Annotated in this window: 127 protein-coding genes (1 of these 127 only partly in view); 17 read left to right on the forward strand and 110 right to left on the reverse strand. The window is 46.8% G+C overall.

Going from position 1 to position 114313, the window contains the following annotated elements; all coding sequences use genetic code 11:
- From ytvI to GC097_RS15100, 8 genes are all read right to left on the reverse strand, one after another.
- Positions 1–433, reverse strand: partial view of a sporulation integral membrane protein YtvI gene (gene ytvI / locus GC097_RS15065; protein ID WP_171684123.1) — the 5' portion only. The gene continues 614 nt to the left of window position 1, outside the view; only the first 433 of its 1047 coding nucleotides appear in the window; the start codon lies at positions 431–433; its stop codon lies off the left edge, out of view.
- A 14-nt stretch (positions 434–447) separates the two neighbouring features.
- On the reverse strand, positions 448–1785 hold the full coding sequence (locus GC097_RS15070; RefSeq protein ID WP_171684124.1) for a hemolysin family protein: 1338 nt from the start codon (positions 1783–1785) through the stop codon (positions 448–450).
- Between the two features lie 29 nt (positions 1786–1814).
- On the reverse strand, positions 1815–2942 hold the full coding sequence (gene yfkAB, locus GC097_RS15075; protein ID WP_171684125.1) for a radical SAM/CxCxxxxC motif protein YfkAB: 1128 nt from the start codon (positions 2940–2942) through the stop codon (positions 1815–1817).
- Between the two features lie 119 nt (positions 2943–3061).
- The gene (locus GC097_RS15080; protein ID WP_171684126.1) at positions 3062–5290 is read right to left on the reverse strand and encodes an MMPL family transporter; all 2229 of its coding nucleotides are present in this window, start codon (positions 5288–5290) and stop codon (positions 3062–3064) included.
- A gap of 65 nt (positions 5291–5355) precedes the next feature.
- The gene (locus tag GC097_RS15085) at positions 5356–6489 is read right to left on the reverse strand and encodes an HD-GYP domain-containing protein (protein ID WP_171684127.1); all 1134 of its coding nucleotides are present in this window, start codon (positions 6487–6489) and stop codon (positions 5356–5358) included.
- Between the two features lie 117 nt (positions 6490–6606).
- Positions 6607–7419: an undecaprenyl-diphosphate phosphatase gene (locus GC097_RS15090; RefSeq protein ID WP_171684128.1), complete on the reverse strand. Its 813-nt coding sequence runs from the start codon at positions 7417–7419 to the stop codon at positions 6607–6609.
- Positions 7420–7529: 110 nt separating this feature from the next.
- A complete protein-coding gene (locus tag GC097_RS15095) occupies positions 7530–8972 on the reverse strand; it encodes a bifunctional metallophosphatase/5'-nucleotidase (protein ID WP_171684129.1) in 1443 nt (480 codons plus the stop codon).
- Entirely contained in the window at positions 8969–9439 is a 471-nt protein-coding gene (locus GC097_RS15100; protein ID WP_171684130.1) for a molybdopterin-binding protein, read from the reverse strand. Before GC097_RS15100 ends, GC097_RS15095 begins: the two co-directional genes overlap by 4 nt.
- Before the next feature lie 128 nt (positions 9440–9567).
- Here GC097_RS15100 and GC097_RS34720 point away from each other — a divergent pair, with 128 nt between their 5' ends.
- Genes GC097_RS34720 through GC097_RS15115 form a run of 3 tightly spaced genes read left to right on the forward strand, consistent with a single transcriptional unit; the run spans position 9568 to position 12445 of the window.
- A complete protein-coding gene (locus GC097_RS34720) occupies positions 9568–10269 on the forward strand; it encodes a molybdenum cofactor biosynthesis protein (RefSeq protein WP_171684131.1) in 702 nt (233 codons plus the stop codon).
- Positions 10270–10326: 57 nt separating this feature from the next.
- Positions 10327–11355 carry a ThiF family adenylyltransferase gene (locus GC097_RS15110; protein WP_312875673.1) on the forward strand — a complete coding sequence of 343 codons (1029 nt, stop codon included), beginning with the start codon at positions 10327–10329 and terminating at the stop codon, positions 11353–11355.
- A 46-nt stretch (positions 11356–11401) separates the two neighbouring features.
- Positions 11402–12445 carry an HD-GYP domain-containing protein gene (locus tag GC097_RS15115; RefSeq protein WP_171684132.1) on the forward strand — a complete coding sequence of 348 codons (1044 nt, stop codon included), beginning with the start codon at positions 11402–11404 and terminating at the stop codon, positions 12443–12445.
- Between the two features lie 6 nt (positions 12446–12451).
- Here the strand turns inward: GC097_RS15115 and GC097_RS15120 are convergent, their stop codons facing one another.
- The 7 genes from GC097_RS15120 to GC097_RS15150 all read right to left on the reverse strand — a co-directional run bounded on the left by GC097_RS15120 (position 12452) and on the right by GC097_RS15150 (position 17408).
- Positions 12452–12841: a DUF350 domain-containing protein gene (locus GC097_RS15120; protein WP_171684133.1), complete on the reverse strand. Its 390-nt coding sequence runs from the start codon at positions 12839–12841 to the stop codon at positions 12452–12454.
- Positions 12838–13485, reverse strand: a complete 648-nt coding sequence (locus GC097_RS15125; RefSeq protein ID WP_171684134.1) for a hypothetical protein — start codon at positions 13483–13485, stop codon at positions 12838–12840. Before GC097_RS15125 ends, GC097_RS15120 begins: the two co-directional genes overlap by 4 nt.
- Positions 13482–14678 (reverse strand): glutathionylspermidine synthase family protein, encoded by a 1197-nt coding sequence (locus GC097_RS15130; protein WP_171684135.1) that lies wholly within the window; start codon positions 14676–14678, stop codon positions 13482–13484. Before GC097_RS15130 ends, GC097_RS15125 begins: the two co-directional genes overlap by 4 nt.
- 4 nt (positions 14679–14682) lie before the next feature.
- Positions 14683–15348, reverse strand: coding sequence for a hypothetical protein (locus GC097_RS15135; protein ID WP_171684136.1), 666 nt, complete (start codon positions 15346–15348; stop codon positions 14683–14685).
- Positions 15345–15566 carry a hypothetical protein gene (locus tag GC097_RS15140; protein WP_171684137.1) on the reverse strand — a complete coding sequence of 74 codons (222 nt, stop codon included), beginning with the start codon at positions 15564–15566 and terminating at the stop codon, positions 15345–15347. The genes GC097_RS15135 and GC097_RS15140 overlap by 4 nt, the downstream gene beginning before the upstream one ends.
- Before the next feature lie 111 nt (positions 15567–15677).
- Positions 15678–16787 (reverse strand): C40 family peptidase, encoded by a 1110-nt coding sequence (locus GC097_RS15145; protein WP_171684138.1) that lies wholly within the window; start codon positions 16785–16787, stop codon positions 15678–15680.
- 117 nt (positions 16788–16904) lie between these two features.
- Positions 16905–17408 carry a hypothetical protein gene (locus GC097_RS15150; protein WP_246294261.1) on the reverse strand — a complete coding sequence of 168 codons (504 nt, stop codon included), beginning with the start codon at positions 17406–17408 and terminating at the stop codon, positions 16905–16907.
- A 193-nt stretch (positions 17409–17601) separates the two neighbouring features.
- Here GC097_RS15150 and GC097_RS15155 point away from each other — a divergent pair, with 193 nt between their 5' ends.
- Entirely contained in the window at positions 17602–18030 is a 429-nt protein-coding gene (locus GC097_RS15155; protein ID WP_171684139.1) for a PH domain-containing protein, read from the forward strand.
- Positions 18031–18264: 234 nt separating this feature from the next.
- Here GC097_RS15155 and GC097_RS15160 read toward each other — a convergent pair whose 3' ends face one another.
- Positions 18265–18531, reverse strand: a complete 267-nt coding sequence (locus GC097_RS15160) for a hypothetical protein (RefSeq protein ID WP_171684140.1) — start codon at positions 18529–18531, stop codon at positions 18265–18267.
- Positions 18532–18743: 212 nt separating this feature from the next.
- Here GC097_RS15160 and GC097_RS15165 point away from each other — a divergent pair, with 212 nt between their 5' ends.
- A complete protein-coding gene (locus tag GC097_RS15165; RefSeq protein WP_171684141.1) occupies positions 18744–18956 on the forward strand; it encodes a helix-turn-helix domain-containing protein in 213 nt (70 codons plus the stop codon).
- Positions 18957–19319: 363 nt separating this feature from the next.
- Here GC097_RS15165 and GC097_RS33905 read toward each other — a convergent pair whose 3' ends face one another.
- The 14 genes from GC097_RS33905 to GC097_RS15235 all read right to left on the reverse strand — a co-directional run bounded on the left by GC097_RS33905 (position 19320) and on the right by GC097_RS15235 (position 30764).
- On the reverse strand, positions 19320–20021 hold the full coding sequence (locus GC097_RS33905; protein WP_216625778.1) for a hypothetical protein: 702 nt from the start codon (positions 20019–20021) through the stop codon (positions 19320–19322).
- Positions 20022–20108: 87 nt separating this feature from the next.
- Positions 20109–20321, reverse strand: coding sequence for a hypothetical protein (locus tag GC097_RS15175; protein WP_171684035.1), 213 nt, complete (start codon positions 20319–20321; stop codon positions 20109–20111).
- Positions 20311–21111 (reverse strand): ParM/StbA family protein, encoded by an 801-nt coding sequence (locus tag GC097_RS15180; RefSeq protein ID WP_171684142.1) that lies wholly within the window; start codon positions 21109–21111, stop codon positions 20311–20313. Before GC097_RS15180 ends, GC097_RS15175 begins: the two co-directional genes overlap by 11 nt.
- 74 nt (positions 21112–21185) lie before the next feature.
- Complete coding sequence (locus GC097_RS15185; protein ID WP_171684143.1) at positions 21186–24116, reverse strand: hypothetical protein; 2931 nt, start codon at positions 24114–24116, stop codon at positions 21186–21188.
- A complete protein-coding gene (locus GC097_RS15190; RefSeq protein WP_171684144.1) occupies positions 24071–24751 on the reverse strand; it encodes a M23 family metallopeptidase in 681 nt (226 codons plus the stop codon). The genes GC097_RS15185 and GC097_RS15190 overlap by 46 nt, the downstream gene beginning before the upstream one ends.
- A gap of 15 nt (positions 24752–24766) precedes the next feature.
- Positions 24767–25261 (reverse strand): hypothetical protein, encoded by a 495-nt coding sequence (locus GC097_RS15195; protein ID WP_171684145.1) that lies wholly within the window; start codon positions 25259–25261, stop codon positions 24767–24769.
- Positions 25262–25491: 230 nt separating this feature from the next.
- The gene (locus GC097_RS15200; RefSeq protein ID WP_171684146.1) at positions 25492–25833 is read right to left on the reverse strand and encodes a hypothetical protein; all 342 of its coding nucleotides are present in this window, start codon (positions 25831–25833) and stop codon (positions 25492–25494) included.
- Positions 25834–25941: 108 nt separating this feature from the next.
- The gene (locus tag GC097_RS35245) at positions 25942–26154 is read right to left on the reverse strand and encodes a helix-turn-helix transcriptional regulator (protein WP_171684147.1); all 213 of its coding nucleotides are present in this window, start codon (positions 26152–26154) and stop codon (positions 25942–25944) included.
- Positions 26155–26378: 224 nt separating this feature from the next.
- Positions 26379–26813 carry a YhjD family protein gene (locus GC097_RS15210; protein WP_171684148.1) on the reverse strand — a complete coding sequence of 145 codons (435 nt, stop codon included), beginning with the start codon at positions 26811–26813 and terminating at the stop codon, positions 26379–26381.
- Between the two features lie 131 nt (positions 26814–26944).
- Positions 26945–27385, reverse strand: coding sequence for a hypothetical protein (locus GC097_RS15215; RefSeq protein ID WP_171684149.1), 441 nt, complete (start codon positions 27383–27385; stop codon positions 26945–26947).
- Positions 27386–28171 (reverse strand): nucleotidyltransferase family protein, encoded by a 786-nt coding sequence (locus GC097_RS15220; protein WP_171684150.1) that lies wholly within the window; start codon positions 28169–28171, stop codon positions 27386–27388. It abuts the gene before it with no gap.
- A 126-nt stretch (positions 28172–28297) separates the two neighbouring features.
- Positions 28298–29044 carry a DUF1906 domain-containing protein gene (locus tag GC097_RS15225; protein ID WP_246294263.1) on the reverse strand — a complete coding sequence of 249 codons (747 nt, stop codon included), beginning with the start codon at positions 29042–29044 and terminating at the stop codon, positions 28298–28300.
- Entirely contained in the window at positions 29019–29477 is a 459-nt protein-coding gene (locus tag GC097_RS15230) for a phage holin family protein (protein ID WP_171684151.1), read from the reverse strand. Before GC097_RS15230 ends, GC097_RS15225 begins: the two co-directional genes overlap by 26 nt.
- A gap of 69 nt (positions 29478–29546) precedes the next feature.
- Positions 29547–30764, reverse strand: a complete 1218-nt coding sequence (locus tag GC097_RS15235; RefSeq protein WP_171684152.1) for an acyltransferase family protein — start codon at positions 30762–30764, stop codon at positions 29547–29549.
- A 399-nt stretch (positions 30765–31163) separates the two neighbouring features.
- Between GC097_RS15235 and GC097_RS15240 the strand changes: the two genes are divergently transcribed.
- A complete protein-coding gene (locus tag GC097_RS15240) occupies positions 31164–31373 on the forward strand; it encodes a hypothetical protein (protein WP_171684153.1) in 210 nt (69 codons plus the stop codon).
- Here GC097_RS15240 and GC097_RS15245 read toward each other — a convergent pair.
- The 33 genes from GC097_RS15245 to GC097_RS15405 all read right to left on the reverse strand — a co-directional run bounded on the left by GC097_RS15245 (position 31360) and on the right by GC097_RS15405 (position 59358).
- Positions 31360–32091, reverse strand: coding sequence for an SGNH/GDSL hydrolase family protein (locus GC097_RS15245; RefSeq protein ID WP_171684154.1), 732 nt, complete (start codon positions 32089–32091; stop codon positions 31360–31362). The genes GC097_RS15240 and GC097_RS15245 overlap by 14 nt on opposite strands.
- Before the next feature lie 16 nt (positions 32092–32107).
- The gene (locus tag GC097_RS34725; protein WP_171684155.1) at positions 32108–34186 is read right to left on the reverse strand and encodes a fibronectin type III domain-containing protein; all 2079 of its coding nucleotides are present in this window, start codon (positions 34184–34186) and stop codon (positions 32108–32110) included.
- A gap of 16 nt (positions 34187–34202) precedes the next feature.
- Complete coding sequence (locus GC097_RS15255; protein ID WP_171684156.1) at positions 34203–34661, reverse strand: BppU family phage baseplate upper protein; 459 nt, start codon at positions 34659–34661, stop codon at positions 34203–34205.
- Entirely contained in the window at positions 34648–35034 is a 387-nt protein-coding gene (locus tag GC097_RS15260) for a hypothetical protein (RefSeq protein ID WP_171684157.1), read from the reverse strand. The genes GC097_RS15255 and GC097_RS15260 overlap by 14 nt, the downstream gene beginning before the upstream one ends.
- A 110-nt stretch (positions 35035–35144) precedes the next feature.
- Positions 35145–35687 carry a DUF4376 domain-containing protein gene (locus tag GC097_RS15265; RefSeq protein ID WP_171684158.1) on the reverse strand — a complete coding sequence of 181 codons (543 nt, stop codon included), beginning with the start codon at positions 35685–35687 and terminating at the stop codon, positions 35145–35147.
- The gene (locus tag GC097_RS15270) at positions 35688–36956 is read right to left on the reverse strand and encodes a hypothetical protein (RefSeq protein ID WP_171684036.1); all 1269 of its coding nucleotides are present in this window, start codon (positions 36954–36956) and stop codon (positions 35688–35690) included.
- A gap of 14 nt (positions 36957–36970) precedes the next feature.
- Positions 36971–37525, reverse strand: a complete 555-nt coding sequence (locus GC097_RS15275; protein WP_171684159.1) for a putative phage tail protein — start codon at positions 37523–37525, stop codon at positions 36971–36973.
- A gap of 30 nt (positions 37526–37555) precedes the next feature.
- Entirely contained in the window at positions 37556–38599 is a 1044-nt protein-coding gene (locus tag GC097_RS15280; protein ID WP_171684160.1) for a baseplate J/gp47 family protein, read from the reverse strand.
- Entirely contained in the window at positions 38592–38978 is a 387-nt protein-coding gene (locus GC097_RS15285) for a contractile injection system sheath initiator (RefSeq protein ID WP_171684161.1), read from the reverse strand. The genes GC097_RS15280 and GC097_RS15285 overlap by 8 nt, the downstream gene beginning before the upstream one ends.
- A 6-nt stretch (positions 38979–38984) precedes the next feature.
- The gene (locus GC097_RS15290; protein ID WP_171684162.1) at positions 38985–39266 is read right to left on the reverse strand and encodes a hypothetical protein; all 282 of its coding nucleotides are present in this window, start codon (positions 39264–39266) and stop codon (positions 38985–38987) included.
- Positions 39263–40261 (reverse strand): phage late control D family protein, encoded by a 999-nt coding sequence (locus GC097_RS15295; protein ID WP_216625779.1) that lies wholly within the window; start codon positions 40259–40261, stop codon positions 39263–39265. The genes GC097_RS15290 and GC097_RS15295 overlap by 4 nt, the downstream gene beginning before the upstream one ends.
- A gap of 76 nt (positions 40262–40337) precedes the next feature.
- A complete protein-coding gene (locus GC097_RS15300; protein WP_171684163.1) occupies positions 40338–41075 on the reverse strand; it encodes a LysM peptidoglycan-binding domain-containing protein in 738 nt (245 codons plus the stop codon).
- A 15-nt stretch (positions 41076–41090) separates the two neighbouring features.
- Positions 41091–43358, reverse strand: coding sequence for a phage tail tape measure protein (locus GC097_RS15305; protein WP_171684164.1), 2268 nt, complete (start codon positions 43356–43358; stop codon positions 41091–41093).
- Between the two features lie 192 nt (positions 43359–43550).
- Positions 43551–43922, reverse strand: coding sequence for a hypothetical protein (locus GC097_RS15310; protein WP_171684165.1), 372 nt, complete (start codon positions 43920–43922; stop codon positions 43551–43553).
- A gap of 4 nt (positions 43923–43926) precedes the next feature.
- Positions 43927–44364 carry a hypothetical protein gene (locus tag GC097_RS15315; RefSeq protein WP_171684166.1) on the reverse strand — a complete coding sequence of 146 codons (438 nt, stop codon included), beginning with the start codon at positions 44362–44364 and terminating at the stop codon, positions 43927–43929.
- 15 nt (positions 44365–44379) lie between these two features.
- Entirely contained in the window at positions 44380–45810 is a 1431-nt protein-coding gene (locus GC097_RS15320; RefSeq protein WP_171684167.1) for a phage tail sheath subtilisin-like domain-containing protein, read from the reverse strand.
- Between the two features lie 16 nt (positions 45811–45826).
- Positions 45827–46324: a hypothetical protein gene (locus GC097_RS15325; RefSeq protein ID WP_171684168.1), complete on the reverse strand. Its 498-nt coding sequence runs from the start codon at positions 46322–46324 to the stop codon at positions 45827–45829.
- Entirely contained in the window at positions 46321–46914 is a 594-nt protein-coding gene (locus GC097_RS15330) for a phage virion morphogenesis protein (RefSeq protein ID WP_171684169.1), read from the reverse strand. The genes GC097_RS15325 and GC097_RS15330 overlap by 4 nt, the downstream gene beginning before the upstream one ends.
- The gene (locus GC097_RS15335) at positions 46911–47381 is read right to left on the reverse strand and encodes a phage protein Gp36 family protein (protein WP_171684170.1); all 471 of its coding nucleotides are present in this window, start codon (positions 47379–47381) and stop codon (positions 46911–46913) included. The genes GC097_RS15330 and GC097_RS15335 overlap by 4 nt, the downstream gene beginning before the upstream one ends.
- A 16-nt stretch (positions 47382–47397) precedes the next feature.
- On the reverse strand, positions 47398–48396 hold the full coding sequence (locus GC097_RS15340; RefSeq protein ID WP_171684171.1) for a major capsid protein: 999 nt from the start codon (positions 48394–48396) through the stop codon (positions 47398–47400).
- A gap of 17 nt (positions 48397–48413) precedes the next feature.
- Positions 48414–49031 (reverse strand): hypothetical protein, encoded by a 618-nt coding sequence (locus GC097_RS15345; protein ID WP_171684172.1) that lies wholly within the window; start codon positions 49029–49031, stop codon positions 48414–48416.
- A gap of 13 nt (positions 49032–49044) precedes the next feature.
- Positions 49045–50070 carry a phage protease gene (locus GC097_RS15350; RefSeq protein WP_171684173.1) on the reverse strand — a complete coding sequence of 342 codons (1026 nt, stop codon included), beginning with the start codon at positions 50068–50070 and terminating at the stop codon, positions 49045–49047.
- A 14-nt stretch (positions 50071–50084) separates the two neighbouring features.
- Complete coding sequence (locus tag GC097_RS15355) at positions 50085–50876, reverse strand: minor capsid protein (protein WP_171684174.1); 792 nt, start codon at positions 50874–50876, stop codon at positions 50085–50087.
- Positions 50869–52182 carry a phage portal protein family protein gene (locus tag GC097_RS15360; protein ID WP_171684175.1) on the reverse strand — a complete coding sequence of 438 codons (1314 nt, stop codon included), beginning with the start codon at positions 52180–52182 and terminating at the stop codon, positions 50869–50871. Before GC097_RS15360 ends, GC097_RS15355 begins: the two co-directional genes overlap by 8 nt.
- A gap of 63 nt (positions 52183–52245) precedes the next feature.
- Entirely contained in the window at positions 52246–53064 is an 819-nt protein-coding gene (locus tag GC097_RS15365; RefSeq protein ID WP_171684176.1) for a toll/interleukin-1 receptor domain-containing protein, read from the reverse strand.
- Between the two features lie 84 nt (positions 53065–53148).
- On the reverse strand, positions 53149–54447 hold the full coding sequence (locus tag GC097_RS15370) for a PBSX family phage terminase large subunit (protein WP_171684177.1): 1299 nt from the start codon (positions 54445–54447) through the stop codon (positions 53149–53151).
- Between the two features lie 262 nt (positions 54448–54709).
- Positions 54710–55135: a terminase small subunit gene (locus GC097_RS15375; protein ID WP_171684178.1), complete on the reverse strand. Its 426-nt coding sequence runs from the start codon at positions 55133–55135 to the stop codon at positions 54710–54712.
- Between the two features lie 151 nt (positions 55136–55286).
- Positions 55287–55763 carry a sigma factor-like helix-turn-helix DNA-binding protein gene (locus GC097_RS34730; RefSeq protein ID WP_171684179.1) on the reverse strand — a complete coding sequence of 159 codons (477 nt, stop codon included), beginning with the start codon at positions 55761–55763 and terminating at the stop codon, positions 55287–55289.
- Between the two features lie 14 nt (positions 55764–55777).
- The gene (locus tag GC097_RS15385) at positions 55778–55954 is read right to left on the reverse strand and encodes a hypothetical protein (protein WP_171684180.1); all 177 of its coding nucleotides are present in this window, start codon (positions 55952–55954) and stop codon (positions 55778–55780) included.
- A 50-nt stretch (positions 55955–56004) separates the two neighbouring features.
- Positions 56005–56178, reverse strand: coding sequence for a hypothetical protein (locus GC097_RS15390; protein ID WP_171684181.1), 174 nt, complete (start codon positions 56176–56178; stop codon positions 56005–56007).
- Positions 56165–56410, reverse strand: coding sequence for a hypothetical protein (locus GC097_RS15395; RefSeq protein ID WP_171684182.1), 246 nt, complete (start codon positions 56408–56410; stop codon positions 56165–56167). Before GC097_RS15395 ends, GC097_RS15390 begins: the two co-directional genes overlap by 14 nt.
- A gap of 3 nt (positions 56411–56413) precedes the next feature.
- Positions 56414–56812: a RusA family crossover junction endodeoxyribonuclease gene (locus GC097_RS15400; protein ID WP_312875669.1), complete on the reverse strand. Its 399-nt coding sequence runs from the start codon at positions 56810–56812 to the stop codon at positions 56414–56416.
- Positions 56813–57081: 269 nt separating this feature from the next.
- Positions 57082–59358, reverse strand: coding sequence for an AAA family ATPase (locus GC097_RS15405; RefSeq protein WP_171684183.1), 2277 nt, complete (start codon positions 59356–59358; stop codon positions 57082–57084).
- Positions 59359–59432: 74 nt separating this feature from the next.
- On the opposite strand from GC097_RS15405, the gene GC097_RS15410 reads away from it, so the two are divergent.
- Positions 59433–59738, forward strand: a complete 306-nt coding sequence (locus GC097_RS15410; protein ID WP_171684184.1) for a hypothetical protein — start codon at positions 59433–59435, stop codon at positions 59736–59738.
- A gap of 88 nt (positions 59739–59826) precedes the next feature.
- Here GC097_RS15410 and GC097_RS15415 read toward each other — a convergent pair whose 3' ends face one another.
- Positions 59827–60054 (reverse strand): hypothetical protein, encoded by a 228-nt coding sequence (locus tag GC097_RS15415; RefSeq protein ID WP_171684185.1) that lies wholly within the window; start codon positions 60052–60054, stop codon positions 59827–59829.
- A 399-nt stretch (positions 60055–60453) separates the two neighbouring features.
- On the opposite strand from GC097_RS15415, the gene GC097_RS15420 reads away from it, so the two are divergent.
- On the forward strand, positions 60454–60681 hold the full coding sequence (locus GC097_RS15420; RefSeq protein ID WP_171684186.1) for a hypothetical protein: 228 nt from the start codon (positions 60454–60456) through the stop codon (positions 60679–60681).
- A gap of 54 nt (positions 60682–60735) precedes the next feature.
- Here the strand turns inward: GC097_RS15420 and GC097_RS34265 are convergent, their stop codons facing one another.
- The 10 genes from GC097_RS34265 to GC097_RS15470 all read right to left on the reverse strand — a co-directional run bounded on the left by GC097_RS34265 (position 60736) and on the right by GC097_RS15470 (position 67979).
- Positions 60736–61416 (reverse strand): DUF3310 domain-containing protein, encoded by a 681-nt coding sequence (locus GC097_RS34265; protein WP_246294265.1) that lies wholly within the window; start codon positions 61414–61416, stop codon positions 60736–60738.
- A gap of 49 nt (positions 61417–61465) precedes the next feature.
- The gene (locus GC097_RS15430) at positions 61466–61612 is read right to left on the reverse strand and encodes a hypothetical protein (RefSeq protein ID WP_171684187.1); all 147 of its coding nucleotides are present in this window, start codon (positions 61610–61612) and stop codon (positions 61466–61468) included.
- A gap of 18 nt (positions 61613–61630) precedes the next feature.
- On the reverse strand, positions 61631–63229 hold the full coding sequence (locus tag GC097_RS15435) for a DEAD/DEAH box helicase (RefSeq protein WP_171684188.1): 1599 nt from the start codon (positions 63227–63229) through the stop codon (positions 61631–61633).
- Positions 63230–63238: 9 nt separating this feature from the next.
- A complete protein-coding gene (locus GC097_RS15440) occupies positions 63239–63817 on the reverse strand; it encodes a hypothetical protein (protein WP_171684189.1) in 579 nt (192 codons plus the stop codon).
- A 23-nt stretch (positions 63818–63840) separates the two neighbouring features.
- Positions 63841–64923 carry an ATP-binding protein gene (locus GC097_RS15445; RefSeq protein ID WP_171684190.1) on the reverse strand — a complete coding sequence of 361 codons (1083 nt, stop codon included), beginning with the start codon at positions 64921–64923 and terminating at the stop codon, positions 63841–63843.
- Complete coding sequence (locus GC097_RS15450) at positions 64923–66248, reverse strand: AAA family ATPase (RefSeq protein WP_171684191.1); 1326 nt, start codon at positions 66246–66248, stop codon at positions 64923–64925. The genes GC097_RS15445 and GC097_RS15450 overlap by 1 nt, the downstream gene beginning before the upstream one ends.
- 472 nt (positions 66249–66720) lie before the next feature.
- Positions 66721–66912, reverse strand: a complete 192-nt coding sequence (locus GC097_RS15455) for a hypothetical protein (RefSeq protein WP_171684192.1) — start codon at positions 66910–66912, stop codon at positions 66721–66723.
- A gap of 19 nt (positions 66913–66931) precedes the next feature.
- The gene (locus GC097_RS15460) at positions 66932–67153 is read right to left on the reverse strand and encodes a helix-turn-helix domain-containing protein (protein ID WP_171684193.1); all 222 of its coding nucleotides are present in this window, start codon (positions 67151–67153) and stop codon (positions 66932–66934) included.
- Positions 67154–67325: 172 nt separating this feature from the next.
- Positions 67326–67595 carry a group-specific protein gene (locus GC097_RS15465; RefSeq protein ID WP_171684194.1) on the reverse strand — a complete coding sequence of 90 codons (270 nt, stop codon included), beginning with the start codon at positions 67593–67595 and terminating at the stop codon, positions 67326–67328.
- Between the two features lie 135 nt (positions 67596–67730).
- Positions 67731–67979 carry a helix-turn-helix transcriptional regulator gene (locus GC097_RS15470; RefSeq protein WP_171684195.1) on the reverse strand — a complete coding sequence of 83 codons (249 nt, stop codon included), beginning with the start codon at positions 67977–67979 and terminating at the stop codon, positions 67731–67733.
- A 109-nt stretch (positions 67980–68088) separates the two neighbouring features.
- Here GC097_RS15470 and GC097_RS15475 point away from each other — a divergent pair, with 109 nt between their 5' ends.
- The 3 genes from GC097_RS15475 (at position 68089) to GC097_RS15485 (ending at position 70185) form a co-directional block, all read left to right on the forward strand.
- On the forward strand, positions 68089–68514 hold the full coding sequence (locus tag GC097_RS15475) for a helix-turn-helix transcriptional regulator (RefSeq protein WP_171684196.1): 426 nt from the start codon (positions 68089–68091) through the stop codon (positions 68512–68514).
- A 23-nt stretch (positions 68515–68537) separates the two neighbouring features.
- Positions 68538–68948 (forward strand): ImmA/IrrE family metallo-endopeptidase, encoded by a 411-nt coding sequence (locus tag GC097_RS15480; RefSeq protein WP_171684197.1) that lies wholly within the window; start codon positions 68538–68540, stop codon positions 68946–68948.
- An 82-nt stretch (positions 68949–69030) separates the two neighbouring features.
- Positions 69031–70185 (forward strand): site-specific integrase, encoded by a 1155-nt coding sequence (locus GC097_RS15485; RefSeq protein WP_171684198.1) that lies wholly within the window; start codon positions 69031–69033, stop codon positions 70183–70185.
- A gap of 61 nt (positions 70186–70246) precedes the next feature.
- Here GC097_RS15485 and sufB read toward each other — a convergent pair whose 3' ends face one another.
- The 8 genes from sufB to GC097_RS15525 all read right to left on the reverse strand — a co-directional run bounded on the left by sufB (position 70247) and on the right by GC097_RS15525 (position 77101).
- Entirely contained in the window at positions 70247–71644 is a 1398-nt protein-coding gene (gene sufB / locus GC097_RS15490; RefSeq protein ID WP_171684199.1) for a Fe-S cluster assembly protein SufB, read from the reverse strand.
- A gap of 66 nt (positions 71645–71710) precedes the next feature.
- Positions 71711–72145, reverse strand: coding sequence for a Fe-S cluster assembly sulfur transfer protein SufU (sufU, locus tag GC097_RS15495; protein ID WP_171684200.1), 435 nt, complete (start codon positions 72143–72145; stop codon positions 71711–71713).
- On the reverse strand, positions 72132–73358 hold the full coding sequence (locus tag GC097_RS15500; RefSeq protein ID WP_171684201.1) for a cysteine desulfurase: 1227 nt from the start codon (positions 73356–73358) through the stop codon (positions 72132–72134). The genes sufU and GC097_RS15500 overlap by 14 nt, the downstream gene beginning before the upstream one ends.
- Complete coding sequence (gene sufD, locus GC097_RS15505; protein WP_171684202.1) at positions 73355–74650, reverse strand: Fe-S cluster assembly protein SufD; 1296 nt, start codon at positions 74648–74650, stop codon at positions 73355–73357. Before sufD ends, GC097_RS15500 begins: the two co-directional genes overlap by 4 nt.
- 52 nt (positions 74651–74702) lie before the next feature.
- On the reverse strand, positions 74703–75533 hold the full coding sequence (gene sufC / locus GC097_RS15510) for a Fe-S cluster assembly ATPase SufC (protein WP_171684203.1): 831 nt from the start codon (positions 75531–75533) through the stop codon (positions 74703–74705).
- A 162-nt stretch (positions 75534–75695) separates the two neighbouring features.
- Entirely contained in the window at positions 75696–76268 is a 573-nt protein-coding gene (locus GC097_RS15515; RefSeq protein ID WP_312875670.1) for a DUF1802 family protein, read from the reverse strand.
- Between the two features lie 118 nt (positions 76269–76386).
- Positions 76387–76557 (reverse strand): hypothetical protein, encoded by a 171-nt coding sequence (locus tag GC097_RS15520; protein ID WP_171684205.1) that lies wholly within the window; start codon positions 76555–76557, stop codon positions 76387–76389.
- Between the two features lie 85 nt (positions 76558–76642).
- Positions 76643–77101 carry a Dps family protein gene (locus GC097_RS15525; RefSeq protein ID WP_171684206.1) on the reverse strand — a complete coding sequence of 153 codons (459 nt, stop codon included), beginning with the start codon at positions 77099–77101 and terminating at the stop codon, positions 76643–76645.
- 200 nt (positions 77102–77301) lie between these two features.
- On the opposite strand from GC097_RS15525, the gene mtnK reads away from it, so the two are divergent.
- Both mtnK and mtnA read left to right on the forward strand, forming a co-directional pair.
- Positions 77302–78528 (forward strand): S-methyl-5-thioribose kinase, encoded by a 1227-nt coding sequence (gene mtnK, locus GC097_RS15530; RefSeq protein WP_171684207.1) that lies wholly within the window; start codon positions 77302–77304, stop codon positions 78526–78528.
- The gene (gene mtnA / locus GC097_RS15535; RefSeq protein WP_171684208.1) at positions 78525–79607 is read left to right on the forward strand and encodes an S-methyl-5-thioribose-1-phosphate isomerase; all 1083 of its coding nucleotides are present in this window, start codon (positions 78525–78527) and stop codon (positions 79605–79607) included. Before mtnK ends, mtnA begins: the two co-directional genes overlap by 4 nt.
- 65 nt (positions 79608–79672) lie before the next feature.
- Here the strand turns inward: mtnA and GC097_RS15540 are convergent, their stop codons facing one another.
- From GC097_RS15540 to ybaK, 12 genes are all read right to left on the reverse strand, one after another.
- On the reverse strand, positions 79673–80629 hold the full coding sequence (locus GC097_RS15540) for an AraC family transcriptional regulator (RefSeq protein WP_171684209.1): 957 nt from the start codon (positions 80627–80629) through the stop codon (positions 79673–79675).
- 29 nt (positions 80630–80658) lie between these two features.
- Positions 80659–81678: a Gfo/Idh/MocA family protein gene (locus tag GC097_RS15545; protein ID WP_171684210.1), complete on the reverse strand. Its 1020-nt coding sequence runs from the start codon at positions 81676–81678 to the stop codon at positions 80659–80661.
- Positions 81679–81781: 103 nt separating this feature from the next.
- Positions 81782–82645: a M15 family metallopeptidase gene (locus tag GC097_RS15550; protein WP_171684211.1), complete on the reverse strand. Its 864-nt coding sequence runs from the start codon at positions 82643–82645 to the stop codon at positions 81782–81784.
- Positions 82646–82839: 194 nt separating this feature from the next.
- On the reverse strand, positions 82840–84135 hold the full coding sequence (locus GC097_RS15555; RefSeq protein ID WP_171684212.1) for a homocysteine synthase: 1296 nt from the start codon (positions 84133–84135) through the stop codon (positions 82840–82842).
- A gap of 233 nt (positions 84136–84368) precedes the next feature.
- On the reverse strand, positions 84369–85091 hold the full coding sequence (locus GC097_RS15560; protein ID WP_171684314.1) for an amino acid ABC transporter ATP-binding protein: 723 nt from the start codon (positions 85089–85091) through the stop codon (positions 84369–84371).
- 13 nt (positions 85092–85104) lie between these two features.
- Positions 85105–85752 (reverse strand): amino acid ABC transporter permease, encoded by a 648-nt coding sequence (locus GC097_RS15565; RefSeq protein ID WP_171684213.1) that lies wholly within the window; start codon positions 85750–85752, stop codon positions 85105–85107.
- An 83-nt stretch (positions 85753–85835) separates the two neighbouring features.
- Positions 85836–86624, reverse strand: coding sequence for a basic amino acid ABC transporter substrate-binding protein (locus GC097_RS15570; protein ID WP_246294266.1), 789 nt, complete (start codon positions 86622–86624; stop codon positions 85836–85838).
- A 236-nt stretch (positions 86625–86860) separates the two neighbouring features.
- On the reverse strand, positions 86861–87163 hold the full coding sequence (locus tag GC097_RS15575) for a YunC family protein (protein ID WP_171684215.1): 303 nt from the start codon (positions 87161–87163) through the stop codon (positions 86861–86863).
- A gap of 181 nt (positions 87164–87344) precedes the next feature.
- Complete coding sequence (locus GC097_RS15580) at positions 87345–87620, reverse strand: hypothetical protein (protein ID WP_171684216.1); 276 nt, start codon at positions 87618–87620, stop codon at positions 87345–87347.
- Positions 87595–87840 (reverse strand): hypothetical protein, encoded by a 246-nt coding sequence (locus GC097_RS15585; protein ID WP_171684217.1) that lies wholly within the window; start codon positions 87838–87840, stop codon positions 87595–87597. Before GC097_RS15585 ends, GC097_RS15580 begins: the two co-directional genes overlap by 26 nt.
- Positions 87841–87884: 44 nt before the next feature.
- On the reverse strand, positions 87885–88394 hold the full coding sequence (locus tag GC097_RS15590) for an HYD1 signature containing ADP-ribosyltransferase family protein (RefSeq protein ID WP_246294281.1): 510 nt from the start codon (positions 88392–88394) through the stop codon (positions 87885–87887).
- Between the two features lie 410 nt (positions 88395–88804).
- A complete protein-coding gene (ybaK, locus tag GC097_RS15595) occupies positions 88805–89278 on the reverse strand; it encodes a Cys-tRNA(Pro) deacylase (RefSeq protein WP_171684219.1) in 474 nt (157 codons plus the stop codon).
- A gap of 95 nt (positions 89279–89373) precedes the next feature.
- On the opposite strand from ybaK, the gene GC097_RS15600 reads away from it, so the two are divergent.
- The gene (locus GC097_RS15600) at positions 89374–89868 is read left to right on the forward strand and encodes a hypothetical protein (RefSeq protein WP_171684220.1); all 495 of its coding nucleotides are present in this window, start codon (positions 89374–89376) and stop codon (positions 89866–89868) included.
- Positions 89869–89905: 37 nt separating this feature from the next.
- Here GC097_RS15600 and GC097_RS15605 read toward each other — a convergent pair whose 3' ends face one another.
- From GC097_RS15605 to GC097_RS15630, 6 genes are all read right to left on the reverse strand, one after another.
- Complete coding sequence (locus tag GC097_RS15605) at positions 89906–91765, reverse strand: putative bifunctional diguanylate cyclase/phosphodiesterase (protein ID WP_171684221.1); 1860 nt, start codon at positions 91763–91765, stop codon at positions 89906–89908.
- A 190-nt stretch (positions 91766–91955) separates the two neighbouring features.
- Positions 91956–92324 (reverse strand): DUF423 domain-containing protein, encoded by a 369-nt coding sequence (locus GC097_RS15610; protein WP_171684315.1) that lies wholly within the window; start codon positions 92322–92324, stop codon positions 91956–91958.
- A gap of 34 nt (positions 92325–92358) precedes the next feature.
- Entirely contained in the window at positions 92359–92661 is a 303-nt protein-coding gene (locus tag GC097_RS15615; RefSeq protein WP_171684222.1) for a hypothetical protein, read from the reverse strand.
- A 91-nt stretch (positions 92662–92752) separates the two neighbouring features.
- Positions 92753–93673, reverse strand: a complete 921-nt coding sequence (locus GC097_RS15620; RefSeq protein ID WP_171684223.1) for an AEC family transporter — start codon at positions 93671–93673, stop codon at positions 92753–92755.
- Between the two features lie 9 nt (positions 93674–93682).
- The gene (locus GC097_RS15625; protein ID WP_171684224.1) at positions 93683–94012 is read right to left on the reverse strand and encodes a DUF1904 family protein; all 330 of its coding nucleotides are present in this window, start codon (positions 94010–94012) and stop codon (positions 93683–93685) included.
- A gap of 35 nt (positions 94013–94047) precedes the next feature.
- On the reverse strand, positions 94048–94491 hold the full coding sequence (locus GC097_RS15630; RefSeq protein ID WP_171684225.1) for a MarR family winged helix-turn-helix transcriptional regulator: 444 nt from the start codon (positions 94489–94491) through the stop codon (positions 94048–94050).
- A 205-nt stretch (positions 94492–94696) separates the two neighbouring features.
- Between GC097_RS15630 and GC097_RS15635 the strand changes: the two genes are divergently transcribed.
- Positions 94697–96958, forward strand: coding sequence for a helix-turn-helix domain-containing protein (locus GC097_RS15635; protein WP_312875671.1), 2262 nt, complete (start codon positions 94697–94699; stop codon positions 96956–96958).
- Positions 96959–97006: 48 nt separating this feature from the next.
- Here GC097_RS15635 and GC097_RS15640 read toward each other — a convergent pair whose 3' ends face one another.
- The 3 genes from GC097_RS15640 to GC097_RS15650 form a co-directional block, all read right to left on the reverse strand.
- Positions 97007–98578: an extracellular solute-binding protein gene (locus tag GC097_RS15640; protein ID WP_171684227.1), complete on the reverse strand. Its 1572-nt coding sequence runs from the start codon at positions 98576–98578 to the stop codon at positions 97007–97009.
- 70 nt (positions 98579–98648) lie between these two features.
- Entirely contained in the window at positions 98649–99518 is an 870-nt protein-coding gene (locus tag GC097_RS15645) for a carbohydrate ABC transporter permease (RefSeq protein ID WP_376768392.1), read from the reverse strand.
- 44 nt (positions 99519–99562) lie between these two features.
- On the reverse strand, positions 99563–100486 hold the full coding sequence (locus GC097_RS15650) for an ABC transporter permease (protein WP_171684229.1): 924 nt from the start codon (positions 100484–100486) through the stop codon (positions 99563–99565).
- Between the two features lie 245 nt (positions 100487–100731).
- On the opposite strand from GC097_RS15650, the gene GC097_RS15655 reads away from it, so the two are divergent.
- Positions 100732–101655: a hypothetical protein gene (locus GC097_RS15655; RefSeq protein WP_171684230.1), complete on the forward strand. Its 924-nt coding sequence runs from the start codon at positions 100732–100734 to the stop codon at positions 101653–101655.
- A 300-nt stretch (positions 101656–101955) separates the two neighbouring features.
- Positions 101956–102195 (forward strand): NHLP leader peptide family RiPP precursor, encoded by a 240-nt coding sequence (locus tag GC097_RS15660; protein ID WP_171684231.1) that lies wholly within the window; start codon positions 101956–101958, stop codon positions 102193–102195.
- 104 nt (positions 102196–102299) lie between these two features.
- On the opposite strand, the gene GC097_RS15665 is transcribed toward GC097_RS15660, so the two are convergent.
- From GC097_RS15665 to GC097_RS15695, 7 genes are all read right to left on the reverse strand, one after another.
- The gene (locus tag GC097_RS15665; protein ID WP_171684232.1) at positions 102300–104195 is read right to left on the reverse strand and encodes a sensor histidine kinase; all 1896 of its coding nucleotides are present in this window, start codon (positions 104193–104195) and stop codon (positions 102300–102302) included.
- A gap of 712 nt (positions 104196–104907) precedes the next feature.
- On the reverse strand, positions 104908–105864 hold the full coding sequence (locus tag GC097_RS15670; protein ID WP_171684233.1) for a 3'-5' exoribonuclease YhaM family protein: 957 nt from the start codon (positions 105862–105864) through the stop codon (positions 104908–104910).
- Between the two features lie 100 nt (positions 105865–105964).
- Positions 105965–107170, reverse strand: coding sequence for a VWA domain-containing protein (locus GC097_RS15675; RefSeq protein ID WP_171684234.1), 1206 nt, complete (start codon positions 107168–107170; stop codon positions 105965–105967).
- Positions 107171–107173: 3 nt separating this feature from the next.
- Positions 107174–109534, reverse strand: a complete 2361-nt coding sequence (locus tag GC097_RS15680; RefSeq protein ID WP_171684235.1) for a DUF5682 family protein — start codon at positions 109532–109534, stop codon at positions 107174–107176.
- A complete protein-coding gene (locus GC097_RS15685; RefSeq protein ID WP_171684316.1) occupies positions 109492–110583 on the reverse strand; it encodes an ATP-binding protein in 1092 nt (363 codons plus the stop codon). The genes GC097_RS15680 and GC097_RS15685 overlap by 43 nt, the downstream gene beginning before the upstream one ends.
- Positions 110559–112370, reverse strand: coding sequence for a HEAT repeat domain-containing protein (locus tag GC097_RS15690; protein ID WP_171684236.1), 1812 nt, complete (start codon positions 112368–112370; stop codon positions 110559–110561). Before GC097_RS15690 ends, GC097_RS15685 begins: the two co-directional genes overlap by 25 nt.
- Before the next feature lie 24 nt (positions 112371–112394).
- Complete coding sequence (locus GC097_RS15695; protein ID WP_171684237.1) at positions 112395–113831, reverse strand: SWIM zinc finger family protein; 1437 nt, start codon at positions 113829–113831, stop codon at positions 112395–112397.
- Positions 113832–114313 lie beyond the last annotated feature (482 nt).

Genomic DNA, 114313 nt, shown 5'->3' on the forward strand with positions numbered 1-114313 from the left:
CAGAAACGCCGCTAAGAGCGTCGGTTAATGTCTTGGTTAACGTTTCCGTGCTTCGCTCCAGCCAGGTTTGCACCTGTGCCGCCATCTCCGGCGACAAGGAATCGTAGAACAATTGGGTCCGGCTCACGGCCTGATCGACGTATTTATTGACTTCGTCCATATAATTGGGAGCTTTCCGCCCCAAATCGATGACTTCCGTCACGACATTAAACCCGATGAAATAGAACAAGGCCAACGCCAGCAGTGTAAAAATCGTGGAGATGATTGACGCGGCAATCAACCGGCTAACCTTTATAGCGCGCATGAGAAGCACAGTAAGAGGATCCAAAAAAATAGCTGTCACTAAAGCGAGCAGGAAAGGTAACCCTATCGTGAACAATCCGTACAGGAGCAGCAATCCAAGCACCATAGTTAGTGTCGTCTTAGGCGACATAGGAATTCCTCCGCTTATTCATTATCAGGCTTTACAGCGTTGATTTTAGTAATATGTATGCGTACAATTCGCAATCGATCCACTTCGGAAACTTCAAAAACGTGATTGCCGTATGCTATTCTTTTACCCTTAACCGGAGCACCTTCCAAATTTTTAAATACCCAGCCACCGATGGAGTCCACATCTTCGTCCTCAATCTCCAGATCGAGCATATCATTCAAATCCTCAATCAGCACACGCCCGTCAACGGACGTATATTTTTCTTTCACCTCAACGCCTGGACGCTCGTCGATGTCGAACTCGTCATGCAGTTCGCCAACGATCTCCTCCATAATATCCTCTAAGGTGAGCAGTCCGGCCGTACCGCCGTATTCATCCACGACGATCGCTAATTGCGAATGCTTTTTCTGCATGAGTTTCAGAACGCGGCTGACTTCCATCGATTCGGGAACATTGAGAATAGGGCGAAGGAAATCTTTAATCTCATGCTCGACATCGGGATCAGCTGTAAACAGATCTGCAATATGTACAAAACCGACAATTCTATCTTTATCCTCGTCAGCTACCGGATAACGGGTATGTTTGGTCTCATGAACCATGCTTAAATTTTCAATAAAACTCAGCTCCAAATACAGACAATCCATATCCGTACGCGGCAGCATCACTTCACGGGCAATCCGTTCCGAGAATTCAAATATATTATCAAAAAGCACCATTTCATCTTGGTCGATATGACCGCTTTTCACGCTTTCGTCCATGAGGATGCGAATTTCTTCCTCCGTATGGGCTGCTTCATGCTCGCTTGCCGGTTCTACGCCAATCCAGGACAAAAACTTGTTTGCCGCCCCATTGAGAAACCAAATGATCGGACGAAACAGCTTGTAGAAATACAAAAGCGGCGCAGACAGCCACAGCGAGGTTAGTTCCGCTTTTTGAATCGCGAAAGATTTCGGAGCCAGCTCCCCCATCACAATGTGCAGAAACGTAATAAAGCCAAATGAAACAATGAAGGAAGCGGCATGTGTATATACGGAAGCTTGCAAGCCTAGCATGTGGAAAAAAGGTTCCATAATCAGCTCGGAAACAGCCGGTTCCCCAACCCAGCCTAAACCCAGCGAGGCCAGCGTAATGCCCAGCTGCGTAGCTGATAAATACGTATCCAATTGCGATGTGACTTTGCTCGCATACTTGGCTTTGCCGTTGCCTTCATTAAGAAGCTGCTGAATGCGGGAATGCCGAACCTTCACAAGCGCAAATTCAGCAGCGACGAAGAAACCGTTCAGAAAAACGAGAATAAATACTAATACCAAATTAAGAACGATGGGTCCAATTTCAAAGGAAGTATGTGGCAATTGCGGATATCTCCTTCAGATTGATGATATTAGATAATGGCTTTACGCTTTTTGAAGTCCACGGAACGGTAATAAGAGTCGGCAACCAGCAGGTTCGGTCCGCAGCAAGAAGCTGCGCTGCAGAAGCAGTTAACCTTTTGATTGAGCGGATTATGCTCCCATCTTGCAAAAATATCATCCAGAGGATCGTCATGAATATTGCCCAAAGGGGGTTCATTGGCAAAATCCGTAACGAACACCTCGCCGGTAAATGTGCTCACATTCAAGCGGTTTCGTCCGTCCGGATCATTCCTGACCGTAACATTCGGCTCCTCGCGAAGCCTTTTGACCAGCGTCCGGTCCTCTTCGAGCTCATTGCAAGCAAAGAACGGCAATGTACCGAATAACATCCACATATCGCGATTCCTGCTGTCCAACAACCGGTGAATGCTGCTTCTTAACTCGTCCAGCGAAACCATTGGCAAATGTGAGGCAAAGGAGCTCGCATACATCGGGTGAACCTCGTGGCGTTTGCAGCCCATTTCATCAATAAGCTTGTGGATTTGCGGCAGTTTCTCATGCGTACGCGTGTTGATCATCGATTCCGCCGAGACATATAGCCCGCCTTTGCTGAGCGCTATCGTATTTTCCACCATACGTTCGTACATGCGCACCGCCGTTTCACGTCCTACAGGACGCTGAGAATTAACGAAGCCGACTTGGTGGAAATCGTCCGCATTTAAGTAATTAAAGGAGATATGCATAACATCCAAATAGGGAGCCAGAAGCTCATATCGCTCTAAGTCCAGCGTCAAATTGGAATTGATTTGAGTTCGAACGCCGCGATCGCGGGCATATTGAAGGATAGGCAGCATATAGTCTTTGACGATCTTGATATGGTAGGATGGTTCTCCGCCTGTCAAACTAATCGTCTCCAAATGCTCTACCTGATCCAGCTTATTCAAAATAACCGGCAAGGGAATACGAGGCCCTTCCGTCATCGTTAACGAATCGCCTACCGCGCAGTGCTCACACCTCATATTGCACAGATTCGTAATCGTTAACTCTACACTTGTAAGTACGTGCTTCCCGTATTGGCGATAAGACCGAATCGGGTCCCAAGGATCGTACGCGGGAGATAGCTCCGGTAACAAGGAGCGTGTTCCATTCATATTCATGCTGTTTACACCTGACCTATCATTTCCTATTCACTTGCTATTTGTTCTTATCATGCCTATACCTATGCCCTTTATTGTAACTTATGATTCGTAAAAAAGGAAACCGCCCTCCCGTTCTGCTACTGTTTTTTCGCATGAACAGACGATTTCATCCGCAGCCACTTCGGCGCCCACCAGTTCGCATCCCCAAGCAGCTTCATCAAAGCGGGAACGAGCATCACGCGAACAATCGTCGCGTCGATCAGAACCGCAAGGCCAAGCCCCAAACCGAGCGCCTTCATAATTTCAATATCCGTGAAAATGAACGAACCGACGACAACGACTAAAATGAAAGCCGCGCTGGTGATCAAGCTGCCTGTTTTTTTAAGGCCTTCCGCAGTGCTCTTATCGTTATCGCCGCTTGCTTCATATTCCTCCATAATGCGGGAAATCAAGAAAACTTCATAATCCATCGAGATGCCGAACACAACGCAAAAAATAATGACCGGCAGCGTCGCACTGACATAGCCAATGGATGTAATGTGCAGCAGATCCGCCATGTAGCCGTGCTGAAACACTAACACCACACAGCCGAGACTCGCTCCGAGACTTAGCATATTCATCAGAACGGCCTTAAGCGGCAGCAGGACAGACCGGAAGGCAAACAGAAGGACGATATAGGTGATCCCCATGACGAAAGTGAGTACCATAGGGATCTCATTCTGAATCCGATCGATGATATCAAGCCGGTATGCAGGGCCGCCAGTGACTGCGACATAGAGGCCGCCACGGTCCAAGGCGCGAAGCTTCCGCACTAGCCCGTCCGTCGTCGTGTCATCCGGGTCCTTCTCAGGAACGATCACGAGAAGGGCTGTGTGCGATTTCGCCAGCTTACCTCCTTCGATTTTCTCTTTGACTCCTGGAGCTTTCAACATGCCGGCTAATTCAGCATCTGTATGTTGGCCAAGTGAATTGAGATAGCTCTGAATTTCTTTGACGCCGGAAATGTCTTTCACCTGATCCTCGTAAGCTCGGATTTGGCGTATCGATGACTCTTCCCATACTTCATCTTTCGTATGTACAAGGATTTGGATCGGTCCCATCATGCGCGGGTCATAAGCCGCTTTCAGCAAATCGGACCCATATCGCGACTCGTAGCTCGGAGGCAGTACCTCCGCATTGGGCACGCTCAGCTTCATTTGACCAATGGGCGTCATGGCATAGATCAAAGCTCCGCCGACAAGGACCACCAACAGGATCGGCCTTTTCATCACGCCATAAGCGACCTTTTCCCAGAAACGCGACGTTTCCTGCTTACGAAAGCGCTTAGGGAGCACCTGCAGGGAGTTGATCCGCTCCCCAAGCAGCCCCAGCAGGGAAAGTAGCATCGTGTTGGCGACAACGACGGAGATGGAGACAACGATGATTCCTCCTAAGCACAAGGAACGAAAGAAGGTAAGATCCACGAACAGCATCCCCAGAAGTCCGATCAAAACCGCAATGCCGGAAAAGAAAATCGATTTCCCCGCCGTCTGGCAAGTCATCGCTACGGCTTCAGCTGCATTCGGCTGCAGCTTGAGTTCCTCCCTGAAACGGCTGACCAGGAACAACGCATAATCAATACCGACAGCAAGTCCCAGCATTGTCACCATATTGGGGAGGAAATTCGATAAGGATTGGTGCTGCGCGATAAAATAAGTAATTCCAAGCGTCAGGGTTACACTCATGAGACCTACAATCATAGGCAGGAGTGCCGCGACTAACGTTCCAAAAACAATTAACAATACGATAAGCGCGATCGGCAAGCCAATCGCTTCCGATTTGGCAATATCATGCTTGCTCGCTTCCTGCATGTCATGCAAGATAGCGGGTCCTCCCGTTACGTAGACCTTCATTCCCGCAGGCGGATGCACGCGCTCTTTCAGTTCGGGGTATTTCTCTAGTGCCGGGTCCGTGTCCAGGTCTAACGATACGGTGACAGCCTGCACATCCGTATGCCCCTCGTTTCGCGGTGTGGTGATGAAATTCACACTTTCTACATACGGCAGCTTCTTCAATTCGCTTAGCGAATCCATGATCGCTTGCTGCTGCGCTTTCTCCGTCATATCGAGGCCAATTCCCGTATACACCAGGTTAAGACTCGTAAGCGGTACGCCAAGCTCATCCCTCAATTGGATCAAACCGCGGTCTGACTCGCTGCCTTTGGGTGTAAAGCCGTTGTCTTTGAGGATGCCGGGTGTTTTCTGAGCAAAAATAGCGAAGCTAAGGAGCAGCAGCACGCCAATTATAAGTACAAGCCAACGAAACCTGTACATGGCGTATCCCCATCTCCAAAATTTCCCTTTCACCGCTGATTCTCTCACATTCATCCCCCCTGATTTGCAAAAAGAACCTGGGAGCCCAGGTTCTTCATATTCGTTATCTCTATTTTATCTCAAAGTATGGCTGGCATACCCGATTCTGTGTCCAGATCATTGATTTTAATTTCACCGATTTCTGAAATTAAGATGGAATGCTTCGTTGACAGATCGATTTCGTAAGGTTCTTTCAGGTCTCTTCCCGATTCATCCTGCAGAATCCGGACAACCGGCCTTTGCGGAAACGTCATATTTAATTTGGATACGATACCGAATTCGCCTGTGTTCAATTTTACGGTAATCCCTAGCGGGTAAATCGCAATCTTATCGCGGAACAAAGCAATTTGGCTTTGATCGTACATCGTGCCTGAGCCTGCAAATAGCTGCTCCATGGCTTCATGCGGCAATAACGGCCTGCGATATACACGTGTTGTCGTCATCGCGTCGTAAGAGTCTACTAACCCGATCCATCTTGCAAATTCATTAATGTCCGGAGCTTCCAAGCCTCTCGGGTAGCCGCTTCCGTTCATTCGTTCATGATGCTGTAAAGCGCAGTGTGCAGACAGCAGCGGAATGTTCGGTTCATTTTTCAAAATTTGAAAACCGTAGGTCGTATGATTTTTCATTTCCGCGAATTCGTCCGCAGTCAATTGAGACGGCTTGCGCAGAATGCCCAGCGGAATTTTGGTCTTTCCAATATCGTGGAGCAAGGCGCCAAGTCCAAGCGTCTCCAGCTTTTCACGGCTGTACCCGAAACTAATGCCGAGCATGATCGCGTAAATACTGACATTCACCGAATGCTGAAACAAATAATTATCTTTAATATTCATATTATTGAGCATGACCATAGCGCCCTGATGAGCGCTCAAATCATCAATAATCATTTTCATGACGTCACGGAAATTGCGCCCGATATCATAATAGCTGACAGCTCCGCGTTTGTTCGAATCTTCCATAACCTTCTTAAAGGTATCCCGAATTTCGATAACCGCCCTGCTGCGCGTTTCATCTTGAATGACATCGACCTGAATAACGTCATCGGTCCGGGAATCTGCGATATATATATAGTCAATACCAAAAGAAAATAGCCGATCAATTAATCTCTGCGTAAGTTCAACGTTAACAGCCAGTAAAACCATACCATCTTCGTTGTAAATGTTCTTGGCCAGCCTCATTCCAGGATGACACTTGTTGATCGGCATTAACAGCATGTAAGGACCCCCGTGTAGCTGAGCGTTATTATCTATCTAAATGTAATAGATTTCACATAAAAGTTCAACATAAAAAACCGCATCATTCGACGCGGTTCGCTAATGAAACAAGGCTTATTACTTTAAGAACATATAGAGTGCAAAAACGACCGCTACCGCAAAACGATAGTAGGCAAAATAGGTCAATTTCATATTCTGAACGAATTTGATGAAGGACACAACCGCCAGCATGGCTACAATGAATGCCACCACAAAACCTACTGCGAAGAAGGGAATGTCACCGGATGAAAGAGCATGGTAATTTTTCAAAAAATAGATTCCGGAAGCGCCGAACATAATGGGGATCGCCATGATGAACGTAAAGTCAGCGGAAGCTGCGCGGCTAACGCCGGAGAGCATCCCTCCCGCAATCGTCGAACCGGAACGGGAGAAGCCAGGCCAGATGGACACCAATTGCCACAAGCCGATGAAGAACGCTTGACGGTACGTCAAGTCATCCAAAACTTCCGTAGTTGGCCGCGATTTCTTCTGCTCGGCAATGATTAACAGAATACCGCCAAGAACAAGTCCGACAAGCACAGTCGTTGAGTTGAAGAGCTTCTCATCGACAACATGACTAAACAGAACGCCGACAACTCCGGCAGGTATAATCCCGATGAGAATATGCAGCAGGTTCAGCTTTTTGCCCGTCCTGCTCTCACTCTTTCTTTTCACCAAACCAAACAAAGATAAAATCCGTTTCCAATAAATAATAACGACAGCCATGATGGCTCCAAGCTGGATAACGAAATCAAAAGTTTTCATGACTTCGTCGTTTTGCGTGTTCAGCAAACTTTGCGCCAAAATCATATGTCCCGTAGAAGACACCGGTAAGAACTCGGTTAACCCCTCCACGATTCCGATGATGATCGCTTCAAAAATAGTATGCATGGTTTCCCCCTAAAGGTAAGAGTTTATTGTCGGACTCCTGTCCAATTATATATTCTACTTGGAACATGAGGAGTCTGACAACTGCATTGATGAAATTCGCGCGTTTACGCCTATTCGCCAGGGAGACTAATATCCGTAAATCTGGCAGAATGGCTGGCTGCAACAGCCTCATGATCGCGAAGCTCGCGTGCAAGTATGTCACGGATAAATTCAGGGAGCATATACACCACATCTTTCCCCCGGCTTAAGGACAAGTATCCCGACCCGAAAGTAAACATATCGATCGTGCCGACGGTATAGTCACGGCCAGGGTCCAAAGGCTCATCGCCAACATATACGGCGATGACGCGTTCATAAGGTGCCCTGGAGCTGTCTACGCGAACGGTGATACCGTCGACGCTCAGCACGCCCAGCACCTCGCCCCGGAAGCCGAGTCCGCGGATCGGCTTCTCCATGAATTCGCGCAGCAGCGACTCTTCGAGCGCTTGCCGCAAATCAGCGCCGCTGAGCAGTACGCGGCAGGGATTGATCGGCCCCGGGCAGATTTCCAGCAATCTGCCGCGCGTCAAGCGTCCCTCCTTCAGCGACTGAAGGAGTTGACCGCTGTTGACCAGCCCGATATCGGCGCTGGTCCAGCGGCGAATCCCGGCGGCAAGCAAGTTGCCCAGCGGGGATTCGCCGTACCAGTCCAGGCGCAGCGGCTCCCGCAGCTGCGCCACTTCTTCATCCAGCGCCGCTGCGCCGGCGATGCGGAAGCGCTCCAGCAGCGCAGCCACGCTGCTGTCTTCTTCGCCGTCCGCCGTCATCGGGACGACGCGGCTCTTGAACTCGGCGATCCGGCGCTGCGCCGGATCGTAAGCAAGTTCAATATGGCCGGCATATTGCCCGAACTTGCCGGCCGCAGCCAAATAAGTGCCGCCGATAAGGAGCGGCTCCTCCAGCACATGATGCGTATGACCGCCGAGGATCACATCGATGCCCTCCAGCTCCTCGGCTATGCGCCGGTCCATCGGCAGGCCCAGATGAGACATGACGACGATGAGGTCCGTTTGGGGGAGCAATAGCTCCGTATGCTTCTTGACGGCCTCAATCGGATCTGTGACCTGCCAACCGAGCAGCTCATAATAAGCCGGATATGCCGCTGTTACACCAATCAGTCCGATCTTTAAGCCTGATTTCTCGAGAATGCAAGAGGGCAGCAGCCAATCCGGCGTTGTGTCCGTTGCTTTTTCGTAAATATTACTTCCAACAATAGGAAAATCGGCATGTGCTTTGACAACCTCACCCAAAATGTCAGGCGTGAACGTTAGCCCTTCATTATTGCCGAGAACCATGGCATCATACCCGGTTGCGTTCATAATTTCCAAATTTGCGATGGCATTGGTGCCTTCCGTTTCCGGGCTCATCCGGTCCATATGATCGCCTATATCCAGCGTCAGCACTTGATCGGATGGCCACTGACTGCGCGCTCGGTTGAAATAAGCGCTAATTTTGGGCATCATCTCAAAATGACTATGCAGATCGTTCGTATGTAAAATAAGGAGTCGTCTCATTTCTTGATTTTCAACTCGTCGAGCGTTACTTTATTTTTAAATCCGAAGGCAGCTTTTTCGCCAAGCGCTGCATCGTGAAGGAACCATATTTTAACCACACTTTTGACATTGAGACATTCACTGCTGCCATCCGGCACATACAAGCGAATCGGATACCCTTTCTTCAGCGGTTCACCGTCCTGCGCATACAGAAATACAGCTGAATCCGCCTCCGCCCATGTCATCAGCGCTTGGAACTCATCGACAGCCTCTACTTTCAGATGCGTAGGCTCACCCTCATGCTGCCCGCCACGACTGCTTTTCCAGCTTCCGTACCACGATTTCAAATCAAAAACATCTCCCGCAGCATTCGGAACACGGTCTTCCAGCGCTAGCTTCGTCTCCGCCAAGCCAACCATTTCCTGTACGGTAAATGCTTCATCCTTTATATGTGTGTCCGACACTTGTATACGTAAATCTGCTTGCACCTTGACCAATCTCCTCTCATCCCATAGGCTTCTTTTGCTATCTCCAGGCACCATCCATTATACCATTCCGAGGTCAAAATATGATATGCTGTAAGGGATTCTAACACTAAGCATTTAGGAGCAAAGCCGTGAACCTACGCATCCAACTTTTCGCAGGACTCGTTGAACTTTTCGGGACTTCCGTCCTACATATACAAATTGAACAAGACGCTGTTTCCATTAAACAGCTTAGAGAACGGATCGCTGAAGACTACCCGGCAGCGGTTCCTCAGCTGAGCTCTTCCTTTTTTGCTAAAAATCAAGCCTATGCAGGCGATGAAGACATTGTCACTTCGGCTGACGAGATTGCGCTCATTCCTCCGGTGTCCGGCGGACAGCCTTCCTTCTATGAGATTACCCATACTACGATTGATGCCCAGCAGGTTGCTGCTAAAGTGAACCATCCCAATCACGGCGCTTCGCTCGTCTTCATGGGGACAACCCGGGAAATGACGCATGGGCAGCGCACCGTCCTTTTGGAATACGAAGCCTACGTCCCTATGGCGATTAAAACGATGGAAGCAATCGGTCAAGAAATCGATGACCGCTGGCCTGGCACCCTGTGTGCAATTACCCATCGTTTGGGCAAGGTGGCCATTGCCGAGACTAGCGTCGTTATTGCTGTTTCTTCCCCTCACCGGGCCGATTGCTATGAGGCAAGCCGCTATGCAATCGAACGTTTGAAACAAATCGTACCGATTTGGAAAAAGGAAATTTGGGAAGACGGTTCGGAGTGGAAAGGCAGCCAAACAGGCCCCTGGAACCCGCTCCAAGCGCCAACAGAGGAATAGATTAAATTGGAGATGACTTACGTGGATACATTTTTACATACAGAGCAAGAAAACGGCGTGGATGCGCGCTACTCAAGACAAGTGCTCTTTTCCCCCATCGGTTCGGAAGGGCAGCGCAAATTGAATAACAGCCGTGTCGCCATCGTAGGCATGGGAGCCTTGGGCACCGTGCTTGCCAATCATATGGTGCGCGCCGGAGTCGGATATGTCCGATTGATTGACCGCGATTTTGTCGAGCCCAGCAATTTGCAGCGTCAGATGCTTTACGACGAAGAGGATGCGGCAGCTATGACGCCTAAGGCGGTTGCAGCTGCTAAACGCTTGCAGTTAGTGAATTCACTGGTCACAATTGAACCCCATGTAACAGATCTCAACGCCACGAATGCCGAAGGCTTATTAGGCGATGTGGATTTAATTCTAGATGGCACGGATAACTTCTCCGTCCGCTTCCTCATCAACGACGTGAGCATCAAGCTGGGCATTCCCTGGATTTATGGCGGTGCGGTTGCTTCCAGAGGCGTCTCTTTGACGATCCTTCCGGGACAAACGCCCTGCCTCCGCTGTCTGTTCACGCAAGCCCCTGCTGCGGGTACGACGGAAACCTGCGATACCGCTGGTGTAATTGGCGGAATTATTCATGTCGTTGCTTCGTTTCAAGCAACGGAAGCTATGAAGCTGCTGATTGGCGCTACGGAGCAGCTAAATACCCGTATGCAGCAGTGGGACCTTTGGTTCAATCAGCACTCTGCCATTCAAGTGACCGGCGCACGGAAAGCGGATTGTCCCGCCTGTGCCTCCAAGCAATATGATTACTTGGAAGCTCATTTGGACAGCGACACCATCCAGTCCTTATGCGGTCGCAACTCGGTCCAGATTCATCCGGTCCTACCTGCTGCCAAGCCGCTTGAATACTGGGAAGAGCGCTTAAAACCGCTAGGTCCGGTTGAGCGGAACCGCTTCCTCTTGAAGTTCCAACCAGCTGCCAATTTAACGATGATTATTTTCCCAGACGGGCGCGTCCTCATCCAAGGAACGGATGATTTAATTCAGGCCAAAAGTCTTTACAGCCGTTATATAGGGATGTAGTATTACAATATACCTACATGAACATAGGACTGGGAGAGGAAATTCAATGCATATACATGTGCTTCAACTGGTAGTTGGCGATAAACTGATTTCCGATTCCTACAATATCAAAGGACTTCATCTGCTGTCAGCGGGTACTGTGGTGGATGCAAGCGATATATTGATGCTTAACCGCCACAGTGTGGAATATGTGGATATAGCCCCAAGGGTTGCGGCAGCCGCCCATGAGCCGGCAGTAGTGTCCAAAGTAAAGCTGGCTCAATTAAATTGTTTTCACGACTGCATGTCTGGCATTAAAGACATTTTTCGTTGTGTAGAAACGGAGGAACTATTATCAAACCAAAAAATAGAATCCGCTTTCAATCCTTTAATCGAGAGCTTTGAGGAAGAGAATGATGTCGTTTCCTTACTTCTTTCTTTAAACAGCCAAGACGATTATTTATTTCTGCACAGTGTACAAGTAGGCATGTTGTCCTACTACATTGCCAAATGGATGGGTAAAAGCGAGAAGGAAGCTCTCATCATTGGTAAAGCCGGCTATTTACACGATGTCGGCAAATGCAAAGTCGATCCGGAAATCATGAATAAACCCGGCAAACTGACCAATGACGAGTTCGGTGAAATACAGAAGCATACCATCTATGGCTATGAGTTTATCAAAACTTCGTTAAAGGACAACACCCTTGCTCTCGTTGCGCTTGAGCACCATGAACGCATGGACGGTACAGGCTATCCTTTACGCAAGAAAAACACGGAAATTCACTCCTACTCCCGAATTGTTGCCGTTGCTGATGTCTACAGCGCTATGATCAACAACCGGGTTTATAAGGAGAAGCGCGATCTCTTGTTTGTTCTCAAGGAGCTTCACCGGATGAGCTTTGGACAGCTTGATCCAAAGATCACCCAAGTGTTTATTCGCAACATGATTCCTAACTTTATCGGCAAAAAAGCATCCCTGAGCGATGGACGAATCGGTACCATTGTCATGACGAATCCTTCCGACTTTTTCCGGCCGCTCATCAACATCAATGATGAATTCCTGGATCTCTCGCTGCTGAGCGACGTCGAAATTGCATCAATCGTGATCTGATTCGTTTTAAATAATAAGAGAACTGACGGCCAGGGCAATACCGATATATACGGAAGCAAGCACAGTGCCGACAGCCACGTTGCCGTCTTTTAACTGATCGGATAGCTTTACGCCCGGCGTCAGCCAATCAAATGCCCAGTACGCAGCAAGCAAACAGACGTAACCTACCGCAAACCATAAGCTCATATGCCAAATCGAGGAATTGCTGTATGCGGCGATCGCCAGTATAATCGCTGTTGCCACAAACTTGCCGCCCATCGTGATTCCAACGGCTACGTTCCCCTTATTTACTTCCTCCATATCGCGGTAGGGCGTCATTAAACTAAATATATACATCCCTGCAAATTGCAGCAGGACAATAACAAACAAGCTAATCGCAATATTCAATGCGATCATTCTGCCCACCCCCGAAATTTTGCCATGGATTGATCATAATTGCCGTAATCGTGTACTTCCTCCAAAATAACCTGAACTTCCTTCTTGTTTTTGAAGCTTGCATAGCGCTCCTCCGGAATCGGCTGCTTCACCTTTTGCCCCGTCGGCAGCTCCGCAACAGCGAAATAGCGGAAATTACCGTCCAACTCCGTTTTATATACGCCTACCAATTTCACATCCGTCTTAATTTCCACCTTTAATTCGGTCAAATCTTTATCGGCTTCTTCCTTTGTTTTGAACGTTTTGATTGGCTTCCATTGCGATAATGTCACGTCATTCTTCCCTTGATTGTCCGTCTTCATCGTTGCTTGCATATAGCTAAGCACATAGATTTGGTCGCCGGTTGCAAAATTCTGGTCATTCGATATGCGCTCATTGTTAGGCAGCAGAACCATATCTCCATCAAGCAAATCCCCAACTTTGGCTTGCTGCACTTGATAATCCCAAGGCACTTCGCCATTCATGCCGCTTACGCTCGCTGAGCTCCCAACTGCCGCATTGCTTAAGACAGAAGGCTTCTTATTGAACAGGCTGCTTACGCCCCAGATCATCAAGATGACGATGAAGACGAGCGCCCCCATAAGCCAAAATCGTCTATGTTTCAAGGTGCTTTCACTCCAATCGGTACAAATTGGCTTGCATTCCCTGTAATTTTCCCGCCTGCTCGGCCTAGGAGTCCGCAAGGTGTTCCATTCAATACAAAAAGTCCCGTTAATAAATGCCTGTTTCCATGCGCAAAGCCTAGTTCCGGTAAATCCGCCCGCTGCTGGTATACACGCTTAAAAAAAACGCTCGTATCAAAGCCGGCTTCATCCTTGATCTCTAGCTCGCCCGTGGCGCCATAGAGTTCAACGGATCCCCCTTCTCTTCCAAACATCGATTTGGACACATAATCCCCTGACAGCTCCGGAGAGAAAAAGGTTGGCAGCATATAGGCGGCTATCGTCTTATGCTCTTCCAATGTGAACATAGCGGAACACTCCCTGTGCAATTCCCATACTAGGGCTTGCAAACCCTTCGATTGCAGGATGACTGCATGCAAAGGATTGAACAATTGAATGAATTGTTCTTCAATCGCATAGGAAAGCGCCTCTCCTCCATCATCTATCCCCATCCATTCCTTTGGGTACAGCGCGAACATTTTGGTGATGGTTTGATGCTCGCCGACCTTGACCACGCCTTCGTCAATCCATAAATCCAGGCAATCTACACAGGTCATGCTTCTTCCGCTATGAGCCACGAGCGCATCGATGGTTCCCGTATCTTCCATATGCCGGCCATAGGCTACACAAGCGGCATAGTCCGGTCCCTCGATGTCCCATGCCGCGCGAAGCAGGGTTCTCATTTCTTTATTCGGGGAAACAAGCCCCATTTGTTCGCACAACCACGGTGTGGCAATCGACGCTTCCACATAACCTGTCGGCGTGTCTGCATTCAGCTCCAAAAGCTTGATTTCTCCCTGCTGGTTCACCGAAAAATCAAACCTTGCATAGCGGCTAATAGCCCCTATGTCACCCAGTTCCAGCAGGTCTAATCCATCCCAAAGCACCTCGGGAATTGACAGTTGTTCGTATAAAGCCCTGTTCCCTTTCACATGGCGAACGGCTTTATCAAATACGCGCCACAATGTCGCTGCCGCGCAGATTAGCTCCGCATAAGTTTGCTGTTCCATGAGGACAACTTGGTCGATCCAGTAAGCTTCATCTTCCAGATTAGCCCATGTGAATCCGATCTCCTCCAGCTGCCGGACTCTTTGCTCTCTATCCGGTGAAGGCGTTCCGATGACTTCGAATACCACGGCATTAACCTCCCGAGCTGGATGAGGAGCTGAATCCGCTCGATTTGCCACCTATGCTGCCGGTTGAGGTAGAAGTTGATTTCGAGCTTGATGTTGTGCCGCTGCTCGTTCCTGAGGAGCCTGTTGTTCCTGACTTCGCGTTCGAAGTGGAAGACTTGTTCGTGGTAAAGTTTCCAGATCCGCTTGACGTTGTTGGCTCCTTCGTGGTGGAACGGTTGGAGAACGAGCTTGGCTGATACGTCTTGGTAACATACGGTGTATTTGAACGGTAGTAATAAGAGCGGTGACTGCTTCCCCAACTGCTGGAGGAATACGGACTAGGGCGATTAAAAATGAGATGGTACAGCAGCAGATCATCCCATCCGAACCCGCTCCCTCCGCCGATGTTGTTCACGATAACAGGCGTTGTGCCTCCACCTGTCGAGCCGCTGCCGGCCGCTGGCGTCGGAGAGGGCGATGGAGATACCGCACCTGAGGCTGGCGGGACCGGCAAATTCCAGTCAACCGAAGGATCGAAGTATGCCTTCACTTCGTCGGTCGACCATTCGACCAGCTTCGATGATGCAGGGTTTGGACTAGGCGACTCCGCGGCATACGCCGGCAGCAGCAGCAATTGACCGGCAAGTACGAGGCTTAAAGAAGCTGAGAATACCTTTAGCCGTCTTTTCACTGCTTGTTCCCTCCTCCTTCTGAACCGATTGCAACAAGTAAAAGCTCAAACACATCCGAATCCAAATTTAATCTTCCTTCAATCATTTCGTATTCCTTACCGCCAACGAGCACATAATTCGCTGCATCCAGCGCTTGCATCAGTTTTTCATCCCATGGACGTTCACTTATTTTCAAAAGCTGTCCATCCGCCAATTTCTCGAAAAGCGCAATCGTCATTCGGTTCCATCCTCCCTCATCGATGACTTCATACTACATAAAACGCACGAACCTTCCATTTGTTTCAATTTCGTAAAAAAAAGCCTACCCCTAAGGATAGACTTGAATAACTTAATATACAACACGTTTGGCCCGAAGGAACGTTTTTTTCCAATAAGCTTTATCAATATTGCTGATCTGAACCCCGTTCTTTGGCTTTGGCGAGGCATGAAGCATTTGCATGTTGCCTATATAGATTCCAACATGTCCGACCGTTTTATTGGTTTTGAAGCGACCTGGGACATAGAAGAACATCAAATCGCCTTTGCGCAAAGATTTACGGCTGACCAAACTGCCTACCGCTGCTTGTTCGCGAGCAAGTCTCGGAAGTTTTACGTTATATTTGCCATACACATACTGGGTAAAAGTCGAGCAGTCAAATCGTCCAGTTTGCGGATAGGGACCCGCTCCGAATTTATACTTAACCCCTTTATACTGTTCGCCTTTGCTAATCATGGCATTAATATCAATGTTCTTCAGGACGGGAATAACGTCTTCACCAAAAGGCGACCATACGGGCTGGTCATGGTGGACATGAATATTCCGAGTGGCCGGGTGTGTTTCAGCCGCCGCTTCGCCTTTGAAAGGATCGCTCGGATCGTCGGCAAACGCAAACTCCGGAGAGTCCGCACTAGGATCAGAGGCATCCATATCCTCGATTGGCGCAACGGGCGATGGATGAATGTTCAATTGGTTGCCGCTTATATCATAGGACATTTCTTCCTGAAACAAATCGGGGATGGCGGAGACCGGCAAATAAACGGCATCGCCTTCTTTAACAAAAGGCTGGCTTACATGCATTTCCGCCCCATCTTTCATCGCCTTCTTGGCATTCACCGATAATTCAAAGCTCGCATCATTGTCGCCAATCAGTAGCTTCTGAGCACCCACATCCCAGTCAGACTGGAACTTTAAAGTTTGGATAAGTTCACTGGCTGCAACATAATTTACATTGTTGATAACTTTAATGGGCAGCACGGCATTATCAGTGCCTAATTTCGTAATACCATTCCCCTGCGACAAGCTGTGTGGAAGCGAATTGCTTGTACCCGATTGTGTCACTCCGTTCGGCGTTGGCGCTAACTGATTTTTGGGGGCCATATAATCTTTCCCGCAAGCTGTCGTTGTCGCCAGAACGACAACCATACTCCCAATTCCCGCTATTTTCAGCTTGTTCCACATACCTTCACTTCTCTCCTTTAGGGACGCATTATGATCCTCTATAGAGTGAGATTTGTGGGAAATAAATATGCATTCACCAAGGCAAGAGCCGCTTGGAGCATGCTGGAAAGCGATCCATTAAGATGATCTGAATATCCTCTTGATCCAATTGGCAAAATCGGCCGTTATCGGAACGAGTCCCCATCCATGCTGGCCGATCACAACGATACCGTAAGCGGATTCCCCAATTCCTACCGCACCGAGTGCAGTCCTGCCAATCGCCACAGCGCCCAAAGCCAACTCGCTTATCGCCACGGCGCCGACGGATAACCAGCCCGATATGGCGACAGCCCCTCCTGCTATGTAACTTGCAAGGGCAACCGCGCCAAAGGAAGCCAGCCACGATATCGCGACAGCGCCTATGGAAAATACACCAACGCTAACGGCCCCAACCGATACCAGTCCAACTGCGATATCGCCTACAGCGATAATGCCGATCGCTACCCGATGCCGGCCTTTTCGCACGCCTCCCGTCCGTATGTTAATGATGGGCAGGGAAGGAGACGGCCATTGATAATCGATTTCCCGCTTGTTCCATCCCCTGCTTTCCCACATGCCATTAAACCAGTTATTACTGCTCATACGGCTATCCCTCGCTTCGTAGCCCTCACATCCAGGCTGTCTTTACTCTTATCCTATCACGCTCGATTTGCGTTCAGAACCGCCTCTAGGCGGCTTACAATGTCCGTCCAGAGACTGAGATACGGTTAAAGGGAATCTTATTGGATTCATCGAATACAGTTAATGAGTACAATGATTAAGAAGGAGTGGTCACATGGCAAGTTTTTTAAATGGTCTTTTAGGTAACTTCTCAGAGGTTTCCGTCGATGAACTCTCACGGCAGTATGGCATCTATCTGATGCCTAATGAAAAGGTGACAACCGGCTTCAAGTTGATCCGGGATACATTCGTCGTAACCGACGAAAGAATTATTCTGATCGATCATCAGGGAGTTACAGGCAAAAAAACGAGAATTGCCTCCATTGATCTGGATTCCATCTATGAAGTGACAATGGAAACCGCGGGTACTGGATTTGATGATAGCGAATTGACCATTCACTACATTACATCTCCGTATTTCAAAGCAAACAATGTATCAACTGCTTCTTATAAATTTGAGTTTGGCAAAAAGTTCAACCTTCAGCCCTTTTATGTTGCTATCCTCACGCTGGCCACGGAAAATCGCAAACGAATTAATTCTTAAATAGTCCTAGTATAGAAAAAAGCGTGCCCGATTTTCTCGGGCACGCTTTTTGGGGTTACATCGATTAACCGATGGAGCCTTCCATCTCGAACTTGATTATTTTTCAGTTTTACAGTACTTCATGCTTTACCCAAAACCCTTGATAAATAAGGGTTTTGGGTAATTCGCTTTTCTTAACTTTTCATTTCATATTTTTTTGAAACGGACAAAAAACGGACAAAGCTAAATCAAACTTCAGATTATTTTTCGCATCTCATTAATAAAATTTAGGCTGTCCTGGATCCCAGTTTTATAAGCGAATTGGACTACGCGATTACTTTTTAGGTTAAATAAATTTTCGAGCTCGTACAATTTACTCCATGAAGATTCCGGCAAATCGGCTTTTAGTTCAGCCGCGATACTTATAAACTTTTCATATAGATCGTTGCTTTCTTCATCTGCAACCTCAATTAGATCTAAAGCTCGTTTTTCAATTGTAGGTTCTAACCAATCCATAATCATGAATACGCACATCTCCCCTACCTTTGTAGTATATAATGAAGGAATACGAATAATCATCGGAATGCTACCTCGATAAGTCTCCAACTTAGTCCTTAATCATGACTCCCGTCAACTCCTCCAAATGTATTTACTTATAAGGAATTTTAAGTGTATAATCTTTCCATATCCCCGTTTTTAAGCAATTATATCTCGACACAGAAAGGACTTTTTAAGTGCCCTTCTCACGTGGAAGGTGCTTGCTTGCCAATCTGCTTAAAGCCGAAGGATGGTCTCAAGCTGAATATGCCCGTAAGTCTGGGAGATCCAAACGTGTCATCTCACATTTCTGCAACGACGAGCGCGTTATGCTTCCGGAAGATTTATACACCGCCTCTATGTTGTTTAAATGTAGAATGGAAGATCTATACGAGTGGATCGAAGAATAGGTTGGCAAGCAAGTTGCGGAAACTTCACCGCACCTTCCCGAGTACTTTAGGAGCAAATTGCTCTCAAACTGTCGATTGGGATAATTATATTATTTTTTTGTGTATCTTGTTGTCGTATTTAGTCGTAAGATTGTCGATTTCGATAAAATATTCTTAATAAAAGCAATCTAATGTATACAACCATGGAAAAACATGGTATTATCTAATAAATCCAGAAGCACTGGTACAAGAGCCACCTGTGGGAAAGCATCCCTTTCGGTGGCTTTTTTCGTGTCCCCATACAAAAAACAAAGAACAAGGACCTCCAGTCAAAATGGGACCTTGTTCATAGTGGCTATAATAAGTGGGCAAAAATGGGGCAAACTAATTTAGCTTATTAGTTACGGCGATTAAGTGGGTAAACTTACCGCCTAATTTGTTTTCTACTTCAGTTCTTCCGACTACATATCCTGTAATTGTTACGTCCTCGCCGATTTTCATTTTCCCGCTAGGTGTCATACTGAAAAAATCTACTATGGTTCCATCTTCGCATTCGATTACAATCTCTGCAGCTAGCCCAGCTTTTCCAAAATCACTATCGGGTGGGTAATCATCAACAACGCCAACATTCCCAGTAAATGAAATTGCCTTTCCATAATAGGTCCATGGAGTTTTTATAACCGTTTCAGGAGAGATCTTCTCCCCCGCCGGAGTCTCTTTTATAGCCTTGATCATGTTAACGGCGAGCGGTAAATTTCCATTTTTCAACGCATCAACTTCAGATTTATTCCAATTCGGATTTTTTGCGACATCTGCTGCGGCTTTGGTTTTTGCTTCAGCCTCAGCTTTGGCTTTCGCGTCTGCTTCCGCCTTTGTCTTTGCATCGGCCTCCGCTTTAGCTCTAACTTCTGCCTCTACCTTTGCTTTGGCCTCAGCTTCGATCTTCGCTTTTTCTTCCGGACTAAGAGATGGAGCTGCAGAAGAAGATGAAGAAACAGCAGCTTTATCATTAGTTCCACAGGCAGCAGCGGATAATACTAATAAAGCTAAAGCTACAGGGACTACCGCAAATTTAATGAATCTCAAAAGACCATCTCCCAATATTTAGTATGTAGCAGTTCTGATTATAACGAACACAGACGGTCGCGGTCTACATAATTCTGGAAAATTCATTCAAATAAAACTCTCTGCATTAAAAGTAAAATCAATTTCCTCCGGATGTACGTTAGCGACGGGTGTTAGTGATCCTCCTTCCATATCTCTTTGGATTAACCGCTTAATATAAGCGGAGAAATTTGTTCGCTGAGCCGCATGCTGCAGTAATAATTTTTGATCCGGATCATCGATATTGAAAACAACTTGTTTTATTTTAAGGTTAGCCGCCACTATACAACTTCCTCCCAATTTCATAGAAGGCTCTTACATTAGCGAAGACTGAGTCCTGCATAAGCTCGGCACAAGGGAAGTATTCCTTAAGATACCGAAATAGTGCATCAGCTCCTCCTCCACAAACACGCACTAGGTCATGCTTACTCCACTTGGTCATGGCCCTTAATGCAATCATCCTAGCGATCGCCTCCGGATGAGCGTTTCGAAATGTCTCCAAGCCTTCAGTCGAGCTAAAACTATCCCTATCAACTTTTCTCATATCCTTTAGCGTCCCATAATTTATTGTACCGCTACCGATATCGAGAATTCGGATAACGCCGTTTTTAGGAAGAAGCACACCAGCAGACACTCCTTCCGCAGCTACTTCACAGCGACGGATCAAGATGCTGCGTTGAATCCCATTCACCGTTAGGTCATGGCGTCCGGTTAGCATTTCCTTTATCAACTTCTTTTCAGCATTAGTGTGAGTGTTAATGGGCTGGCCTACCACGACAGAGACGTCAGAATCTCTTCGGAATTGATGGATCGCTAGCAGAATCCGCAACAAAGCGTCGAAATGTGCCTTGCTATCACCCTTCATACTTTCAGCGCATTGGCTTTCATATTTTGCCAAGGTACCGGCAAAACCGCGTTTCCCTTGATATTCCCACTCAAAATCGAAATCCCCGTGTAGTTGCTCTAATCTCCGTTCGCGCCAATCGAAGCCAATATCTGAGGGAAACTTTTTTAGCTGGACACCATCAAAATATTTAGTCTCATAATTCCCTGCATCGATAGCCACAATCATTTATAAGCCTCCTTGAATAACCAGTTATATAACTAAGAGCTGTTGTTATATAACTGGTTCCGTAACTCTTCTGCTCATCCCGTTTTTTGACCGCCTTTTCTCGCTGCCGCCTTCTCTATTTTCTCTGCTTCTTTTGCATCTTCTACTTTTGCATACCAATCGCTATCAAGTTCCGCATACACGCTGCGCTTATGCTGGATGCTGTCGCGGACCTCCTTCCAAGGTCTTCCATACTTCTTCGCACACTCCAACCAAACATGGCTGCGGTCCTTAACCATTTTCGGCGGTGCTATCATGTCAGCAATAAACGCAGGGCAATCCTTCCCAGAAGGCAGCCGTACTTTGTTTACAGCGACGTGCTTATCGGGCAAAGCTGCGTACAAGTCCTTCGCATTTGTGTAAGGCGCGAAAGTGTGAGAGAAGCGCGCCAACTCACTTTCCCTCTCTGTTTTGTAGGACGATATACATGCCCCGCCATCTAACAGCGCGTGAGCAGCTGCCCCCATTTGGTCGATGCTATGGCCCGTGAATAGATTCTTTACCCGGTACTTCCTGAACTCCACCGCCGTACCTGACAGCTTACCTTCGATTGCCTTAATTACTTTATGTGGCTCATCGATCCATTTTAAAACGGGTTTACGGTTCGCCTGGTCCGTATCGATCCTGGAAAAGGCGTTGAAATTAATCTTATCCTCGAAGAATCCTAAAATCGTAGCCTGGGCTTCTTGCCAGGCGTCGAAGCTGGCCTGGATCACGACGACGTGTCCGTACCCCCCTTCCGGGTTATCCATAATACGGCGCAGATCCAGTACAGGCTTACCGTCTACTTTCATCTTCGGAGCCTGATAAAACAGATTCGTTAAAAACTGTGTAGAGGATAAAGTTTTTAGCCGGGACATAATTGGATTTACGATTTGCCCCTCTGCACCCCTTGCCGCCATATCCTGCAGCGTGAGTAGATCGCGGACGACGTCAGGCTGGGCTTGAACTTCGGGCCAGCTAAGTAGTTCTTTCCGATACGCCGGACTGACCATTGCCAGCTCTAGGTCCAAGAAAGCCCAGCCAGGTCTTGTCGTAATTGCCCGCATAGCAGAGATTACATACTGCGCCATACGGTCGGAAAACTCCCCAGTTGTAGACAAGCTGTTGATAAACCCGACAAAGCGCGCTGTAATTCGTTCAGATATCTCTAGAGCTGCAAGTTCTTCATCACCACCGGTGCCTGCAAAGCTGCGGCCGTAAACATCCTCCCAGCCTGTAGGAATTGCCCAAGCTTTATTGTCGAAGTTCAGTGCGTGTATTTTCTCTTCGGGATAGTCTTCTGGAAGACAATTCACAAAGTCGCGCAGGACCTGGCCGTCTGCTGTATCAATAAGAATTGCTGTAAACCCAGCCAGAACCATGTCGTAGGCCCAGGTCGTCCCCAGACCGGCAGACTTTCCGCAGCCTTGCTTCCCCTGCCCGAACAGTGCCGTGCAAATAGCATCATTAATAGCTGCTTGGGTTATCCCTTTCTGAGCTTCGGTACTCATGACCTTAAGCGGCAGCTGCGCTAATCGCTTCACTCCCCTCTCCGTGACATAGCCGATACGGACGCCCGGAACATCATACTGCTGTAATTCGTCCGGCAGACTTACTTCCTTAACCTTCCGAGCCTGAATCTGAGGGAATTCTTGGATAAGCGTGTCACCTGGGAGCTGAAAGAACTTCCCCGCCTCTTCGGTCGATACTTTATTAGGCCGCAACCGAATAGAAAAGCCTTTACGCGTTTCAATTGCGTTCACATACCTCGAAGTCCATTTCGCAGGAACGTCGAAGCGCTCCAACTCATTGTCTGCGGAAAGGTCTTTCCAGGCACCCGCGATAGTATAAGCAGCATCCTTCGCCCGGCCCTTATCCTCCGACTGTACCGCGACCCGCAGCCATGCTTTGAGGACGTCGCTGTCCTGCTTGCGCTTGGTGGCAGGCGTCATATCGGCGCGGATTCTTGCCGCTTCCCGGTACGCGCTCTGCTCCTTCTTCCATTCTTTTAAGGCTTCCTTTTGCTTCGCGGTGAAACGGGTAAGCTCTAGAATCTCGTACCGAGCCTTATCGAATCCTTGTATAATCATTCGCAGCAGCTTAGTAGCCGGTCTATTGTCCGGGATAAATCCCTTCTCCAGCAGTGTGTGGGCTGCCTTCGCATCTTTCAACCACTCCATACGGTCCGATGGTTCAAGCATTGCATCGAATACGGCTACGTCGTCACCCTCCAGGGTTCGTACGGCGGTTAACATCGACGGCAGCGGATAGTTATTGCTGGCGTTCGTGTCTAGGCTGAAGATATCGTGCTTGCGGTATCCCAGCTCGGTACAGAATGTTTTTTCTGCGTTCAGCTTTGGCAGCTCTTGAACCTGGGCGATAGTTATACCGCTGTCGTAGATCGCTTCAGCCTTTCGCAGGATCTCCCCAGCTTTATCCCTAGGGAGTAGCAGATAGAAGTTAACGCTTGTAGGTGTCATGACAATTCGGAAGTTTACCCGGTACGCAGGCAGCTGCGTTAACAGCGTATCCGTCCCCCATTTTCTAAGCTCAGCGGGCTTACGGTAGAAGCTGGCGACGACCTTCGCTAGGACCGCTGCCTGATTATTTCGGATGGAAGGCGTCGGGCTGATCTCATAAATCATGAAATCGTCCTGACCCTGCTTGTAAAATCGATCCCAGGGGATGACTTCAACCGCGTTTGTTATTTTACGTTTTGCCTGACCAACTGCTGCAGCTGTCTTAATCAACAGACCAGCGACCTTATCCTTAAACAAGGGACGCGAAGGCTGCGGTTGCGCGGGCCTGCTGCGCGGTTTGTAAACTGTCGGAAATTCTGGCGGCTGATAAATCGTCGGCCAGTTAGGAACTAGAATAATTACGTCTCGCTTGCCGTCGTCGTGACAACGTGTAATTGTATCGCCTACAAAACCTACGATCATGCTCGAAACACCCCCGCCCGTAGCACCCAGAATATAACCCATCCCCAGAAAAGCCATTTCTTCGGCCAGCTGGCCCCCATCATAAGCAGTATTACGCCGCCTATAGTCCCAAGAATGAACGGTGTATCAAGCGCCCCGGAGACGAACAAGTCGTGAAGCTCCGTATACCAGGTATGAGGGTTCAGCCAGTGTATGACCTTGCCCGTAAATTCCTTGATTGCGTCCAGCGATTCCTTAAACGCTGTGGCGCCATCCTTGATATCTGACCAAGGGGTACTTTTCACTTTTGTAGCTATTGCAGCGTCTGCGTATTTCGTTGGATCGATGTATTGACCGTTCTGCATAAGTCCCAAGTGCAAATGACTTCCCGTGGATGCCCCGGAATTGCCGCTATACCCGATTTGTTGCCCCTGAGCGACGTGTTGCCCCACTTTGACCGTAAATCCTTTCATATGTCCGTAAATCGCTTCTCTTCCGTCGTCTAACTTAAGGATTACTCCACGGCCTATCGATTTGTCACCATAGTCCGTAATTCTTTCGACGACGCCGTTAGCGATTGCCCGCAGCGTACTTCCTTCCGCCAGCGGGATATCGATACCTGTATGAGGAGTTTTGTGTACATGGTCAATAGCTCCGAAGCCTGCCGATATCGGGGCGCCGTTCATTTTCAGTAACATAGCCGGTCAACCTCCTTAGCGGTGCGGCGTTGTCGGCACTGCAGGAGCACCGTCGATCTGGTTCCAGACATCTACCTGCAGGCTGCTTTGCAGCTCCAAGAAAATGAGAGGTACCAACAGAATACCGATATAGCCCAGGATGCCCTTTAAGATCCGACCTTTCCAGCCTGGGAAGTCGAGCTGGGCCTCCACAATGCCCCAGATCGTGATCCCCATTCCGACCCAGAAGGAAGCTTTCTGCAGCAATAGGATGATATTCTTACCACCTGACATACCGCCAGCGGCTGCCGCAGCGTGCGTCGTACCTGTAAAGTCCACCAGCATAGCCAGGGCAACAACGGCCATTGTGTACGCTTTTTGATTCCGTTTTAGGTGCGCAATTACTTTCTCAATTTTACGGGCTTCCTGAGGTTCGATTTGAAGTTGCGGCAGCTCAGCTCCCAGATCCACGATCACTTTCCATCGAGGACCATCAAAGCAGTTGGCTCTGATGGTTGATTTAACTATCATTTGGATCTCCCTCCTTTCATGGCGATGGCCAAGGATGCGCAGACAAAAACCACACTCATGATAGTGTAAAAACTAAACATCGCTAACAACTCCTCTCGGGTATACGATCAGAGCCAACGGACCATAATATCAATCATTACAACCGAAAGGGGGTCACCCACTTGCCATTTGTCGCGATTGCCGTTGGTGTTGCCATGATGCTCTGGGGCTCTCAAGCTTATTTCTAAAAATCACTTTTTACCGGACGGTGTCCAGTGGGTTCCTGCATTATTTGCAGGGCCCTTTTTGTTGTTCGTTAACGGTATGCTCGCTGGGCGCGCTTGGGTGCGCTGAGGATCAGCATGCTGCTTAGTTCCCTGAGATGGGATATCGGGGTTTGTTTCGATGCGTCTTGCGGGGATGTTTAAAGTTTTTTCGGTTACTTCAATTTGCTTCGTTGTTCGGATGCCGAGCATTAAGCGCAATCCATCACGGCATAAGTCCTTTAATATTGTTTCGTCCATTTGAGAGATAGCTGAGATAAGATCTGCATCTAAATGTTTCCTTAGACGAAAACTGATGACTGACTTCACATGGGTACACCTCCGTCTACAAGCGTTTACTCGTTGTATACTTCAGTTATATGAACTTAGGTGTGAATATATTCACTGTTAACTATGCAAAATAAATAAAAAAAGATCCTATTCCTTTTCAGAAATAAGATCTGGCCATACTTCGTATAGAGTTTTACCAAGGGATTTAGCGATTTTATCAGCAACAGATAGGTGCGGCTCAGCACCTCTAATGATTGAGGTTAATGAGTTCCTATGTATTCCTGCCTGTTCGGCTATCCAGCCCTTCATCAGACCCTTTTCAATCCGGAATTCTTCAATTCGATTGAGCAACAGCCTCACCTCAACTGACCTATTCGATCAGAAGGCAGTTAACTCCTTTGACGAACACAGGGAAGTTTTGACGAAAGCTTGTTTCTGTATACATTTTTGTAAACATCGTGTCTGAAACAGCTGCTGAACTTTCGCCTCCGCTACGCCCTGCGGGACTTCGACTTCGAGCGAAAGTTTATGTATACCATATTCATACGCCTGTTAGCGGGCAAATATGACTGATAAAACGGGGATCAGAAATTGACAAACAGCTTCCGATCTACAAATACATTATTCTTTTCTTCTATCCCAGCATCAGGCAGCTTCTTAAATTTACTCTTATCCAGCCGAGCTACATACTTACCCAGCGCAATCGAAATTTCCGACTTAATGTGGCCTTTCCAGTACGATAAATTCTCTTCATAGCGGCGGACGAAAATTTTGTAATCGAGAGTTGCACCCGGCTTCCAAGCCTTTACAACCTTTATATCCGCTGTTTTCAAACGCTGTTTCACCTCTACGTGGTCGATCGTTATCATGTCGAGCAATTCCTGGAATTGTTCCGGATGAAGATGTTTTAACGGAGTAAATTCTGACCACGACATCCATTTATCAATCATATCAAGGATCATTGGAAGAATGATGTATTGTGTTATGTCATCATTTTCACTTGCTGTTGTTCGGCTCATTATTAGCACCTCAATAGGAACATATGTTCCTATATTATATGCGAACAATACACGAACAATCAAGTGATGAAAATGAAAAAACTCACGCTGTACTTTATTGGTTAACGTGAGCTTTCGTTGTTAAATTAATTTTAGATAACTAAGTTAGGTCTAAAATGTTCGTTTACAATCTGCCATAAGTGATTGCAATTTTTGCCTGACGCTTTTAGTTCACAATTCACTTCATCAGATAATGTCGTGGTTACATACATTCGACTTTTCGCATCGGCCACTGAAAGGTTAAAGTTCTGAGATGAAACCTGAAGCCATCTTACTTTATTTTTTATCGATGCTATGTCCCATTTGAAGTCCTCGCTAAAAGGTTGCTTTATCTCCATAATAAAACTATTAGAAAAAAGAATTAAACTCTCAATAACCCTTCTCCCGTCAATTTGTTGATATTCTGAAACGAAAATAGATTCTACAGGCTCAGGGCAAAACTCTGAACAAACCTTAAACAGAGGTGTCAATTTTTCAAGAATAACCTGAGAATCTAATTCTAGCTCTTTAAAGTATTCGATATATATTTCCATTTATTTTCTCCTATCCCTAACTTCAAGTATCATACCCTCTAAGTAATGGAGTATGTGACCAAGATAATTAGCAGTGAACTCTTCGCTTTTGTAATCCCATTGCCACTTTTTATTTTGCTCATTAGTCCCCAAATCTAGACGTCTCGTTTCATAGTATTGATGCGTCAACTTTTTAAGCACTTCTTGAAGTTGGGTTGTAATTTGAATTTCAAAAGAACAATATATCGCCTCAGTTTCCCAACTCATTTTAGGAATTTCCAATTGAAATCCAACATCAAGATGAGCAGCGTAATATCCATGTTCTCTTGCCTCAAATGAAACAACAATGTTATTCCCAGTCTGTGCTCCAAACCTTTCTAACTTGGTTGCTAATAATTCGACACCATCCAGGTATTTAACGACAAAAGAAGTTCTAACTAAATCCTTAATCCGATTGTAAGAAGACTCTACTTTATACCATCCTCCTTCAGGACATTCGGGCCAATTTTTATTATCGATAACGTTCTTGCGAAAGAGCTTGTCAATATAAGAATTAAAAGGTTTTAAATAAAGTTCTGGGGTTTGAATTGCAGATGCCATGAATTCGTACTGGGTAGTGAGTAGGTATTCATGACTTAATTCTTTCAACTCATCGGTGAATCCTGTCCAAAAGTTACTCGTAGAAATTTGCTGTTTTAACGCTTGTGTAACTTGATCATAGTAGTTCTTTTTCGGTTGATCAATTTTACTATTGAATTTTTTTTCGTACCAAATTTTAAAACCTTCTATATCCTTAGGTTTTTCCATTACACGCCTCCCGAATAATATTCGGTTTTCTTGTCCACAATAATATAACAAATTGTCCCAAAAAATAAAATAATAAAAAAAAGCCCCCACTAGTCGTTTTAGACCAATGAGGGCTTTGATGCTCCATTATGAATTTTCTTTAGGCTGCCCTGATGCAACGCGTAATGCATCAGCTAATCGTCCGATCTCTGGGTTAGGAGCTAACTCGTAAACAGCTTTCAAAACAGCAATGATTTTATTTGCATCTCCAATGGATAACATAATCTTTACCTCCTCAACTCGTAATGCATTCCAAGCACCAAACCCTTCATATCCTTCATTCAGATCCACCCCGATACCATTCTCGGTGATATCGTTTTTGTATTGGTAGATATGAATTCCGCCCGATTTTTTTCCACCGCTCCATGCATAAGTTTGCCAATACCTCGAGCATACTCGTACCGATTTAGCCGCCTCAATCACGCTATACGAGCCGTATACGCCAGTATTGTATTTCGGAGTAGCTTCGCTAAAACCTCTAATATATTCGAGCACAACGGGCATCTGAGAGGCTGTAACTTCAAAGTCCACGGCAGTATAGATCGTAGAGCCCTCGGGCTGCCCAACCTGCTTCGCCACTTCGATCGCAGTGTAACCGTCGTTAATGCCTGCGGTACGACCACCGAGTGCTCGATTAGCGGTTGTCTCAAACACTGAGATAATATTGATACCCGCTTTATTAATAAGCTCTGCCTCGGCCCGGGTCAGCGCCTTGCTATATCCGGACGGAACCAGATATCGGGCAACAAATGCATACCCAGCTGCCGCGAATGCAGCAGCCGTTTTAGTGGTTAATGGAGTCGAACAATCAAATCCCTTTATCATTTGATCCATCCCCCTTGGCTTTCAAAACTTGAATAATCTCCTTTAATTTTGGGAACATCGGAAGTCCCAAGCGGCCATAATTCTCAGCAATTGATATGAGTTCGTTTGATAAATAAAAACAAATAGCCCCATTCATAATGAGATCGGAGCCAAGCAAGATATCCATCCTATGCGCCATCACGACAATCACAGCCATGAGGAATTTCTTGAAGATCCCAAGGAAACCAATCTTGCTGCTTAGTCCACTTTTCTCTTTTATAGAAGCTGCAATACCAGATCCATAATCAATCGCCATCGCCAAGAAAAATAATCCTAACAATTCTGACCACCCCCCATAGGCATATATGAGAATTGCTCCGATTACTCCGGATGACGCGGTTAAAGCAGCAGCATGTTGTGTGGTTGGTAATCCTAATCCTTCGGTTAATATTCTTTTAAACATGGTTCACTCTCCCGAAATTAAAATAAGCCCCGATCGGCTCGGAGCTTACTTTACTTTTATTTAGTTAAATTATTGCTTCCAACTTTTCATTTCTTTCACTTGGTGCTTATTGATTTTAGACATTTCAATTCTGCTCATGATAAATGTTCTTATAACATTAGTTCGTGCTTCGGTGATTCTTGAGAATAGAAAAGCAATCATGCACATCAAAACTATCATCATTATCTCTATTAAGACAGATAGGAGGTTAGGTTGAAATCCAGTAAAGCCATTTTTAGCAGCCCAAAAATATACAAGGTTAATAATTGGGTAATGAATTAAATATAGACTAAATGAAAAACTAGCTAACAACTTCGATTTTTTTTCAAACCATTTATTCGTTATTACGTTTTCTTTATTCTTTGTATTAACGTGCAACAATGTGTAGATAAGAAGACCCATTGATAACCCAATTAAAATATCTACAAAAAATAAGTTATCTGTATGATGATCAATAAACAATCTTCCGTTACCCACTAACGGTCTCAAAATCATCGCAAAACATAATATTAAGAAAGACATAAACATAAAAATTTTGTTCTTTGCTAAACGAATACTCGGCAAAAAAAGAACGATCGTTCCAATTAACCATATTAAGAAATACGAATCTGTACGTTTCCCAACGACGAACAAAATACTTAGAGCAATGATAAGGCATACAATTTTTATCACTTTTCTCTGGTTTCGGAGCATCATGATTAATAATGGAAATAGCATATAGTACCAAAACTCATATCCTAGGCTCCACAACGGCCCATTCGACCCATATGAACGAACATAAAAGTTCTGCAGAAAAAACAAATTTCCAAAGAACTCTTTGACATTTAAATAGTAGTCATCAATGTATCTTTGATAATTAAAATAATTAATGGCGAAGTAATCTGCAATACATGTTAGCAATAACGCCGGAATTAGTACAATGTATAATCTAGATAATCGACTAACAAGATATGATTTCCAAGACCATTTATTTTCAAATATTGCTTTTAGGACAGATCTCGAAATAAACAAACCACTTAGAACAAAAAACACTACAACTGATGGACCTCCCAGCAAGTTAAGTAGATAAAGTAATTTAACGTAGGCGTTCGGATTTTGTAAATATCCATAACCTACAAACAATCGCGACCCCATATGCTCCATTAATACTAGAATTGCAGCTAACCCACGTATGAAATCCAAATAATAAGATACTTTTCCATCTAACAATTCGTTGATCTTTGAGAAATTACTATATGTTTTACTCATTTTCCAACCCCATATTCCATAATAAGAACATCTCGTTCTTTATAAAGAATATCAGATATTGTCATATTTTTCAATTTACATTTTCACGTTGCCTTAGTTATATTGATTGACAATATTAGGGATACCATGATACAAATTGTTTCAAAGGCATATTATTTTTGATTGGAGAACAGCTGTATGTCCAGTGTCTTACTATCTGATAATCCTAATGTTGACACCCTAAAATGCCCCAAATGTAATGCTCTGTGGCGTGCCGAAGGAGATTTTGTTTTGGATTCCTGGCAGTACATAGATTATGATGATTATTTTTGCCCTTGTGGTTGTTTTAACTTTTTCGGATTTCGTGTTAGGGGCAAAGTTCAAAAACTTACAAAGTAGGCAGAAAAGGAGAGTGACTAAATGCCACAAATAATACAGTCTAGTAACCCAGATATCGATACACTTAAATGCCCTAAATGCAAAGCAATATGGCGCGCGGAAGGAGAGCATGCTTGGGGTGATGATAGATGGAGCTATAAACTCGGTGAAGATAAATGTCCAAGCGGCTGCATTACTTTTTTTGGTTTTCGCGTAACTGGCAAGTTAGTTAAAAAGCCTAATGTGAGTTAATAGACTTAGCCATCACTTCCGCAATAAATACATTTCCTAAATTATTGGGGTGAACGTTATCTGGAACCATACTTTCCTTTACCGAAGCGTTGCGGGACCCAAATCCAACGGATGCTAGTTCTATTACAGGAACACCCCAATATTCTGCAACTTCTCGAATAGCGGTATTAAAACTTTTTACCGTTGCCCATGTGTGTTGCATATCGAGAATTGTTCCGATAAAGATTTTTTTGCCTGTATACTTTGTTTGCAATCCATCAAGCATTAAATGGAGGGCGCCATAGTACGTTGTCGCTACCCTATCAGTGAATGTTCCCAGAGTCTTGCCTTGATTAATATCGTTAAAACCGCCCCATACAATAATGATGTCTGCATCATTATCCATTGATGGCCAACGATAAGACATTGAGAATGTGGTTGAGTTATCAGTAAATGTGCTACCGTTAACTCCATAGTTTCTGACAGTACAGTTATATTTTGTTTGTAGATAATCCGTCCATCCAATAGTTCCAGTGTTTTTGCCTTGCGTCATGCTGTCGCCAATGGCATTTATTTTTTTGCCGGAGATATATGGAGCGAGTCCACCCGAAGAAATAAGTGCCTTAATTTCCGCATCGTTATATACTTTGGTCTCTGCTCCATTTATTTTAATGTTTCCGTTTATAGAACTGGGTTGAACATCTGAACCACTGCCTCCGCTAGGTTTCGTAATACCCATGCTTCAAATGCCTCCCTTATACCGTATAGATTTCAAAATTATCCCCTCTTGGTGCGGCAGCTGTATAGAAAACAAATCCGTGTTTAGTGTTAGTCAACCCGATATTATTGGCATCTGTGTAAGTTTGAATCAGCACACCATCAATATAGCCCTTGTAAACATTCCCTCTAACTTCAAGCTTTAAGCGATACACCTGATCAATTACAAAAGAAAAATTTACAGTCGTAGGAGTTGTTGAAGCACCTGTTAGTGTAGTGAGAAACCCAGCTCTAGTACCGTTAGTTGAAGCTCCAAAAATCAAACACTGGTTATTTGATGCATTAACTCTGGCAGAAACACCGGAAATGTTACCTGTCAATAAAGATGGCAGAATGAAATCCATTTCAACGTCAAAGTTATTAGAAACCCCAATGTCAATACTAGGAAAGTTGGTGGAGCCGGTAGCAAAGCCGACTCTATTACTGATAATAGTTGGAGGTGTGTCTGCTCCTCCAGCATTCCATGATTGTCCCGTTACTGCAGTACCAATAGCTCCGTTGGGCCTGTTAAAGTTATCAGAAGCCACGAGAGTTCTTCCTGAGGATGCCGCTGTAGTCGCTTGAACTGTCGGATTACCTGTAGATCGGTTATTAGATGCATCTAAAGCTGCTACTTTGATTGTGTATATCGTGCTAGCGTTTAGTCCGGTAACAGTGAAAGAAGTTCCTTTAACGTTCCCGTTAGCTACAGTGTAATTCGTCCCATCTGTGCTGTACGATACTTCGTAATGATCAGCGTTAGCAGTCCACGTCAATTGTACTGAGCTGCTCGTAACTGTGCCGACCGTCAGTCCTGTAACAGGATTCGGAGGTGCCGCAGCGGTTGTAACAGTAACACTCGTTCCAGAAGACACGTTCCCTGCTGCATCCCGAGCCTTGACCGTGAACGTATACTGAGTGGATGCCGTAAGCCCTGTTGCGTTATACGTCAAAGTTGTACCGGAGACGGTTGTCACCTTGGTTGCTCCGTTATAGATTTCGTAGCCCGTTACTCCCACATTATCCGTCGCTGCTCCCCAATTGAGCGTAACTCCTATTTGAGTCAATCCGCTTGTAGTAAGGTTGGTAACGTTGGTAGGTGGAGTGGTATCCACTTCCGGTGCGCTAGTTGTAGCATTGACACTTGTTCCACTTGCGGCATTGCCGCTCGTGTCTTTTGCTTTCACCCAAAAAGTATAAGCTGTAGATGCGGCCAACCCGTTAACGTTATAAGTCGTTGCTGTGACGTTCGCTAAAAAGGTAGACCCATTATAGATATCATAGGATGCCACATCACTTGAAACAGAAGCAGCCCAGTTTAGCGTCAGGCTCGTTTGTGTGATATTTGCCGTTGTTAAGTTCGTTACATTTTCAGGCGGCGTAGTATCGGCGCTAGAGGCCGTCGTGACCGTCGTTGATGTGCCGGATGAAATGTTGCCAGCTGCATCTTTTGCTTTGACGGTAAATGTATACTGAGTCGCTTGGGTCAAGCCTGAAACATTGTAGGTCGTATCCATCCTGCCCGTTACGCTTGTAATTTGAGTAGGCCCGCGGAATATATCGTAACCTACACAATCATCAGAGGCGGAAGCGTTCCAGTGAAGTGTTAAACTGGTTGCAGTAAGATTGGTTACAGTGAGATTGGTTACGTTATCCGGTGGCGTTATATCCGGTTCCGGCTCTGGAATTGTAGCCGTACTTCCCAGCTCGTACCTTCCATAAGCCTGAAAAGGCACATTTGTATTGATTGTGATGCTTGTAAATGGCGGCAAAACTTCATCAAATACTGCGCCGGCATAAACTGTATAAGTGTCTCCGGACCCCTCGCCGTCGTTTATTGTAATCGTTAAGCTAGCATTACCGTCATTGCTAATAACGAAGGCTTTCATAGCCCGGGTAAATTCCTTATTCATTGTGGCGGTACCGCTAAACGGACCACTGGCTACCAAGCTCGGGGATTTAACCAAGTATCCCTCGTCTTCCCCCATTACTAGTTGCCATTTTCCTGTCCGTCTATTTTTAAACTGAGGCGGAGTGTCCTGTCCTATTTTTATCATTTTTTCTACGTTGTCTGGCATTCAGTCGGCCCTCCCTTTACGCTAAGTCAGCTTCAAAATTTAAATTAAGGTATCCCTGATTGGGAAAAGTCTCTGTACTTCCATCAGCGTAAGTCACCTTAAACTCTGCTCTCATTGGACCCAGTACATCAGCCTCCTCTGGTTCAAAGGCGAAGCAGACCAAACCGTCGCTTTCGTTCAACACAATAGCTTCACGTTTGATCAAGACTCTATTTCCACGAGCCTTAGCCATAGTAAATTTGACCTCACAATCAGTCAGATTTACGGGGTTACCTTTTGGAGTTTTTAACTGTGCCTTAATAGCTGTTCGAGTATCATGTCGTTTCATGTTTAATACCCTTAGGGGGCGACTACTCTCTAACTCCTTTTTCTCAACTACACTTTGAACTGGGGCTACAAAATAAGCGAGAGTTTCTACTTTAGCCAAAGAAGCATCAACCATGTTCCTGATAGATTCAATCTCAATATTGTGCAATGCCTATCCCCTCCAAATATGCTGACTCCCAGAGATCCTGGGGAGATACGTCCCCTGTGGTTTGATCGGTGATCCAAATGCCTGTTTCTTCATGAACGGCCTTTACCAGTAGCTCCGCGCATTCATAGGATTTCGAGTCATCGAAGTAGATAGGTATCCCAAACCTCTCCCGGAACAGCAGCGCAATCACCTCCCCCCAACCGTACGGACTACCTTTCGTCCGCTCAATTCGCTTGAGGATTCGCTCGCGTACTTCAGCAGTAAATCGTAGACGCTTAACGTCGATTTCCAAGTAATCACTTAATGCTCCGTACCCAGCGCGCCGAAACGCATTAGCTTCGAACGTGGTATTTGATGCAACAAAATAGGCCACGTGAGAGTATTCACTTCTCGTAGCCCATTTGACTAATGCTTCTATAATTCGATCTTTAAAGGTGGGATCGCGCCTGCGCTTTACAAAAATGACATCGCATGGATACAGGCCTACCATGTGATATCCCTGATTTCTTCATCTGATGAAGCTGCTTCTGCGGCAGCTTTTAAAGTCCAATACTTCCCGATATTTGTATTCTTATGAGCTAATCCATCAGCAAATACAGTTTTAAATTGATCAATCGTGTGCCCTTGCGGGATGCCAGATGCTTTCCAAATTACGGTACCTGATACAAGACCCGCGGTAATTGCGTTCAGCATACCGCCGAGGTTGATTTGAGCATCATAATCAAAATCATACGTGTGATCAGTTCCAAGCGCATTAGATGTGAAGCCCGCCAGTATTTCAGCATTACAAGCTGCATTGAGTTCAGATAATTTTAGTTCTAAAGGTGATTTAACAGTGGGATCAGGTTCATACCGCGTCTCCCGTGACTGCTCGACATATTCACCGAGCCCAAGGTCAAACATGTAGACAATATCCTCGACCGTTTCATAGTCAATGCGTTCTGTTACTATTCGAGACTCTGTTCCGATAACCTTTATTTCGCCATCAGCAGACCAATACACGTTGCTGTTATCGATAGAGTACATTTACATTTTCCCCCCTTCATAGTAATATTTTAACGCTCCGACTGTTCCACCACTATATGTTTTTGCTTCTATCAAGATACTATTCGAAAAGTAAATTGAATCGTTTAGTACTGATAGCGGTTGACTGTTACCACTAGGTGTTGCGCCCGGAGAATAGTAAGGGTAATCGACATATGAAGGACCTAAATTAAGAGGCCCGTTATGACCTAAAAGGACCATGTATCCATTACCGGCAGTTACAAAATTTTTATAAAATCTATTGTTAACCATGCCGAATAGGCTATTGTTGTTATTTATGGCTAGACCTTCCCATACTACTACGCCGTCTACTGTCACTTTAAGAAGTATACGGTCAGAAGCTGTCGATTCCATTAGTATAAAGTCCATGTATCCTTTACCTGTAAGGCTGTATACAGGTTGATATGTCCCGGTTACCACCATACTGGGAACTAGTGGACTATAAATTCTTGTCATCGCCGTTTTGTCAAATTTATTTCCCACAGGAGTCCACACTCCTCCATTGTTATATTCTAACTGCCCATTATTCCAACATAAGTTGTTAAATGACCAATATGCTGCGTCATGATTATGGTCACTTCTTGCGGCCGTGCTTGATGCCCCATTACCGCCAAAAATAACCGCAAGAGAACGATCAGCTGTTAGATCCCCACCGCCTGTAAGCCCAACTCCTGCTGAAATGCTTCTAGCAGCTGCCGCTCGAGTCGTATCTGTTGGATGGACGTGGTCAGCGCGGGCATATCGCTTGGACGAACCTACCGTGGCAGCGCCGTCCATAACCGGAGGGGTAGAAGCAGCCTGACCAATTACAAAGGCTTTTGTAGCTAGTTGAGTCGTAGACTCATCAGCAGCACCTGTAGGTCCAGTTGGCGTACCTGTGAAGTCGGGTGAAGCCAGAGGCGCTTTGTTAGAATTTAAAGACTCAATCGACGTTACAGGCGGAGTATACCAATTCGACTTACCTGTAATCGCTTTGATCATATTAGCAAGCTTTGACCATAATCTCGTCGGCGTGTCCGGACCAGATGCAGCTGTTACAGTGTCGTCAATTGTACGGTTGCCGATCTTGGCATCTATTACAGAACCATCAGGATGGTCCAGCACGGCTGCCGTCTTATGGGTGTTGTGCAAATCGGACTGTTGCTTTAATGATGTATCAGCCAAGTCCCAGTTACCGTTCTGATCATCAACGTTGTAGTTGTCTGTCTGCGCCGGCTTTTTGAAGCTGTAATTCGTTGTATTTGTGGACACAGGATCACCTCACTTTACATCGTGGGAACTTGATTTCTAAGGTATTCATGCGTGAATCCACGCATCTTATTGTGCGTGAATGGCTGGAACTCTTGGTACTGAGTATAGATGTACTGCCACTCAAGGCGGAGGTGCCCCGGCATAAATCGAGACATGAGCCCTTTGAGATCGTTAATATTGCTTGGGATCCCTCGTACGTCTGTAAACTGAATCGTTACCTTGTAATTCCCAAAATCCTCAACAATATTGGTCGTGTAACCGTAAGCTTGGAGTATGCTCTTTAGATCAGCTGAAGTGGCTCCGATCCCACCGCGAGACATCGCCATTACGTTATTCCGACGAGCAGGGATATTACTTTTGTCCAACAGCTGAATGGCAAATTCCGCTTCATAAACGGGAAGCATGTACGTTGCTGAGTCAATAAAGAGTTGATCCCGAGCTTCAGAAACAGCGGCCTTGAGGTCATCGAATTGCCGGCCGACAGCTTTGTAAATTCCCACCGTATTTTTGAAGGCGCTGTGCAAGAATGACCCAGGCAAAATACTTTGAAAGAAATCAAAAAATTTCATCTCAAGCCCTCCTTTCCAGTCATTTAATCATTATCCTTGATCGAAAATTGCGAGCTCTATGGTGTTAAGTGTAATGTTCGAAGTCGGAGCGGACATGACAAAGTCAAACACCCCCTTGACCGACAAGATCGCTTGAATCAGCCCTGTGATTCTGACTACACCTCCGATCGGTACGTTTCGTACGTAGGAGTCTATCGCCTGTTTAACAAGCGGCGTAAGGCCATCAATGGTGAAGCCTTGGGCCGCAATAATTGTTCCTGCCACGACGACCAAACGCGGCACTGGTTTTATGACCTGCACGTTAGCACCTACTGGACTTTTCGTCTTGATATGTGCTGAAACTGAATCGACCAATTCATTTGAAGGAATGCCGCCATTAGTAATGACCACATCGATCGTACCGTTACCGCGGTTAAGTGGAATAGAGATCGCATTGGTTACTCCTCGAACCTCCATCGCCCACACAATGTAGTCAGCGGGAGTGCCTCCATTTTGCGGATTCTGAATCGTAAAAATGTACCTGGCTCGCAGCTGCTCATCCGTTTCGTTATCTGTACCGTCGATCAACCCTCCAGTACCTACCTTGATATTTTGCACACCTACTACTTGGGCCCCGACAACTTGAAGAGGCGTTGCAGGCGACAGGTTGCCGGTTATGCCGATTGTTGTGCAAGTCACATCAGCAAGGATTGTGGTCCAGCCTGCTGGCAATGAAATATCATTGTCTACTGTGAATATGATCTTGCCGTCTAACGTTGCCAAAAGAGTACCTTTAGTAAGTGTCGTCCCTATTGGGGCAGGAGTTGATCGTGTCAAATTGACTTTTCCGTGTGCTGTTGTACCGAGCTTTCTAATCACTCCGCGCTCTGCACAGCGACGTTCGAGAAACGACCCTTTTGACGATGAAACAAAGAAAAGACTAAGAAGCTGCTCCAGCATAAACCACACCATGCGCAGCGATCTGGCCACCACCGCAAGGAGTGTGTACGTCAACGACCCGGGAAGTTTATCCGTCAAAGTTGATGGGAGATCGGCAAGCAGCTCCGCCATTATCTGCTCATAAGATTTAAACACGTATGCTCACCGCCTGTTCAAACGACCCGGAAGAACCGTCTTTTGCAATGAAGGACACATAGAATGTTGCCGTTTTTTCCTCGCGGTTCAGTAAAACACGTACCTGCACACTCTGAACTCGAGAGTCAGCTAGCAGGCAGCTGGATACATCGGAGATAACATCTTGCTCAAAACTTTTCCCCATCGGAGAGGATAAACGTTGGAACACTGGATTTCCATAAGTAGTGTCATAAAACAACGCCCCAAGAGGTGTCCCGAAGCGCCTTTGTAAAGCTGTTGTTAGATTTTCAATGCCGGATACAGTGTTTAAATCTCCCTGCAAGTTTGCGGCAAGATCCCCGTTTACAGAACCTAAGTCTGTCAAAAGAATATCACTCACCATTAATCACCAACTTTGTGTTGTAGTTTTACCTCGAATCGTTACGGTACCGTCCGGATAAACGAAGACCCGCCCCTCGTCCTGCAGTATCCCCAATATCACCCCTTGATTTCTATTACCGTTGATGAAGATGACAACGACTTCGCACCCGATCATATTGGAATCGATTGAAACCGTCGTAGGTATGTATCCTGTCTCAAAAGTGGCCAAAGGGAGAAACACCCGTGCTGTCTGGCCTTGGACATCCATGATGATCCCAAACTGGGGTAAAGCGTCGTTCAGCTTCATAGGGTTCCACTTCCTAATTTCCTCGAGCTGCCCAGGATCGATGAATCAGAGGAATAAAGATCTTGCCGATACTGTTCAGCCTCATCAGGACGCAAACTTGTTATATCCAAGCCCATAAGGAATCCTTGCTTATTTAATGTGAGATCATATCGCTCAACATAGTAATTTCCGTCGAACCTACCGCAGCCGGCTACGGACACTTTTTTCTCACAAGCAATTGTTGGCACTCCTGCCATTTTGCTTGCCTTGCCGGTTATGACATACCTGGAGAACTCGGGAAGCAGCTTATCCGCGAGTTGCTTCGCTTCGGCTTGCGTCTTTACTTTCGAAGAGTAGTATACGCGCTCTTTAACCTGCCCCATTGACTCTATGAGGGTGTCATTCTTCGCCGTCCCCTCGATCAACTGCTTTTGCGTGTAATGTCGAACAGTTACTTGGTTAAAACTATCCACCGCATTATCATCAAAATCAATTTGGCAGTTGGATTTAAACCCCATTCTATAAAACAGGTTCGCCTCGATCTCCTCATCGCTAAGATCCCTTTGTCCAAAGTAGAAAGTTTTATTTTTATCGACATAGCAAATAAATCCTTCGTGGTCAGCTAGTGATTGAAGGATTTCCCACTCTTTTCTATTCTGGTACATGTCTCGATCGATAATCTCAGTCGTTGACGTAATGTTTGGAGTCAACCCGTATTTGCTACACAAAAGAGAGGCGATCTGACTCGCTGTCCTTTCTGCATATGCCACTGTAAATGTGGTGTCCAGGAATGGCGCTGAGTAGTCACGGCCAATAATCCTACATGTCATGTCTCCTGAGAAAGAAGGCGATACCCCATCTATCTTCCCAGTAAACACGTGCTCAAGTTCGTTCTTATACCACCGGTTCGGGTCCTGGACATAGCCCAGATAAATCTTTATCTCCTGATTCTTCTTGAACCAATCAGAGAGCATTAAACTATTATTAACCTTTACCTCGAAGGAATCGGCAGCCATATAAAGGGTACCAATAACCCGAATACTTATTAAGTCCGGCCACCGCAATAGCTGACCGTCGACCTCAATTAAACCTCTAGGAGAGCTCAACTGCCCCAACCCCTTCTCCCATCCTTAGTAACTCAGCTCGACTGGTAGTAGGGACGATCTTTTCAGAGATCGCCTTGTCCACTGCAACGCTTGACTGAGCGTTCATTCCTCCTGATGGGATTTTAATTATCTGTCCGATCTGCAGGCTATATTCATCGTCAATGCCATTTCCTTTGGCGAGAATCTCCCATTTGCTGCCGTCCCCGTAAACGTCGGCTTTTGCAGCTATACCCCAAAGAGTGTCCCCTGCCCTGACTGTGTATGAGCGGTCAAGCGTCTCTACTAATACTCCCGTATCATACGAAACGGTGCTCGCAGCAGACGCTACAAAAGATTGACCATCAACATTCGAAATGTCCAGCAACTGGTCCGCTGGAAAACAAACGATCAAGGAAATTGAGTAATCGACTCGGTCTGTTCGCTTAATCTGCGGTCTGTACTTTTGAATCCGTACAGTCTTCTGAATATCGCCGCAACTGAGCGTCAACTCTTTTCCGCTCCACCAGAGAGACTCGATTTGATCATTGTGTGATAAAGCTTCATCGCCAACAAAGCTTCCCGAGAAATCTAGCAGTTTTTCTCCCATACCCATATCTTGATAATCCGGCGGGCCTCCTGGAAATTCGAGTTTGGCAATCGATCGGTCCATGTCGAAATCTAGGGAGCCCTTCGGGGCAATAGGGAAAACAAAATCACCCAGTATAAATTGACTGCCCAGCTGCATGAATTTCACTCCCTCCTATTGCCCATTTTCAGCAAGCCATCTTAATCTTGACACATTCGCCTTTTCGTCAAACACAATACGGGCAGCAGCATCCGGCTCTGGAGAAGTCACGTAAATGTGATTCGTACTGTTATCTTGATACGCCTTTTGAACACCAGAAGCATTTTTGCTTTGTTGGTTCTCGTATTTGCTCGTATCGATCTTAGGCAGCCAGCTAAACATAGGATCGCTGCGGTCTACTGTTAATGCTTTGGTTTTGCCTTTGAATGCATTTACAGCAGAATCGGCAAGCTTATTGCCAATCGCACTGCCTGCTACTCCTCCGATAATTCCGCCAAGAATACCACCGATGACTGTTCCTAGTCCCGGGACAACCGAGCCAATTGCCGCTCCTAACGCTGCGCCGGCTTCCGCTCCTGCCCAGCCTCCGATCACTGTTCCGCTGGCTTTAGCTGCGGCTTCCATCTTATGGCCTTCCGGAGCGGTCGTTACATCGTAAGCCCCCATGGCTAAACCGACTGGGAGGAGCACTCCGGCTCGAGATCCAGCCCCTTTTAAAACACTGGCTGAAGCACCAACGGCAGTCGACAAACGACCCGGTGTGCTGGATCTACTGCTCCTTGGAGGTAATCCTCCTCCGGCTACAGTTGTTCCAGAGCCTCCTGCAGCACCTGCTGCACCTCCGTTGATTGCTCTACCGTAAACATTCACAATGTTCGCTTGGATGGCTTGGGCTGGTAGTGCCTTCGATACAGCAGCTTTTGTACTAAGGGTACTGAATGTAGCAGACAGTCCTTTTGCCGCTAAAACTAGCGGGCTAATCACAAGACTGCCAATTGTTCCGATAGCTAGTTTTGCAGATCCTAAAACCAACATAAATCCACCAAATTCAAGCGCACCTTTGGAAATGGCACTAACAAGATCTTTATGAGTGTTAACCCAAGTCGTAGCGCTTGCAACCATTGGACCCAGTTCGTGAGCAAACTTTGTTGCTTCAGGAAGTAATTGATCACCGATCGCTAAACCCAAGCCTTCAAACTTACTTTTCAAGGCGTGAAGCTCACCCTCAAAAAGAGAACGTGCCGTGGTGATGTTCTCGTGTAGACTCTTTTGACCGCTGGTTGATCCTTTCACCTTATCGAACATCTCTTTGTGAGAAGTGATAATTGCGAAATCTTGTCCTTGCTCACCGAAAATGTGATTCATCTTCGCAGCCCATTCTAGTTCACTGTTGCCGGCTTTAATAAACTCTTTATGCTTTTCAGTTAAGACATCCACCATATCAGAGTATTTCTTAATGTGATCTTTGTCCTTAAGAAGTGCAGCTCCTTGAAATCCAAGGATTTTCCCCTTCTTATCCGTTGTCACGCCATCCAAGAGGCCTACGTCATTCATCGCATCAAGCTGCTTCTGACCACCTCTTGTACCAAGAAACTTGTACGGATTGATACGCTCAGCAAAATCTTTAATATGTGTACCAGCCATGGACCCCTCCATGCCGTTTACAGCTGCCAGAGCTGATGCATCAAGCATATCGTTCTCGTCCCAGCCTAAATTCTTTACAACCGGCATTGCGTACTTAAACGTCTCGCCGAGACTCTCAGATGAAGCATGCGTGACGTTAACCACTCGGAAGAGTGAGTCCGCGAATTTCTCCAGTTTATCCGAGTCATTTGTAATCCTGGCATCCTCGGCCATACGTGCAAAGTTGTATGCCGATCGTTCTGGAGAGGACGTCTTCTTAGCTAATACTTCCATCTCAGCAACATAAGTTGCTTCTGGCAAAACAGTTTTTAAATTCTTTTGAGAGATCTGTGCACGTGCAAGCTCTATTCCAATTCCTAGAATATCTTTCTGAGAAAATAGGGTTAACCCAGATAGATCCTGAGCTTGCTTCCTTATATCCTTTAGTTTCTCACTGGTCATATTGAGATTGTATACACCAGATAGTGCAAATTCCTGCATTTGCACCTCGCCTGCCTTCTTAATGGTTGCAATCAAAGGTGCAACCGTGGCGGCTCCCGTAGCGATATCCCCGAATCCAGCTGATTTCATCTTATCAAACTTGCTTTTTAGCTCATCTAGCCCTTTCGACGCCTGCTGCATCCCTTTATTCATCGCTTCAAAAAACTTAGCCCCGTTGTTTGGACCCGATCCAAGGGATTGCATCTGCTGTTTAACCTTCTTAACGTTATCCGTCATTCTTTTTATTTCAGGACTCAATAAGTTAACAGCTGAAAAAGTTATCGAAACCCTTTGATTAGCTCCTGCAGCACTAGACATGATGATCTCACCTCCCCGATTTACTCAGCATACGTACGCGACATACACTCAGGAAAACGGAGAGTCCCCATTAGGACTCCCCATCTAGAACTTGGTTTTTCTTCTCGACATAATCGAGAGCACCCTTATAAAGCAGATGCTGCTCAATATCTGTCATTCGACTCCAGCTTTCCCAGCTGACACTTCCTTTGCCTACGTCGTTGACGTAGAAGAATCGGCGGATCCAGAGCCGTTCAGCAAAAAATCAACCACTTGATCCATCTTATCCAGAGATTCATTGCTTAGAGCGAACATCTTGGAAAAAACCGCCTTGTAATATGCAACATCTGCATTAGACCAGCTTTGGAAGGTGAACTTGTAATCTCCGATTGTTGCCTTATCGTCTACTTTAGTGACGCACTTTGCAGCAATGTAGAGATCGGCAAGTTCAGACATGGTTACATAATCGTCCGATCCTGCTGGGTTCTTTTTCAGGACTTCTAAACGATCTCCACCTGTCGGTTCACGAAAAAAAATAACCTTACCGCTTTTTGGCAAAGTCAATGGGCCAAATTCTTTTGACATGGGTTTAAACCTCCTCTATTCCTTCTGCTTTGAAGGAGTAATCACTATTTACAACCGCTTTACCTTTTGTAAAAGACAAGCCAATTTTATCAATAATGCATTGTGACAAATTGTAACGGCCAACAAGCCCTTTTTCTGGCACATTAAAGTCTGCAGAGATGACATACCTCGGCTGCGTAAATTTAATGTCGGGGCCGAGTGTAGAAGTATCAAACGCCGCTTTCACAGCCCCGCCTGCGTCAATGTAGCCTCGCTTCAAGGTTCCGTCCAGCGTGACCTCTCCGTCCAAATAGATTGGCATCTTGGAATTAAGCGTCATGTATGCCTCAGCTTCGCTGTTGATATTTAAGCTCATCTCTTCGAACTCTCCTACAAGTGCAGGACCGTTAACTCCAACTACTGTGACCGAGACATCAAATCCTTGTAATGGTCGTGCTGTCAATTAAAACACCTCCCTTTAGCCGATGTACCGACCGATGTTGTGGTCGATAAAGTCGGCCGCATAGCTCGGTCTGATTGAGATTTGAGTAATTACCCGGCGAGCTGCCATTGTCGTACCCGTATTATTCGATGCATCACAAACCGTCGGCTTGAAGTCGTAGATCTCCTCAGTGTTATCTCTATGCTGACGAAGGAGTTCATCGATCTGCGTCTTGATCGTTCTCAGAAGCGAATTCGTAATTGGCCGTGACTTTGCCCACTGGGTTTGAATCCAGATCTCCGTCTCGATCTTGTCAAACTCCCGTCGAATCGAAGTTTGCGACCAGTCATCCGTTCCGCTACCCTGCACGTAATTGTAAGTGGTAACGCCGTTACTAATTCGGAAATCGTTCGTAGCGTTGTTTAGTGCAATCGGAGAAATCCTTGCAACGGTAAGCGCAATAAGATCGTCCTCAATAAGCGCTCGCTCTGTTCCGAGAATGCCTTTCACCACTTGGTTAGAAGGTGATACCCATGCGTTCAAAGTGGCGAGAATGCCGGCATAATAACCATCTGGAGCCGCGTAAATAGTCGGATACTCCTGAGGAATAACCCACGGATAAGACACAATTGTACGCTGCTCATTATAAGTTTGAGCTGCTGCAGCTTGTGTTGGTGTTAACCCTTTATTCGTGTTTGTCACCGCAATTCTCAAGCCATTTTGTACATTGGCCAGCTTACATTGAGAGATCATTGCTGCCTGAATCGCTTGGGAATACTGCTGAGCACAAACCACGATATTCACGTAAACGGCTTCTAAGGCCTTCAGCCCGGTTCGGTTACCTGATGCATCTGTTGTACCGATGTAGTCGCTATCCGCTGTCGTGGCGCCGTCGTCTCCGCCTATCAGCGGGGTATCCGCGAGTGGTACCGGAATGGCTGTTGCAGCGGCTGCCTTGGTCAAAGCTACATGTTGAGAGTTAATAGACAAATTGGTCAAATCGAGATTATCCCAAGTTTCTACTGCAACTTTCTTGTACGATACTACAAGCTTGAATGTATTCAAATTCGTGCCTGCGAGCACCTGTACAGAAACGCCGTTCCCGTCCGTACCTTTGTACAATGAGGTGATTGTTACGGAATCCTTTGGCGTTCCAGCCCCGTCTTTGACCGTCAATGCTGCCGCTGCAGCGGAGACAGCCGCCACGCGAACGATAACAACTTTATTCGTTCCCTGGTTAAAGGCGCCCATAGCTGAGAGAAAACCAGTTAAACCTAGTATGTAGCCGCCAAACTTACTCACGACATCCGTTAGGCTGTAACAAGTCGTTGGTACGCCTACCGGGCCTTTCGAAAAAGTACCGACGATACCGATCGTGCCGACCGTGACTCCTGTTGCGGCAACAGGTGCCGGCGGAGTCTCCGTAATAGACACACGAGGGACGATATATTGATTGCCTTGTGCCATTCGTTTTCACACCTTCCTATAATTCAATTTCAATTTTCTCGCCCTTATCAAACGAAGCCTCTACTGTTTTAACCAGTGGAGGTGCATCTTTCTCGGATCGTTGACGAGACTCATAATACTTCACGTCGTAATCAATCATGGCATAATGCAGGAGCTGACCTTGATTCACTTGGTCACTTTCAAATGTGATCTCAGTTACTGAGGACGCGTCAACCAAACCCCCAAGATACATGTTTTCCAGAAGCGTGAAACGAATCTCTCTCGCGAGATTGCGTATCGTTGCCTCACCCTTCTCTGCATTCATATCGTGGGTATAGACATAGATCCGGACTGGGGCAGTTGCCTCGTCCTGATCGCGATCGTAGTCATTGTATTTGATTCTTCCACAACCGATCGAAACAGTGGGTTTTAATCCCGGTATCATGCCATCAACGAGATTATACTTACTGATCGATGATAGTCTCTCCTCTGCTTGCAAGGTTGACTGGATTGCGTTGAGAATCTCATCAATCATCCTATTTCACCTCTTGTGACATAATCTTTAGCCATTCTCAATATCACTTGGACATCGGTTTGCTGGAGCACCAGGAATGGTCGAGCAGGCACTTTAACACGTTTCAGAATCTTGTACTGCCCGCCGCCAATTGGAATGAACAATGCTCTTTTTTTCTTCGGAACGATTGAGCCCCCGAGCTGATGTAGCCTGGCGTAAATAAGCGAGGAGCCTACCTCCACTTCAGACGCAGTCAGCCTGCCTTGCACAATGGATTTTCGCAGCTCTCCTGAATTCTGCAAAATCTTACGAGTCCCGAGCGCGCCCAGATTACGGATGATTTGCCGATTCTGCCCCGCTTTTGTTTTGTGGGACTTCATGGCAGAATCAATGGCTCCCTGCTCATAAATCTGCTTCGTAAGAGGTGCCCAACCCTTCCACTTCGCAGGTCGACCCTGATGATCGAAGTTCTCGTGAGCGGACTTGATAAGTATTGTGCCGACAGCGCCAAAGAAGGGCCGAAGATTCAATGATCTCCGACCCATAGCTTCCATCGCTTTTACAACTTCCGAGACATCCACCTTAATGTCTATTGACCGGTCATCACTCATCGCCAATTCCTCGATATCGGTGAATGCGTCGCATTGTTAAATCGCTGTAAATGCCCTTCTAAGGGGCTTTGTTTAGGCGTCGTAGTTGCAATCCTTTTACGCATCTCAGGTGCATTGGGTGCTTGCTCCACGATGCCGGGCAATCCGTTAAGCGTTGATGCATCAAGTACATGATTTAAGTCAGAATCCGCGCGCTTGCGGTATACCTCAGCCAGCGGCGTGTCCTCGCGGTAGTTAATGCCCGAAAAGTGATGCTGACATATAAGAGCTCCCGCCATGTCTGCACAAATAGATTGGATGATGCCTGGGATCGGCTCAACGAGAGGGACCTTGTATTGCGGTCTGAGCTTGTCGTTAATCCGTATTTCAGCCTTCGCAATATATCGCTCGACATCCTCATCTAAGAAATCAGTGTCCGAGATAAGCTGATGCAGATCTCGGACGTCTTGCGGCGTACAGTAGGGCATGTGCAGCCCTCCTTTTTTAGTCGATCTTACCGACCAAGAACCATTCAGGATGGTGCATACGCGGTAAGCCGTTAATGCCTACAGTAATATCTACATACGGATTCTTTTCATTCGAAGACTTATCCTCGATAACTGCAAATTTACCCGGCTGCGGATTATCCATGCCGCCATTTTGCAGTGCTAGCGTAGAACAGAAATCCATGGCTTTTTCTCGTCCTTTTGCGATACCTACGAAAGTACCCTCGGGTAGGAAATATTGAAAATCCGTACCGTTAGTACTATAGCCTTCCGTATATACCTCAAAGTCGATTTGCGGGAACAGCATTTTCATTGCATTAGTGATATTCGACGATGTAAGGTTCAAAGCATATACGCTTTGTTTTAGCAGGTCGCGAATGACTTCGTTTGCTGCAAATGCTTTAGCCAAGTCGTGATTCATGATAATGCGATCAAGTTTTGCCCCTGTTCCATGGAACAGGGTTACCATCTCATCCAGCACATTTGGGATGTTAATCGTTGGGTCAGAGAGAAGATGATACGTTTTCTTGTTCTTAGACGGAATTTTCATATCTACGCTGTATTTGACGCCGTTTTCGTCCACATCGACTTTCCCTTTTGTTACTGCAGCAAACTTAAGCTGCTCGAGGCGAGTTTCAAGACGTGTGTTCAATTCGTTCGATCTACGGACAACACGCAAACGTCCGGCGCGCTCATTAAACGTGCCCTCTTGTCTGGCGTACAAAAGCTCCTCTTCGTTAATTCGATACGTTTCTCTCCAGTACCCGGTAGCGTATTTACGTACCGATTGCCCTGACAATGTTGCAACCTTAGGCTCTGAATTTAACGCATGCGGAGGAGTAATTCCCGCTGTAGCGTTGATGACATCAACTTGAATTTCTGCGGCATTTGCAGTATCCGCTGGGCAAAACGTATTCCCGATAAAAGCTGATGTGTCTACGATCGTGTTGCGCACGATATGGTTAATCTCTTGAGTAGTTGGAAAATTCATTGGCATTGTCTATTCACCCTTTCCTAAACCAAATAAATGGATTCATTTTGTCCAGCTGCATTCAGCCCAAACGGAATTGAGCGAGCTACCAGATCTTTTGTTACAAACGCATCTACGCCCACGAGTTGAGATTGATAGAACTTACCTGCAACAAATGCGTTAGCAATCTTGTTTGAAGCTGCATCCGGCACAAAATCACCTAGGATAAGCAATGCTTTCTCTGATCCGTCTTTCACATACAAGAAGTCGCCGATGACAAAAGCGGTACCTGGCGCCGAAATGGTCACCGTATTACCGTTTACGGCCGTGATTGTGCCGCAGGTAACAACACCCGTTCCGTCAGCTTTTACGAGAGCTGCAGCTGCACCAATCGAATTAGCGAAAATCGATCCATCCGTAACGGTTGCTGTTGTAGCCGCCGTGCCTACAGCAGCTGTCAACGCGCTTCTGCGTACCGGACGGTAAAGAGAATCAGCTGTACTCGCTCCAAGGATCGTTCCTTTATCAAGAACACCTGTATTAGGTGCAATCGTTACTGCAATACGATCATGGATATGATGATCACCGTGAACACAAATTTGTTTATCTACGTATACCTCGCCATCCGTTCTACCTGGAACGTGGAAGTTGAAATCTGCCATTATTTAACCCTCCTTATTCTGCTAGCTTATATCGGCCGTTTTCATCGACCGTAAAGCCCAGTTCCTTCATGTCTTGATCAGCAAACTTCTTGATTTCCTCGGGGGATCCAGCTGCCGGCGGATTACCTAGCTGCCCTACTTGCGCAAGCTTAACGCGGGACGCTTCAGGGAACGCATCAAGCGAAGCATAAATCTGTTCCGACACAGAGATCGATTTGTCATCTGACAATTTAACGATCTTCTCTCCACTGTCAGCAAGCAGAATTGGACGATATTGATCGATGATCACTGGCGGGATGCCTTTTGCCACATAACCTGCCAACGTCGCCTCCACAGTAATTGCTCGGTTTTGCTTTTGAAGCTCGGCCACCTGATCAGCAAGTTTCTTGGCGTTCTCATCAACTACAGGTGCAACGACTGGAGCCACAACAACCGGAGCTGGAGTAGGGTCGCCTTCTGGTTTCTTTCCTCCGAACCACTCAGATAGTTTCGTCGTGAATGTGGAAAGCATGTTGTTTGTTTGCTTTTGATTCTCCAGCAGCTGGTTCACTTGTTCTTCTTTCATCGTATATCCGACCTCCTCATGGTCTAAATAGAATGTGTCTGGCGGGTCCGCCAGTAGCCGCGCCTCAGGAAGACGCGTAAGAAAAGGCTCATTCGTTAGCGCCAATGCTTCAAGCACTGCGCCTCTGAAAGAGCCTGATTCTTTATCTTGATAATTCTCCCGGTATTCGGGACTTGCGTAGCGGAATTGCTTTGTCTTGACCTTTTCCGCAATCTCATCGTTTGTCGGATCAGCCAGCGCAAAAAGGAAATCCCCTTCTTGCACCAAATCAGTAATCCACCCCTCTGACTTTGCGCTGCCGAATGTCGTATCCTCGGCTTTGTCATGACCGACTCGAATAAACGGATCACGGCCCAGTACCTTTTGCTTAAAGTTCTGGATGATCTCCGTAAACGTCTGCTGCGACATTTTGATTGTGCCGTATTTCGGATGCTTCCATTCCCCGATGCGGCCTACAGGTATTTTTAGTGTCAATTTGCACACCTCCTCTATTTCGTCTTCCACCCCTTCGGCAACGGTGCAACGTCGCCCCAATCTTTATTGGCTTTCTCGATTACGTCCGGCTCATATCGACTGTAGATCGGCGTCAGTACCGATCGGCATCGGCCATGTAGCGGCGGCGTATTATCTCCAAGAGCTGGATCATCCATCCGCATGACCTTCCCATTTCGAGAAGCACAAACAGCCGATGTCCGCGCATCCATGATGGCAGAAAATCGGACGTAATCTACTTTATTCTCACGATAGGAAATGAGCCGGCCGCGGTTGTATGCGTACGTCGTCTCAGTCGTTACAATCAGTGAAGCCCGACTCTTGTTTTGATCAAGTAGAGCTGCAATAGAACCTTTCGTACTTTGCGGCGCTGCCCCAGTGAGATGTTCGAGCAGAACCTGCTTGATCAGCGTAACCAAGTCAGCTTCAACGACTCCAGCAAGCTTCAGCTCCCTGTTCTTTAGAATCGCCATGGCTTCCTCAGGAGTAAATTCTCTGTTACCGTCAATAATAGGCAGATCAGCAAGCTTCACACGTCTTTTATCCCGTATCGCCTTTGCCTCGGCATCCCCATGAGCCTGTCCCGCAGTAAGCATTTCGGCTGCATGCTGATACAGAATGCTCGAAAGCTGTGCAGGCTGTGGTAAGTGAAACTGATGAATCTCCATCTCACTTGCTCCAATCGGAATATGGGATAGTACCGTGTTAAGCCAACGATCATAGCGAATCAGCAGCCGTTCTTCCGACTCGTCCAGGTACTTCTTGATGAATCGCTCCGCCTTATTCATCGGCTTTCCCCTTACCCGGTGGCTCTCTGAGATAATGCGCGTAATCCTCTGCAATCTTAGCCTTCTTATCAGCTGCGGACTGTTTGCGTTCCGGCAAACCTACCGTTGAGCGGACATGCTGGAAGTCCTCGTCAGCCGTAGAGTCCATGTAACCCGCGTTGGTGAGCTGCAAGAAGATGCCGCTTAGCTTCTGAACGTCGTCATCATTCATCTCTCGTTCTGGGAAGTCGCCCCATTCCTTTTGCGGACCATAGTTCATTTCCACGAGTGGCCGGACCAATTGCTCTAAAAGCACCTCTTTAAGTTTCTTAAAGATTTTGTCCAACATCAGCATATACATGTCAAAATGACTTTGGCCAAGTGCATATGATCCCGACTTCTGTCCCTCGTCAAAGATCAACGAAGGGACCAGCAACCCGCGAAACATCATCTTGTTCAGATACGTGACCAGGCTGTGAAATGCCTCTCCCATGCCTGCGCCACCGCCGAACAACGACTTAATATCCGACTTATCTTCGCCAGTACCGGCAGCCATCGCGATCCCCGTACCGTTTTGCAGATTGGAAAGCACACGGGCCATGTATTCAACGTTGGAAATCAAGTTCTCTTCACCATTGGGCCTTGTCGGGTTGTCCGGATCTCTAATGTCGCCGTCTGGGACCAGTGCAGCGGTCAGCGGCGTGCCGAATTTATCGACTGCGTTCACCCACATCTTTAACACTGGGTCCTTAAGCAGCCAGTTCTTTCTCAGCCGGCGCAGCTGGCTCGTGCCGTACCAATTACCAAAGCGTGCATTGTGTGAAAACACGATTGCTTTGTTCTTTGGTATCCTCACTGGGCTGCCTGAAAACCAACGATACTGCGTGATCGGCTCGTCCGAAGCGAGCCTGCCCGTCACCGGGTCAATATTGAAAAACACAGTGCGCGGATGATACGTCGCCAGGTAGTCTAGCACGATTCGGCTACCCTCGGGCTTCCAAACGATCTCTGTTCCGCTGTATCCGGCCCAGAGCGCTGATAAGATATCCTCGCAGGACTCGATAAACGTCCCTTGCATTCCCTCGAGGCATTGGTTAACAAACTCCTCGATCCCGGGATTCTTTTCGTTGGTGTAGCGGTCCAGCTTGATTAACGTTGAGAGGATCATGAATTCAATACCGGCAGCGATCGTCTCGTCCGTATCGAGCATTCGTTCATAATCCAATAGATTAGAGCTGTCCGGATTCGAAATCGCCTTATCGAACAGGATGAACGTCGTATAAAGCTGCGAGCCGATCTGACCGACGATTCTACTTGGTGCTACCATATTTCATCTTCACCTCCTAACATAGAGATAAGCGCCCAAAAGAGGCGCTTATTCTTATCATAGTTATCGATTGTCTTCTATGCTATTGTTATCTGTAATACTACCGGCGGCAACATCAGTCATTATTTGATCCAACGCATAATTCGGTAAGTTAAGGTTATCTTTCAGTGTAGTATAGATATCATAAAGCCGAGTCCCCGCTTTAGCAAGAGCGTAGGCAAGTTCTCTCGCCGCATGATATCCGTGTAAACTATTTAGTTCAGACTCTCTTGCCTTTTTGGGTTTGCCACTAGCTTCATTTTCTACTAATCTTAGCCTTCGTTCAAGTCCTCTTGTTGAGTTGAGTATCTCTAAAAGAATATCCTGCTCTGATCTCGGCGCCTCTGTAATGTTCTCAGGATATTGCTTGAGAATTTCATTAAAATCTGTTTCGAATTGACCCCAATAAGTATTAAATACTTTTTCAAGTATTCCATTATCTAGCTGATTTTCTTTCATTGAGTTATTTATCGTCTTTACCAATGCAAGTACACTCGTTCTATTTGGAAAGGTGTGATTGAATTGAGCAAGTGGGTCAACCAAGTCTGAGGGCTCCAAGTCAATCAAGAATGTACATACCCTGTTTGCTGATAAACCTCTAGCCAATGCACCGGCCTCGAAAAGTATCCAAGGTTTATTTTTATTCCCTTGCGTTATACAGATGATGCCCACGGTTGTATCCACTAACTGCTCATTAATTTCCGTAAACCAAAGACTTCCTCTTTCAATATCTTTGCTTGACACCCATGGCTTCGAAGCTTGAAGGACACATTTAATCCATTCATGTAGAAGCTCCGCAATCTTACGACTTCTCTCCCCAGACCAACTAATAAATATCTTCATGTCCGTTTTCCCCTTATCTCATTTTCAAAATACTTAAGGGAAATGTACCATATGCAGACATGTAATTCCAGTATTATCCTCTTACTACCACTCTCGAATACTCGCCATAGCCGGTTTACCCACAGCGCGATTATCTTTCACGGACACTGCTTTCTTCATGTCAGTCTCAAATGCATATCGCGTAGCATCAATCGTGTGATTGTTTACTTCCTCCAGCTTCGCTTTCGGGTTACCGTCGGAGTCAGTTTGATAATCGATATCCTCAAACTCTTTTGCGAGATTCGGAGTGCGTTTCGGATCAATCACGATTTCGTCCAGATCATCAAGCCATTTCTCGCCATACTCGACGGAGCCAGGGCCCTTGATTGCTCCCTTGATGCGCAAATGGTAATCTTGCCGCATTTCATCGACTGACTTAGGCTCTGCGCTGTCAGCTGTACTCAGCGTAGTTTGGTACCCTTTTGATCGGATCTGCTCGGCAGCTTCCCTGTTTGAGAGCTTAACGCCGTAGATTTCATCGAGCGCATAAATTCGTCGGCGTGTCTTGTCATAATGCCAGCGGACGAAAGCAAAAGGATCGACACCATAGCCCCAGTCAATCCCCTGGCGGATGTTATCAAATGTCTTGACCTCTTCATCAGTGATCCTCCTAAAGTTCAGATTATCGAATGGTACAACGCCGCTACCGATCGCTTTCCCGCCGTACTCCCAATCGTACTTATGCTGGCTTTTGGCTTTAACGCCTTCGGCCTCTTCTACGAATGCTTTGGAGATATGCGGATTGTTTAAGTATGTAGAGTGGTGGACGTAAGTATTAGCCGGAATAAACTGTGACTCGTACTTCTTGTTCACCCAGGACTGCTTACGCTTTGGCGGGTTATAGCTGTAATAAAACGCATAAAAAAGACCATCCGGTAGCTCCGCGCGCAGCACTGAGTTTTCGATGGTCGACACTTCATCTTCGGTCTTAAATTCTGCAAGCTCCTCAATCCACAAAAATGCAATCGGGAACTTGGAGACCTTAATCGATTTGATTTTGATAGGATCGTCTGCGCCCCGGAATATAATCTTATTCCCTCGTGGAAGATAGATCAGCTGCAGCGGGCTTTTTAAGACTCGCCAGTATTCACTTACGCCTAGGAACTCAATAGCCTCTTTCAGTTGCTCGAAGACTGACTCTTCCAGTGTACGGGCGACCTTCCTAATGCAAAGTCCCGTTACTGGGTATTTCATCATGTCCTTGATAAACTTAATTGCAATGTGCGTCGATTTCGCTGATCCACGACCGCCTTTGAGAACGTGACGTAGGTATTTATGTGAATTTGAAGCTTTCCAGAATGCGTGAAAGTGAGGTGTAACGATTTGTGATAAGGTAACCTTCATTTTCAACCACCTCCTATGCATTCTATATGCACGGACATATGTATAAAATCAAATATTTTGTACAGAAGTACTTTCCCACAACCGCGCGGTGAATCCCACAACCATGCCGTATTTCAGCGATAAACAAAAACTGCATTTATTCATCATTTATGCAAAACACCGAAACACCGCGTCGTTGAAGCATTCTTGATACTAGACCTATTTGGCTGTTTGCGGCTGTAAACAGCTATTTTCTAGTGTTTATGCGTGATTTATGCATGCATTAGTCACTGCCGATATCATCAATTATCTGAACACCGACGGTTCCTTCTAGCTGCGTTTTATCTGTCCATAGCGCAAAGCGTTTTCCAAGTAGTTCCGCAGCCTTAATTCGATCCTTGCCGTCGAGCTCCTTTTTAACTAGTTGTTGCTCACCCATACCAAGTCCAAGGGGGAACTGCTCCTTGACCTGACCCCGCAACACGTTTGTAAGAAACTCCAGCACCTCATCCTGCTTTGCAATTCGTTGGCTGTCTTTCTCAGCGATCTTCTCCTCGATGTATGCTTTTAAGTGAGGTTTAGTGAGGTTTTCGTAACCGACCTCTTTAGCTGTCTTTTTACTGTAACCAGCTTTAATCGCAGCCTCAGTAGCGTTTCCGGTCTCTAGGTAAAAATCCGCGAAACGTTTTTGTTTTTCAGTTAGTTTCACTTCTCATCACCTGACCTTCCCCGCTAATTTCTGAACACAAAAAGACGAGCCCTGTGGCTCGCCTATATCGTTTCGTATATGAAAATCTATGAAATCTTGTAAAATGGCAAACTTAAAGTAGGTAGTTTGCACGACATTTGCACGACAAGAATTACGAAATCCCTTGCTGCACCTTACTTTTTGCCCGTTCAACAAATTTCTGAACAGATGTTCGTGATACTCTTAATCTATCAGCTATTTCGGCATACGTCAACCCATGAGCCATATGAAAAAGATAGCATTGTCGCTCTCTTGTGGAGAGACATAATAGGATATCCACGATCTTTTTCTTTTCGTCATTCGTCAGAGCTGCAACATCGGGTACCAGACCTGGGAAACACTTTGCCAGTTCCGTCCGCTGATAGACTCCGTGCTGCTCTGCACCTCTTCTACTTCCGGGCCGACGCCCTTTGCGAAGCCATTCTAGGGCAAGGTTCATGTCACTAATCATCCCACTAACTGTCTCGTACTCCGTTTGATCAATGACTTCTTCCCTGATCGGATCTCGATCAAGTTTCTTTCTGTATGCCTCAAGTTGTCTCACACCTGCGTTGTAATCCTTAATCAATTCCTCGACCCAAGTAAGCACTAGACGTTCACCTCTCAATCCCCGATTGGCCCGTATCTGCGTGAACTCATTCTCTCAACAAGTACAGCTGCTTGTGTTTTTTTTAATAATTTATCATCTGGAACAAATCCTTTCGGTGGCTTTTCTTCGCATCTAATAATGACCCCTGCCTGGTTACGCATCACATACATAATTTCTTGCTTCCATTTCATTTTCATACCTCCCCTAAGCTCTTTCTTAGTACCCGTTTGGTCTGATCACGTCAGCGTGGATAAGCCACCTTCTCCTTGAAATTTACTCTGCTATGACGCTTCTTAGCGCGCCTTAGCAGCTCATCTCTAGCTGCTTGTATATGCTCCAAAGCTGCCCCTTCGTCGAGAAATGCGATGTTGTACAGTTGCACTGAAGTGGCTTCTCGCCAATTAAGTTTTCGCATCCGTATTCCCCTCCTGTTGCCGCCTAGAATCGTAAACCTCTTCCAGCCATTCAACCAGCATCATCATTTGCTTTATTGCAATCCGGTTCTCTTGATATTTCTTGCATAGCATGCCGGATGAGTCTGCCACCCACTGCCAAAAAAGCGGGTTTTCCATACCGTACTGCATGGCAGCCTGATTAGCTTGGCTGATCCATTCCTGCACATCCGCGAAAAACAACCTGTAATCCATCGGCTACAGCTCCTCGATCTTAACGTAGATACCTGGCTGCTTCGCCCAAAATTTCTCGATAATCTCGCTCGCCACAATGGCATCGTCCGTCCAATAGCCCAGGTCAGTCATGATATCAAATGGCAACTTGTTCAAATTGTGCGTATCAGGTTTTGTGATCTTCCACTCTCCGTCGTAATGCTTACTCCCCTCTGAAATTGGAAACAACCACTTTACAATCACCCGCAGAGCTCCAGTATATCTTTTCTTCGGTACATGTTGTCCGAGGTGAGCCATAAGTTTCGCGCGCGCTGCCTTTAGATCGTCGGGTTCGTAAAAGACCGGCTTGCCGTTCACAACAGCAACCTGCTTCTCTTGATGCGTAGCTGTCGGCGGCTTCATTGGCATAAAAAATTCAGTCACGTGCCATCAACTCCCATTTTTTACCTTTCCTGCTTTTCCCGCGTAGATAAATGTAGGGGAGGGGGTGTGGCGCTTGCGACACGCCACACCCTATCCTTATATATTTATATATAATGGTCGACACCGCTCGGCGGCGGGCACCATGACGTATTAAATACCCGCCGTTAATCCGCCGAACGGCGGGGATCACAAAAACGTATATCATGCCGTGCGGCAATGACCATAAAATTATGATTGCCGCCGCCGAGCGGCGAAAATATTCGGCGGCATTATTCATGGTCGTTGCCGCTCTTTTTTACAACAACGTTGCCATTGTTTTTATCAATTACGAAACCATGCTTCGCGATCCAATCCCGAATAGTACGCTCTGCGACTTCCTTGCCAGTGGAAGAAAACCATTCCTGCAGATCCTTTACAGTTGGTGGCTCACCCATGTTGCAGTTATTCACCGCGTCCTCGAACTCCTCAGCCTTGCTCCTTCGCTCCGCTTGAGCTTTGTCCTTACGCTTACCACTTGCCTTCTGCCAGGGCGGTCTAGCGCCGTCGCCATCGGGGTCAATATCTTTCAGGCTGCCCACTTCATCCACACGATGAACTGGGTACTGGAACCACATGTTGACAGGCTTGAACTTAGCGTATTCCCGCAGCGTCCCCTCAACTCGCCACGCCGACCGACCGCGGACAGCTTCCAGGGCGCGCTTGACCTCCTCCGCGGTCGCTGTTAGCTCCGAGCTATAAATGGCGTGCCTAGCGTGATCTTCCATTGCTTTGGCGCTGAGCAGATCGTCTTGCGACACATGCTGTTGGAGATAATTCGGATTGTGCCGGTAGAAGCACTGCTGATACACGGCGCAGATCGCCTTGTTCTCTTCCTGCTTGAGCAGCGCCTCCGTCAGCTCGAGCTCGACGAGGTCGATCAGTGCGTCCGGGTCGCGGGCGAAGACGCCGCTGCCACTGGCCCGGTCCATCGACTTCTTACCACCCTGCGAGCCCTTTGAGTGGTGATGGCAGTAGATGACGGATGCGCCCAGTTCCGTGGCGATCTTATCAAATTGGTTCGTAAAATGGGCCATCTGGTCCGCGCTATTTTCGTCGCCGGTCAGGACTTTGTATATCGGGTCCACGATAACGGCAATATATCCCTTCTTGGCGGAACGCCGGATCAGTTTCGGCGCCAGCTTGTCCATGGGAACGGACTTGCCACGCAGGTTCCAGATATCGATATTGGCGATGTGCCGTGGCGGCATGCCCAGCGCCGTGTAAACGTCGCGGAAACGGTGCAAGCAGCTCGCGCTGTCCAGCTCCAGGTTGACGTACAACACTTTGCCTTGCGTGCAATTCCAGCCGAGCCACTTGGCTCCCTCGGCTATGGCGATAGAGAGCTCTATCAGCGCGAACGACTTACCCGCCTTGGAAGGCCCGGCCATGAGCATCTTGTGCCCCTGCCGCAGCACGCCGTGAATCAATGGTGGGGCGAGTGGCGGCGGATTATCAAAGGTGTCGGCCAGGCTCTCCGGATCTGGCAGATCGTCGTTAACGCCTTCGATCCACTCGTGCCACTCGGCCCAGCTAGGTTTACCGATGTTCGTGTCGACTATAAATTGCTTCTTGCCGCCCCGCTCGACGCCCGGCATGCGTGACAGTCTGGACGGGTTACGGTTTTGTCTGTCAATGCTCAGGCCGTTTCGCCGGCATATATCATAGAGATAATCCACACGCTTCCGATACTCGTCGTAGTTTGCGGCATCTACCCGTACAATGGCGTGCAGGCTCTTTCCTCCGCTGTATACCATGACGGCGATCGGCAGCTCCAGCTCGCGCATAATCGCGTTCTGCTTCTCGATTTCCATGGTATCGGACTCGACAAGAGCGTAACGGAACTCGGTCACGTTTTCATTTTTCACACCTTTGCCGTCCAGCGGGTTAAACCTGATCCAGGCGCCGGCCTCCTGATTGTAATCTCCGAGGACGGCCCCGATGTCGCCATCACACATATGCAGCAGCTCAATCAATTCCCCAGAGGTGCGGTCCCATGCCCCTTTAGTCGGCAGGTACTTCCCGTCTTCGTTCTGCCAAGTGTCGGTGACGTAACCAACGTTCTCGCTGGCTTCGAACAGTGTCTGGAGATACGTAGTCAACTGCTGCACTGGATTCCATGCGGCCGGTGCTGGCTCGTGAATTTCCTTACCCTCGATCCAGTTTTTATCCACGACGACATAGTCGCCGCCGGATAACTCGTCATCCCAGCCTAGCTCATGGTGATCATCCCGGTCGTATGCGGAACGCGGCATCCAGCCGTTTTCCTTAGCCATTTGCGTGATGGTCGCACCGGTTACCGGAATACCTGAACCCTCAAATGATGTCCACTTTTTGAAGCACTCGCCTGGATGGTACCGGGCTCCGTCCCTCCGGCTCCATTCGTCCCAATCACTGGCAGTATATCCTTCGTATTTCAGCGCCATGCCTACGTTGACCCATTCCTGATAGCTCAGATACGCCGGGTCAACGTAGGCCAGCAGCGCAATTAGATCCAATTTATGTTCCATATCCTTGCATTCTCCTTTGATAATAATTACAATAATCGGCTATAATGAGAAAAACTGAAACGAGGTGGCACTTCATGTATCTTAAGGTTTGGATTAAGAAGTCATTTTTAGAAGTCGAAAAGTTAGTAAAGGAAATGGAAGATTTCAAAAACCAAGTTTATGTTTTTTTGGGTCAAGATTATTCTCATTTTGAAGCAAAAGCTATATCCCTACTTCATAAAATCAAGAATAGCCAATTTCTGTTTAGGAAAGAATCTGGACCAATTGATACTTTAAAAACTTTAGAAAAAGAGTTAAGGAAATACTTCCATAAAATTACAGGGAAATATCTTCGCCAAGGTACTTCTGCCAGACCTCCAAGAAAAACTATTCACTTTTAAAAACCAGTTCAGTAGCCGCTCATGGTTGCTGAGCTGAATATCGTAATTTGGAGACCTTGTCTATTAAACTAAATATTCAAGCTGGCCGTTAGCCCCAATGCCCGTGCCGCTTCATAATCTCGATTACTTCGTCGGCATATGGCTCATCGGTATTAATAACCAGATAGGTATTGTCTTTCTTGCCTTTCTCTTTTCTGATTTCACCGACACGCTCAACAATATGACCTAGTGTAACTTTGTTGTAATGACTGAGTTGTTCGATATCAGTCCCTTTGATGACTTGAAATTTAAAAGCCATTCCCTGTGTATTTGCCAATTCAATAACCTCCTTATGATCTTCGTTATTCAGACGATGTCTATTGAAGCAGAATCTCATAGTTTGTGGTGCAACTCACAGAAATTTCAACAAAGCTGTGATAGCCTGTTATTAGGAGGTGAAGTCGCTAATGATTAGAAAAACTTTCCTGATTACATTTTTACTCACAATTTCCATCTCATTAATTTCTGGCATTGCTTTTGCAGAAACTGCTTCACGTCATGATACAACTAAGAATTCCATTGGAAATATACGCTAATATTTTTTGTTGACTCATATCGAGTCAACTTTTTTCTATTCACGAATGTCCATCAAAACAACGTCATTCAACAAAAAATAAGATTCAATAATGGAAATCGATTAGCTTGGGAATCTTAAAAACAAAAGGTGGTGAAAAAAATGCCGAACATTAATCAGGAAGAATTAAGAAGTAAGCTATTTCCAAATGAAGTCAAAGAGTACCTTGAGGAACATCCAAGCCTCTACGGCAGAGCGGCGAAAATGTATTTAGCAGAATCGCTCACTTGTGCAAAGAAAAAAGCGGCTTATGAACTTGAAAAGTCGGTTGAAAGTGCAAATGCAGTAATTGCAATGTTGACAGGCGAAGGCACGGAATCGTCAGTTTAGTCGCCACTTTCACGGCAGGGTTAAAGCCCTGCCCCCAATTAAGTTCCTCAATATTCATTTTGATACTTGATAATGTTCACCCTCCGAGACTAGACGATCTAGATACCATTTAGCTTTTTTGAGATCTTCAGCTCCGCCTTTATGCCTTGATCTGGAGCAGTACTTAAGTACATTACCGAGCATAAAACCTGCATATTGATCAACTGTTAATTTAGCTTTTAGATAATCGATTACCTCAATTCCGCCATCCGTGTATTGCTCATGATGATTAACCTGTTCACCATTTGCCCCTACTATAGCATCAAGCTTTTCAAGCTCATTCCAGCTTTCTTTTACCTCCTCGCCAGCCTTTGAAGACTCTCCCTTCTCCTGAGCAACCTCCGTTGCCCCCGCCAGCAGTTCTCTTGCCTTCCCGGGATTGATACCTTTCAAATCCCACTTTTTGGTCACAATGGCGTGTAAAGCATTCAATTTCATACCCCAAGCACGCTCGATAGCCGATATGGATTTCCCACTTGCAATTAACTTCAAGAACTCAGTTTTCGATGGTTCTGCCACAGAATCACCATCCTTCCCTTTTCGTTTATCCCATCCGGCTTTTGCGCGCCTAGACTGCTCTTCAGGTTCGAACTTTTTCTGTACAAAAGCTGGTGGCATAATGACAACTCCGTCAGACGTTTTCGGCTGCTTATAGCCGGTTCGCGTTCGATAATCTTCTAGTTCTTCCGGAGACATCTTGTAGACGGTAACCGGTCCGGATCCCGAAGATGTCGCTTCGACTGACCTACTGCGTACGGGTGTCCCGTTTCTTCCGTCCCCAATCCTTGCCATCGGCATTCGCTCCTTTGATCAGATATATCTCACCGATAATTCGCCCACTATCGTCGTATACGATCTCCCATGGAATATCATTGAAATAAGGATCTATCACAGGCTTGCAACCTCCTAATCAGAAGTGGGTCACGATTCCATCACCACGATACTCTTTCGGATTGATGCCTTCCGGTACGCGCCATCCATTACCGGCTATCCTATCTATCAAGTTCTTGGCGGATTCAAATGACCAGGTCCCCACATGCTCGAAACCGCGCTGTTCGAGGAAGCGAATCTGTTTCGGCGTCGTCAGCCCCTCCGCACGCCTCTTATCCAGTCGTTCCAGAAGCTTGGTCGCCTTGCCGGCATTGTCGATCGCTTCAGGCATGATGCCAAGCTTCTCCAACGTCTTGACTTGGGCGTCACTCGGCGGAGACATCTCCCAGCCAAACGACGGGACATAGCTGGACAGGTCTTCGGCTTGTATGCTCATCTCGAATTGAAGCGGATCAACGAGTGCCCGCTTTCGGCGTTTCATCTCTTCCAGCTGCTTTGCGAGTGCTTCTTCACGCTGCGCAATGACATCTTCTGCAGCCTGCTTCTCGACTGTTTCAAGGTCCAGTGGGATGCCAGCTTCCTCGATCTGCTTGGTCATCGCTTGGGCGACTTCTTCGTTCTCCGCAATCAAATGAGCTGGATGGCAAAGTTCGTGCCGTTCAGTATGCCAAAGGAAGTCCAACAGCAGAAGTTCTGTCTTGCCGGGGAACAGTCGGGTACCTCGCCCGACCATCTGGCTGTATAAGCTGCGAACTTTGGTAGGCCACAGGACAACGACGCAATCTACGCTTGGACAGTCCCAGCCTTCTGTGAGCAGCATCGAATTGCACAGGACGTTATACTTGTCCTTGTCGAAGTCCGCCAGCACCTCCGCCCGATCTTGCGATTCACCATTTACCTCAGCAGCCTTAAATCCAATTGAGTTCAGAATATTCGTGAATTTCTGACTAGTCTTTACCAGCGGAAGAAACACAACGATCTTCCTATCCTTTGTGACTTTCCACATTTCAGCTGCGATCGATTCGAGATATGGGTCCAACGCGGTACCGAGATCCTGCGATTTGAAATCCCCAGCCTGCTGCCCGACTGCCGCTAGGTTAATCTGCAGCGGAATCGTCATCGCTTTTATCGGGCTCAAATATCCTGCTTTGATTGCTTTAGGGAGTGTGTATTCGTAGGCCAGACTTTCAAAGTAGCTGCCCAGGTTTCGCATGTCACCGCGATCCGGGGTGGCCGTTACGCCAAGAACGTTGGCTGATTTGAAATACTGCAGGACGCGCTGATAGCCCTCTGAGATACAATGATGAGCCTCATCAATAATGATTGTATCGAAGTGATCAGGATTAAATTGCTCGAGACGTTTTGGACGTTGCAGCGTTTGAACGCTGCCAACAACGACCCGAAACCAACTACCGATCGATGTTTGCTCTGCCTTCTCTGTAGCGCAACCAAGACCTGTTGACTTTGCTAATTTATCAGATGCCTGATCGAGCAATTCGCTGCGATGGGCCAGGACGAGCAAACGCTCGCCCAGCCTTACGCGATCTTCAATGACTTTAGAAAACACAATCGTCTTGCCGCATCCAGTTGGAAGCACCAGAAGCGTTTTTTTAACACCGTTTCTCCACTCTTTCTGAATGGATTCACGCGCCTCTTGTTGGTAAGGTCTCAGCTCCATAGCTACCTCCTAAAACTGGCCAGCTGACCAACCACCGCCCTGTTGACCTGCACCAGGGAATGGTTGTTGCTGTTGATATTGTTGCTGCGGAGGCGATTGGTATCCTTGTTGCGGTGGCTGCTGGTATTGCTGCTGATGAGGTGGTTGATAATGATTTGAAGGCGCCCCTTCATAATCGTAAAAGGTTTTCACTTGATTCATAGACCGATCTTCGCCGTTAGACTTATAGTTGCGAATCTCCAGCTTCATTTTCCCTCGTGCTCCTACGATGGTATTCCAGTTCATGCGCAGCGGCTCACCCTTTTTCTTCTGACCAATCCCCGCGAAGAAGTTTGAGAGTAATCCCTCTGTCTTTGTGTGCAGGAACAGGTTATGGAAAATCGTTACATCCCCATGTTCTGGAGAGTGGACTGTAAGTTCCAATTTAGCTTGATTGCATGCTGGCATCTTTTCACTACCCGCGTATCGACTACGCTCGAACTTCGCTACAGTGAAATAATAATCCCCAGGAGGGAGAAGCACGAAGCCGCCTCCACCATCCTTCTCAATTGTGTCATCCCATCCAAATTCACGTTCCGTTTGACTCATGTGTATAGCCTCCTGATTTATAATTAAAATGGCAGATTCGCTTTGAAATCCTTAATCATGTTATGAACTTGAGGCCAAGCCCCAACAAGTACACCTTGGACAAAGCCAGGGTCGTAGTTGGTAATCGGAGTATCCATTGGATAATATCCTTTTTTACTCACTACGATTTGAATGTCCGTTTTCGTGACTTGGTGCTGTATCATTAGATCCCTTAGCGATGGAGGGATGTTCGGATCCAGCTCTGGAGGTGCTGTCGTTGCCGCTGCAGTTGTTGGGTGTGGTGGTGGCGTGCTGTCCGCCGGCGCCGAAGCCTGCGTCGGCATAGGAGGAGCTGCATACGTTTGCGGCGGACTTGTAGGCGGTGCGACCGGAGCCCCAGCCCCATTGAAGATATGGGCGATATGAGCATAGTCAAGCGGAATCTCGTCCGGCAGCCCGTGCCGGTTCTTCGCGTCCCAAGCCGGGTGATGCGTAGTGTAAACCGTCCGCATGCCACCTTGCCCCTTGTGTTTGGTACCCTTCTGATCTGCTGCGACTGAGAACGTCTTGTAGTTAATGAACAGAACCATGTCGGCCCATTCCTTTACGAGCGGTGCCGTTTGGGAGCTGGTCTTCTTACCAAGCTTGAGCTGGTACCGATCATAGGCGCCCATTTCATCCGGCTGTTCGAACTTTATGATCTGGGCATGGGCAACGAGCACAATATGAATACCGGCATCAACCACATCGCTCAGGAGGTTTAGGAAGCGCCCGAATTCTTCCTTGGCGTAGACGTACCCGTTACCATACCCGAAATCCTCAATCCCCTTCTTGCCATGCTTAGCGCATATTCCCTCCACACAAAGCATTTCGGCCCAATCGATCGTATCGATCACAAGCGTCCCGAATCGGCTACCTTGTTGCTTCACCCATTCAACCTGCTGCCGGAGCATTTCCCAGCTAGACGGTTTGGGCAGGCGGTCGACGTTCATCTCAGTCGTGGAGCCCTCTGTGTCGATAAAGACAGGCCTCGGGAATTGGCCTGCTAGAGAGGACTTTCCAATCCCCTCCGGACCGTAGACAACCACTTTCTTTGCCTTTTCAACCTTACCGCTGATGACTTGCATCAGAATTCACCTGCTTTCCAAGTTGTTGTTCCCCATCCTTCTCCCGTTTCGATCTCACCAGGGGACTGCTGAAGTTGAATGCCCTCTTGCCCGGCGACATAGCCGTCCTCGATGATGATAGAGCATTCCTCGCCAGTGCTGACGCGTGTGGCAATGGCTTGCAAACCTTCCTGCTCCAGCCATTGGCCAAACTCCGTCAAAGTCTTCAGATCCATCTGCTCGAGCTTGTCGAGGAGGATAAAGCCGCAATCCGGCTTGAGCTTACGAACGATCGCTGTCGCCACCTTCAACTGATCGGATCCGCTCATGTTGTCCCACTTCTGGCCATGATAGATCAGCTCGCCGTCAGCTACGGACAACCCTTCGAGAGGGAGGTTTGCATTCGTCAACAAATCCGTTTTTTGCTGGCGGACGGCATTGATTTCGGCCGTCAGTTGATCATACTGAACGCGGTAGTCGCTGGCATCCGCCTCGGCTTTGTCCTTGTCCAGATTGGCCCGCACCTTCCGGTTGATTTCATCGATCTGGCGGATGTTCGACTCAAGTTCCTCTGTCGACTCATCATTAAGATCAAGCACGTCTCTCTGCGACGTTTCCATATCAGCTGTGAGCGCATCAAGTTTGATCTGTGCTTCAAATAACATAGATTGCAACCTACCAACTTCCTGGATTTGAGCAGCATGCGCTGTCCTGATTTGCAAAGCGCGCTGCCGCAGCCGTTGCTTCTCCCCATTACGGGCCAGGATATCCTGCTGCTGTTTGATCAACTCTGACGCGGAAATAGGTTCCTTCGGGGCATCTGGGAAGTACAGTTGCTCCTTCGCAAACTTTGCCTTCTGGTCTGCGATTTGCCCAATCGTGTGGCGTCGATTATAAATTTCCTGTTCCTTGACTTCGAAATCATGAAGCTGCTGCCCGACTCCGATGATACGCAGGAGGATGTTGGCCTTCTCCTTATTAGAAGCAAGCATGAACTTCGGAAGGTTGATGGCCAGTTCTTCGACAAAACTGTCCAACAACTGCTGGCCGCCTTTCTGGCCGTTCGGATCGATGACTTTCAGATCCGAATTTTTCCCCTTCCGCTCTACGATTAAGCCATTAGTTAGCACCAGATGCAGATAGGGCGGCACCGCGGAGCCTTCCCTTTCAGCTTGGGATGGGCGATATTTGTTACCGCCAAGCGCCCAAGCGATGGAGTCAAGCACGCTGGTCTTGCCTTGTTTGTTGTTACCACCGACGATCGTCAGGCCGGTGCTGGTCGGCTCGATCTTCACGGCCTTGACGCGCTTGACATTCTCGATTTCCAGCTTTGCAATTTTAATCATGGTTTTCTCCCGTCCATTCATTTTTTATTGAAACCTCGTTTTAGAAGTGAATCGATGTTTTCGGACATAGTAATGATGGTTTCCCCATCCGTTGTTCTCAATTTATACCAATTTCGGGCGACTCCCCAGGTCTCAACAATATCAGCAGTCTTACCTGATTTCGTTTTGACCTTGTCGCCTTTCAAATAAAATTTTGCCGAAGTGGACACCTCCTTAGAACGTTAACGGCCCACTTTCCTGTTTCACTAAAAAAAGCTTTGTGATAGAATTAAAATATTCGTAATGATTTAAGCTTTGAAATGAGTCGGCCCGCCAGCCGGCTTTTTTCGTTTTTGTAAAACTCAATGCGTTCTTCCGGGGAAAGATACTGTAACACTTTTATTTTCAAGAGAAATCACCCTTGTAACAGCAATATGCGAACATTCCTATAACTCCAACAAACAGCATTCCGCCAAGAACGTTCCAAGCTACACTATCCACGAGCGTAACCAGCAAGTGCTTCGACCCCTTCCCTTACATCAGTTGAGAGCGAGAAGCTTCCACCGACTACTTTACTGCAGGCTGCATCGGCTCCGATCGTGGCTGCCTCCGCGTAAATCTGCTGCATTTCCTCAACGTCTTTAAGCTGAGCTTGTTTTAGTCTCGATTGCAATGAAGAAGACATTTTCACCAGCTCCTCCCTCTCAATAAATCGCTAATCCGTAATGCTCCAATATGTATTGCTCGATTAGAAGCATTTTAGCGGGCATCATCTGGTAGCGTTGCAGCTCCTTTGCTGCGCGTGCTTTACCTTTTTCCGTAAGAAAGTACCTGCCGTTTTCGACGGATAAAAGCTCATCCTCAATTAGTTGCTTACGGCACGCCTCCGTAAATTGCTCTTTAGAAACTTCTTCAGTTACGTCCATCTCGTTGTCTCACCTCCCTCCAGTAAACTTCGATGAACCATATGATTTCAGTAACCCAAATCCCGATTACTACCTCTACAAGGATTCTCACAATCTCCCGCTCTTTCTATGAAACTATTGCTAGATTCATATAAAATTTTCAGGCAAAGGAAAAGTAGGCTATTCGCCCGAGTTACTTTGATTGCTCACGAAGCCAGAGTTCTAAAAAGTCTCTAGTCTCCTTTACTGGGAAATACCACTTACTCCCGACCTTGCGCTTAATAAACCGCGGATCGTAAAAAAATGCTTCCTGGATTGTGTTCCAGCTCATGCAGGTTCGCTTTTTTAGCTCTGCAGTGTCCCAGAAGATGTATTCCGAGTCTATCTTTTTAATCAACTCGTTAATCTTTTCGAGACAAAGCTTCCTTACTTCGTCCTCATCCAGCTTAACGCTAGCTAGCATAGGAAGCCCCTGCCCCCTTTCTTCACTCAAATTGATAATTAAATTATCAAATGCAACAAAAAAAATTGTCGATGTATATTATATGCTGTTGACGATAATAATATTATCAAATATAATAAATAATAGATAATTAAATTATCGCTTTTGACACACTGCGGCCTTGCCTGTTTCGAAATAATCAGGAAACAATTTTTCAACGGGTTCACAAAAATACTTTGATAACTTGAACATCAAATCCCTGCCAGGAGTAAAGGTTCCGTTCTCAATCATTCGAAGGTAGACCGTTGAAATATTATTCTCAGAAGCAACTTTGGCTTGTGTTCCTACTTTTTTACGACACGTAGAAAAGTAAAAACGCTTATTAGTTGGTGTTTTCACAGCCATTATCTTGCTCACCTCCTCGTCTTACTTCTGATTATATTTGATAATTTAATTATCGTCAATCCCAATTTTGATAATTTATTTATCATTATCATCCGGAGGTTTATTAATTATGAAACTAGGAAGCAAACTAACTGATCTTAGAAACAAGAAACATCTCACTCAGGATCAAATGGCCGAGATTTTAGGCGTCAAACGAGCGCGCTACAACTCTTGGGAGAATGAAATAGCTAAACCAGACATCGAAATGCTCAAGAAAATAGCTGAGTACCACAAAATAAAAACGGATGATTTATTAGATGTACAGCAAAACAACAATAAAAACGAAATAGAAATACCTGCCTGGGCTACATCCAAAGATATTAGAGATTTCAAAAAAATGCTTGAAGAAGACGGTGAAGTCATGTTCGATGGAGTCCCTATGAGTGAGACAGATCGTCAAAGGGTAATGGATGTATTAACCGGGCTTTTCTGGGAAGCAAAACAAATGAACAAACGCAGCAAGAAGACTAACACCACGGACGATGCCAAAAATTAAAATATTTTGAGCTAGGTGATGCCATGGATAAGACCTTAAAAAAATTAATTCGGCAATTTAAAACGACCGATCCTTTTATTATTTCAGTAGGCCTGGGAATTAACATTCGATATGCTGATCTCGGAGATCAAACACGCGGCATCTACTATAGAAAGCTCCGTAGACGATTTATTGTTATCCATGAAAATCTCGACGAATATTGGCAGCGTTTCGTATGCGCACATGAACTTGGCCATGATCGTCTACATCCCGGAGTAAGTCGATTCTGGCTAGATGAGCAATCTTTCTACAACGTCGGTAAATTTGAACGACAAGCCAATCGATTTGCAGTTCGATTGTTAACTGCAGACGATCCTATAAAAGCAGACGAAACTGTCGAAGAACTATTTAAACGCCAAGGCGTTCCAATAGAATTACAGCAGTTTTATTACTAAAACTTGAGGTTTTTCGCCGCAAGGCGATTTCCTATACCCTTTTACACGAACATACATTCTCAAAAGGAGGAGTGAGACAGTAATGGCGTTCTACCGTAAACGCGGAACAAAGTGGGAGTATAGAATCAGCTATACTGACCGTCAAACAGGTAAGAGTAAAGAGACTACGAAAGGAGGCTTTAAAACAAAGAAAGAGGCTCAGATTGCAGCAGCTGAGGCAGAGTCAAAAATTAACTATTTCGGCTTTGCGGAAAATGGGAACGAGACAGTAGAAAATTACTTCAAGGATTGGCTAGAGATATATAAAAAACCAAATGTTAAACCGATTACTTACACGGTCCAGGAGAGAAATGTTCGGCTTAATATTCTGCCGCGGTGGGGCAATTACCGTCTAAAGGATTTAACTCGATCAGAATATCAGAAGTGGATTAACGAACTTCGGGGGCATTATAGCGAAGGGACCGCGCGTAGAATCCATAGTATCATGAGCAGTGCCATGCACGACGCTGTCCATGAGTTTATGATTATGCGAGAAAACCCAATCCAAAGAGTTAAAATACCTAAAGAGATCAACAAGGTAGATAAGGTTAGCTTTTTCACTCGAGAACAACTGGGAAAATTCTTAACAGCATCTAATACGCCAGTTAAGAACGCGAAATATCAAGCCTCCATCCAGTATTATGCTCTGTTCACATTATTGGCTCGGACAGGGATCAGGATTGGAGAAGCGCTGGCTCTCACCTGGGATGATATTGATTTCACTAACAAAACAATTCATATTGAAAAGACATTGGTTTACCCGCTAAACTCAACTCCTTACATTTCGACACCTAAGTCGAAAAAGAGTGACAGAGTGATCAAATTAGATGAAGCTACGTTAGCTCTGTTAAAGAGGCATCGTATTAATCAAAAGGAAGTTGTTTTACAATACAAGAACTATAAACCCTCGACTGAAAATGTAATGTTCCACCAACATGATGGCCGTTGGCTTCGAACAAATGTTGTAAGAGAATTCTTTAAAGAAGTCTGCAAACGGGCAGCTGTTCCAATCCTCTCTCCACATGCATTACGGCATACCCACGCTGTCCATCTTTTAGAAGCTGGTGCAAATATAAAATACGTGTCCGAGCGACTAGGACACGCAAGCGTGAAAGTCACAGCGGACACGTATTTACACGTTACCAAGAAGATTGAAGATGATGCATTGGATCTATACGCCCAATACATTCAAAAATAAAAACCGGACAAAAAACGGACAAACACTTTTTTCGAAGCCGGAAACCCTTGTGCAGCAAGGATTATCCAATACTTCCTTCCATCTCGAACTTGATAAGACGGTTCATTTCTACGGCATATTCCATTGGAAGCTCTTTAGTGAATGGCTCAATGAAGCCCATTACGATCATTTGAGTCGCTTCAGCTTCAGTTAAACCGCGGCTCATGAGGTAGAACAATTGATCCTCAGACACTTTGGATACCGTTGCTTCATGCTCAAGCGTAATGTTGTCGTTCATGATCTCATTGTAAGGAATTGTATCGGATGTTGACTCGTTATCAAGAATCAACGTATCGCATTTAATATTTGCTTTGGAACCTTGGGAGTTGCGTCCGAAGGAAGCCAGACCGCGGTAGGTTACTTTACCGCCGTGTTTGGAGATCGACTTGGACACAATCGTTGATGTTGTATCCGGAGCCAGATGCGTCATTTTCGCGCCTGCATCCTGGTGCTGACCTTTGCCGGCTACAGCGATGGAAAGAACCATCCCTTTAGCGCCGCGGCCTTTCAGCACAACCGCTGGATACTTCATTGTCAGCTTGGAACCGATGTTGCCATCGACCCACTCCATTGTAGCTCCTTCTTCTGCAACCGCACGTTTCGTAACGAGGTTGTAGATGTTCGGTGCCCAGTTTTGGATCGTTGTGTAACGAGCACGGGAGTTTTTGAGACATACAATTTCAACAACCGCACTGTGAAGGGAGTTCGTGCTGTAGATAGGAGCTGTACAGCCCTCTACATAGTGCACGAAGCTTTCTTCGTCCGTGATGATCAACGTACGCTCGAATTGACCCATGTTCTCGGAGTTGATACGGAAGTAAGCCTGCAATGGAACTTCACATTTAACGCCTTTTGGTACGTAGATGAAGGAACCGCCGGACCATACAGCACTGTTCAGCGCAGCGAATTTGTTATCGCTTGGCGGAATAATGGTACCGAAGTATTTTCTGAACAGCTCAGGGTGTTCACGAAGAGCCGTATCCGTATCTGTGAAGATAACGCCTTGATCTTCGAGTTCTTTTTGCATGCTGTGGTAAACAACTTCGGATTCATACTGTGCGGATACACCTGCGAGGAATTTTTGCTCCGCCTCCGGGATACCCAATTTGTCAAACGTTTCTTTAATTTCTGTCGGCACTTCTTCCCACGTTTTCCCTTGTTTCTCGGACGGTTTCACGTAGTACTGAATGTCGTTAAAATCAAGATCGTCCATGTTGCCGCCCCAACGCGGCATCGGCATTTTGAAGAACTGCTCCAGGGATTTCAGACGAAACTCCAACATCCACTCTGGCTCGCCTTTCATTCTGGAGATTTCTTCAACGATTTCACGAGTTAAGCCTTTTCCCGATTGGAAAATCGATTTATGCTCATCTCGGAAACCATATTTATAATCTTCGAGATCTGGCATTTGTTTTGCCATGGTTAATTCCTCCTTAGCGTTTTTGTAATACTACTTACTACCGTGTTCTATGCAATCGCGTATGCGTCAGTTATCGGTTTTTTGGGTATGTTCAATACCTTTACGGAGTGCGTTCCATGCCAGAGTCGCACATTTGATCCGGGCCGGGAACTTATTCACACCGGATAAAGCTTCTATATCTTCATATTCAAATTCTACAGGTTCGCCCTTCATCAAGCCAGAGAAATCTTCAGCCATTTTGAGCGCCTCTTCGATCGACTTGCCTTTGACGGCATCCGTCATCATCGAAGCGGAGGATAGCGAGATCGAGCAGCCTTCCCCTGTGAACTTGGCCTGCTTCACGATACCGTCTTCCACTTGCATTTGCAGTGAAATTTTGTCACCGCAAGTAGGGTTGTTAAGATCGATGGTAACCGCTTCGCCGGACTCAAATTTCCCCCGGTTGCGAGGCGTTTTGTAGTGATCCATAATGACTCTGCGGTATAAATCATCCAATTGCATGGCCAAAGTACTCCTTTGTTTTTTGTAAGGCCATCACAAGACGGTCAATATCTTCTTCTGTATTATATAGATAAAAGCTTGCACGCGCCGTGCTGCTAACCTCAAGCCATCTCATCAGAGGTTGAGCGCAGTGGTGGCCTGCACGAATAGCTATGCCCTCTGCATCCAGTACGGTTGCCACATCATGCGGATGCACATCGCCCAGATTGAACGTTACGAGTCCCGCACGATTGCTCGCAGGGCCGTAAACAGCCAGATCCTCGATCTGCGTCATGCGTTCCATTGCATAATTCGTGAGCTGAATATCATGTTTGAAAATATTGTCCATGCCGACTTCTTGCAGGAAATCAATTGCCGCACCTAGTGCAACAGCTCCGCCGATGATCGGAGTCCCGCCTTCGAACTTCCAAGGCAGTTCCTTCCATGTTGACTCATATAGATCCACATGATCGATCATCTCGCCGCCGAATTCAGCCGGCTCCATGCTTTCCAGCAAGGCCTTCTTGCCATACAATGCCCCAATTCCGGTTGGTCCACACATTTTATGACCGGAAAGCGCATAAAAGTCGCAATCCAAATCCTGCACATCCACCTTCATATGCGGCGTGCTTTGTGCGCCGTCGACCATCATCTTCGCACCATGCTTATGCGCGATTTGAGCGATCTCTTTGACTGGGTTGATAACGCCTAGAACGTTGGAAACATAGACGACAGAAACGATTTTGGTACGGTCTGTAATCGTATTTTCTACGTCTGCCAGCGAAATCGATCCATCGGGTTGCAACGGGATATATTTTAAAGTGGCGCCTGTTGCCTTAGCGGCTTGCTGCCATGGAATCAAATTGCTGTGGTGCTCCATGGGCGTGAGGACGATTTCGTCGCCCTCGCGCAGTACCGCTTTGGCATAGCTGCTCGCCACAATATTGATGGCTGTTGTCGTGCCTCTGGTGAAAATAATTTCTTGTTCGCTGGATGCGCCAATGAACTTAGCAACTTTCGCTCTAGCTCCTTCGTACGCATCTGTTGCCCGGGAACCCAGGGTATGAACACCGCGATGTACGTTCGCATTGTCCCATTCATAGTAATGCTTCAGTGCCTCAATCACCTGAATGGGCTTCTGGGAGGTTGCAGCGCTGTCCAAATACACCAAAGGATGACCGTTCACTTCTTGTTTTAGAATGGGAAAAAGTTCACGTATCTCGGCTGTATTCATTGTCCCAGCTTCCTCTCCACTAAGCTTTGCAGCTGTTCTTCAACGCTCTTAATCGGAATTTCGGAAACGACAGGCGCCAAGAATCCGTAAATAATTAAGCGCTGAGCTTCTTCCTTTGTAATACCGCGAGACATCAAGTAGTGCACTTGCTCTGCATTCACTTGACCGACGCTCGCCGCATGGCCTGCTTTTACATCATCTTCGTCGATTAGAAGAATCGGGTTCGCGTCTCCGCGTGCTTTCGGGCTGAGCATCAACACTTTCTCCGTTTGCTGCCCGTTGCAGCCTGTCGCACCTTTTTCAATCTTCGTGATGCCGTTGATGATCGCAGTAGCGCCGTCTCTCATGACAGCACGCGTAATCATGTCGCTCGTTGAGGCTTTGCCCCAGTGAACGGCGCGTGTCGTTAAGTTCAGCTTCTGCTCTTGCGTACCGACACAGATCACTTTGGCATCGGAGTCGGAGCCATTGCCTTTAAGAATAGAAGTCGTATCCGACATCGAATTACCATAGTTCATTTCGCCTACAACCCACGCAATGCTTGCATCATTGTCAAGAATCGCACGGCGGTAAGTCAAGTCCGTCACGGACTCCTCGAAGTTGTGAACGGAAGCGTAATTCACGCGTGAACCCGGCTTCGCGAATACTTCCACGATGCCGTTGTGTACTTGTTCTGCTCCAGAAAGGGAGGATACGAAGTTATCCACATAGGAAACGGAGCTGAATGGCTCGGCGACGATCAGTACGTGCGGAGCAAATGTAGCTTCGGCGTCATCCGTAACAAACAGCGCTTGAAGTGGAACTTCTACACGAACGTCTTTTGGTACGTAGATGAAAATACCGCCGTTCCAAAGCGCAGCGTGCAAAGCTGTCACTTGATTTTCATTCGCTTCGACCGCTTTCATGAAGTAAGGCTTCACCAGATCTGCATGATCGCGAATCGCCGTTTCCAAATCGGTGAAAATAACGCCTTGCTTTTTGAGTTCTTCCGAAACTTGGTTGTAAACAACACCAGAGTTGCGTTGTACGATCAGGTTATCGGAATTCGTTAGGCCTCTGGCAACTTCCGGTAAAGTTTCAAGGGAAGCCAACGGGGCTTGTGTTTTATAGGAACCGTAGGAGGAAATGCTCCAACGATCGATTCTTGTTTTTTCAAGCGTAGGTAACTCCAAAGAATTCGCTAACGCCAACCCTTCCGTACGAAGGGCAGTCATCCATTCCGGCTCTTGCTTGCTGCGGGAGAGCTCGATGACAGCATTGGAATCTATGGAAAGTTGTGTTTGAGTGCTCATGTTTTCCTCCATTTATAAGGATCTTTGATCGGAGATCAAAGTCTCTCCTCTCTTAGTACTTCGGCGCAGTCGTGTTCATTGGGACTTTGAATTCTTCCTCGTCCTGACCAACAGTTTCATCCACAATGCCGAGTTCTTCTTTGATCCAGTCGTAACCTTCCGCTTCCAGACGCTCAGCCAGCTCCGGACCGCCGGATTTCACGATGCGACCTTGCATCATAACATGTACAAAATCAGGTTTAACGTAGTTAAGCAGGCGTTGGTAGTGCGTGATGATCAAGAAGCCGCGCTCTTCACTGCGCATAGCGTTAACGCCTTCCGCAACGATACGCAAAGCATCGATATCCAAACCGGAGTCGATTTCGTCAAGAATAACGAATTTAGGCTCAAGCAAAAGCATTTGAAGGATTTCGTTCCGTTTTTTCTCGCCGCCGGAGAAGCCTTCGTTCAAGTAACGATGCATAAATTCCGGATTCATTTCAAGCTGTTTCATTTTCGCTTCCATTTGGCGGATGAACTTGATCAGGGAGATCTCGTTGCCTTCGCCACGGCGTACGTTGATTGCGCTGCGCAAGAAGTCGGCGTTCGTTACGCCCGTGATTTCACTTGGGTACTGCATAGCCAGGAACAAGCCAGCGCGTGCTCTCTCGTCAACAGCCATTTCAAGAACATCTTCGCCTTCTAAAGTTACGGAACCTTCCGTCACTTCATATTTCGGGTGACCCATCAGCGCGGATGCCAGCGTACTTTTACCAGTACCGTTCGGTCCCATGATCGCATGAATTTCGCCGCCTTTGATCTCAAGGCTCAGACCTTTCAAAATTTCCTTTCCTTCGACGTTCGCTCTTAGACCGTCTATTGTAAAAGTTGGTGAGTTTGCCATTTTCATTAAGCCTCCATAATGTTTAAATGTACTGGAAAAACGATAATCATAAGATGATTATCATTGATTCTCATTAGAATAATTCTATTATAACTTACTATGTCAAATCAAGAAAGGGCCATTGCATGAAAATGGTGGTCATTTTGTGAAACCCCTGCCTTTTTATTGCGACAAAGCATGCTTGATTTCAGCAATTTGCGCAGCGAATTCCTCATCGCTCATTACAGGAATCAACGCTGATTCATGCGGTGTTTCAGCTCCCAGCTCGATCCATGACTTGCAGCCGATATAAGCCTTTTCAATGGGGATATGTAAAGGTTCTGCTAATTTATATACTCTTAAAAGCATAAGATGCAGCGGATTTTTACGTTTCCACTTCAGCCTTTCTTCCGTGAAATTTTCCGTCCAAATGTGAAAAGGATACAGCTTATTCAGCAGCTCGCCATCGCTGATTTCAATATCTTCGACCATCCGGGCGTAGGAACTGATCTTAACATGCTCATCCTGCGCGCTCCAACCAGCCAGAGTCTCATCCATTACCTCGCGGAAGTTTTCCTTCAGCAATTCCTTTCTCTGATGTTCATAGGTCGGATAAAGAAAAAAATCATTGGAAACGACTTGAAAATCCCTCGTCTCTTCAACAATACCCCCTTTGCGCATAATAAAAATTTGCGTTCCGTCTTCCAGTGCTTTAACAGCCGATGCCCACTCTTTCAAGGCCTTTGGTTTATCCACACCCGCCAACTCCTCGTTCCCCAATAGTCAATCTATTATAAGGAATTCCGAGGCGCAAAACAACATTCCATGTAAGAACGAAAAGAAGGGATGGCTCTCAGGCCATCCCTAAGCGTACTTATTTAACATCTTCGGCGTAATACGATTGATGTATACGGGCAAACTGTTCTTGATTTTGTTTCATCGGGTTCGGATCTTCATTCTTTTGAGGAGCATCCGCCTCAAAAGCCATGAATAACAAGAAGAAGCACGCGGCCATTACCAGCAGCACATTCAGGATTTTCATCATCATCAGATCCTCCGAAACGATTTTGCTACCAGTATAGCGCAGTATCATTAGACTTATGTTTGTTCAGATTGAAGATTTTGTAAACCTATCCGAGAAACGATTGCAGCATCCAGCGGTGTTTCTCTAGCGACGTTTGGATAGCCAGCAGCATATCCGACGTCGTTTCGTCTTGGACTTCTTCACAGGCTTGCATGCCGGCTTTTAACTCTTGAATAAGAATCGTAAAATCCTCGATGACGGCTTCAACCATTTTGGTTGCCGTTTCGGTTCCCAACGCTTCTTTCAAAGAGGAAAGCTCGATATAGGCTTTCATCGTAGCTGCAGGCTTACCGCCAATCGAAAGCAGCCGTTCAGCAAGCTCATCGATATGCAGTGCCGCTTCATTGTAGAGTTCTTCAAATTTAACGTGCAAAGTGAAGAACTGGCTGCCTTTTACATACCAATGGAAGTTATGAAGCTTGATAAACAGCAAGCCCCAGTTTGCAATCTGCTTATTTAATACGGTTTGAATCGATTGAGCGGATGTTATCGTTGTCGTTGCCATGGATATGCCTCCTATATTGTTATTATCGGTGCAGCATGTACACGTTAATTTGAGTTATAAAGGCTAATTTTATGTAATTTGTGCAACATTTCCGAAGAGAGTATTTCAAGCGGCACCTTTTTGTCTTATACTAGGAAAAGATGATTAATACACAGTAAAATAGTTGGAATTAATTCCAATGACTCATAGGAGGGAATGCCATGTCTACCTATCATCCTTTAAGTGAAGCTCAAGCGATCGAATACGCTCGCCAAATTCCGGACTTGTTTCAACCGGGAGCGGAGCTGGCCAGCCACGAAATCGGCGACGGCAACTTAAATCTCGTTTTTCGCATTTCGGAAAAAGCTTCCGGAAAAAGCATTATCCTAAAGCAAGCTCTGCCTTATGCCAAAGTTGTCGGCGAATCCTGGCCGCTAACGCTGGATCGGGCACGCATTGAAAGCGAAGCTCTTTTGATCCAGGAAGGCTTAGTTCCAGATCTAGTGCCGCATGTTTACGCTTATGACGCGAACCTCGCCCTTACGGTTATGGAGGATTTAAGCGATCATGTCATTATGCGCAAGGGGCTTATCGAGCGGAATCAATACCCGCTATTTGCCGAACATATCGGCCGGTTCCTAGCGAATACACTGTTCTTCACTTCGGATTTAGGCAAAAACCAGCAGGAAAAGAAAATTCAACAAGGCCGTTTCATCAACCCCGAGCTGTGCAAAATTACAGAGGATTTGATTTTCGACGATCCGTACCGCGATGCCGAAACGAACAACATTGAAGCTCAGATCCGGGATGCGGCCGAACAGCTTTGGACAGACAGCGAGCTTCACTTTGAAGTAGCGATCCTTCGCCAGAAATTCCTGACGAACGCGCAAGCGCTGCTTCATGGCGATTTGCATACGGGAAGTATTTTCATCAAACCGGATTCCACCAAAGTCATCGATCCGGAATTCGCCTACTATGGACCGATGGGCTTTGATATCGGCGCTGTGCTGGCGAATCTCATCCTTAACTTCGCCGGGCAAGAAGGTTGGAGCCTTGATCACGAAAGCCGTCAAGCGTACCGCGCCTATTTATTGCAAACCGTGAAGGACGTATGGACGCACTTCGAGGCTAATTTCCGCGCTTTGTGGAATGAGCATGGTGTGGATCGTGTCTTCCAAACGCCGGGCTATCAGGATTATTTCCTCAAAAATCTGCTTCAGGATACGGCTGGTTTCACCGGCGCCAAAATGGTGCGCCGCATCGTCGGACTTGCCCATGTCGCAGATATTGATAAAATTGAAGACAGCGCCGCCAGAGAGCGCGCTCAACGTTTGGCCTTAGCGATCGGCACTTCTTTTATCCGCACGAACCGCCAAGTGGCTTCGATCGATGAGCTTATTGCTATCGTCACCAAAGAATCAGCAGTAGAAAGAGGATTTGTTCTATGACTAACACAAACTTAGACGTACAGAACTTAGAGGAGCAAGGTGCATTGCAATCCTTGCGTTGGAATGGGCAGCAGCTTGATCTGTTAGATCAACGCTTATTGCCGGAAGAAATTGTTTATTTGCCGCTGGAAACGCCGATCGAGGTGTGGGAAGCGATTCGTCACTTGAAAGTTCGCGGCGCTCCGGCCATCGGAATCGCCGCCGCGTATGGCGTTTACCTCGGCATCCGCAGCACGGATGCTGCCGTAGATGGGCTTCTGGAGGAAGTCCAGAAGCAAGCGGACTACCTGGCGACGTCGCGTCCGACAGCCGTGAACTTGTTCTGGGCGCTCGACCGGATGAGAGCGCAGGCAGGCAGCTTGGCAGCGGCCGGCGTTAGCCCGGATGCCTTCAAGGCAGCGCTCCTCGAGGAAGCGCAGAAGATTCAAGCGGAGGACGAGGAGACGAACCGCCTGATCGGCGAACATGCGTTGACGCTGTTCGAGGATGGCTTTGGCGTGTTGACGCACTGCAACGCCGGCGGTTTAGCGACAGCCAAGTACGGCACGGCGCTAGCGCCGTTCTACTTGGCTAAAGAAAAAGGCGTGAACCTGAAAGTGTTCGCGGATGAGACCCGGCCCGTGCTGCAAGGCGCGCGGCTCACGGCCTTTGAACTGCAGCAAGCCGGCGTCGACGTGACGCTGATCTGCGACAACATGGCCGGTGCGGTCATGTCCAAGGGCTGGATCCAGGCGGTCATCGTCGGGACCGACCGCGTCGCGGCAAACGGCGACGTGGCTAACAAAATCGGCACTTACAGCGTGGCAGTTTTGGCGAAGGCACACAGCATTCCGTTCTATGTGGCGAGCCCGATTTCCACGATCGATTTGAACACGCCTACGGGCGGGGATATCCCGATTGAAGAGCGCCATGAGGATGAAATCACTCAAGGCTTCGGCAAGCGTACGGCTCCGCAAGGCGTCAAAGTGTTCAACCCTGCTTTCGACGTCACACCGAACGAATATGTGACCGCGATTATTACGGAAAAAGGCATTGTTCGCGCTCCTTATGCAGAGAACTTACGTAAGCTTTTCGAATAGATAGCAATGAAAAAAGGCTGTCCCTAATGCAGATGCAGCATCTGCGCGGGAACAGCCTTTTTTCTTTATCCATGCATGCGGTCACGGTCACGGTAACGGTTCGGCGTGACGCCGTGCGCTTTTTTGAATACGTAATGCAAATAATTGCTGGACGCAAAGCCGCTCTTTTCAGCGATTTTCTCCAATGTCATGGTCGTTTGCAGCAGTTCCGCACACACATGTTTCAAACGGACCTGCTCCAAATATTCAGAGAAGGAAATGTTCGCCTGCTCCTTGAAAATGCGCTGAAGCTGTCTCGAAGAAATCTGCAGCCGTTCGGCAACCCCTTCAAGCGTTAAGGGACGCCCGAAGTTGTCCTCGATGAACTGCACCGCGAGCTGGTACCGATAGCTTTTCATATCGCGCGCCGGCAAGTTAAGACCATGATGATCCGCTTTGTACGCGCCAATCGTTCTAAGCAGCATTTGGATAATCGATTGTTTAATGATCGTATACTGGCCAAGCTGATTGTCCCGCCAAGCTTCATAGGCGACCAAAAAGCATTTCATCGCTTCCTGGCGGTCGAATGCAGGGATATGCGGAAGCTCGCTTAGCTGCTTCACACAAGCCTCCGCCTCAGCGATCTCCCAAGCCTCTCCCCAGGACTGAGCCTCGCGCCCGGCATCTCCGGTCGGCTCAGCCTCGTCCAGCTTCACAAAATCAACATGAAGACAAAGCTCATCCATCTTCTCGTGCTCATCCGCTTCTTGACGGTGCGAGACCCCGGGTCCTGTAAGGTACAGCATTCCTTCCTGCAGCGGGTGCGTAACCCCCTCCAGGATAACTTTGCCTTTGCCGCTGGGAATATAATGAAACTCGAACTCGGAATGATGATGAAAATCAATAACCGTTCCGGCCGGAAAGGAGGTCAAATGACAGCGAAGTACACGGATTCCGTAAGAACCCCACCGAAATCTTAAATCCAAGCGATCGAGTGCCGTTGGATTTTCCAGCATTGGTTCAAAGTAAAAGGGCTGACTCATGCTGAACCTCCTTTCATCCTTCACAGCTCTTACTGAGCCAAGGAATCAATTCGTATTTGCTGTTTGGCTTGAACGGAGCGGTTGGAAGCCTCCATCAGCTTCGTTAAGTCCACAGCCAGCTGAATATTTTCAGTGGCTTTAGTCCCGTTTTGAATATGGGATACCCATTGATCAAAAGCAGACGGTCTTTCTTTCGGGCCGTTCTCGTAAGCCACCCAGCCCGCGCTTGCTTCCGCCAGCTTTTTCGTACGGAGCAGCACTCTGCCGTCGTGATCGGAGTACAACACGCTGCCTTCGGTACCATGAACTTCAATCACGAATGGCGAATGGGCGTTCACAAACCCAGCCTCAACGATGCCCAGGGCGCCGTTTGCGTATTGAAGCGTTGCTACGGCATTATCTTCAACTTCTCTGCCTGTCACGTAACCATAAGCAGCGCTTACAGACTCAGGCAGACCAAGGAATAGACGCGTCAGATACATCGGATGACAACCAAGATCGATTAATGCGCCGCCGCCGCATTGTTCGGCATTGTAGAAATGCTCAGGCAGCCACCCTTTCGGATTCGCTTCCGTGGAAATGCCCCCGTTATGAGACAAACGGGCACGAACGAGCGTAATCGGTCCCAGCAGTTCCTTCTCGATAATTTCTTGAATCGCCAATGTATACGATGGATTCAAACGCGGCAACGAAACCGTCAAGGTTACGCCTGCTTCATTTACCGCATCCAAAATCTCATTCACTTCATGCAAAGTCGGAGCAATTACTTTCTCGGTAAAAATATGTTTCCCTGCCTTAGCAGCTGCAACCATGACATCGCGATGCAGGTTGGTCGGCGTGTCGACAACGACGCCGTCAATGTCCTTATTTGCCAGCAGCTCTGCCAAATCCGCGTAAAAAGCTACACCGCGCTGCGCCGCTTCCGCTTGTCCGCGTTCAGGAATTTCGTCCCAGACGGCCACAATCTCGGTATCTTTGTGCTCGGTAACCTGTTTCGCATAATCTCTTGCATGCACGTGCCAAAAACTTAACATCGCTACTTTTATCATGTTAACCTCCAAATAAGTGACTTAGATTCATAATAACATGCCTTAGCAGCTTGATAAATTTCGAATTAGCGACAGAGGAGGGTGCAGAATTGCGACATCACCATCACTTGCTTGCAGGTACGGCATTATAGAATTCTTCCATGGTCATCTTTTTGGCGACGATATCCTTAGCCGTATCTACGCCCACATAACGAATATGCCATGGCTCATATTGATAGCCGGTAATAGCCGCTTTTCCTTGCGGATAACGGATAATAAATCCGTACTCAGGCGCGTGCTTCTCCAGCCAGATCGCTTCCTTCGTCCCTCCAAAACAATCCTCCGCCGCGCACTTCCCGTCGCTGCCCGTCACATCGATCGCCAGTCCCGTTTCATGCTCGCTCGTTCCCGGTACTGCGCTGTAGGTTTTGGCTTTTTCCTCGCCATCTTTCTGCACGTAGCGCTGGAAAACCGATTTCTGCGTGGCGTATGAACGATAAGCGGAGACTCCGGCCAGATTAATGCCATCTTTTTTCGCCCCGGCAAAAAGCTTCTCGATCGCTGTCGCCGCAACGCTTCGCATCTTCCGTTTCTCTACTTTCTCCGTAAATGTAAATGTAATATCCGGATAGACCAAATCGGTTGGCTCGTAGCTCGATGGCAGCGAGAATTGCTTATTCACGAGAACCGTCACACTTTCCGGTTTTGCGATGACTTGCACGGCGTCGCTTTTGGAAGGCGTGCCGGAGGGCTTCGGCGATGAGGCTGGGCTTTGAGTCGGCTTCGAGCTTGTTTGTGGAGAAGCCGTTGCTGTTGCTGACGGCATTGGGGTCGGACTTGCCGTGCCAAGCGAAGGCGTCGATGTTGCCGTTGCTGCTGTGCTTGACGACGGGCTTGCGGTGGATTTCACTTCCTCTTTGCTGCTGCAGCCTGATACTATGGATATCGCTACCAGCAGGGTTAGCGAGTATTTCATCTTTTTGTTCATAATCGAATTAATGCCTCCTCAAAGTAAAAAACAGTCACATGGAATAGACTTCACGATCAAAATAAAAGTTGCATGAAGTCAATTTTCAACATAAAAAGACTGCCATTTAGGTTTTGCGCCCAAATCGCAGCCTTCTCATATTTTATGCGGAAAAAGTTGTGGTTACAAGTTTTGATCTGTTTCCAGGGTCCCGCTTAAGCTTGGCTTGCAGCAATTGCCTGTTCTAAATCATAAATGATATCTTCAATTGCTTCTGTACCGACAGATAGACGGATAAGTCCCGCCGTTACCCCAGCAGAAATTTGTTCCTGTTCATTCAATTGCGAATGCGTCGTGCTAGCCGGATGGATAATGAGTGATTTGGAATCCCCGACATTGGCTAAATGGGAGAAAAGTTCAACGGAATGAATCAGCTTCTTCCCTGCTTCCACGCCGCCTTTGATTTCAAAGCTCAGGATAGCCCCTTGCCCTTTAGGCAAATACTTCTGAGCAAGCTTATGGGAAGGATGACTCTCCAGTCCTGCATAGCTAACCCACTCCACGGCATCATGAGACTCTAAAAATTGCGCCACTTTCAAAGCATTCGAGCTATGGCGTTCCAAACGCAAATGCAGCGTCTCCAGCCCTTGCAGGAGCAGGAACGAGCTGTTCGGCGAAAGCGATGCGCCTAAATCGCGAAGCAATTGTACTCTTGCTTTGATGATGTAGGCGATAGGCCCAACCGCATCGGTGTACACAACACCGTTATAGCTCGGATCTGGCTTCGTCAAGCCTGGGAATTTGCCGCTTGCCGCCCAATCGAATTTGCCCCCGTCAACAATGACACCGCCGATAGTCGTTCCGTGGCCGCCGATAAACTTGGTTGCCGAATGTACGACGATATCAGCCCCGTGCTCAATCGGTCTAAGCAGATAAGGACTTGGGAACGTATTGTCAACAATCAATGGAATGCCATTTTCATGTGCAATTGCTGCCACAGCTTCGATATCGAGAATATCCCCTTTGGGATTACCGATCGATTCTGCATATACCGCTTTTGTCTTATCGGTAATGGCACTGCGGAAGTTTTCCGGATTGCTCGGGTCAACGAACTTGACGGTAATCCCCAGCTTCGCCAGCGTATTGGCAAATAAGTTATAAGTTCCGCCGTACAAGGATGCAGCTGAAACAATTTCATCTCCGGCTTCAGCAATGTTCAAGATCGCGAACGTAATGGCCGCTTGACCCGATGCTACAGCCAGGGCTGCCGGAGCGCCTTCCAAAGCGGCAATCCGCTTCTCGAAAACATCCGTGGTCGGGTTCATAATACGCGTATAAATGTTACCGAATTCTTTGAGCGCGAATAAATTAGCCGCATGATCCGTATCGTTAAACACGTAAGACGTCGTTTGATAAATCGGAACAGCTCTTGAGTTGGTTGCCGGGTCGATCTCCTGACCTGCGTGTATGGCTAGTGTTTCCGGTAAATACTGACGTTTGGAATCTGACATTGCACATGCCTCCTTGGACGATGGATGATTTGACTTCCTATAAACTCGATAATTCCTACTGGATTAGTATGTATTCATTCTAATGGAAATATCTAGCTATAGTCAATATACCACATAGGGATATTTTTCTATAGTATTCTATCTATCGTTATCTCTAGTAAATGTATTTGGGATAAAAAAAGGAGCCAATCGGCTCCTTTTCCATTTTTATCATGCTATTCTTATTCACCGTACTAAAGCACCTTAGACAAAAAGGCTCTCGTCCGCTCTTGTTGCGGCTTTTCGAAAATTTGCTGAGGATTGCCTTCTTCGACAATCACGCCCTGCTCCATAAACATCACGCGGTCCCCAACCTCACGGGCAAAGCCCATTTCATGGGTAACGACAACCATCGTCATCCCTTCTTTGGCCAGCTGCTTCATAACGGCAAGCACTTCTCCGACCATTTCGGGGTCCAGAGCGGATGTCGGTTCATCGAACAGCATAATCTTCGGCTCCATCGCCAGTGCGCGGGCAATCGCAACACGCTGCGCCTGACCTCCGGAAAGCGAATCCGGACTCGCATTGGCTTTGTCAGCCAGTCCAACTTTCGCGAGCAGCTCCATCGCTTTTTTGCGCGCTTTATCTTCTGGCCATTTGCGCACTTGAATCGGTGCCAGCATAATATTATCGATGACCTTCATATGCGGGAACAAATGAAAACGCTGAAACACCATGCCTAGCTCCATGCGGATCTCATTGATTTTATTAGCCGGGTCCGTAATGTCTTTGCCCTCAATCTTGATAGAACCCCCGTTCGGCTGCTCTAACAGATTCAGACAACGCAGAAAAGTCGATTTCCCCGATCCTGACGGACCGATCACAACCAGAACCTCCTGGCTTTGAATATCGGCGGAGATATCCCGCAAAACAACATTATCGCCGAATGCTTTCTTCAGATTTCTAACTTCGATCATTGCTGACATGTCTCTACACTCTCCTTTCCACATAGCTAAGCAGCTTGCTTAGAGAATAAGTGAGAATGAAATAAATAAGCGCAGCAGTCAAGTATGGCTCCCATACCGCGAAATATTGACTGCGCATCGCATTGGACCAATACATCAATTCAGGGGCAGCAATAACCGCGAACAAGGAAGAATCCTTAATCAGCACAATAAACTCATTCCCAAACGGAGGAATCATACGCTTAATCGCTTGCGGCAAAATGACCTTTTTCATCGTTTGAAAATGAGTCATGCCGAGCGAGTGCGCAGCTTCGGTTTGTCCTTTATCGATGGACTGGATACCGGCTCTGAAAATTTCAGCCATATAGCCTGCAGAGTTCAAAGACAAAGCAACAATAGAAGCTACAATGGCATTCGTTGTTCCGAGAAATAACGGGACGACCCCGTAATGCACGAGCAAAATTTGCACGAGCAGCGGTGTGCCGCGGAAAAAGTTTACATAGATGCTTGCTGGCCATCTTAAATAACCGCGGTGCGACATTTTACCTAATCCAACAGCCAGTCCCAACACAGAGCCGAGACAGATGGACAAAATGGATATGCCAATGGTCCAAAGCGTACCTTCTAATAAAAGCGGTATATATTCAATGATGATGTCAAAACGAAAGTTCATTCCACACTTCCTTCCTTATCATTTAAGCTGTGAACAGAACAACAGCATGCGCAAGGGATAAAGTCACGCATGCTGTTTGATTATTATTTTTGTTCAAGCAACTTTTTGGTGTCCGGCTCTTGACCGAACCATTTTTTGTACACTTTCGCGTAAGCCCCGTTTTCAATGACTTTTTTGATAGCCGGGTCAAGCTTCGCTTTAAGCTCGCTGCCTTTTGGAAGCAGAATCCCGTAGTATTCGGACTCAAAGTTTGTTGGATCGGAAATAGTAACGAATTTCTTATTCGGATTATTTTTCACATATTCACGAACGATCGCAATATCCGCGACAACCGCATCTACACCGTTATTTTCCAGTTCCATCAGTGCCAGCGTGTTGTTATCCAGACGTTTCAAAGATTTATTGTTATCGCCCATGATCTTGGTCATCAAAATATCCGCAGTCGTCGAGATCTGAACAGCGACTTTCTTGTCTTTCAGATCTGTCGCATTTTTGATTGGGCTGCCTTCTTTGACAAGAATCATGTTGGTTGATTCGAAATAAGGGATGGAATAATCATAGGATTGCTTGCGCTCATCGGTAATCGAAACGCTGGAAATGCCGCCTTGATACTCATTGCCTTGCTTCACGCTTGTCAGCATCGTGTCCCAACCAGTATTCGCTACATCGTAGGAAAGTCCTGCTTCTTTCATCACTTCTGCAAGAAAATCGATGTCAAAGCCGGTCAGTTTGCCTTTATCCATATATTCCATTGGCGCATAGGCAGCATCTGTCGCAAATTTGTACTTCGTGCCTCCGCTATCTTTAGCTCCGCAACCGGTTAAACCGATGACTAAAGCTGCTGTCAAAACAAAAAACGATAACTTTTTCATTATAATTCCCCCCGTGCTATGTATGGAACGACTCATATTTTAACACCTGGTCAATAAAATAACAACGTTTGAGTTTAGAAATTTATTCAGGAAATTGCAGGTAATCGCTCATTCCGCACATTTTCGGCTTTCTGCACAACCGAAGTTGAGTTCCTTTGTTTTTTCGCCCAAAAGAAAATAGAAAAACGCCTGGAACTTAAGGTCCCAAGCGTTAGAATTCCATCATTGACCGACCGTTACATCATTCTTAAAATGGCTTCTCTCCCCGTCATTCCGGCTACAATGCCAAGGTCTTCCGCCGTGTACGTCACCGATTCCAGCGGTGCTTCCAGAAGCTCCTCAATCGTCCGGACACCGGTTGCCCTTGCCGCGACAATATTGCGATCTCTCAAGCGCTCATTGAGCAGTGCAACGTCAAGCGCGCCGCACATAATGTAACCTTTATCTGTCGTCACTACCAGCAGCGTCGTCTTGGGCAATTTAACCTCTATCGCAATTGCAGTACGTCCCTCAAGGAGAATGGGTTCTACGCGCATCATGCTCTGCACAGCTCCTCTTTGCAGTCTTACGGTAGTATATGCGCGTGCGGCTAGTACGGTGTGACCGTGGGTTGAAAAGAATTTTTTGGGGGAATGGGGAGGGGGGTGAAACACCGTATCGGAAAAAGATAAACCGCCAAGCGATTGTCGCAAGGCGGTAGAAGATTTAATTAATGCTGAACTAATCCCTGCTTATTAATTGCGCATCTTCTAAGACAATCCACATATTTACTTCATCGTAACTACTTACAGTAGCTCTAATAAGATCTCTAATATATATATCTTCATTATCTAGCTCATTTTTAATATTTACTGTTACACCTATTACTTTATAACGGTCTATCTCAATAAGCGTTCCTTGAGGATAGAATACTTCTATCTTGCCTTCGACTATAGTACCAACAGTGAGAAGAGATTTAACTCTTTCCCATTCATGTATAGGTAAAAATAGATTCATTCCAAACTTTTTCAAAAATATCCATTTCAATTCGCACATAGTCAGGAGAGGCTATGGAGAGTGGCTGATCTGCCAAGAAAAAGTGATATTGCTCATGTTTTATATTAGATGTAATAACTGATCCATCATGCCCAACCACTACTTGCCTAGCAGCACCTCCCTCATCATCAACCTCAAAATACCAAGTACCGTCGTTTCCTTCGTACATAAGATATATCATAGTACTCTCCTTCACTCTGGTTTTTCATTGAATAAACTTAAACCTTATGATGCCAAAAAGTCGTAACCATCAGCAGGCCCACCTGGTCCGAAATTATGGCCTGAGCTGATAAACCGACCAGTGAGTGGTAAAGGAACGTTAGTATTATAAACAAAAAAGTGCGGGCGGACCGTTTTTATTTTCAAATCAGTAACATCCACTACGAAATAGTCTGTTGTTTTATATGCCTCGCTCTCTCTATTATATAGTATTTTAGCTAATGGCTCTGGAGACATCGTGTCTGGTGGAATATCTGTAAAATAGACACCATCGCCTCCTCTTGCATCGCTAGGTCGAAGCGCTTTAAGAGACGGCCAAATTACCCCAGACTCCCAGATGCTCACATAAACTGATTGGCTTGTATAATGATATAAAAATCTCTTCTTTTTATTATTATTCTCTGCAGTTGTAACATCGACATAAGGAGTAACTTGAGTTTTCGTTTGAGAGTCTGAGTTACTGGCGCTATCCCTACTTGGTGTTGAAGTATAGGTTGAAAGAGTCTTATATCTCATCACGCTTCGGACACAGTGGCCGTTATATTCACGAAAAGCGTCGTGTCTGTCTGCTAGCGGACACCAGCGACCTTATTTGCCAATTTCGGGGAGAAATCAGTCCCCAATGAGCAAGTAACAGCGTTGGTGTCCATTACATGTTCGAAGAGGTCTTTTCCTTCGAGTAAGGGCCTCTCAGTCCGTTAGCGTGGACAAAAACTGCGCAACGCCATTACGTCTGCTTGACAGCCGCTGCTGCTTGCATTAAAAAGCAAACCTTCCCTCTCCACGTGAAAGCTGTAAAAAGTGCAGGTAATGTGAGCGATTTCGCTGACTTTGATGCAATTTATATGACAAAAGAGCCCAACTAATAGTTGGACTCCTCACTCAGACATATGCACTTGTGCAGCTAGTACAGTGCCATCCCCCCACTAACAACCAATATCCACAAGCTCCCCCTCCGTAGCCGCTGCCAAATCCGCTCCCCGCAGAAAAATCTGCAGTCCCCGGCGGCCGCCGCTAATACTAACTAATTCCATCGACATAACAGTCGAATGCAGGTAAAAGGGATACTTTTTCTTCATGCCCAGGGGAGAGACGCCTCCTCGTATATAGCCAGTAAGCGATTGGATATCTTTTACAGGCACCATTTCAACTTTCTTATTTCCGCTTGCTGCGGCCAGGCTCTTCAAGTTCAGCCCCTGATCCCCGGGGATGCAGGCCGCAATGACGCCTGACTTGTCCCCTTTTAAGATGAGCGTTTTGAATAATTGACCGGGCTGCAAACCCACTTTAGCGGCAACGGTCGCCGCATCCAATTGACTCTCATCCCAATCGTATTCGTGCAGCGAATAATCAATCTGAAGAGAATCGAGTATTCGGCACGCATTCGTCTTGTTTGACATCGTTTCACCTCTTTTTACAAAAACCAATCTATATTTGGGTATCATATCATGATATAGTTAAGACATGAGCAATTTCAAGGCTGCAAGGAGGCCATATGAGTCAAAGAAAATCTAACGTTACAGGCCATTTATTCACTGTTGAAATTTTAATGGAAGAGGCGACCAACGGTCTTGCGATGGAAAAGCTCCTTCATCTTCTTAACACACAGACTATCAAAGATTATAAGATCCTGAAGGGAATTGAGCTTGGCAAGTTAATTGAGTTGAATACGACCAAAGAAATTTCGTCTCCCTCACATACAAGCAAAAAAGCAGCAGCTTCTCCCCCGCCTGCTTCTCCCGTGCCAACGGCGAAGGCAGCCACGCCGAGCGAGGCCGCTGATCACATTATTAAGCAGCTCGACAGCTTCAAAACGAACAATACGCTGATACGGCTAACGGTTGTGAAAGGCCAGGGCATCAAACTAAATCTTCCCTGCCGAATCATTAATTATGACAGCAGCAATCAGAATGTTACGGTGTATCACGTGGATGAGAAGAAGGTTTATTCTTTCAAATTAAACGAAATCGATGATTACGTCGCTTTCTAGCAAAAAGAGGATGTCCCGGTCAAGGGGCATCCTCTTTTTATGATGATGTCGCCGAACTTGACGCCGCTGCGGGGACGCCATGGCTGAGCATATGCTCTAACTCGACAGCATCCACAGGCGGGCTGAACCAATAGCCCTGTACTTCATTGCAGCGATTTTGATGCAGAAAATGAAGCTGTTCTTCGGTTTCCACGCCTTCCGCAATGACTTTCAAGTTCAAATGGTGCGTCATCGCGATGATCGTAGTTACGATAGCCGCGTCATTGGGATCGACCATAATATCGCGGACAAAGGAACGGTCGATTTTCAACTTATCAATCGGAAATTTCTTCAAATAGTAGAGGGAGCTGTAGCCTGTCCCGAAATCGTCGATGCTGACGTGAACTCCCAGCTCCTTCAGTTCCAGCAAGGACTGAATGGCGTGATCGACGTCCATCGTCATGCTTTCGGTAATTTCCAGCTCCAAATACTGCGGATCGAGCCCGGTTTGCTCCAGCACATGAGATATCTTGCCTTTCAGATTATGCTGAAAAAACTGTCGCATCGACAAGTTGACCGAAATCGGCATCTTCGGGAACCCTTGATTTTGCCAAATTTTATTTTGCTTGCAGGCCGCCCGCAGCACCCATTCGCCGATCGGCACGATCAATCCCGATTCCTCTGCGAACGAGATGAAATGATTTGGCGAGATCAGTCCCTTCTCGGGATGAGCCCAGCGAATAAGCGCCTCCACACCGACGATGCGTCCCGTCTCAATATCAACCTGTGGTTGATAGAATAAAACGAATTCTTCCTGAGCGATTGCTCTGCGCAGTTCGTTCTCCAGCTTGAGCCGATTGAGGGAAACGGATTTCATATCGGAATTAAAAATTTGAAAATCGTTGCGTCCCTTCTCTTTGGCTCTGGCGAGCGCAATATCGGCGTATTTCATCAGGGTATCGGCATCTTCTGCATCCGTGGCAGAAATGGCAACACCGATACTTGCCGTTACATGCATCTCATACTGCTCCAGAAGAAACGGCTTTTCCAGAACGCGATTAATCTCTGCAATAACGGCAATCACATCGTTGGAATCGACGACATTCGTATAATAAAAGGCAAATTCATCGCCTTCTGTCCGCGCCAAATAATCGGTTTCGGTGACGCAGCGCGTGAAGCGTTCTGCCAATTGCAGAAGAAGCATGTTGCCGTAATCGTAGCCGAAGCTGTCGTTAACGAGTTTGAACCTATCGATATCAAGATAAAAGACCGCTACCTTCTGTCCGATGGACCCGGCCGTGCTTAATCTTTCATTTAATCGGTCTTTGAACATACGCCTGTTCGGCAGCCCTGTCATGTCATCATAATACGCCATATAGCGGACTTGCTCGTCTCCGCGCTTGCGTTCCGTAATATCTTGGCAAATAAGAATGTAGCCCCTGACATTCGGCTGCAGCTCAACGGGAACCGCCGTCGTATGCAAATCTACCCGGTAACCGCTTTTATGGGAAACCGATGTCTCAAAGGCAATCGGTTCGCCGTCTTTCGCCTGCTGCAGTTGATCGCACGTCAGCTCATACTTCTCTTGCGTCACAAAATCGCTAAAACGTTTCTGCAGCAGCTCGGACACCGAATAACCGAGAATCGTTACCGCCGCTTCATTGATCCGAATGAACATCCCATTATGATCAAAGATTCCGATGGCGTTCGGATGGTGCTCAAATAAGGAGTCCAGCACATGATAATAGGTTGGGTCCTGCGGCGTTGCGGAGGGCTGCTTCACCCTCTCCTTGTTCAACAGCAGCATGCACAGCGGCAGAGCGGCAAAGATACATATCCAAGCAGCATACGGCTTTACATAAAGGCTTACGAATATGGCGACAATCAGGTATCCGCCGATATAGAGCCGGTTTTTCACAAATTTGCCTCCTCATACGACATTACTAGATACCTGTGAACGTGTGTTTCATCCGACATACTTGCACACGTCAATATGTAATTTGGATTCTTTTGGTTAAACAGTATTTTCTACATAAGTCGCGCTTTTTCCTGCAAATGCGGCACAAAACAAACAAAAAAGAGTCGGAATATGCCGACTCTTTCCATTTTTATGATTTTAAAGCAGCAATGGCGAGCAGAATCCATCCCACCAAGAAGCTCACTCCGCCAAGCGGTGTAATCGGTCCGAAAAGTTTGATTCCTGTCAAACTAAGACCATATAAGCTGCCCGAGAACAGGATGATTCCGATAAAAATAGCCCATCCGGATGCATTCACGAGCGAGGTGCTCCCCAGCTTCTCTGACAAAATCGCAATGGCGATCAACGCGACCGCATGGATCATGTGATAATGTACACCCGTTTGGAAAACGTCCAGCTTGTCCGGTGTCAATTTTTGCTTCAAAATATGTGCCCCGAATGCACCTAGCGCGACAGAAAGTAAAGCATTCAAACTGCCGAGCAGCACAAAAAGTTTCATCATTGCTTCCAATCTTCCTTCCTAAATCTTCATTTTATTCCACTTCACCGATATCATGTTGGCCTACAATCAGGCGTACCGGGTCCAAATAAACCCTTGTTACCGTCGGTTTCTTGATCAGATCGATTTCAATATCTACAATTTTATTACGGGCGGTTTTACCTTCTCTTTTGTCATACACGACTTCAAATTGCTTAAGTCCCAACCCATGAATGAGAACGGATGAACCGATAGACAGCGCATTGGATTCGAATTCCCCATGTTCAAACAATACCTCAGACAAAATTTCTTCATTCATGTCCACAATCGTAACATACTGGCAAAATTGGTATTTCATCAAAAAGGCCCCCTTATGTCATAAAGTTCCTTTTATCCATTCGCCGAAAAATGTCGAAACTCCTGCCTATCACTATCTTTCCCCTAAAGGTTCACAGAAATCCCAGTAAAAAGATAACGACCGGTATCGTAAACATACTAAACAACGTTGAAGTAAATACGGCCTGTGAAGAGAACTCAGGCTCATTCTCATACTCGATGGCCAACAGTACGCTGCTTAGCGACGTCGGCACAGCACAAGAAAGAATAAGAGCTTTGGCCGTCAATCCATCGATTCCGAGCATCCAAACCACGAAAAATCCGATCAACGGCGCCGCAGCAAGCCTTAATATAAGGGAAACCGCCACATTGGAGAAATGGAACTCCCACTTCATGCCGCCAAGCTGTACACCAAGCGTTAGCAGCGCCGTAGCCATAAAGGCATTAGCAATATACGTCAGCGGCAAATTAATAGAGGATGGCACCGGCAGATGAAAATATCGCAGCAGCAGTGCGAGCGGAATCATATAAATAACCGGCAGGGACAAAATCGTTTTCATCGTCGCTTTCCAGGTTGATTTGTGCGCGTTTAACGTGTAAATCCCGTACGTGTTAGGTATCAGTGTCTGCATAATCATGATGACAATTTGAATCGATAAGGTATACGCATTCCCGCCGAATACGGTTTGATTGAGCGGCAGCGCGTAGTTGGCGCTATTGTAGAAAATAACGCTGTTGCGCATAGCAATGCGCATGCCTCGCTCCAACTTCCTTAATCGGATATAAACCTCTATGACGGCAAAAAGAAGGCTAAAAAATAAAACGAAAAACAAGAGCACCTGCAGCAGGACATTTAAGTTCATTTCAGACTCATATAACTTAACAAAAACAAGTGCTGGAGAAAATACGTAGAAATTAAGCTTGGATAACGTTTTAATATCCAGATGAAAAACACGATACATCGTTGCGCCGATCGCAATCATGATCGAGATCGGCACAATATTATTAATAAGAATATAAAAGAAATAACTCATTTCTAATCCTCACTTAAATGAAGTTCCGTTGCTGTAGTAAGCATCTCTGCTGTAGGTCGTAAAAGCAACTTCAACCTCCGGCAAGCCAAGCCCGAGAACATCGGTCGTAATCGCCTTGGCGACTGCATCCCTGATTTCGTCCCCGCGTTCAAACCAGGCGACCTCAACAAACGGATAGGCTGTGACGATCTTCCCTCCGAATACAGCGGCATGCTGCACACACTCCAGTGTAAAATTATCGATGTCACAGCCGCAAATAGCAGCAAGCTGGTCTACTAGACTTTCACTGATTTCACAAACCTGCTCCACAGATAATCCTCTGAACGTTAATCTAGGCATGTTTCAAGCTCCAATCCATTCCGCCGTAAGGCTTCTTACTTCATTGATCCATTCACATTAGTAATGATGCGTTTGAGCTGCAAGTTAAAGTTGTAAATTTCTTCCGGCGACAACCCGCTTGTTTCCAGAAGCGTTTGCGGTATACAGAGCGCCTTTTCGTAGAGCGCAAGCCCGGTTTCCGTAATGACAATGTTCACGACACGTTCGTCTTCCAGCGATCTTTTCCGCTGAACCAACTGCTGAACTTCCATTCGTTTAAGCATCGGCGTCAACGTACCGGAATCGAGATCCAGCTTCTCGCTAAGCTCCTTGACGGTACTTTCCTTTTGATCCCATAAAACGAGCAGAACCAAATACTGCGGATAGGTAATCCCCAAATCTTCAAGAAAAGGACGGTACATCCGTGTAATCGCCCTTGAACTGGCATATAAACTAAAGCACAGTTGATTTTCAAGCTTTAATAATTCACTGCTGCTCATAGATCAGGCTTCCTTTCACCTTAGTCATATTGCGAACAATCGTTTTGCTTCAAATGTATATAAAAATAACCCGACTGTCAATGTAAATAGTCAGATAAGTTCATAAATGTTGCATGATTCCATCTTGTACCGCGCTCGATTCCAGTGATATTGTAGTAATACTTGGAGTCACTTTTTCCGTCAGTCCTTATGGGGAGGCATGCCTGTGAATGTAAACGTTTCGGGAGACAACCGCAAGCTGTATATCAAACTTTTACTCAGTACAATTCTCTGTACGATTCTTACGCTGCTTGTATCCTCCACCATTTATTTTGTCAATTACAGAAACATTAATTTAAACCAGGTGTATCAAACCGATTTAGAAAATTTAACCCAAACAAGCCGGGAAGTCATCTCGATGACGGAAAGCGCTCAATCACTTACATTTCAATTGTACCGGAACGGCAATATCAGCAAGCTCATGTTTTATGAAAATCCGGATATTTATGACACGACCGCTGCCATGAGGGAATTGAACAACTATTTGAATTCCATGCCCTACATTGCTTCTATCTATGTCTACAATCCGAAAGCCAGCTATGTGTACATTGCATCCAGCCCCGGGCAGAACGGTTTAATGACCAAAGATGAACTGGTCGACAAAGATATTTTAAACGTACTTGATCATTTCCAGGAGTTCAAACCCTTCGTACCTATTCCACGCACCTACTTAAAAAATGCATCCAGTACGCAAAAGAGCAATGTCTACACGTACCTGTGCTACGATGCGATCGGCAATGACAATGCGTTGAATTCAGCGGTTATCGTCAACATCACGACGGATTGGATTAATAAGGATATCGGCAAGCAGCAAGGCAATGAAGCCAGTTCCTCTTTTATTATCGATAGTAAAGGCAGTACGCTGACCGGCAAACTCCCCAATGATGCGGAAGCACTTACAGCGGAATCCGCCATTACCAAACAGATTATGAGCAATCGTGGCTCCGGTTACTTCATTGATAAGGTCGGCGGCAAGAAATCCTTGATTTCTTTTACGGCTCCTGACTCCCTGGAGTGGCGCTACATCCGCATAACGCCTTATCAGACGATCACGGAGAAAATCAACAAAATTCGTACAACGACGATTTACATCGGCATTTCCATACTTGTCGCAGGATTGTTAGTCTCCTGGCATTTATCCCGCAAGCTTTATGTCCCTATCGATCGGATTGTCACGAGAATGAAATCGCTGGAATCGGATAAACGAAATTCTTTATTTACATTAAAGCAAGATGTACTGCGGAAGCTGCTTCAAGGACAGGAGCCGATTACGGCGAAAAAAATGCGGGAAAAACGCAGTGAGCTCGGCATTTCCTTCGATTTCCAAAGCGATTACCGGCTGATTCTGCTTCGCATCGATGGTTTTCAGCCTTTTTTGCATCGTCATCAGGACGATCTTCACGTGTATAAATATGCGATCATGAATATTTCCTCGGAAATAGTTTCACAAGCTTACCAAGTGGAAACGGTCGATTTGGGGAATGACTGCATTGTGCTGCTTATGAATGTGCGAACCGCACCTCTCGATGCCGATCAGAGCATGCTGCTAGCGCTTTTAAAGCAAATTCAAAAAGCGGTAGGCGAACTTCTCAAAATCAGCATCTCCGTCACTTATAGTCCGCTGAGCTCTCAACCTCAAGACCTTATTCCCATGCACCGCAGGATTATCGAAGCATCCGAGCATCGCTTATTTCTTGGACCCGGCTGCTTGATTTCCGCTGCGGATCACCAATATCCGGAAACAGACGATTATTTGTTCACCGTAGAGAAAGAGAAAAAACTCATCGATGCTTTAATGGCCGGCAAAGTCGCAGAAGCTAAGAAATTGTACAGCTGCATTATCGAGGAAACAAGACCGTATCCGATTAGCGTGTTTCAAGCCACCTTATCCCGATTGACCATTACGCTGAATGGCGTCCTGCACACGATTCTCAAAAACAATTCTCTCGATATCCCAATAAGCATGCAGCTATCCAAAAATGCGCTTGCCAAGCTGGAAACGATTGAAGAAATCGAAGCTGTCGTCTTCGAATTGTTCGATGATTTGAAAAAGCGGCTTGATGACAAGCGGAGTATGAAGCAGGACGACCTTATTCGTAAAATCAACGATATGATTGAACAGCATTGCGGCAATCCGAATTTATGCTTAAATTGGATTGCCGATGAGATGGATATGTCGCCGATCTACCTGAGCCGCGTTTATAAGCAGAACACCATGAACGCCGTTGTGGATGTCATCAACAACATGAGAATGAACCGTGCCAAGGATTTGCTCAAGCACTCGGATTTACCGATTGCCGATATCGCCGAACGAATCGGCTATACCAACAGCTCTTATTTCTACCGGATGTTCAAGAAAAATTATGGCGTGACCCCGACCGATTACCGCAAAACCGGCCTCGAACCCGGCAATCAAGCCTCGCCCTAAAACAAACGGCCGCCCTGCAGGCATCACGCTGCAGGGCGGCCGTTCTTTTTATTTAAACCCTTTTTCGCTCACATACTGAAGCCATTGCTTCTTATACTCGGCTTGCACCTTCTCAAGTCCCGCTTGCTTCGCTTTCTCCATGAACGTTTTCATGCCTGCATCTACATCGGCTACAAGACCCAATTGCAACGGCCACAGATACTGTTTCTCCACTTGCTCCAGCGCTGCTTTCTCCGCTTGGTAGGAACTGTAGTCTTCGGCAAAGCCTGTGAAGAGATCCGGTTTTTGAATTTTATCAAGGTCTTTGTAAATCGCTTTTACCCCATCGAAGCTTTTCTCGAACAGCATGAAATCCGGATTGCGCCATGCCCAGCTGTTCATGGACTCACGAGGGAAGCCATTGGAATTGTTATCGCCGATCATTTTGTAGTAGCCATTTTCAATTTGAAAGTTTTTACTTTCAATCCCATAAGAAGTAAGCCAATTGTACGTTTTATCCGTGACCATTTTTTCGTAGAACTCAATTGCGCGTTCCGCGTTTTTACTGCTCTTAGGAATGGCAAAACCGTTATGAATCGGATGCACCGGCGTGGCATAGCCCTTGATCGTCGAGAAGGAATAGTAATCCAGGTTCCAATCGGGATGCGTTGATTTCATTTTGTTCAGGGAATCGTTAAAGCGTGCCGGGTTATCGCCGAATTCTGCAGCCGCCTTACCGCTGACCAACTGATCCCACGTAGAGTCCTTCACGTTTAGAACGTTTTTCGGAATAAAGCCTTTATCCATCCAGCGTTTAGCTATTTTGATGTCTCCCATGTGCTCTTCGGATCCCCAGTAAGAGTAAACATCACCGGGCTTATTATAGTTGATACCTATGCCATAGAGTGGCGATCCTACACTGTTATGTACGACGTCCCTCAGTCCGTTAATAATCAAATTGCCGTCTCCACCGCTTGCAAAAGGGAGCATGCTCGGTTCGTTTTTCTTGATGCCGTCCATGTACGCTTCGAAGGTTTCAATGGAAACTGGCTTCGGCAAATTGTATTTGACCCGCAAGTCTTCACGCCACACGAAACCATTCGTGACGTACTCCTTAAACGTCGCCGGTACGGTATAAATTTTGCCGTCGACTTTCACGGCTTCCCACATATCCTTCGGCACATATTTGTTTAGCTTTGGCGCAGCCTTCGGTAAAATATCGTCAAGCGGCAGGAAGGCGCCTTTTTTCGCGTAGGATTGATATTGTGTCCAGTCGGCTGTGAAAATCAAGTCCACTTGTTGGCCGGAGGATAGCAGCAGCTTATACTTCTGATCCCAGTCCGTCCAAGTCGTATAGTTGAATTTCACGGTTGTATTCAAGTCTTTCAATGCTAATTTATTGACTTCATCCTGAATGATTTGCAGATCTTTGGGAGCATTGCCCAGCATGTAAAATTGAAGCTCGACCTTCTCTCTCTTCGGCGCTTCCGCTTTGACTGTCGCTGCCGGAGCAGCTGCGCTTGCGGCTGGAGCAGCCGTTTCTTTCTTAGGCTCCGGCGTGCTGCTGCAGCCTGTAAGAGCCGTAATCAAGAGCACCCCGGACAGGATGGCTGAGAAACGATATGTTGCCAACATTTTCATTTGAATCCTCCCTTTAGATGTGTTGTTATATGTCAGCCGAGAAGGTTGCCTGCAAGCTCCTTCTTCGGTTCTAACCTTTGACAGCACCGATTGTCAATCCTTTGACGAAATAACGCTGAACGAACGGATACAGAAACAGAATCGGACCTGTCACGATAATCGCCATCGCCATTTTCGTTGACTCCGTCGGCATTTCGCCGGTCATGACAACACCTGTGCCTGCGCCCATTTGCGATACAAAACGCATGGTGTTGATCACGTTATACAAGTAATACTGAAGCTCATACTTATTCGGATCGTTGATGAACAGCGAGGACAGCAGCCAGCCGTTCCAATAATGAAGCGCAAGGAAGAGACCGACCGTCGCGATGCCGGGCATCGACAATTGAAGCACGACGCTGTAGTAAATTTTGAAGTCGTTGGCGCCGTCGATTTTGGCGGATTCAATGAGCTCCTCGGGAATAGCGGACTTCATGAAGCTGCGCATCAGAATGATCAAGAACGGGCTCATGAGTCCCGGCAGAACAAGCACCGCATAGGTGTCCGTCAGCTTCAAATAGCTGGCCAACAAGATATACCAAGGGACCAAGCCCCCGCCAAACAGCGTTGTGAAATAGATATAAAAGGAGAACTGATTGCGATACCGAAAATCCCTGCGCTGTAGAACGTAACCCGCCATCGTCATGAAAAATAATCCAAGAATTGTACCGATGACCGTGACGGAAATGGTTACACTGTATGCTTTGATGACCTGCTCCGGAAATCGAAAAACCGTCTTATAGCCTTCCATCGAGAACACCTTCGGTATGAAGTGGTAACCACTGCGAAGAATGGACTCATTCTGTGTAAATGAAGCCGAAATAATCATCAGAAAAGGAAATAAGCACACCAGAAAAGAGACAATAATAATGGCATAAGCCATCGTTTGGAACAAAAACATATATTTCTCGTCTTTAACTCTCAAGCTAGCAAGCACCTCTTCTCCTAAAATAGTGCGTAATCGTCGTTAACTTTTCGAATGATGTAGTTTACGGTAATGATCAGAATAAATCCGAATAGCGATTGATACAGCCCTGCGGCCGTCGCCATACCGACATCAAAGGTGACCTTCAAAGAGCGGTACACATACGTATCAATGATATCTGTCGCATTAAACAGAATGCCGTTATTTCCAACTAACTGGTAAAACAAGTCGAATTGGCCTTTCATAATACTCCCTAGAGAGAACAGCAGGAGCACGACAAATGTCGGCTTCAGCATCGGTATCGTAATATGCCAGACCCGCTGAAAAATATTGGCACCGTCAATTTTGGCAGCTTCATAATATTCCTCGCTGATCCCAGTAATTGCCGCCAGATAGATCACCATGCTGTACCCGAGATTTTTCCATAAATAAAAGATAATAATGAGAAAAACCCAAGCCCATGGCGTGTTGTACACATCGATAGGTTCAGAGCTGAGTTCTTTCAACATCGTGTTGAGAAAGCCGCTCTCATAGTTAAATAAGTTGTAGACGATGACGCTCAGGATAACGAATGATATGAAATAAGGCAGGAACATCACGGACTGGGCAATTTTCTTAAACCAAGCGCTGCGAATCTCGCTGAGCAGAACAGCGCATAGAATGGCAAAAACATTGCCGAAAACAATGAAAGCCAAATTGTAACCGAGCGTGTTGAACGTTAATTTGATTAACATGCCGGATTTCCATAGAAAAGAGAAATTATCCAAGCCTACGAAAGGACTGCCGAACAAACCGGCGTTGAAATCAAAGCGCGTGAATGCGTAGTAGATGCCAACCATCGGGATGTATGAGTTAATAAAGAAGAAGATCAGTGTCGGCAGCAGCATGAGAAACATGATTTTGTTTGTCACAATTTCATAAAGAAAACCTCTTCGTTTGACCATGTTCGGGTTCGATCCTCCTCGGGTTATATCTTGAAACGATCATATATCAGGGCATAAAAGCTGAATAGTGAAGCCTTTCTACGTATGTGAACTTTCTCGCAAACTGGGGTGTGAACAATCTTGACTTCAGTGAACTGGCAGGGTGAACAATCGTTGATAGGCCGGGAATTAAATAACAATTGAAACCATGTCGCATTCATGCTACGTTTATTTCAAAAATATACCAATAAAGGGGATATCGACCTATGGATTGGCTCTCTGCTCATAAGAAAAATACGGATGACGTTTTTGCGGATGCCGAACGCCTATTACGTTCGTTTCCTGAGCCGCTCAATCAACTAGGGCTTGCTTACTTCGCTAAATTTGACCTACGGCAGGAAGAAAGCACGAAAAATTATATTTGCTATTTGCTTCCCTATTGGATGAAGGAAATAACGTCTCTGCCGGACGAGTCCGTCAACAAACTGAGTTTAGCGAATGTGTTCGTCATGCTCTATTACTTCGTTATAGACGACATTATGGATTCGGCGGGTGGGGAGCATAGGGACAAGCTGCCGCTTGCCAATTTATTTCAGCTGCAGTTCCAATCTACATATAGAGAGTTGTTCCCGTCGCAATCGCCTTTCTGGCATTACCACGAAGCTTATGTGCTGGAATGGGCGGATGCTGTTGCGGGCGAGAGCCACGCTGATTATTTTCACACGGAGGTAAGGAAAGTTGCATGGAAAGCCAGCCCCGTCAAAAACGCCAGCACCGGCGCGCTGCTGCTCGCGAATCAAGCCGAACGGATCCCGGTTGTGACGGAGGCCGTGGAACAAGTTTTGGTAACACTGCAAATGCTGGATGATTGGGCTGATTGGGAGGAAGATTGGGAAGAAGGCTCTTATAACTGTTTGCTGGCCTTCTTGCGCAGAAATGGGCTGAGCTTGGAGAGCGGTTCGTTGACGCCGGATTGGGTTAAGCAGCAGGTGTATGTCCATGACGAGCTTGATCTTTATGCAGACGTTGCGGCCTCTCATCATGAGAAACTGCTTGGGTTGGAAATAGCGATGAATGAGCTCTTTTTATTTCATCTAAGCCTAGTAGATAGCCTGCGCAAGACGGCAAATGAGATCAAAGAAAAGAGAAGAACGCTACTTTCAGGTGGTTTATACTATTTTTTGTCTTAAACTAGAAAATTTTGATAGATTTCTTTGAATATTCATGATATATTCTAATTGTTGGGAATATTAACCAATAAATTGGCGAATATTCCTGAGCCTAACGGACTGAGATACCTCTATTTATGACTTTTCGACTTGAAATAGGCATTATCGGACCTGCGTGACGCTATCTAACTTGAAATAACCCCAAATCGCGCTAAAACCAGCGTATAACGACTCCTCAGTCCGATAACTTCCTATCTAGCCGCCGAAAACCACAAATAACGTATTCTGAGTCCAATACATTTAAAAGGGGAGTGACTTGTCATGTCATCGAACGAACAATTGAAAGCGAAAATTATTCAAAAAGCTTGGGAAAACGAAGCATTCAAAACACAACTTCTAACAAACCCAAAAGCTGCCTTAAAAGAAAACTTTGGAATTACGCTGCCCGATGACATTACAGTCAAAGCGGTAGAAGAGACCACAACTGAGTTCGTGCTTGTTATTCCGGCAAATCCGGCTAAGGTGTTGGTGACTGCGGGGGCTGACAACCCTAACTGGTAGGGGATTGAACTTGAAACCGGGCGTTGCCGCATAAATGAGAGTAAGCCTCGCTTACTTCATACTCATAAAAAGAAGCTGCAGATTGATCTGCAGCTCTTTTTTATTTAGTGTTTTACTTTCGGAAAACTCATCGTAACCTCTGTTCCTTTATGCTTCTCACTTTCGAACTCCATTTTCCCCTGCATCGCCTCAATGATCCGGAAAGTCACCATGAGACCAAGCCCCGTCCCTTTCGTTTTTGTCGTAAAATAGGGTTCACCTAATTTCAGCAACTCAGCTGCTTCAATACCCTGACCATTATCTTTGATATGAACGTAGACTTTGCTATCTTTGTCGTATGCCCGGATTTGAATTTCCCCATCGTCTTCAAAAGCTTCAATACCATTTTTAATGAGATTGATCATTACTTGTTTGAATTTCGATATATTTCCTCGTATATACAGTCCTGCCGGAACACTTACGATTATACGTCCGCCTTGTAAGGTTGCCAGTGGCATGATAATGCCTTCAATTTGTTTGATTACTTGGGAAACATCTATATCGACAAATTCTTCCAGCTGAGGTTTGGAGAAGGTTAGGAAATCCGTAATAATAACAGAGGCACGATCCAGTTCCTCGATCGCAATATTCATATATTCTTTGTCTTTCTCATCTGAGCGGGAACCCATTAGCTGCAAAAAACCTCTCGTTACCTGCAAAGGGTTTCGCACTTCATGAGCGACAGAAGCCGCCAAAGAGCTTATGATTTCCGTTCTTTCGGATAGTTGGAGCTGATGATTATAAAATTCAAGTTCTTTCGAATAGTTGACTAAGAGTTCCTGATTCATGGCAAAACGCCTGACCAAAATAACAATTAGCGAAACAAATAAGCCTATACCTCCCCACTTCCATAAATAGAATTGATAATATTGTGAAGATACATAGTAATTAATAAGATCTAATATACTCATGCCCGCCAACATAGCGAAGCCGATAGAAAATATAACCGCTTCCTTGTTTCCTTTTTGCACAAGCGGAATGCTTAATCCAATGATCAAAAAAAACTGTACAATCATCATATATCCTAAAACAGTTACCGCTGCAAAAAAATACGCTCTATTAAATTGATAATGATTCATTTGATTTATGAACATGAAGGCGATTAGGAGTACGGAATAAACAACCTGAAATTTGCGAAAACGACGCACCCATTTAAATTTGCCATTATCGAAGATTTGCTCAAAAGACCAAGTTAGCGTCGGTAAAAATACATTAAGCGCTATATCGAACGAAGAAATAAATAAGCCACCATAGCTAGGAAAATTGGCATATACGAAAGGAGAATAGGTAATAAAAATTATTCCTACTGACAAACTTAATACACTTATTAAAATCCAACTCTGAAGTTGACCTCTTTTTAGAAAGATAGATCCAATCAGCATGATCAGTGCAATGAATAGAAAAGCAGTTCCGAATACAATATTCTGCAAATCTTGAAGTACATACGCCCTCATCAAAGTTGCATATTGATCTATTTTGATTGCTGAGTATATGTTCAGGCGGTCCATAGTTGACTCGAGCTTTAAATATATAGTTTCTCCGCTTTCCTCACTGCCAACTTGGAATAAACTCCTCTGTGCGTCATATGGAAAATCATACACCGTTTCGCGAATTAAGTTGGTACCAATGTATATCTTCAGTTTTTGTGTACTTATGTCTTGAATATAGATTCCGTAGTCTTTTGGTAAATGGGAAGGAAGTTGGAACTTAATCCATACCGTTGAGATATGCTCAGGTTTCTCAGAAAAGGGTTGTCCTTTTGTGACCTTCATCCAACGATCAGAAGCGGCAGACATGACGCCTTCCAACCCATCGGGTGGATCCCCCCACAGAATCGACCATTCTGGGATCGCTTTCAAATCCGCTGTTTGTTCGTCTACATGGGCTCTGGAATAAATACATCCACTACACACCATAACAATCAATACACCTATCCAGCACAATAGAAATAATCGCTTCATCTAACCACCTTCCTCAATCAGCCTTACAATGTGTACAAGTAAACTAATTTCGACAACAGAGCAAATATTCCCTTCTTTTACCAAGTAATCATTCATAAAGCAAATATATTCACCCCCTTCCAATTTGAGGATGGCTATTATCCGTATGGCATAGGATCTGCTCGCGTTGTGAAACAGCGTTACAGCGGGGATAGTTTTTTACTCGTGAGACGGCCTTTTTGGATGTCTCGCAACAGTTCTATTCCGTCTCGGGTACTGAGACGGCCTTTTTCGTCTTCTCGCGCGGCAAAGTCTGCTGCGCGGGCAGCTTTTCACTGGCGAGATGGCCTTTTCGGACGTCTCGCCACAGTTCTATGCCATCTCGGCTACCGAGACGGCCTTTTTCGTCTTCTCGCGCGGCAAAGTCCACTGCGCGAGAAGCTTTTCACTGGTGAGACGGCCTTTTTGGACGTCTCACTACAGTTCCAAACCGTCTCGGCTACCGAGACGGCCTTTTTCGACCTCTCGCGCGGCAATTCCCGCTGCGCGGGCAGCTTTTCACTGGTGAGACGGCCTTTTCGGACTTCTCACTACAGTTCCACGCCCTCTCGGCTAACGAGACGGCCTTTTTCCTCTTCTCGCGCGGTAATTTCCCACTGCGCGGACAGCTTTTCTCCCCCGCCCAACAACAAAAAAAACCATCAGAGTCACAATCCACCCTGACGGTTCTATTTTATAAATTCAAACGGTACATCGCCTTATTCTCTAATCCGCGAATCATCGGCGTCCAGGCATCCGTCTCCGGCGTTACTTGCAAAGTATCTTCGACCATCTGCAGCTTTGCATCCATCGAATCGATATAGTGCAAAGCAACAGCCTCAGGAATTTGCGGCAGCACGGGGCTTCCCCACTCCGGCAAATTATGATGCGACAGCACGATATGCTGCAGACCGATGACTACATCGGATTGGAGATCCAACCCGTGGTGCAAAGCCGCCTCCGTAATCCAATTCGACGCCATCGAAATATGGCCGAGCAGCTTGCCCTGTAAGCTGTACTCCGTGACAATCCCCAGCTGGGCGATCATCTCTTCCGGCTTCGCAATATCATGCAAAATGATGCCTGCTTTAATCAGATCCGAATTAAGAAACGGACGCTGCTTGCAAATGAATTCACCGATTTCCAGCATCCGGACGATATGGTACGCTAACCCGGCGAAGTACGCATGATGGTGTGTTTTGGCAGCAGGATAATGGCTAAGCTTATCGCCTACCTTTGCCACGCAGAAGGAAACGATATTTTTGACAGTAGGATTCGTGATGCTTTCCAGTACGCCATTGATGGTATGAATAAGATCGACTGGACTTATGGGAGCCGACCGGATGAACTCTGTCATTTGTACGCCATCTTCAGGCAGCACCTTGCGTATTCTACCAATTTTCACTTGCAATCTATCGCGGTAGGTTTGAACGAGCCCCTGAACCTTAACCAATGTCATTGGGAAAAAGGTTTCCTTATCCGTGGCGCTGACATCCCACATTTTCGCCGAAATTTGCCCGCTGGCGTCGCAGAGCACGATATCCATGAAATCCTTGGCAGGCGTCGTATTCGTTTGCTTAATTTCTAGTTCCTTAATGAGATAAAAACCAACAAATTCCTCTGGAGCTTGAAGCTGCTTAATTAATGTCATTTTAGTTCCTCCATATGTCATTAGGAACTATTATACTATGAAAATGGAGCAATGGCTGATTTGATTCAAAAGATTCGCCTCTCTCATCAAAATCGCCACCCTATTTCCCCTGCTTCACACGATCCGCGAGCACCGAAAGATCATGCCCCTTTAGAGCTCCTTCAATCAACTCCGGCAGCTTATCAGGCGAACAGCCAAAGCAAGGAATGCCGTATTGGGATAGCTTTTTTGCAACTGTTTCGTCATAGGAAGGCACGCCCTGATCGGATAAAGCGAGCAGACAGATCGTTTTCACACCAGCCTGGTGCATGTCGGCAAGCCTTTGCATCATTTCCGTTCGATTGCCGCCCTCATAGAGGTCCGAGACCAAAATAAACAGCGTTTTCTTCGGCTCCGTGATAAAAGATGAACAATAGGAGACGGATTTATTAATATCGGTCCCTCCGCCAAGCTGAATGCCAAACAGCATATCGACGGGATCCTCAGCACACTGTTCGCTCAAATCAACAACTTCGGTGTCAAAAGCAACGACACGCGTATCCAGCGCCGGCATACTGGCGAAAATCGACCCGATAATGGAGGCGTAGATGACGGATCCCGCCATCGAGCCGCTCTGGTCGATATCCAGAATGACCGTCCACTCCTTGCTCCGGCGGGCACGGTCGAAGAAATACACCTTTTCCGGCAGCAGGAGCCCGCGTTCCTTGTCGTAGTGCTTGAGATTTTTGCGGATGGTTGTGTTCCAATCCAACCCTGTTGCCGACGGCAGTGGCGAATGCTGCCTGCGGTTCAGCGCACCTGTGACCGCCCGTCGCAAATCTTGGGAAAGCCGCTTGACGATTTCATCGACAACAGCTTTGACTAGCTGTCTTGCCGTTTCTTTCGTTTTCTCCGGTATTTTGCCTTTCAGCGCCATTAACGTGGCAACCATCTGGATGTCCGGCTTCACTTGGGAGAGAAGCTCCGGCTCAAAAAGGAGCTGCTTCAAGCCTTTGCGCTCGATGGCATCCGCTTGGATGACGGACACGACATCCGGCGGGAAAAAAGTGCGGATATCGCCCAGCCATTTGGCGAGCTTAGGGGACGATGCTCCCAGCCCCGCTTGACGGGAGCCGCCAGCATCCGGTCCGGTATCCGCAGTGCTGACCGAAGTTTCATCATAGATGGCAGCCAGCGCCTCATCCACAAGCCTCGACTCTTCGTCGAGCATAGCGCTGCCGGAGCCGTAAGAGAGCAGCTTTTCTTCGGAAGCCGCACCCAGAATCAGCCGCCAACGGTTCATTTGTTCTTGATCGATCGTTGTCATAGGCTACAAATCTCCAAAATCAAAATCATTGAGCTCATCCAGCTTCCCCTTCTCTTCCTCACTTAAAGGCTGCTGCAAAGCAGCTCCTGATATATCCGCGCTAACCCCCCAGATATCGCCCATCATTTCAGCTACCGCTGCCTTCTCCCTAGGTTCGAACGACCCAAAGGCTCGCCGCAAAAAAACAAGCGATCGAAGGAAAGCCTCTTTCTCTAGCGATCCGATATACGCGTCAAGCTGCTGCCATAGCGTTACCCTCGAAAGCAGCGCATAGCGGTTGCGCATCGACATCCCTTCGAACCAGCCTGCCCCAAGATCGGCAGGAATCCCCGGCGACAACCGTCGCGAAACTTCCTGCGCTACACGTTCATCCGGTATTTCGTTACGCTCAAGCAAAATAGCGAAGGCGAAGCCCGACAACTTCGCATTGCGGTCATCGCGCGAGGCCAGCTCTTGAAGTTTACGAAACCACAACCCGTCATCCACCACCTCGAACTCATCTTGGGCAATGGTATTCAAAGATTGCATCGCACGAACCACACCGTGAGCGGCATCGTCGTTGCAGTTGGAAGCATCCATGAGCAGCAGCGTTCCTCTAAGGAACAACTGCTGGAGCAGCGGGAGAAGGCTGCTTGTTTCAATTCGACGGATCGATCCATAGCGGATCAAAACCGACAACTCGTAAGCCGATTCGGCTACCTGCTCAAAACTGCCCGCATCCACAGCAAGTCCTTGCAGCGTTGATTTGGCCTGCTCCATCTCCTCCGTCAAATCACAATCACAGGCGATGCGAATAATGCGCGAAGCTTCGGCAATATCGCGGCAATCCTCGAGCCGCTCCTTCAGCACGAAAGCCGCCGCCAGCTCGATCGTTTCCCCTTTCAGCGTCGACTCCACCGCTTGAATTTCGGCTTCCGGCGTCCACTGCAGCACCCAATTCTCCGCCCATGATGCGGAGGCTTGATTCACTCTTTGCTTTTTGACAAAGCTAATGCCCAGAAGCTCCAGCCGCTGTAAGAGAACAGAGCGTTTCAAATCCAGAAACGCGGCTTCTTCCGACTTCACTCTGCGGTTTTCACGCAAATCCAACTCCAGCGTTGCAGCTACCGCAGATTTATACTTCTCAAGCTTAAGTCTCTTAAGCTCCCTGTTCAGGTCGTCTTGAATCGGCGTCTGACTGACGCCTTCGGGCAATCTGCCGATCGCTGTGCCGATATCCGTTCTTGCCAAGGCTTCGGCAATCGTCGATAGCTCCCCATAACCGAGACATACTGTCGCCGCGTCCCGCAAATCTTTCCACGTTGGCTGACTTCCTTCATGCAATGCAGCCAGCGCCTCAGCAAGCCTCACCGCCTCGATAAGCGAAGCAGTTGACCTATGCGTCCCATGCTCCCTGAGATGAGCAGCTGCCTGCGAAAAATATAAGGCAGGAAGCCGCTTTAGATCCCCTTTTTGCAGACACTGCCAGAAGAGTTCGAAATAGGCTGGAGCCTGATTCCCGGCCCCGTAGCCGGAATGCGAAGAAAGCTTATAGTAGGAATAAGGCATCAGCGTTAGCTTCGTTGTCGTCGTGGGCAGGCTCTTCAATTCTTTGTCCGTCATAGCGGGGAAACGGAAATCCATAGCGGATGCATGGTGCGCGCCTGTAACGACGACGATTTTCTCAGGAGCGTGACCGGATGCTATGGTTTCTTGAATTTTCCGCCGCATGTACGCTTCCCGAATCTCATTGTAAGCCGCTTCCTGCGGTGCAAACTTCATCTCCTGCCGGGCGGTTAGTTCCCTCATTTGCAATGAAAATTGATAGATTCCTTGCCGGTAAGCGTCTTTCTCCAGATTATGCTCAAAATGCCGTTCCCAATAAGCCTCGTAGTCCGGTTCTTCCGACAGCTCGGCAAGCCGCTCATAAAGTGTCCTCTGCTCAAGGACATACGCCCGTAAATCGTCGGCGTTTGCATCTTCAGAGGAAAATGACCCGCGTTGCCTTTGCTCATACAAGGCTAACGCATGATTAGAAGGCAAATCGATAAACTCAGCCTGTGCAGCGTTCCTGCTCGCCCATTGAAAAGCCTGATATTCAGGCGAGTACGCGGCATAAGGATACAGCAAGGTTCTTACAGGCAGCCCATCCGTGTAGGCTAGAATAGCAACCGGCGGGACAACACCGGACGATGAAAGCTCTTCGATAAACGGACTCGCGTCGCTTGGTCCTTCGACGAGCACAGCCGTCGGCTTAATCTCATCCAAGAAAGCAAGGAGGTGGTAAGCGCCAGCAGGAGATAAGTGCCGTATACCGAAAACATGAAACCCCGAACTGTGAGCTAGTTGTTCATCTCCGAGCACGCGAAGTACAGATTTCTCCATGTCGATCCCCGCTTTTTCATCACATTTTCAAGATATTCCTTCCACACAAGACGATCCTTCTCTTCGTCCTTCACAATCGCTCCCTGCAGTCCGGCCGCGATATCTTCTTCACTAATCTTGCCGCTGCCGAAGCTGCCAGCAAGCGCCATGCTGCCCGTCAACAGCGAGATCGCTTCAGCCGTCGAAATGACACCGCTCGGTCCCTTCACCTTCTCTTTGCCGTCGAGCGTCGTCCCGCTGCGCAGTTCGCGGAAAATCGTCACAACCTTCCGCACCGCCTCCTCGTCCGGAAGCGTCGCTTTCAGCTCATAGCTAGCCGAAATTTCACTGACCCGCTTGCGGACAATTTCCACTTCCGTCTCGATATCTGACGGTGATGGAAGCACAATGATGTTAAAGCGCCGCTTCAACGCCGCAGACATCTCGTTCACGCCACGGTCTCGCGTGTTCGCTGTTGCGATGATGGAGAAGCCTCTGGCAGCGAATACTTCTCTCCCCAGCTCCGGAATCGAAATTGTCTTCTCCGATAGAATCGAGATCAAGGCGTCCTGCACCTCAGACGCGCAGCGGGAAATCTCTTCGAAACGGGCGATTCCGCCGGTTTCCATCGCCCGGAATATCGGGCTTTTGATAATGGCTGTATCCGAAGGTCCTTGCGCCAGCAGCATCGCATAGTTCCAAGAATATCGGATCTGTTCCTCACTAGTCCCGGCTGTTCCTTGAATCACCTTGCTGGAATCCCCAGTAATGGCTGCCGTCAAATTTTCCGAAAGCCACGACTTCGCCGTCCCCGGTTCCCCGATCAACATTAGAGCCCTGTCCGTCAAAAGTGTCGCTATCGCCATTTCTACTAGCCTTTTGTTCCCAATATACTTAGGCGTAATGGTAACTCCCCTTACTTGTCCGCCCGTCAGGAACGTTAGTACTGCTTTCGGAGAAAGCTGCCATCCGGCTGGCTTCTCGTCCTGATCCAATTTCTTTAAAGCTTCCAGCTCCTCTAGATATAACCTTTCGGAAGGCAATCTTACGACATCTTGCTTCTGATCCATCCCCATAATCCCTGTCCCTTCTCTTCCGTTTCTGAGTGATTGGCTTGTTCCGGCTTGGCAGCTATCGTTTCTGCGATATCCAGCAATTGATTTTTCATCCCCTGATAGGATAATCCTTCAGCGAATTGACGCAGTCTCTCTGCATAGGACCCCGGAAGCAGTGACAGCAGTGTAAGCTGAACGCGATCCAAGTAATAAAACTGCTTATTTCCGGCTTTCTCCAAAATATCCATGAGAAGTTTAGGCGCGTCCGAGTAATTTTGACGAAATAGAATCAGCAGGAGATGCGTCGTTTTCGTTGCGTTAAAGTTAGGCCGTTCTTCGCACTTTTTGACAAGATAATCCGTAACTTGGGGATCAGACTCCCTAGCGAAGCGGCATACCAACTCTTCCTCGTCCAGTTTGACAAACAGATGCACCCATCTAGGGTCCCATTCCTCAGAGTCAGACGAAGCTGCCTGCTCATGAAATTGGTTATGCAGCGAGGGAGTTACTTCATGCAAAACACGCAGTAATTCCTTGGCTGCAGGGAGCTTTTTATCCTTCAAATCATGGCAAAAGCGTTCATAGACATCCTCTGGAGGCAGGATTTTGATTGCAGCTCTAAAGCTATACCCAATAAATTTACGGTTGTACGTCTCATGCAGCATAACTGCAAAACGGTTTGACTCAGGCAAATCCAATTGGAGCAAAAGATGGGCAGCGGCCTCTTGAACGGCTTCTGTTTCCTGCACGATAAAGCCTGGCGTTGACAGCAACGTTTCCAGTAAATTGACAACCTCAGGCACTCGCTTGCCTTGTAAGCTTCGGATGTCTGCCATCAACAACTGTGCGGAATCCGCGATGTTCGTGCGCTGAACAATCAGCTCCAGCATTTCAGTCGCATGGCGGATGATACGGAGTGTCAAGTCGTTGGCTCTGCAATTTTGAATGGGTTCAATCGCAATATCTTGATCCTTGGAATTAAGAGCTTTGTACAGACGAGCAATCGCCTGCTCGGTTCCAAGACGCGACAATGCGAATAAAGCTGCTTTACGGATCTCTTTTTTCTTATCGTCAGCTTGCTCCAAAATGAAATCCTCTTGCTCGGGATAGTCGCTTAGAAGCTCAATCGCAGTGGAGCGGACATCCATTGATCCCTCTGCCGCCGCTTGAAGAAGAAATTCCAAGTCCTCCGAGGCCGGGAGCAATGCATGAATAAGCTCCAACCGACGGGCGTCGCCTTTGCCGCCATCCAGCTTAAACTGCTGTTTCAACGCCGGAAGCGCTGCTGCTCCCAGTGCAGGCAGTACGCTGCGATGCAAAAAATCGGGAATTTCCGCATAGCTGTCATCCAATGCAGAAACAGCCGCAGGAATGACGCGGAAGTCATGAAATAACTTTTCATCGTATCCCAAACGAAGCTGCTCCATTCTGCCCTGCCCCTTTTGTGTCAACGCTTCAATTAGCGGATGCAGCTTGCGGTAAGGAATGGAAGTTGTAAGTGCGGTCTCCGTCCCTTCTACAGGGGCGAGTTCCTCTTTCGTCTCCGTTTTCCCCTGTGTATACAGCACCGAGTTCAAGAGCGTGCCAAGCTCCAGCAGTTTACCTGCTGAACTGCTCGTTTCCGCTTCTAAAACTTGGCTGACCGCCTGCGCCATCCGAGTGAAAACCGGCGCCGATTCGCCTAGCTTTTGCAGCTGAGGAAGCAATTTTTGCAATCGTAAATCGCCTGCCGCCATCCCGCTCCCTGCAATAAACAAGCGGCGCACCTCATGCTGCAGCTCAAACATTACATCTATACTCATGGAATCGTCTCCTAATTCTTTTCATCAATACAGCAAACGAACGACTTCATTGGCAGTTACAATACTTAAAGGCTGCGCCTCGAGCCTGTTCTGCTTCCAATTGTGTTCAAACATAACCAACATAGCCTGATTTTGCAGCAACGCCTTATGCAGCATCGGCACCAAAGAGGTCGTAGGCTCACTGAGATGCGGAATGTCCGCAAGCGGAAGCTGCTTGCCTTGTTCATCTAAAAGAACATAAGACGCACTCATCTTTTTCATCTCCGCAACATGCAGCAACACAACCGGATGCTTGTCAGAAAGCGGATTTTTGATCAGGTTCTTCACCTGCTTGATGACTTCCGGGAAGGATCTGTGTGCTGTGGTGATGATTTTTTGCATATCGGACGGGTTAGCCTCGCGGAAGGTTGCTTCCTCCCAGCGCACCCTCATGTTCAGTTCGCCTGGGTATTGCGCAAGCTCCTTTGCCTGCACGACTTGAAAGATGGAATCTTCCTCACGAATGTGTTTCGCTGCTCGAAAAGGACGATATGTTCTTGTAAGGTGGATCTGTCCGCTTTGGAGATCGGACCAGTATCCCTCATCGATGAACTCCCCCCTCGCCTGATCCGAGTAGGACCGGAAAGCAAGCTGCAGCAGTTCCGCTTCCCTGCGGACTCGTCCCTGCTCTCGCAACTCTGCGATTTGCCAAGCATGCCCAATCCGCTCCTCCAAAGTCGATTCCGAATCGATTGGAAGATCTGGATTTTCCAGTCTGTTGTTCAGGTATTCCCTGCTTTTCCTGATCATTGAATGCAATGTGGTGAGCTGCTCGATCACGATGGGATATAGGGCTTCCCGATTTGCATCTGCGCGAAATTGCTGCGTCAATTCTTTCAGGGCCGCTTGGATTCCCGGAATATAGTAATTGCCCAGCTGCTTCGCTTGCTCATCCGCGGTTTGCAGCGCCTTTTTGTCCAAACTCCCCAGACCCGAAGAAACCAGCTGGAGGATGAGCTTCTCCGCAATGCCGATCCCCTCAAGCTGTGCCGCTATTTTTTTCAGCAGCGTCGACTTGTTCGTCTTGCGTTTCACGGTTGGAGCTTCTGAATCGGCAGCTTCTTTCTTCTTCTCTTCCCGCTTCTCAGCCTTTTCCCTTTTGTCCACAATATCCTGAGGAACCGGGGCTATGGCAAAAGTTTTTCCAGAGGTAAATGCATACATCAAACCGAGATTGTGCTTGCATGGAAACTGGCGGCTCGGGCATGTACAGCGGAAAACAGGGTTTCCTTCTTTCTGTAAATCGACCGAACAGCGATAAGGATCCTTGCCGCTTCCTTTACACTCCCCAAAAATGATTGTCCCGTCCTCAGACTGACAAAGCAGAGGGAAACTGTTTTTCTTCGCCAAATCCTTGCCATTCTTGATTGCGCTGCTGTTCAGCGCCAAACTATCGACATACGCTTCCGTTAAATAGTTCATCATGTACCCCTCATAACTTGGTATACAAAGTGTTTCCACACAACCCTTGAATTTCCTTTTTCATGGGTATGGCTTTTCCTCCTCGAATAGAACGGGAATATGAAAAGTGCTTTTAACGCAAAAAAAGAGCTCATTGAGCTCCTTCTCGCGGTTTTGGGCAGGGGTAGCAGGGCAGTGGGGAGACAGCTGGGGCCCCAGCTTGCAAAATAAGGGAACCTGAGGCCGCTATTTCTCCATACTCAGCCAGTTTCCAAATTAGACGGAACTACAGGGCCTTATTTGCCCTTCAAGTCTCGTTTCCCGATCCAAACCGGACAAATAGAGGACCACAGTTCCCTCTAACTTGCAAAATGAGCTCTTTTCGCCAAAATAGCGCCCTGTAGTTCCCTTCGAGGCCCCCCTGATCCCTCGGGAGTTCCTCAGTAGTTCCTCAGTAGCTCCTCTGCAGTTCTCTTGGAGTTCCCCTGATCCCTCTGCAGCTC

The organism is Paenibacillus planticolens, assembly GCF_013141725.1.
GTDB lineage: Bacteria > Bacillota > Bacilli > Paenibacillales > NBRC-103111 > Paenibacillus_E > Paenibacillus_E planticolens.

Excerpts from the sequence above, each read along its gene's own strand:
- GC097_RS15670 (WP_171684233.1), bottom strand. The coding sequence starts at position 105,864 with ATGACATTAATTAAGCAGCTTCAAGCTCCAGAGGAATTTGTTGGTTTT.
- GC097_RS15295 (WP_216625779.1), bottom strand. The coding sequence starts at position 40,261 with ATGGCTGCCGATTCCTTCGAGGTAAAGGTTAATAATAGTTTAATGCTC.
- GC097_RS15525 (WP_171684206.1), bottom strand. The coding sequence starts at position 77,101 with ATGGCAACGACAACGATAACATCCGCTCAATCGATTCAAACCGTATTA.
- GC097_RS34725 (WP_171684155.1), bottom strand. The coding sequence starts at position 34,186 with ATGCCAGACAACGTAGAAAAAATGATAAAAATAGGACAGGACACTCCG.
- GC097_RS15475 (WP_171684196.1), top strand. The coding sequence starts at position 68,089 with ATGAAACTAGGAAGCAAACTAACTGATCTTAGAAACAAGAAACATCTC.
- yfkAB (WP_171684125.1), bottom strand. The coding sequence starts at position 2,942 with ATGAATATGAATGGAACACGCTCCTTGTTACCGGAGCTATCTCCCGCG.
- GC097_RS15220 (WP_171684150.1), bottom strand. The coding sequence starts at position 28,171 with ATGGAAAAACCTAAGGATATAGAAGGTTTTAAAATTTGGTACGAAAAA.
- GC097_RS15500 (WP_171684201.1), bottom strand. The coding sequence starts at position 73,358 with ATGAATACAGCCGAGATACGTGAACTTTTTCCCATTCTAAAACAAGAA.
- GC097_RS15690 (WP_171684236.1), bottom strand. The coding sequence starts at position 112,370 with ATGAGTATAGATGTAATGTTTGAGCTGCAGCATGAGGTGCGCCGCTTG.
- sufC (WP_171684203.1), bottom strand. The coding sequence starts at position 75,533 with ATGGCAAACTCACCAACTTTTACAATAGACGGTCTAAGAGCGAACGTC.
- GC097_RS15520 (WP_171684205.1), bottom strand. The coding sequence starts at position 76,557 with ATGATGAAAATCCTGAATGTGCTGCTGGTAATGGCCGCGTGCTTCTTC.
- GC097_RS15640 (WP_171684227.1), bottom strand. The coding sequence starts at position 98,578 with ATGAAAATGTTGGCAACATATCGTTTCTCAGCCATCCTGTCCGGGGTG.
- GC097_RS15335 (WP_171684170.1), bottom strand. The coding sequence starts at position 47,381 with ATGCCCTACTGTACGCCGCAAGACGTCCGAGATCTGCATCAGCTTATC.
- GC097_RS15325 (WP_171684168.1), bottom strand. The coding sequence starts at position 46,324 with ATGATTGATGAGATTCTCAACGCAATCCAGTCAACCTTGCAAGCAGAG.
- GC097_RS15685 (WP_171684316.1), bottom strand. The coding sequence starts at position 110,583 with ATGGATCAGAAGCAAGATGTCGTAAGATTGCCTTCCGAAAGGTTATAT.
- GC097_RS15370 (WP_171684177.1), bottom strand. The coding sequence starts at position 54,447 with ATGAAGGTTACCTTATCACAAATCGTTACACCTCACTTTCACGCATTC.
- GC097_RS34265 (WP_246294265.1), bottom strand. The coding sequence starts at position 61,416 with ATGTCTCCGGAAGAACTAGAAGATTATCGAACGCGAACCGGCTATAAG.
- GC097_RS15150 (WP_246294261.1), bottom strand. The coding sequence starts at position 17,408 with ATGAGCAGTAATAACTGGTTTAATGGCATGTGGGAAAGCAGGGGATGG.
- GC097_RS15300 (WP_171684163.1), bottom strand. The coding sequence starts at position 41,075 with ATGCAGCTGGGCAGTCAATTTATACTGGGTGATTTTGTTTTCCCTATT.
- GC097_RS15090 (WP_171684128.1), bottom strand. The coding sequence starts at position 7,419 with ATGCATACTATTTTTGAAGCGATCATCATCGGAATCGTGGAGGGGTTA.
- GC097_RS15115 (WP_171684132.1), top strand. The coding sequence starts at position 11,402 with ATGCATATACATGTGCTTCAACTGGTAGTTGGCGATAAACTGATTTCC.
- GC097_RS15095 (WP_171684129.1), bottom strand. The coding sequence starts at position 8,972 with ATGAGACGACTCCTTATTTTACATACGAACGATCTGCATAGTCATTTT.
- GC097_RS15330 (WP_171684169.1), bottom strand. The coding sequence starts at position 46,914 with ATGAGTGATGACCGGTCAATAGACATTAAGGTGGATGTCTCGGAAGTT.
- GC097_RS15630 (WP_171684225.1), bottom strand. The coding sequence starts at position 94,491 with ATGAGCAGCAGTGAATTATTAAAGCTTGAAAATCAACTGTGCTTTAGT.
- GC097_RS15160 (WP_171684140.1), bottom strand. The coding sequence starts at position 18,531 with ATGATTATGGATTGGTTAGAACCTACAATTGAAAAACGAGCTTTAGAT.
- GC097_RS15195 (WP_171684145.1), bottom strand. The coding sequence starts at position 25,261 with ATGATAGTTAAATCAACCATCAGAGCCAACTGCTTTGATGGTCCTCGA.
- GC097_RS15405 (WP_171684183.1), bottom strand. The coding sequence starts at position 59,358 with ATGGAACATAAATTGGATCTAATTGCGCTGCTGGCCTACGTTGACCCG.
- GC097_RS15615 (WP_171684222.1), bottom strand. The coding sequence starts at position 92,661 with ATGAAATACCAATTTTGCCAGTATGTTACGATTGTGGACATGAATGAA.
- GC097_RS15185 (WP_171684143.1), bottom strand. The coding sequence starts at position 24,116 with ATGGGTTATATTCTGGGTGCTACGGGCGGGGGTGTTTCGAGCATGATC.
- GC097_RS15410 (WP_171684184.1), top strand. The coding sequence starts at position 59,433 with ATGTATCTTAAGGTTTGGATTAAGAAGTCATTTTTAGAAGTCGAAAAG.
- GC097_RS15235 (WP_171684152.1), bottom strand. The coding sequence starts at position 30,764 with ATGAGTAAAACATATAGTAATTTCTCAAAGATCAACGAATTGTTAGAT.
- GC097_RS15445 (WP_171684190.1), bottom strand. The coding sequence starts at position 64,923 with ATGCAAGTCATCAGCGGTAAGGTTGAAAAGGCAAAGAAAGTGGTTGTC.
- GC097_RS15675 (WP_171684234.1), bottom strand. The coding sequence starts at position 107,170 with ATGACAACGATCGATCAAGAACAAATGAACCGTTGGCGGCTGATTCTG.
- GC097_RS15320 (WP_171684167.1), bottom strand. The coding sequence starts at position 45,810 with ATGGCACAAGGCAATCAATATATCGTCCCTCGTGTGTCTATTACGGAG.
- GC097_RS15080 (WP_171684126.1), bottom strand. The coding sequence starts at position 5,290 with ATGAATGTGAGAGAATCAGCGGTGAAAGGGAAATTTTGGAGATGGGGA.
- GC097_RS15215 (WP_171684149.1), bottom strand. The coding sequence starts at position 27,385 with ATGGAAATATATATCGAATACTTTAAAGAGCTAGAATTAGATTCTCAG.
- GC097_RS15085 (WP_171684127.1), bottom strand. The coding sequence starts at position 6,489 with ATGCTGTTAATGCCGATCAACAAGTGTCATCCTGGAATGAGGCTGGCC.
- ybaK (WP_171684219.1), bottom strand. The coding sequence starts at position 89,278 with ATGTCAAACAAGACGAATGCGTGCCGAATACTCGATTCTCTTCAGATT.
- GC097_RS15365 (WP_171684176.1), bottom strand. The coding sequence starts at position 53,064 with ATGAAGATATTTATTAGTTGGTCTGGGGAGAGAAGTCGTAAGATTGCG.
- GC097_RS15695 (WP_171684237.1), bottom strand. The coding sequence starts at position 113,831 with ATGAACTATTTAACGGAAGCGTATGTCGATAGTTTGGCGCTGAACAGC.
- GC097_RS15355 (WP_171684174.1), bottom strand. The coding sequence starts at position 50,876 with ATGAATAAGGCGGAGCGATTCATCAAGAAGTACCTGGACGAGTCGGAA.
- GC097_RS15450 (WP_171684191.1), bottom strand. The coding sequence starts at position 66,248 with ATGATTAAAATTGCAAAGCTGGAAATCGAGAATGTCAAGCGCGTCAAG.
- GC097_RS15180 (WP_171684142.1), bottom strand. The coding sequence starts at position 21,111 with ATGATTGTGGCTATCGATGCAGGGAATTATGAGACTAAATATTTTGAT.
- GC097_RS15485 (WP_171684198.1), top strand. The coding sequence starts at position 69,031 with ATGGCGTTCTACCGTAAACGCGGAACAAAGTGGGAGTATAGAATCAGC.
- GC097_RS15360 (WP_171684175.1), bottom strand. The coding sequence starts at position 52,182 with ATGGTAGCACCAAGTAGAATCGTCGGTCAGATCGGCTCGCAGCTTTAT.
- mtnK (WP_171684207.1), top strand. The coding sequence starts at position 77,302 with ATGTCTACCTATCATCCTTTAAGTGAAGCTCAAGCGATCGAATACGCT.
- GC097_RS15655 (WP_171684230.1), top strand. The coding sequence starts at position 100,732 with ATGGATTGGCTCTCTGCTCATAAGAAAAATACGGATGACGTTTTTGCG.
- GC097_RS15590 (WP_246294281.1), bottom strand. The coding sequence starts at position 88,394 with ATGAGATATAAGACTCTTTCAACCTATACTTCAACACCAAGTAGGGAT.
- GC097_RS15555 (WP_171684212.1), bottom strand. The coding sequence starts at position 84,135 with ATGTCAGATTCCAAACGTCAGTATTTACCGGAAACACTAGCCATACAC.
- GC097_RS15470 (WP_171684195.1), bottom strand. The coding sequence starts at position 67,979 with ATGGCTGTGAAAACACCAACTAATAAGCGTTTTTACTTTTCTACGTGT.
- GC097_RS15385 (WP_171684180.1), bottom strand. The coding sequence starts at position 55,954 with ATGAAATGGAAGCAAGAAATTATGTATGTGATGCGTAACCAGGCAGGG.
- GC097_RS15310 (WP_171684165.1), bottom strand. The coding sequence starts at position 43,922 with ATGTCAAAAGAATTTGGCCCATTGACTTTGCCAAAAAGCGGTAAGGTT.
- GC097_RS15480 (WP_171684197.1), top strand. The coding sequence starts at position 68,538 with ATGGATAAGACCTTAAAAAAATTAATTCGGCAATTTAAAACGACCGAT.
- GC097_RS15600 (WP_171684220.1), top strand. The coding sequence starts at position 89,374 with ATGAGTCAAAGAAAATCTAACGTTACAGGCCATTTATTCACTGTTGAA.
- GC097_RS15560 (WP_171684314.1), bottom strand. The coding sequence starts at position 85,091 with ATGATCGAAGTTAGAAATCTGAAGAAAGCATTCGGCGATAATGTTGTT.
- GC097_RS15575 (WP_171684215.1), bottom strand. The coding sequence starts at position 87,163 with ATGATGCGCGTAGAACCCATTCTCCTTGAGGGACGTACTGCAATTGCG.
- GC097_RS15570 (WP_246294266.1), bottom strand. The coding sequence starts at position 86,624 with ATGAAAAAGTTATCGTTTTTTGTTTTGACAGCAGCTTTAGTCATCGGT.
- GC097_RS15665 (WP_171684232.1), bottom strand. The coding sequence starts at position 104,195 with ATGAAGCGATTATTTCTATTGTGCTGGATAGGTGTATTGATTGTTATG.
- GC097_RS15345 (WP_171684172.1), bottom strand. The coding sequence starts at position 49,031 with ATGGCAGATTTCAACTTCCACGTTCCAGGTAGAACGGATGGCGAGGTA.
- GC097_RS15290 (WP_171684162.1), bottom strand. The coding sequence starts at position 39,266 with ATGAAGCTGAACGACGCTTTACCCCAGTTTGGGATCATCATGGATGTC.
- GC097_RS15660 (WP_171684231.1), top strand. The coding sequence starts at position 101,956 with ATGTCATCGAACGAACAATTGAAAGCGAAAATTATTCAAAAAGCTTGG.
- sufU (WP_171684200.1), bottom strand. The coding sequence starts at position 72,145 with ATGCAATTGGATGATTTATACCGCAGAGTCATTATGGATCACTACAAA.
- GC097_RS15140 (WP_171684137.1), bottom strand. The coding sequence starts at position 15,566 with ATGACGATTGCGCTTTTCGAGAAATTGGCGGATGGACAGCTTTTGAAA.
- GC097_RS15420 (WP_171684186.1), top strand. The coding sequence starts at position 60,454 with ATGCCGAACATTAATCAGGAAGAATTAAGAAGTAAGCTATTTCCAAAT.
- GC097_RS15620 (WP_171684223.1), bottom strand. The coding sequence starts at position 93,673 with ATGAGTTATTTCTTTTATATTCTTATTAATAATATTGTGCCGATCTCG.
- GC097_RS15145 (WP_171684138.1), bottom strand. The coding sequence starts at position 16,787 with ATGTGGAACAAGCTGAAAATAGCGGGAATTGGGAGTATGGTTGTCGTT.
- GC097_RS15550 (WP_171684211.1), bottom strand. The coding sequence starts at position 82,645 with ATGAACAAAAAGATGAAATACTCGCTAACCCTGCTGGTAGCGATATCC.
- GC097_RS15395 (WP_171684182.1), bottom strand. The coding sequence starts at position 56,410 with ATGGATTACAGGTTGTTTTTCGCGGATGTGCAGGAATGGATCAGCCAA.
- GC097_RS15440 (WP_171684189.1), bottom strand. The coding sequence starts at position 63,817 with ATGAGTCAAACGGAACGTGAATTTGGATGGGATGACACAATTGAGAAG.
- sufB (WP_171684199.1), bottom strand. The coding sequence starts at position 71,644 with ATGGCAAAACAAATGCCAGATCTCGAAGATTATAAATATGGTTTCCGA.
- GC097_RS15540 (WP_171684209.1), bottom strand. The coding sequence starts at position 80,629 with ATGAGTCAGCCCTTTTACTTTGAACCAATGCTGGAAAATCCAACGGCA.
- GC097_RS15230 (WP_171684151.1), bottom strand. The coding sequence starts at position 29,477 with ATGTTTAAAAGAATATTAACCGAAGGATTAGGATTACCAACCACACAA.
- GC097_RS15340 (WP_171684171.1), bottom strand. The coding sequence starts at position 48,396 with ATGCCAATGAATTTTCCAACTACTCAAGAGATTAACCATATCGTGCGC.
- GC097_RS15225 (WP_246294263.1), bottom strand. The coding sequence starts at position 29,044 with ATGGATCAAATGATAAAGGGATTTGATTGTTCGACTCCATTAACCACT.
- GC097_RS15610 (WP_171684315.1), bottom strand. The coding sequence starts at position 92,324 with ATGAAACTTTTTGTGCTGCTCGGCAGTTTGAATGCTTTACTTTCTGTC.
- GC097_RS15265 (WP_171684158.1), bottom strand. The coding sequence starts at position 35,687 with ATGTACTCTATCGATAACAGCAACGTGTATTGGTCTGCTGATGGCGAA.
- GC097_RS15580 (WP_171684216.1), bottom strand. The coding sequence starts at position 87,620 with ATGAATCTATTTTTACCTATACATGAATGGGAAAGAGTTAAATCTCTT.
- GC097_RS15390 (WP_171684181.1), bottom strand. The coding sequence starts at position 56,178 with ATGCGAAAACTTAATTGGCGAGAAGCCACTTCAGTGCAACTGTACAAC.
- GC097_RS15645 (WP_376768392.1), bottom strand. The coding sequence starts at position 99,518 with ATGTTTTTGTTCCAAACGATGGCTTATGCCATTATTATTGTCTCTTTT.
- GC097_RS15210 (WP_171684148.1), bottom strand. The coding sequence starts at position 26,813 with ATGAGCCGAACAACAGCAAGTGAAAATGATGACATAACACAATACATC.
- GC097_RS15625 (WP_171684224.1), bottom strand. The coding sequence starts at position 94,012 with ATGCCTAGATTAACGTTCAGAGGATTATCTGTGGAGCAGGTTTGTGAA.
- GC097_RS15465 (WP_171684194.1), bottom strand. The coding sequence starts at position 67,595 with ATGCTAGCTAGCGTTAAGCTGGATGAGGACGAAGTAAGGAAGCTTTGT.
- GC097_RS15565 (WP_171684213.1), bottom strand. The coding sequence starts at position 85,752 with ATGAACTTTCGTTTTGACATCATCATTGAATATATACCGCTTTTATTA.
- GC097_RS15155 (WP_171684139.1), top strand. The coding sequence starts at position 17,602 with ATGGCAAGTTTTTTAAATGGTCTTTTAGGTAACTTCTCAGAGGTTTCC.
- GC097_RS15455 (WP_171684192.1), bottom strand. The coding sequence starts at position 66,912 with ATGTCTTCTTCATTGCAATCGAGACTAAAACAAGCTCAGCTTAAAGAC.
- GC097_RS15245 (WP_171684154.1), bottom strand. The coding sequence starts at position 32,091 with ATGGGTATTACGAAACCTAGCGGAGGCAGTGGTTCAGATGTTCAACCC.
- GC097_RS15240 (WP_171684153.1), top strand. The coding sequence starts at position 31,164 with ATGCCACAAATAATACAGTCTAGTAACCCAGATATCGATACACTTAAA.
- GC097_RS15435 (WP_171684188.1), bottom strand. The coding sequence starts at position 63,229 with ATGGAGCTGAGACCTTACCAACAAGAGGCGCGTGAATCCATTCAGAAA.
- mtnA (WP_171684208.1), top strand. The coding sequence starts at position 78,525 with ATGACTAACACAAACTTAGACGTACAGAACTTAGAGGAGCAAGGTGCA.
- GC097_RS15120 (WP_171684133.1), bottom strand. The coding sequence starts at position 12,841 with ATGATCGCATTGAATATTGCGATTAGCTTGTTTGTTATTGTCCTGCTG.
- GC097_RS15585 (WP_171684217.1), bottom strand. The coding sequence starts at position 87,840 with ATGATATATCTTATGTACGAAGGAAACGACGGTACTTGGTATTTTGAG.
- GC097_RS15460 (WP_171684193.1), bottom strand. The coding sequence starts at position 67,153 with ATGGACGTAACTGAAGAAGTTTCTAAAGAGCAATTTACGGAGGCGTGC.
- GC097_RS15650 (WP_171684229.1), bottom strand. The coding sequence starts at position 100,486 with ATGGTCAAACGAAGAGGTTTTCTTTATGAAATTGTGACAAACAAAATC.
- GC097_RS15275 (WP_171684159.1), bottom strand. The coding sequence starts at position 37,525 with ATGAAATTTTTTGATTTCTTTCAAAGTATTTTGCCTGGGTCATTCTTG.
- sufD (WP_171684202.1), bottom strand. The coding sequence starts at position 74,650 with ATGAGCACTCAAACACAACTTTCCATAGATTCCAATGCTGTCATCGAG.
- GC097_RS15305 (WP_171684164.1), bottom strand. The coding sequence starts at position 43,358 with ATGTCTAGTGCTGCAGGAGCTAATCAAAGGGTTTCGATAACTTTTTCA.
- GC097_RS15545 (WP_171684210.1), bottom strand. The coding sequence starts at position 81,678 with ATGATAAAAGTAGCGATGTTAAGTTTTTGGCACGTGCATGCAAGAGAT.
- GC097_RS15190 (WP_171684144.1), bottom strand. The coding sequence starts at position 24,751 with ATGTTACTGAAAATGAACGGCGCCCCGATATCGGCAGGCTTCGGAGCT.
- GC097_RS15680 (WP_171684235.1), bottom strand. The coding sequence starts at position 109,534 with ATGGAGAAATCTGTACTTCGCGTGCTCGGAGATGAACAACTAGCTCAC.